General features: G+C 40.4%; 102 protein-coding genes, 6 pseudogenes and 2 riboswitches (1 of these 110 running past the window's edge). Of the genes and pseudogenes, 71 read left to right on the forward strand and 37 right to left on the reverse strand.

Annotation, left to right across the window (positions count from 1 at the left end; genetic code table 11):
• From BSG1_RS05170 to BSG1_RS05200, 7 genes and pseudogenes are all read left to right on the forward strand, one after another.
• The coding region (locus tag BSG1_RS05170; protein WP_044022453.1) for a nitrilase-related carbon-nitrogen hydrolase at window positions 1-432 on the forward strand (432 nt) is incomplete at its 5' end.
• Between the two features lie 478 nt (window positions 433-910).
• Window positions 911-1063, forward strand: a riboswitch (SAM riboswitch).
• Between the two features lie 91 nt (window positions 1064-1154).
• A pseudogene (gene mtnK / locus BSG1_RS05175) lies at window positions 1155-2326 on the forward strand (S-methyl-5-thioribose kinase).
• Window positions 2327-2718: 392 nt separating this feature from the next.
• The gene (gene mtnA / locus BSG1_RS05180) at window positions 2719-3765 is read left to right on the forward strand and encodes an S-methyl-5-thioribose-1-phosphate isomerase (RefSeq protein WP_006835860.1); all 1047 of its coding nucleotides are present in this window, start codon (window positions 2719-2721) and stop codon (window positions 3763-3765) included.
• Between the two features lie 475 nt (window positions 3766-4240).
• Window positions 4241-5164, forward strand: a complete 924-nt coding sequence (locus BSG1_RS05185; protein WP_044022468.1) for an MBL fold metallo-hydrolase — start codon at window positions 4241-4243, stop codon at window positions 5162-5164.
• A 163-nt stretch (window positions 5165-5327) separates the two neighbouring features.
• Window positions 5328-5753, forward strand: a complete 426-nt coding sequence (locus BSG1_RS05190; protein ID WP_006835863.1) for a cell wall hydrolase — start codon at window positions 5328-5330, stop codon at window positions 5751-5753.
• Between the two features lie 338 nt (window positions 5754-6091).
• Complete coding sequence (locus tag BSG1_RS05195) at window positions 6092-6697, forward strand: hypothetical protein (RefSeq protein ID WP_006835865.1); 606 nt, start codon at window positions 6092-6094, stop codon at window positions 6695-6697.
• Window positions 6698-6913: 216 nt separating this feature from the next.
• On the forward strand, window positions 6914-7831 hold the full coding sequence (locus BSG1_RS05200) for a GNAT family N-acetyltransferase (RefSeq protein ID WP_006835866.1): 918 nt from the start codon (window positions 6914-6916) through the stop codon (window positions 7829-7831).
• 151 nt (window positions 7832-7982) lie between these two features.
• Here the strand turns inward: BSG1_RS05200 and BSG1_RS05205 are convergent, their stop codons facing one another.
• The gene (locus tag BSG1_RS05205; RefSeq protein ID WP_044022454.1) at window positions 7983-8663 is read right to left on the reverse strand and encodes a serine/threonine protein kinase; all 681 of its coding nucleotides are present in this window, start codon (window positions 8661-8663) and stop codon (window positions 7983-7985) included.
• 69 nt (window positions 8664-8732) lie between these two features.
• Between BSG1_RS05205 and BSG1_RS05210 the strand changes: the two genes are divergently transcribed.
• From BSG1_RS05210 to BSG1_RS05235, 6 genes are all read left to right on the forward strand, one after another.
• The gene (locus BSG1_RS05210) at window positions 8733-9341 is read left to right on the forward strand and encodes an FMN-binding negative transcriptional regulator (RefSeq protein ID WP_044022455.1); all 609 of its coding nucleotides are present in this window, start codon (window positions 8733-8735) and stop codon (window positions 9339-9341) included.
• Between the two features lie 64 nt (window positions 9342-9405).
• Window positions 9406-9798: a VOC family protein gene (locus BSG1_RS05215; protein WP_006835869.1), complete on the forward strand. Its 393-nt coding sequence runs from the start codon at window positions 9406-9408 to the stop codon at window positions 9796-9798.
• A 28-nt stretch (window positions 9799-9826) separates the two neighbouring features.
• On the forward strand, window positions 9827-10252 hold the full coding sequence (locus BSG1_RS05220; protein ID WP_044022469.1) for a GNAT family N-acetyltransferase: 426 nt from the start codon (window positions 9827-9829) through the stop codon (window positions 10250-10252).
• A 193-nt stretch (window positions 10253-10445) separates the two neighbouring features.
• Window positions 10446-11195 (forward strand): DeoR/GlpR family DNA-binding transcription regulator, encoded by a 750-nt coding sequence (locus BSG1_RS05225; RefSeq protein WP_044022456.1) that lies wholly within the window; start codon window positions 10446-10448, stop codon window positions 11193-11195.
• The gene (pfkB, locus tag BSG1_RS05230) at window positions 11192-12121 is read left to right on the forward strand and encodes a 1-phosphofructokinase (protein ID WP_006835872.1); all 930 of its coding nucleotides are present in this window, start codon (window positions 11192-11194) and stop codon (window positions 12119-12121) included. The genes BSG1_RS05225 and pfkB overlap by 4 nt, the downstream gene beginning before the upstream one ends.
• A complete protein-coding gene (locus BSG1_RS05235; protein ID WP_006835873.1) occupies window positions 12118-14013 on the forward strand; it encodes a PTS fructose transporter subunit IIABC in 1896 nt (631 codons plus the stop codon). Before pfkB ends, BSG1_RS05235 begins: the two co-directional genes overlap by 4 nt.
• Window positions 14014-14378: 365 nt before the next feature.
• On the opposite strand, the gene BSG1_RS05240 is transcribed toward BSG1_RS05235, so the two are convergent.
• Both BSG1_RS05240 and BSG1_RS20145 read right to left on the reverse strand, forming a co-directional pair.
• Window positions 14379-15233, reverse strand: coding sequence for a hypothetical protein (locus BSG1_RS05240; RefSeq protein WP_006835874.1), 855 nt, complete (start codon window positions 15231-15233; stop codon window positions 14379-14381).
• A 144-nt stretch (window positions 15234-15377) separates the two neighbouring features.
• Window positions 15378-15638 carry a hypothetical protein gene (locus BSG1_RS20145; RefSeq protein ID WP_198008194.1) on the reverse strand — a complete coding sequence of 87 codons (261 nt, stop codon included), beginning with the start codon at window positions 15636-15638 and terminating at the stop codon, window positions 15378-15380.
• A gap of 243 nt (window positions 15639-15881) precedes the next feature.
• Between BSG1_RS20145 and BSG1_RS05245 the strand changes: the two genes are divergently transcribed.
• A complete protein-coding gene (locus BSG1_RS05245) occupies window positions 15882-16694 on the forward strand; it encodes an Fpg/Nei family DNA glycosylase (RefSeq protein ID WP_006835876.1) in 813 nt (270 codons plus the stop codon).
• A 34-nt stretch (window positions 16695-16728) separates the two neighbouring features.
• Window positions 16729-19305, forward strand: coding sequence for a DEAD/DEAH box helicase (locus tag BSG1_RS05250; protein WP_006835877.1), 2577 nt, complete (start codon window positions 16729-16731; stop codon window positions 19303-19305).
• A 418-nt stretch (window positions 19306-19723) separates the two neighbouring features.
• Here BSG1_RS05250 and BSG1_RS05255 read toward each other — a convergent pair whose 3' ends face one another.
• Window positions 19724-20866: a CAP domain-containing protein gene (locus BSG1_RS05255; protein ID WP_044022457.1), complete on the reverse strand. Its 1143-nt coding sequence runs from the start codon at window positions 20864-20866 to the stop codon at window positions 19724-19726.
• Window positions 20867-21087: 221 nt separating this feature from the next.
• On the opposite strand from BSG1_RS05255, the gene speD reads away from it, so the two are divergent.
• A complete protein-coding gene (gene speD, locus BSG1_RS05260) occupies window positions 21088-21909 on the forward strand; it encodes an adenosylmethionine decarboxylase (RefSeq protein WP_006835879.1) in 822 nt (273 codons plus the stop codon).
• 81 nt (window positions 21910-21990) lie between these two features.
• Here speD and BSG1_RS05265 read toward each other — a convergent pair whose 3' ends face one another.
• On the reverse strand, window positions 21991-22185 hold the full coding sequence (locus tag BSG1_RS05265; protein ID WP_044022470.1) for an alpha/beta-type small acid-soluble spore protein: 195 nt from the start codon (window positions 22183-22185) through the stop codon (window positions 21991-21993).
• Between the two features lie 175 nt (window positions 22186-22360).
• Between BSG1_RS05265 and BSG1_RS05270 the strand changes: the two genes are divergently transcribed.
• From BSG1_RS05270 to BSG1_RS05295, 6 genes are all read left to right on the forward strand, one after another.
• The gene (locus BSG1_RS05270) at window positions 22361-23158 is read left to right on the forward strand and encodes a TIGR00266 family protein (protein ID WP_006835881.1); all 798 of its coding nucleotides are present in this window, start codon (window positions 22361-22363) and stop codon (window positions 23156-23158) included.
• Window positions 23159-23469: 311 nt separating this feature from the next.
• A complete protein-coding gene (locus BSG1_RS05275; protein WP_006835882.1) occupies window positions 23470-23682 on the forward strand; it encodes a hypothetical protein in 213 nt (70 codons plus the stop codon).
• 15 nt (window positions 23683-23697) lie between these two features.
• Complete coding sequence (locus BSG1_RS05280) at window positions 23698-24366, forward strand: GNAT family N-acetyltransferase (protein ID WP_044022458.1); 669 nt, start codon at window positions 23698-23700, stop codon at window positions 24364-24366.
• Window positions 24367-25080: 714 nt separating this feature from the next.
• Window positions 25081-25278 (forward strand): hypothetical protein, encoded by a 198-nt coding sequence (locus BSG1_RS05285; RefSeq protein ID WP_006835884.1) that lies wholly within the window; start codon window positions 25081-25083, stop codon window positions 25276-25278.
• 50 nt (window positions 25279-25328) lie between these two features.
• Window positions 25329-26819 carry a DEAD/DEAH box helicase gene (locus tag BSG1_RS05290; RefSeq protein WP_006835885.1) on the forward strand — a complete coding sequence of 497 codons (1491 nt, stop codon included), beginning with the start codon at window positions 25329-25331 and terminating at the stop codon, window positions 26817-26819.
• A 184-nt stretch (window positions 26820-27003) separates the two neighbouring features.
• Window positions 27004-27765, forward strand: a complete 762-nt coding sequence (locus tag BSG1_RS05295) for an exodeoxyribonuclease III (RefSeq protein WP_006835886.1) — start codon at window positions 27004-27006, stop codon at window positions 27763-27765.
• Window positions 27766-27781: 16 nt separating this feature from the next.
• Here BSG1_RS05295 and BSG1_RS05300 read toward each other — a convergent pair whose 3' ends face one another.
• The gene (locus BSG1_RS05300; RefSeq protein ID WP_006835887.1) at window positions 27782-28201 is read right to left on the reverse strand and encodes a VOC family protein; all 420 of its coding nucleotides are present in this window, start codon (window positions 28199-28201) and stop codon (window positions 27782-27784) included.
• Between the two features lie 85 nt (window positions 28202-28286).
• Entirely contained in the window at window positions 28287-28490 is a 204-nt protein-coding gene (locus BSG1_RS05305; RefSeq protein ID WP_006835888.1) for a hypothetical protein, read from the reverse strand.
• A gap of 1086 nt (window positions 28491-29576) precedes the next feature.
• On the opposite strand from BSG1_RS05305, the gene BSG1_RS05310 reads away from it, so the two are divergent.
• Window positions 29577-30503, forward strand: coding sequence for a DMT family transporter (locus BSG1_RS05310; RefSeq protein ID WP_006835889.1), 927 nt, complete (start codon window positions 29577-29579; stop codon window positions 30501-30503).
• Window positions 30504-30739: 236 nt separating this feature from the next.
• Here BSG1_RS05310 and BSG1_RS05315 read toward each other — a convergent pair whose 3' ends face one another.
• Window positions 30740-32062, reverse strand: coding sequence for a short-chain fatty acid transporter (locus tag BSG1_RS05315; protein ID WP_006835890.1), 1323 nt, complete (start codon window positions 32060-32062; stop codon window positions 30740-30742).
• 155 nt (window positions 32063-32217) lie between these two features.
• Here BSG1_RS05315 and BSG1_RS05320 point away from each other — a divergent pair, with 155 nt between their 5' ends.
• The gene (locus BSG1_RS05320; RefSeq protein WP_006835891.1) at window positions 32218-32994 is read left to right on the forward strand and encodes a S1 family peptidase; all 777 of its coding nucleotides are present in this window, start codon (window positions 32218-32220) and stop codon (window positions 32992-32994) included.
• Window positions 32995-32999: 5 nt separating this feature from the next.
• Here BSG1_RS05320 and BSG1_RS05325 read toward each other — a convergent pair whose 3' ends face one another.
• Window positions 33000-33290 carry a hypothetical protein gene (locus tag BSG1_RS05325; RefSeq protein ID WP_006835892.1) on the reverse strand — a complete coding sequence of 97 codons (291 nt, stop codon included), beginning with the start codon at window positions 33288-33290 and terminating at the stop codon, window positions 33000-33002.
• A gap of 717 nt (window positions 33291-34007) precedes the next feature.
• Here BSG1_RS05325 and BSG1_RS05330 point away from each other — a divergent pair.
• From BSG1_RS05330 to BSG1_RS05345, 4 genes are all read left to right on the forward strand, one after another.
• Window positions 34008-34262 carry a DUF6509 family protein gene (locus BSG1_RS05330; protein ID WP_232214198.1) on the forward strand — a complete coding sequence of 85 codons (255 nt, stop codon included), beginning with the start codon at window positions 34008-34010 and terminating at the stop codon, window positions 34260-34262.
• A 28-nt stretch (window positions 34263-34290) separates the two neighbouring features.
• Window positions 34291-34557, forward strand: a complete 267-nt coding sequence (locus BSG1_RS05335; RefSeq protein WP_006835894.1) for a DUF1292 domain-containing protein — start codon at window positions 34291-34293, stop codon at window positions 34555-34557.
• Between the two features lie 385 nt (window positions 34558-34942).
• The gene (locus BSG1_RS05340) at window positions 34943-35863 is read left to right on the forward strand and encodes a DMT family transporter (RefSeq protein WP_044022471.1); all 921 of its coding nucleotides are present in this window, start codon (window positions 34943-34945) and stop codon (window positions 35861-35863) included.
• Window positions 35864-35887: 24 nt separating this feature from the next.
• The gene (locus BSG1_RS05345) at window positions 35888-36172 is read left to right on the forward strand and encodes a hypothetical protein (protein ID WP_006835896.1); all 285 of its coding nucleotides are present in this window, start codon (window positions 35888-35890) and stop codon (window positions 36170-36172) included.
• Between the two features lie 16 nt (window positions 36173-36188).
• On the opposite strand, the gene BSG1_RS05350 is transcribed toward BSG1_RS05345, so the two are convergent.
• Entirely contained in the window at window positions 36189-37349 is a 1161-nt protein-coding gene (locus BSG1_RS05350) for a glycoside hydrolase family 18 protein (protein ID WP_006835897.1), read from the reverse strand.
• Between the two features lie 858 nt (window positions 37350-38207).
• Here BSG1_RS05350 and BSG1_RS05355 point away from each other — a divergent pair.
• Genes BSG1_RS05355 through BSG1_RS05365 form a run of 3 tightly spaced genes read left to right on the forward strand, consistent with a single transcriptional unit; the run spans window position 38208 to window position 40451 of the window.
• Entirely contained in the window at window positions 38208-39050 is an 843-nt protein-coding gene (locus BSG1_RS05355) for a GNAT family N-acetyltransferase (protein ID WP_006835900.1), read from the forward strand.
• A gap of 17 nt (window positions 39051-39067) precedes the next feature.
• A complete protein-coding gene (locus BSG1_RS05360) occupies window positions 39068-39988 on the forward strand; it encodes a hypothetical protein (RefSeq protein WP_006835901.1) in 921 nt (306 codons plus the stop codon).
• A gap of 25 nt (window positions 39989-40013) precedes the next feature.
• Window positions 40014-40451: an SRPBCC family protein gene (locus BSG1_RS05365; RefSeq protein WP_044022472.1), complete on the forward strand. Its 438-nt coding sequence runs from the start codon at window positions 40014-40016 to the stop codon at window positions 40449-40451.
• Window positions 40452-41118: 667 nt separating this feature from the next.
• Here the strand turns inward: BSG1_RS05365 and BSG1_RS05370 are convergent.
• A complete protein-coding gene (locus tag BSG1_RS05370) occupies window positions 41119-41682 on the reverse strand; it encodes a glutathione peroxidase (RefSeq protein WP_006835903.1) in 564 nt (187 codons plus the stop codon).
• A 233-nt stretch (window positions 41683-41915) separates the two neighbouring features.
• Window positions 41916-42024, forward strand: a riboswitch (TPP riboswitch).
• A 93-nt stretch (window positions 42025-42117) separates the two neighbouring features.
• On the opposite strand from BSG1_RS05370, the gene tenI reads away from it, so the two are divergent.
• From tenI to BSG1_RS05450, 15 genes are all read left to right on the forward strand, one after another.
• Window positions 42118-42744 carry a thiazole tautomerase TenI gene (tenI, locus tag BSG1_RS05375; protein ID WP_006835904.1) on the forward strand — a complete coding sequence of 209 codons (627 nt, stop codon included), beginning with the start codon at window positions 42118-42120 and terminating at the stop codon, window positions 42742-42744.
• Window positions 42728-43879: a glycine oxidase ThiO gene (gene thiO, locus BSG1_RS05380; RefSeq protein ID WP_006835905.1), complete on the forward strand. Its 1152-nt coding sequence runs from the start codon at window positions 42728-42730 to the stop codon at window positions 43877-43879. Before tenI ends, thiO begins: the two co-directional genes overlap by 17 nt.
• Window positions 43876-44079 carry a sulfur carrier protein ThiS gene (gene thiS / locus BSG1_RS05385; protein WP_006835906.1) on the forward strand — a complete coding sequence of 68 codons (204 nt, stop codon included), beginning with the start codon at window positions 43876-43878 and terminating at the stop codon, window positions 44077-44079. The genes thiO and thiS overlap by 4 nt, the downstream gene beginning before the upstream one ends.
• Window position 44080: 1 nt before the next feature.
• Window positions 44081-44848: a thiazole synthase gene (locus BSG1_RS05390; RefSeq protein WP_006835907.1), complete on the forward strand. Its 768-nt coding sequence runs from the start codon at window positions 44081-44083 to the stop codon at window positions 44846-44848.
• A complete protein-coding gene (locus tag BSG1_RS05395; protein WP_006835908.1) occupies window positions 44845-45864 on the forward strand; it encodes a thiazole biosynthesis adenylyltransferase ThiF in 1020 nt (339 codons plus the stop codon). Before BSG1_RS05390 ends, BSG1_RS05395 begins: the two co-directional genes overlap by 4 nt.
• A gap of 184 nt (window positions 45865-46048) precedes the next feature.
• Entirely contained in the window at window positions 46049-46264 is a 216-nt protein-coding gene (locus BSG1_RS05400) for a hypothetical protein (RefSeq protein ID WP_044022459.1), read from the forward strand.
• 5 nt (window positions 46265-46269) lie between these two features.
• On the forward strand, window positions 46270-46602 hold the full coding sequence (locus tag BSG1_RS05405; protein ID WP_006835910.1) for an HIT domain-containing protein: 333 nt from the start codon (window positions 46270-46272) through the stop codon (window positions 46600-46602).
• A 772-nt stretch (window positions 46603-47374) separates the two neighbouring features.
• Complete coding sequence (gene thrS, locus BSG1_RS05410; RefSeq protein WP_044022460.1) at window positions 47375-49312, forward strand: threonine--tRNA ligase; 1938 nt, start codon at window positions 47375-47377, stop codon at window positions 49310-49312.
• Window positions 49313-49910: 598 nt separating this feature from the next.
• Window positions 49911-50537: a flavodoxin family protein gene (locus BSG1_RS05415; protein ID WP_006835914.1), complete on the forward strand. Its 627-nt coding sequence runs from the start codon at window positions 49911-49913 to the stop codon at window positions 50535-50537.
• 162 nt (window positions 50538-50699) lie between these two features.
• Window positions 50700-51230, forward strand: a complete 531-nt coding sequence (locus BSG1_RS21635) for a peroxidase-related enzyme (RefSeq protein WP_332248298.1) — start codon at window positions 50700-50702, stop codon at window positions 51228-51230.
• 303 nt (window positions 51231-51533) lie between these two features.
• Window positions 51534-51761 carry a GNAT family N-acetyltransferase gene (locus BSG1_RS19725; protein ID WP_006835917.1) on the forward strand — a complete coding sequence of 76 codons (228 nt, stop codon included), beginning with the start codon at window positions 51534-51536 and terminating at the stop codon, window positions 51759-51761.
• A gap of 217 nt (window positions 51762-51978) precedes the next feature.
• Window positions 51979-52455, forward strand: a complete 477-nt coding sequence (locus BSG1_RS05435; protein ID WP_006835919.1) for a hypothetical protein — start codon at window positions 51979-51981, stop codon at window positions 52453-52455.
• Window positions 52452-52976: a hypothetical protein gene (locus BSG1_RS05440; RefSeq protein ID WP_006835920.1), complete on the forward strand. Its 525-nt coding sequence runs from the start codon at window positions 52452-52454 to the stop codon at window positions 52974-52976. The genes BSG1_RS05435 and BSG1_RS05440 overlap by 4 nt, the downstream gene beginning before the upstream one ends.
• Window positions 52977-53459: 483 nt before the next feature.
• Entirely contained in the window at window positions 53460-54710 is a 1251-nt protein-coding gene (locus tag BSG1_RS05445; protein ID WP_006835921.1) for a nitroreductase family protein, read from the forward strand.
• Window positions 54707-56041 (forward strand): APC family permease, encoded by a 1335-nt coding sequence (locus BSG1_RS05450; protein ID WP_006835922.1) that lies wholly within the window; start codon window positions 54707-54709, stop codon window positions 56039-56041. The genes BSG1_RS05445 and BSG1_RS05450 overlap by 4 nt, the downstream gene beginning before the upstream one ends.
• Before the next feature lie 450 nt (window positions 56042-56491).
• Here the strand turns inward: BSG1_RS05450 and BSG1_RS20155 are convergent, their stop codons facing one another.
• Window positions 56492-56773: a phospholipase gene (locus BSG1_RS20155; protein WP_083802843.1), complete on the reverse strand. Its 282-nt coding sequence runs from the start codon at window positions 56771-56773 to the stop codon at window positions 56492-56494.
• A 171-nt stretch (window positions 56774-56944) separates the two neighbouring features.
• On the opposite strand from BSG1_RS20155, the gene BSG1_RS05460 reads away from it, so the two are divergent.
• The 18 genes and pseudogenes from BSG1_RS05460 to BSG1_RS21715 all read left to right on the forward strand — a co-directional run.
• On the forward strand, window positions 56945-57190 hold the full coding sequence (locus BSG1_RS05460) for a stage VI sporulation protein F (protein ID WP_006835924.1): 246 nt from the start codon (window positions 56945-56947) through the stop codon (window positions 57188-57190).
• Between the two features lie 167 nt (window positions 57191-57357).
• The gene (locus tag BSG1_RS05465) at window positions 57358-58446 is read left to right on the forward strand and encodes an NAD(P)/FAD-dependent oxidoreductase (RefSeq protein ID WP_006835925.1); all 1089 of its coding nucleotides are present in this window, start codon (window positions 57358-57360) and stop codon (window positions 58444-58446) included.
• 401 nt (window positions 58447-58847) lie between these two features.
• Complete coding sequence (locus BSG1_RS05470) at window positions 58848-59141, forward strand: OsmC family protein (RefSeq protein ID WP_006835926.1); 294 nt, start codon at window positions 58848-58850, stop codon at window positions 59139-59141.
• Between the two features lie 334 nt (window positions 59142-59475).
• Window positions 59476-60243 carry a 3-hydroxyacyl-CoA dehydrogenase gene (locus tag BSG1_RS05475; RefSeq protein ID WP_006835928.1) on the forward strand — a complete coding sequence of 256 codons (768 nt, stop codon included), beginning with the start codon at window positions 59476-59478 and terminating at the stop codon, window positions 60241-60243.
• A gap of 225 nt (window positions 60244-60468) precedes the next feature.
• Window positions 60469-61481, forward strand: a pseudogene (locus BSG1_RS05480) (IS1595 family transposase).
• Window positions 61482-61526: 45 nt separating this feature from the next.
• Window positions 61527-62018 carry a DUF2716 domain-containing protein gene (locus BSG1_RS05485; RefSeq protein ID WP_006835932.1) on the forward strand — a complete coding sequence of 164 codons (492 nt, stop codon included), beginning with the start codon at window positions 61527-61529 and terminating at the stop codon, window positions 62016-62018.
• 716 nt (window positions 62019-62734) lie between these two features.
• Complete coding sequence (locus tag BSG1_RS05490; RefSeq protein ID WP_006835934.1) at window positions 62735-64792, forward strand: sigma-54-dependent Fis family transcriptional regulator; 2058 nt, start codon at window positions 62735-62737, stop codon at window positions 64790-64792.
• A 246-nt stretch (window positions 64793-65038) separates the two neighbouring features.
• On the forward strand, window positions 65039-66562 hold the full coding sequence (locus BSG1_RS05495) for a class I adenylate-forming enzyme family protein (RefSeq protein WP_006835935.1): 1524 nt from the start codon (window positions 65039-65041) through the stop codon (window positions 66560-66562).
• Window positions 66563-66616: 54 nt separating this feature from the next.
• Complete coding sequence (locus BSG1_RS05500) at window positions 66617-67756, forward strand: acyl-CoA dehydrogenase family protein (RefSeq protein ID WP_006835936.1); 1140 nt, start codon at window positions 66617-66619, stop codon at window positions 67754-67756.
• Between the two features lie 39 nt (window positions 67757-67795).
• Window positions 67796-68950 carry a thiolase family protein gene (locus tag BSG1_RS05505; protein WP_006835937.1) on the forward strand — a complete coding sequence of 385 codons (1155 nt, stop codon included), beginning with the start codon at window positions 67796-67798 and terminating at the stop codon, window positions 68948-68950.
• Window positions 68951-69031: 81 nt separating this feature from the next.
• On the forward strand, window positions 69032-70606 hold the full coding sequence (locus BSG1_RS05510) for a fatty acid--CoA ligase (protein WP_006835938.1): 1575 nt from the start codon (window positions 69032-69034) through the stop codon (window positions 70604-70606).
• Window positions 70607-70621: 15 nt separating this feature from the next.
• Entirely contained in the window at window positions 70622-71746 is a 1125-nt protein-coding gene (locus BSG1_RS05515; RefSeq protein WP_044022461.1) for a CaiB/BaiF CoA transferase family protein, read from the forward strand.
• A gap of 25 nt (window positions 71747-71771) precedes the next feature.
• On the forward strand, window positions 71772-73391 hold the full coding sequence (locus BSG1_RS05520; protein WP_006835940.1) for a long-chain fatty acid--CoA ligase: 1620 nt from the start codon (window positions 71772-71774) through the stop codon (window positions 73389-73391).
• A gap of 353 nt (window positions 73392-73744) precedes the next feature.
• Window positions 73745-75229 carry a BCCT family transporter gene (locus tag BSG1_RS05525; RefSeq protein ID WP_442852152.1) on the forward strand — a complete coding sequence of 495 codons (1485 nt, stop codon included), beginning with the start codon at window positions 73745-73747 and terminating at the stop codon, window positions 75227-75229.
• A gap of 183 nt (window positions 75230-75412) precedes the next feature.
• A complete protein-coding gene (locus BSG1_RS05530; protein WP_006835942.1) occupies window positions 75413-75922 on the forward strand; it encodes a hypothetical protein in 510 nt (169 codons plus the stop codon).
• Between the two features lie 392 nt (window positions 75923-76314).
• Window positions 76315-76590 carry a site-specific integrase gene (locus BSG1_RS05535; RefSeq protein WP_044022463.1) on the forward strand — a complete coding sequence of 92 codons (276 nt, stop codon included), beginning with the start codon at window positions 76315-76317 and terminating at the stop codon, window positions 76588-76590.
• Window positions 76591-76593: 3 nt separating this feature from the next.
• The gene (locus tag BSG1_RS05540) at window positions 76594-77001 is read left to right on the forward strand and encodes a tyrosine-type recombinase/integrase (protein WP_156791407.1); all 408 of its coding nucleotides are present in this window, start codon (window positions 76594-76596) and stop codon (window positions 76999-77001) included.
• 38 nt (window positions 77002-77039) lie between these two features.
• Window positions 77040-77177, forward strand: a pseudogene (locus tag BSG1_RS21715) (DNA/RNA non-specific endonuclease); the annotation flags it as partial.
• Between the two features lie 533 nt (window positions 77178-77710).
• Here BSG1_RS21715 and BSG1_RS05545 read toward each other — a convergent pair.
• From BSG1_RS05545 to BSG1_RS05590, 10 genes are all read right to left on the reverse strand, one after another.
• Window positions 77711-78010 (reverse strand): hypothetical protein, encoded by a 300-nt coding sequence (locus BSG1_RS05545; protein ID WP_156791408.1) that lies wholly within the window; start codon window positions 78008-78010, stop codon window positions 77711-77713.
• Between the two features lie 367 nt (window positions 78011-78377).
• The gene (locus tag BSG1_RS05550; RefSeq protein ID WP_006835947.1) at window positions 78378-79346 is read right to left on the reverse strand and encodes a hydroxyacid dehydrogenase; all 969 of its coding nucleotides are present in this window, start codon (window positions 79344-79346) and stop codon (window positions 78378-78380) included.
• 133 nt (window positions 79347-79479) lie between these two features.
• Window positions 79480-80517 (reverse strand): tripartite tricarboxylate transporter substrate binding protein, encoded by a 1038-nt coding sequence (locus BSG1_RS05555; RefSeq protein WP_044022473.1) that lies wholly within the window; start codon window positions 80515-80517, stop codon window positions 79480-79482.
• 334 nt (window positions 80518-80851) lie between these two features.
• The gene (locus tag BSG1_RS05560) at window positions 80852-82351 is read right to left on the reverse strand and encodes a tripartite tricarboxylate transporter permease (protein WP_006835949.1); all 1500 of its coding nucleotides are present in this window, start codon (window positions 82349-82351) and stop codon (window positions 80852-80854) included.
• Between the two features lie 14 nt (window positions 82352-82365).
• Window positions 82366-82917, reverse strand: coding sequence for a tripartite tricarboxylate transporter TctB family protein (locus BSG1_RS19730; RefSeq protein WP_006835950.1), 552 nt, complete (start codon window positions 82915-82917; stop codon window positions 82366-82368).
• 245 nt (window positions 82918-83162) lie between these two features.
• Window positions 83163-84632: an alpha-ketoglutaric semialdehyde dehydrogenase GucD gene (gucD, locus tag BSG1_RS05570; RefSeq protein WP_006835951.1), complete on the reverse strand. Its 1470-nt coding sequence runs from the start codon at window positions 84630-84632 to the stop codon at window positions 83163-83165.
• Between the two features lie 51 nt (window positions 84633-84683).
• Complete coding sequence (locus BSG1_RS05575; protein WP_006835952.1) at window positions 84684-85607, reverse strand: dihydrodipicolinate synthase family protein; 924 nt, start codon at window positions 85605-85607, stop codon at window positions 84684-84686.
• Between the two features lie 27 nt (window positions 85608-85634).
• Window positions 85635-86417 (reverse strand): HpcH/HpaI aldolase family protein, encoded by a 783-nt coding sequence (locus BSG1_RS05580; RefSeq protein WP_006835953.1) that lies wholly within the window; start codon window positions 86415-86417, stop codon window positions 85635-85637.
• 27 nt (window positions 86418-86444) lie between these two features.
• Entirely contained in the window at window positions 86445-87509 is a 1065-nt protein-coding gene (locus BSG1_RS05585) for an Ldh family oxidoreductase (RefSeq protein WP_006835954.1), read from the reverse strand.
• Between the two features lie 161 nt (window positions 87510-87670).
• Window positions 87671-88387, reverse strand: a complete 717-nt coding sequence (locus BSG1_RS05590; protein WP_006835955.1) for a GntR family transcriptional regulator — start codon at window positions 88385-88387, stop codon at window positions 87671-87673.
• Between the two features lie 1148 nt (window positions 88388-89535).
• Here BSG1_RS05590 and istA point away from each other — a divergent pair.
• Complete coding sequence (gene istA, locus BSG1_RS05595) at window positions 89536-91086, forward strand: IS21 family transposase (RefSeq protein ID WP_006835956.1); 1551 nt, start codon at window positions 89536-89538, stop codon at window positions 91084-91086.
• Window positions 91083-91832, forward strand: a complete 750-nt coding sequence (gene istB / locus BSG1_RS05600) for an IS21-like element helper ATPase IstB (RefSeq protein ID WP_006835957.1) — start codon at window positions 91083-91085, stop codon at window positions 91830-91832. Before istA ends, istB begins: the two co-directional genes overlap by 4 nt.
• 499 nt (window positions 91833-92331) lie before the next feature.
• Here the strand turns inward: istB and BSG1_RS05610 are convergent, their stop codons facing one another.
• Window positions 92332-95124: a BTAD domain-containing putative transcriptional regulator gene (locus BSG1_RS05610; protein ID WP_006835959.1), complete on the reverse strand. Its 2793-nt coding sequence runs from the start codon at window positions 95122-95124 to the stop codon at window positions 92332-92334.
• A 226-nt stretch (window positions 95125-95350) separates the two neighbouring features.
• Here BSG1_RS05610 and BSG1_RS05615 point away from each other — a divergent pair, with 226 nt between their 5' ends.
• Both BSG1_RS05615 and BSG1_RS05620 read left to right on the forward strand, forming a co-directional pair.
• Window positions 95351-95884: a 2,4'-dihydroxyacetophenone dioxygenase family protein gene (locus BSG1_RS05615; RefSeq protein ID WP_006835960.1), complete on the forward strand. Its 534-nt coding sequence runs from the start codon at window positions 95351-95353 to the stop codon at window positions 95882-95884.
• Between the two features lie 672 nt (window positions 95885-96556).
• Window positions 96557-97492: an amidohydrolase family protein gene (locus BSG1_RS05620; protein ID WP_156791409.1), complete on the forward strand. Its 936-nt coding sequence runs from the start codon at window positions 96557-96559 to the stop codon at window positions 97490-97492.
• A gap of 1059 nt (window positions 97493-98551) precedes the next feature.
• Here BSG1_RS05620 and BSG1_RS05625 read toward each other — a convergent pair.
• The 6 genes and pseudogenes from BSG1_RS05625 to BSG1_RS05650 all read right to left on the reverse strand — a co-directional run bounded on the left by BSG1_RS05625 (window position 98552) and on the right by BSG1_RS05650 (window position 103760).
• Window positions 98552-98779: a hypothetical protein gene (locus BSG1_RS05625; RefSeq protein WP_156791410.1), complete on the reverse strand. Its 228-nt coding sequence runs from the start codon at window positions 98777-98779 to the stop codon at window positions 98552-98554.
• A gap of 282 nt (window positions 98780-99061) precedes the next feature.
• Window positions 99062-101131: pseudogene (locus tag BSG1_RS05630) on the reverse strand (heavy metal translocating P-type ATPase); the annotation flags it as partial.
• Window positions 101132-101239: 108 nt separating this feature from the next.
• On the reverse strand, window positions 101240-101545 hold the full coding sequence (locus BSG1_RS05635; protein ID WP_044022476.1) for a metalloregulator ArsR/SmtB family transcription factor: 306 nt from the start codon (window positions 101543-101545) through the stop codon (window positions 101240-101242).
• 319 nt (window positions 101546-101864) lie between these two features.
• A pseudogene (locus BSG1_RS05640) lies at window positions 101865-102454 on the reverse strand (SCO family protein).
• Between the two features lie 224 nt (window positions 102455-102678).
• On the reverse strand, window positions 102679-103092 hold the full coding sequence (locus BSG1_RS05645; RefSeq protein WP_006835971.1) for a disulfide oxidoreductase: 414 nt from the start codon (window positions 103090-103092) through the stop codon (window positions 102679-102681).
• A complete protein-coding gene (locus BSG1_RS05650) occupies window positions 103092-103760 on the reverse strand; it encodes a DsbA family protein (protein ID WP_044022465.1) in 669 nt (222 codons plus the stop codon). The genes BSG1_RS05645 and BSG1_RS05650 overlap by 1 nt, the downstream gene beginning before the upstream one ends.
• Window positions 103761-104172: 412 nt before the next feature.
• Here BSG1_RS05650 and BSG1_RS20165 point away from each other — a divergent pair.
• Together BSG1_RS20165 and BSG1_RS05660 are read left to right on the forward strand one after the other, a co-directional pair.
• Window positions 104173-104793, forward strand: a pseudogene (locus BSG1_RS20165) (nucleoside recognition domain-containing protein); the annotation flags it as partial.
• Window positions 104794-104839: 46 nt separating this feature from the next.
• Window positions 104840-105163, forward strand: a complete 324-nt coding sequence (locus BSG1_RS05660) for a YnfA family protein (RefSeq protein WP_006835975.1) — start codon at window positions 104840-104842, stop codon at window positions 105161-105163.
• A gap of 513 nt (window positions 105164-105676) precedes the next feature.
• On the opposite strand, the gene eutH is transcribed toward BSG1_RS05660, so the two are convergent.
• From eutH to BSG1_RS05680, 5 genes are all read right to left on the reverse strand, one after another.
• On the reverse strand, window positions 105677-105877 hold the full coding sequence (eutH, locus tag BSG1_RS21295; RefSeq protein WP_083802846.1) for an ethanolamine utilization protein EutH: 201 nt from the start codon (window positions 105875-105877) through the stop codon (window positions 105677-105679).
• 156 nt (window positions 105878-106033) lie between these two features.
• A complete protein-coding gene (locus BSG1_RS05665; RefSeq protein WP_044022466.1) occupies window positions 106034-107200 on the reverse strand; it encodes a GGDEF domain-containing protein in 1167 nt (388 codons plus the stop codon).
• Window positions 107201-107526: 326 nt separating this feature from the next.
• Window positions 107527-109059, reverse strand: coding sequence for a BCCT family transporter (locus tag BSG1_RS05670; RefSeq protein WP_006835978.1), 1533 nt, complete (start codon window positions 109057-109059; stop codon window positions 107527-107529).
• A 462-nt stretch (window positions 109060-109521) separates the two neighbouring features.
• Complete coding sequence (locus BSG1_RS05675; RefSeq protein WP_198008197.1) at window positions 109522-110499, reverse strand: tRNA dihydrouridine synthase; 978 nt, start codon at window positions 110497-110499, stop codon at window positions 109522-109524.
• A gap of 546 nt (window positions 110500-111045) precedes the next feature.
• Window positions 111046-111450, reverse strand: a complete 405-nt coding sequence (locus BSG1_RS05680; protein WP_006835981.1) for a hypothetical protein — start codon at window positions 111448-111450, stop codon at window positions 111046-111048.
• A 340-nt stretch (window positions 111451-111790) separates the two neighbouring features.
• On the opposite strand from BSG1_RS05680, the gene BSG1_RS05685 reads away from it, so the two are divergent.
• Window positions 111791-112246 (forward strand): hypothetical protein, encoded by a 456-nt coding sequence (locus BSG1_RS05685; protein ID WP_006835982.1) that lies wholly within the window; start codon window positions 111791-111793, stop codon window positions 112244-112246.
• 285 nt (window positions 112247-112531) lie between these two features.
• Here the strand turns inward: BSG1_RS05685 and BSG1_RS05690 are convergent, their stop codons facing one another.
• The 3 genes from BSG1_RS05690 to BSG1_RS05700 all read right to left on the reverse strand — a co-directional run.
• On the reverse strand, window positions 112532-113887 hold the full coding sequence (locus BSG1_RS05690; protein ID WP_006835983.1) for a GntP family permease: 1356 nt from the start codon (window positions 113885-113887) through the stop codon (window positions 112532-112534).
• 2 nt (window positions 113888-113889) lie between these two features.
• Window positions 113890-115029 carry a glycerate kinase gene (locus BSG1_RS05695; RefSeq protein ID WP_006835984.1) on the reverse strand — a complete coding sequence of 380 codons (1140 nt, stop codon included), beginning with the start codon at window positions 115027-115029 and terminating at the stop codon, window positions 113890-113892.
• 126 nt (window positions 115030-115155) lie between these two features.
• Window positions 115156-115343, reverse strand: the final stretch of a protein-coding gene (locus tag BSG1_RS05700) for a CdaR family transcriptional regulator (protein ID WP_006835985.1). Its footprint extends 967 nt past the window's final position; 188 of the gene's 1155 nt are visible here — the last part of the coding sequence; its start codon lies off the right edge, out of view; it ends in the stop codon at window positions 115156-115158.

Consider the following 115343-nt stretch of genomic DNA (forward strand, 5'->3'; position numbering starts at 1 on the left):
CTGATGGATGAGCATCATTATCTATCCGCAGGTAATGCGAGCGGCGCGCTGACGATCGAGGGTGTTCCATCTGCCGCTTTCATTTGCTACGATATCAGATTTCCGGAATGGATGAGAACACACACAGCCGGCGGGGCAGAAGTGCTTTACGTCGTTGCGGAATGGCCGCTGGCCCGGCTTAACCATTGGAGAACGCTTCTCCTGTCCCGAGCCATCGAAAACCAGTGCTATATCGTAGCATGCAACCGCAGCGGCAGTGATCCAAAAAACAAATTCGCCGGTCATTCCATGATCATCGACCCATGGGGAGAGATCCTGGAGGAAGCAGGTGAAGAAACAGAGGTCATCACCGCCGAATTGAACTTGGAAAAAGTAAAAGAGGTAAGAAAGCAGATTCCGATATTCCAGGATAGACGTCCGGAGCTTTATTAATTGACTTTAACTCCAGATGCTCCACAAAATTGGAGTGTGAATTTTTTGAGTTTCGCTCGGCTGTCAGTCCTGTGCCCCTGTTTTTATAAAAGTGAGTGCTAAGAAAACCGAAGTATGTTGTATTCAGGGGTGATTGTAGCGTAAGGGGCGTGACCTCCTGCGGGACTAGCGGGACGTCCAGTTCCAGCACCCAGCCCCTCGGGATCAAATAACCCACAGAGAAAAAAAGGAAAGATCACCTTTTCTTCTCTGTGGAACATTTGCCTGTCGGGTCTGAGCAGGGCGCTTCCACTTTTTATACAGGCGCAGCCGAGGAGGCGCAACGCCCGCCCCGCGGAGTCATGCAACTGGAGCGGAAATCACGCAATATTTACAAAAAGAGCTGAGATATTTTTTAAAAACTATTGACAATTAAACCCAAAGTTAGTTTAATGTTCATCAGGAATATTAAATGTTTTAAAAAATCAAATATTACATTCTCTTATCAAGAGTAGGCGGAGGGATTTGGCCCGATGAAGCCCAGCAACCGACTGTCACCAGCATAGCTGGAGCGTTTTATTAAACGCTGGTATCCACCTGACAGCACGGTGCTACTTCCAACAGAAAGAGTAATCTTTCTGGCAGATAAGAGGTGCGAAGTCCAAATGTCTTCAAGCCTCTTTCTAAATGAAAGGGGCTTTTTACTTAGATAAAAAGCCTCCTTAACCAAGGAGGAATCAGAAATGGGAATCTTAAAACAAAATGGATATTATCCTTTAACAGAAAATAGTGCAGTGGATTTAGCCAGGTCATTAGGCTTTTTTGACGAAAATGAAGAGCTGTACTGCAATGAAATCGGCGATGGAAATCTGAATTATGTGTTCAGGGTCGGCAATCACCTTTACGAAAAATCAATTATCATCAAACAGGCGCTTCCTTATGCGAAAGTCGTCGGAGAAAGCATGCCGCTGACACTGAAGAGAGCTCAGATTGAAAGCAGTGCCCTCCAGAAATACCGTGAGCTCATCCCGGAATCCATCCCGCAAATATTGTATACAGATGATGAGCTCGCTGTGACGGTGATGGAAGATTTATCAGATTATAAGATTCTGAGAAAAGGCTTGATTGAAGGAGAAGTATATCCGCATCTGCCAAAGCATGTTGGTAATTACCTGGCAAAAACCCTCTTTTCACTTCGGATTTTGGCTTGAACGGCAGAGAGAAGAAAGAACTGGTTGGCCGGTTCATCAACCCTGAGTTGTGCAAGATCACGGAGGACCTTGTTTTTACCGACCCGTTCTATGACCATGAAAGCAATGATTTTGAGGAAGAGCTAAGAGAGAAGGTTGAAGGCCTCTGGAGTGATTCTGTGGTAAGACTTGAAGCCGGTAAACTAAAGAGAAAATTCTTAACACAGGCTGATGCCTTGCTTCACGGTGATCTTCATACAGGTAGTATCTTCGTTAAAGAAGACGATACCAAAATCATCGACCCGGAGTTCGCATTCTTTGGGCCAATCGGATTTGATATCGGACAGTTTTTTGCGAACATCCTCTTAAATTCCCTATCAAGACCAAAAGAGGACCATGCCGGAAGACTCTCAATCATTTCTGAAACTTGGAGAGTATTTTCCTCTGAATTTACTAAACTATGGCTCGAGCACAATCAGGAAACCTACTCCACAACAGCTGGTTACCTGGAACATATCCTGGCTGAAATCTTTGAGGATTCCATCGGTTTTGCCGGATGTGAAATCATCAGGCGTACAATCGGACTCGCTCACGTCGCAGACCTTGATGGAATTACAGACAAGACAACCAGATTAAAAGCTAAATCAGAGGCCATCGATTTGGGAAGAAGGTTGATTCTCCAAAGGAAAATCATTAAAGGCCCTGAACAACTGGCATTATATTAGGCTCTTTTCTAAATTTGTTGCTATTTAATATAAAGTTCAAGAGATATAGCCATATTTCATACGAATCACCTTGGTAAACAAGAAAGAAAAGAGCTATTCCCCCTGTTCAGTAAGCCCCGGTACCCGAGGGAAAATTCCGGCCCTTTGGATTTTTCCGATAGCAACAATCTTTACGAATTCAGCGTTTCTAAAACTTTGTTGCTATTCAATATGAAAGACAAAAAAATATAGTCATAATCCAAGGAAATATCATGGTAAGCAAGATAGAAAAGAGCTACTCTCCCTGTTCACAGAGAAAAAACCTTGTAACCAGGGGAAAAATCCGGCACTAGGGATTTTTTCCGGAAACAACACTCAATACGAAAAACAGCATTATACTAAGGGGGAAGATCATGACAACCGAGACGACAACCATCCGCTCTGTACAGTGGAAGGACGATCACATTCTGCTGCTGGATCAGCAAAAACTTCCGCATGTAACGGAGTTCATTAAACTTACGACAATTGAGCATGTATGGGAGAGCATTCACACTCTGAAGGTCAGAGGAGCACCGGCTATTGGTATCACGGCAGCTTTCGGGCTTGCACTCTGGGCTCAATCTTTTCAGGAAAAAGAAAATTACCTTGGCTTTTACTATGAACTTGAAAAAAAGCGCAAATACTTGGAAAGTTCCCGTCCAACAGCGGTAAACCTGGCGTGGGCCCTGACAAGGCTTTTTAACCGGTTCGCCCAGGCGGCTACCGTTGAAGAAGGACAATCACTTCTGCTGGAAGAAGCATTAATCATCGCCAACGAGGATGAAGAAGTTTGCAGATCAATCGGGGAGTATGCCGCTGAACTATTCAATGAAGGGGATGCTGTCCTGACGCATTGTAATGCAGGCGGAATTGCCACTGCCCGGTATGGCACAGCCTTAGCTCCGTTTTATATTGCCAAAGAAAAAGGAATCGAACTGAAAGTATACGCTACCGAAACAAGACCGGTCCTTCAGGGGGCACGGTTGACCGTCTGGGAATTAATGCAGGCCGGTATTGATGTCACCCTCATCACAGATAACATGGCCGCCCATACAATCGCAGAAAAAAATATTTCTGCCATCATCGTTGGTGCGGACAGAATTGCGGCGAACGGCGATACAGCCAATAAAATCGGAACCCTGGGACTGGCAATCCTGGCAAAAGCATTCAATATCCCTTTCTACGTAGCGTCCCCTTTATCAACGATTGACCTGGCCATCGAAACAGGGGCTGAGATTCCTATCGAAGAACGAACCCCTGAAGAGGTTACCCACTTGAATGGAGTGGAAGTGGCTGCCAAAGGGGTAAAAGTGTTTAACCCTGCCTTCGACGTTACACCGAATGAATACATTACAGCCATTATTACAGAAAAAGGAATCCTTAAAGGGAATTATAAAGAACAGTTATCCTCTTTAATATAGTGAATTCTATTCTAATGAGTATTGATTTTCGCTTCAGGTTCGCTCCGGCACCATCAACAACTTTAACAAATCAAGCCCAATCTTTTAGAGAACTTTCTTAGAGTAAAACCCTACTAGTGTGCCTGGTACAAATCAGATGTTCTGTACCAGGCACCTTTTTTTGTAGAAGCCCCTTCTCAATACGTATAATGAAAGAAATATCTATAGCGAAAAACTAGATGATGTGAGGACTTGGAGTTTTTCAAGGACATCAAACAACAAAATGAAAGCTATAAGTGTCTTGAGCACCTTTCTCAAGGACATCAAACATGAAAACGAATGCCAAAAGTGTCTTGAGCACCTCTCTCAAGGACATCAAACAAGAAAACGAAAGCCATAAGTGTCTTGAAGACCTTTCTCAAGGACAACAAACATTAAAAATAAAGCAAAAAGTGTCTTGGGCACTTCTCTCACTGACATGAAAGCAGGGATCATCATGGCAAAAAAACGCTATAAAAACTTAGACAATGTCAACAACCAAAAATCAGTAGGTGACCTGCTGAAATGGATGAAGGAACGACGATCGAAAACAAAAGATCTGAAGACACAGATTCCGCAGGCTCCTCATAAAGAGGTAAGAAGGCTGCAGCACAACCGGGAACAGGCTTCCATCACATGGATCGGTCACTCAACATTCCTTATTCAATTGAACGGATTGAATATTTTGACGGACCCTGTATGGGCAAGAAGGATGGGGGCGGGCAAGAGACTGACAGACCCTGGGCTGGATCTGAAGGAGATCCCAGCTATTGACATCGTGTTGATTTCCCACGGGCACTATGATCATTTGGATTTTGCCACCATCAGAAAAATTAAAGGCACCCCAACCTTCTATATCCCTCATGGTCTGAAACCAGCATTTACAAGAAGGGGATACAAGAAGGTTATAGAAGCGAACTGGTGGGATTCGTTCAACTCGCAAGGAATCACCATCGAATTTGTGCCTGCGCAGCATTGGACTAAACGCACTCTGTCAGATACCAACACATCCCATTGGGGAGGCTGGGTACTGGGTTTCGAAAGCCAAAAACAACCGATATATTTTGTCGGTGATACAGGATACTTTAGAGGCTTCAAAGACATTGCAGAGAAGCTCTCACCAGAGATCATTCTAATGCCGATAGGGGCCTATGAACCTGAATGGTTTATGAAGGACAGCCATATCAATCCGGAAGATGCGGTGAAAGCCTTCATCGAAATGAATGCCGGATTGTTCATTCCGATGCATTACGGTGCTTACCGGCTTGCAGATGACACTGGTCCGGAAGCACTTGACCGCCTTCTTGCTGAATGGCAGAAAACCGGCTTGGAAGATGAAAAACTAAAAGTACTGGCTATTGGGGAGACTCTCTGGCTTTGAGAACTGCCATGAATAGAGCAGTTTTACCTTCAGCGGTTTCCCTTTTTTACAGACAACAAATGTTTTCATGTCAAACTTCAAAGATCCCAAAATAATCGCCACTAATTTTCTTCTTTTGAATATACATGGTTATTAGGATTGACAAAAGGAGGTATGTTTCTATATGGCAGTTTTGAAAGCGCCGGAGGAACATGTTAAACTGCTGGCGAGACTGATGAGAGCGGAAGCAGAAGGGGACGGCCGCCTGGGGATGCTTACAGTAGGCAATACCGGGGTAAACCGAGTCATATCAAACTGTTTGGATTTTAAGGATATCAGGACATTGAGAGATATGATTTATCAAAGTCCGGGCGGATTTGAAGCCACCGTGAAAGGTTATTTTTATCAGAGGGCAAGGGAAAAAGATATTGCTCTTGCAAGACAGGTCATAAAAGGGTGGAAGTATCACCCTGCATCCTATGCCTTATGGTTTTACCGGCCGGATGGTGCTTGTCCGCCAACCTGGTACAATCAGAAGAATGTGGGAAGATACAAAGCACACTGCTTCTTCGCGCCGACTCGCGAAGACTGCCCGCAGGTATATTATTAATGGCTGTTTTTGTGTAGATTGCTGCTTTTGGAAAAATCCCTTGGGCCGGATTTTTCCCCAGGTTACAGGATTTTCCTCTCTGAACAGGGAGAGCAGCTCTATTCTTCCTTGCTTACCAGGATATTTCGTGTGAATGATGTTATATTTTTCGAATTCATATTAAATAGCAACAAAATTTGAGAAAAGAGCCTTATTAATACACAAAGCAAAGCTTGCGAGCTCACCCGCAAGCTTTTTCCCGGTGACGTCCCGGTTTTTGTCGAATTCAGCCATTGTTTACGAAAAATCCTATGGGATATGATATAACTAATAATGAATAGACTTTAGGAGGATCATAGATGCTTAGCAAAACAATCAAAACGTACATAGAAGAAGAAATGAAGGATAACAGAATCAGCTTGTTTTCAGATGAAAGAGTCTTTGCAGAGGAACACGGACTTCTACCTGAAGGAACCGCTGCGGAACCTTTGGATGATTCCGTACGCTTTCATGACGCACTGATTGAACGGGTGAATAAAGAAACAGAAGAGCTTGTAAAAACAGAAGAGACCCCAGACTTTCTGCAAACTCCTGTCAATTTTGTCAAACAGCATGTAGATGAGTTTCTATATATCGACAGCAAGTGGTTTGATATCATCAGAATCGATGGTTTAACAATTGAAGTCGATGATGTTTTTGGCCATTACAGCGTTTTAACTGGTCTAAAGCAGCAAAAGAAGTACACCAATGAGTTGAAAGCCATCCTGTCGGAAAAACTTCATGGTGAAGACAAAGTTCAACTGATGTGGAATGACAAAGATGGTTTGTTTGATATCAATCTTTCAATCGACAAACTGGAAGGTTTTAATGAAAATGAGTCACTTGGAAAAAACCTTCAGCTGATTTACCATTTCTTCTTTTCTTCTCTTAAAGAGATGGAAGAAAAGAATAGTAACAAAGCGTAATCAGTCCCGTTTTTTTGAAGAAACAAAAAAATAATTCTGAAATAGCACCCAACTAACATTTTATTGTGTTAATGTGGGTGCTATTTTATTTGGTCAATCTTAGCCTATTACCAGTTCATTCAAAAACATATAGCAATATGTGGTAAAATATACTGAAAGATTATGAGAATTCAGTCTTTAACTAACGGGATTCAGTAAAGAAGAGGGGTAAATAATATGGCTGAACAAAGTCAATTGTTGGATGATCTTATTGATTTAGGAGATGGATTGAGATTAGTTTATAAAGAACCTAAAGAATACATTCGTTACTATTCCATCTATTATGGACAAAAATATGCAGACTACTTTTTTAGAAGATCTACGGAGACGATGATTGAAGTCGCATCCATTTTTGACTGTGGATATTTAATCATGAAGGAAGAAAACATCATCGGCGGTGTATTCCTGAAGCCGAATTTCATGTCAGATTTATTTGTTATTCCGCCTTATCAGGGTTATAAAGGATTAGCGCACAAGCTTTTATGCCATCTAAAAAAGATTTCAAAGCCTGAAGAGAAAATCTTCCTGAGAGAGATTGTAGAAGAACACGTCGCAACTTATATACAAAAAGGATGCGAGGTTAATGAGGTTAATTATTGGATGATTCGCCCGACGCAATCATTAGAGGCAGTTCTCCCTGAAGGTTATTTATCAAGATCTGTTTTATCGGAAGACATAGAGGATATAGCCTGTTTAATTATGAAAGCTTATAAAGCAAATCCAGCCTATAAACAAATCGGAACGAAAGAGGATTATGCTAATCACGTGAAGGAGTTCATAGAAAAATATCAAACCAATAGAATCATGGATGAGTGTTCAAGGGTTATTGTAGAACAGAGCACGACCAACATAGTGGGTGTCTGTCTGCATATGGAATTCGAACAATATCCTCTGATCATGAGTCTCGCCGTAGACCCTGAGCATCAGCAAAAAGGGATTGGACGATTCCTTTTAACCAATTCCATTAACATATCGAGTAAAGAGTACCCGGCAACCCGTTTATCTGTACTAAAAGACAATTCAGCAATCAAGCTTTATGAAAGCCTTGGATTCATTAAAAATAAATCTATTACGGATATGTATTTAGTGTACTAAAATGAAAGCCTTAGTGATTGTTAGACTTATAAGAACTAGGAAGAAGTATACTAAATGAAAAAGCTTGGGGGTACCACTCCCAAGCTTTTTTGTGTCATTTGTATGCTTACCTCCAGGTTATCATTTAATTTCAAGGGAAATCGCTTCACTGTTATAACTTCCAACGAAATGTTAGTGACAACACCTTTTTCATGAAATCCTCAAACGTAAATTGGGGGCCTTTTGTCTGATTGAACCAGACACGGACTGTTTCCATCAGCCAGGATGGGACCGGTTTTCCGTCTATATAACGGTAATACTGTTCATATCCTTTCTTCAGATACTCCCAGCGCTTATCATTTCCAGGCTGGACATATTCCGAAACATCGATAATTTTTGCTTTGCCATCATGCAGCAGGATATTTTTCAAGTGCATATCCCGTGGGTTCAATCCCTGTCTACGAATATGATCCCTGGCTTCTTCCACTTCAACTATCACAGAAGGCGGGATTGAAATTCCCTGAAGCAAACAATCATAAAGCGTTGTGCCTTCCACGAAACTTAAGACAAGAAAGTTTTCACCGCTGCCGAGTTTCTGTGAAAAGTAAGGGGAGACCCCCAGACGGTCATACACATATTCCTCAACAGCCTTTTTATCCCGTTTTTCATCCGCATATACTTTGAATGCCAGGTGGGGAAGGAGCATAGATCGAAATACAGCCGCGTCCGTTCCCGTCCCAACTAAAAGAAGACCATGTGCATCTCCATCGATGGAGACCGGTTCATTATTTGGATTTGCTTTGATTACGAGTTTATTTAAATCGGGTATAACGGCTTGCCATTCAGCCAGCATCATCTTCACTCCTCACATCTACTTCTTATTATAGTATAGTAGAAGAAAACAAATGAAATGAGGAAAATGATGTTCATTCCAAAAGATTTTAAAGTGGAAGATCAACAAAAGATACTGGAGTTTATCAAAGACAACAGCTTTGGCATCTTATTTTCACAGGATGATGAAGGTCCTCACGCGACACATTTGCCCTTCATTCTTTCACAAAAAGACAAACCAGAACTCATCGGACATATAGCCAAGGCGAACCCGCAATGGAAAACGATACATGGAAAGAAAGTGCTGGTCGTGTTCTCCGGTCCTCACTCATACATCTCCGCCTCCTGGTATAAAGAAAAGAGAAATGTACCGACTTGGAATTATGTTGCCGTACATGTCCAGGGAACCATTGAAATAATAAAAGAAGAAACCGAATTGCTGTCCATTCTCCACCAATCCGTGGATTTCTATGAGAAAGATTTCGAAAATCCTTGGAAGATGGATAATGAACCTGAAACCGTCAGCCGGCTTCTAAATGGGATTATCGGATTCAGGATTGTGATTGATTCTATCGAAGGGAAATGGAAACTGAATCAGAACAAAAGCTCTGATAATAAAAAAGAAGTCATCAAGAACCTCAGGAAACAGGACATCTATGATTCCCATGAAATTGCAGACTTGATGGAGAAAGACTTGTAAATAGAAGGAATTCCCCTACTTAAAGAGAAGTTAGTAATAGAAAGATTTATGAGAGGGGAACCCTATGATATTTGAAATGACCTATCAAATTAGAGTATCTGATTTTGAAAAAGGAAAGCACTGGTATGAGACTCTGCTCAAAAAGAAACCTGATTTTGTGCCCCACGAAGATTTTGCAGAATGGGAAATCATTCCCTGCTGCTGGCTGCAAGTTACCAAAGGGGATCCTGCAGAAAACAGTGGGCCAATTCGCTTGGGCATTAAGAATATCGAATCCGAACGGCAAAGATTGATGAAGGAACTTCAAACTGATTATTTCGAAATCCATGAAAGGGAAGAGGTGCCTGTTAAGTGGGCAACTTTTAAAGATCCTTGGGGCAATCAGCTCGGGTTCTTTCAGTACCTCGATGAAAAAGAAAGGGATTTCAGGATTGCTGAACTAATCGGAAATAAATAGATTTAAAATTTCAGGAGGAAACAGGTTGATCATTATTTCAAAAGCGCAAATTACAGACTTGGATGAAATCGTTGCTGTGGACTCCGAAGTCATCGGCAGCAAGGCGAGAAGTTCAATTATTAGAGAAGCAATCAAGACTGGCCAATGTCTTGCAGCCAAAGAGAATGACACAGTGGGCGGATTCCTGATCTATAACCTCCATTTTTTTGAATGTACATTTATTTCACTGGTTATCGTTTCTCCCCCACAGAGGAGACGAGGGTATGCCAGCCGCCTGATTGAGTCTATGTTTCACCACTCACCGACTCCTAAGATTTTTTCTTCTACCAACCGCTCCAACCTTGCTATGCAGCGTGTCTTTGCCGCCTGTGGATTTCAACCGAGCGGAATTGTTGAGAACCTTGATGAAGGGGACCCGGAACTGATTTATTTTAAAAGAATAGCAAAAGAGTGAAAAGGAACACTATATTTATATTAAAAAAGGTCAGAGGCTCCCCTGATCTTTTTTTGCGTGCAGAATAAAAGCAGATATGAAACAGAAAAATCCACACTCTGAACGTTTTTGAAAGAAATTGAATTTTTATGATTGAAAAATGTAAAGGCTTACTTTATAATGAAGATACTTCAAAGCGAATTGGAGGATGAAAATGCTTACACCTGAACGACAGCAAATCATTCTTTCTCTTTTGGAAGAGAAGGGTGTCGTAAAACTTCAAGAACTGATTGAAGAAACAGATGCCTCTGAATCGACGATCAGACGCGATTTGATTCAACTGGAAGATGAGAAGAAGCTAAAAAGGGTTCATGGCGGTGCATCTTTACTGCAAGGTAAACGAAATGAACCGAGCATGACGGAAAAAACATTCAAAAACCTTCAAGATAAAATTCAAATAGCAAAGACAGCGGCTTCCTTCATCAAAGATGGAGACTCTATCTTTATGGATGCAGGATCTACCACACAACAGATGATCTCCTTTTTGAACCAGGAGAAATTAACGGTGGTAACCAACGGAATCACCCTGATCGAGCCTTTATTGGAAAAAGGCATATCCACCTACTTGCTTGGCGGGATGATCAAAGGCTCGACCCGCGCAATGATCGGCAGGTCTGCACTTGAAACTCTGAAGACCTATCGTTTTGACAAATGTTTCATTGGGACAAACGGAGTAGATCTTGATTATGGCTATACCACCCCGGATCCGGAAGAAGCCCTGATCAAGCAAGCAGCTATGAATCTATCACAAGAAAGATTTGTCCTTGCCGACCATTCAAAAATCGGAGAAGTATCTTTCAGCAAGATTGCTGAAATGGAAGAGGCTGTCCTGATTACAAACAAAACAAGTGAAAACATACAACAATTTCAACAGCATACTTCAATAAAGGTTGTGACAACATGATTTACACACTTACCCTTAATCCCTCTATCGATTACTTTGTGACAGTCGATGAACTGGCACTTGGAGGAACGAATCGGATGGAGCATGAAACAAAGGCTCCAGGCGGAAAAGGGATCAACGTCTCAAGAGTACTAACTTCTTTGGGTATCCAAAACAAAGCTTTGGGATTTCTAGGCGGTTTTACAGGTCAGTACATTTTGGATGAGTTGTCAAAGGAAAAAATTAATACTGATTTTATCGAAGTGGACAGCGATACGCGCATCAATATCAAACTTCGCGGAAAACAAGAAACCGAAATTAACGGAAGCGGACCGGAAATTCCTGCTGATGCACTTTCACATTTGAACGAACAGCTGCAAGCACTTACCGAAGGGGATGTATTGGTCCTGGCAGGCAGCATTCCACCATCCATGCCTTCTGATTTTTACGAACAGATTGTGAAGCAGTTGGAAAACAAAGGAGTCAAAATTGTCGTTGATACGACGAAAGAAAAACTGTTAAACACCCTGAAATACGAGCCATTCCTGATCAAGCCGAACCATCATGAGTTGGGCGAGCTCTTTGATGCTTCCATCGACAGCAAAGAGGATGCAATACCATACGGGAAGAAACTGGCTTCAATGGGAGCTCAGCATGTCATTGTCTCAATGGGGGGAAGCGGTACTTTATACTTTACCGGGGAAGAAGCCCACTTCGCCCCTGTACCAGCAGGAAAGCTGGTCAATTCAGTTGGAGCTGGAGATTCGGTGGTCGCAGGATTCATCGCGGCCTATGAGCAGACAGGGGACGCGCTGTACAGCTTTAAATATGGTGCTGCAGCCGGCAGTGCTACAGCATATTCTTCAGGCTTCTGCACAAAAGGAACAATCGAAAAACTGTTAAATGAAATAGAGACAACACCTATTTCAGGGAGGGAAAACCAATGAGGATAACAGAACTACTGCAAAAAAACACCATGATCCTTCATTTACAATCAGACTCCAAAGCGGATGTCATCGATGAGCTTGTCAAAAAGCTCGATGATGCAGGAAAGCTGAATGATCGCGAAGGATATAAGAAGGCAATCCTGGCAAGAGAAGAACAAAGTACAACAGGAATCGGGGAAGGCATTGCTATTCCGCATGCCAAAACTGCATCCGTAAAAACTCCTGCCATCGCATTTGGCCGCTCAACAGAAGGAATTGATTATGAAGCACTCGATGGTCAAAACAGCCATTTATTCTTCATGATTGCGGCTTCTGAAGGAGCAAACAATGCCCATTTAGAAACACTTTCACGCCTGTCATCACTATTGATGGACGAAGCTTTCAGAAAGAAATTATTGAATGCAGCGGATGAGGAAGAAGTACTTCGTCTGATTGATGAAAAAGAAAAAGAGGTTCTAGCAGAAGAAGAACCTCAAGAAACAGATTCACAGAGCAGCGGCACGAAGACTGTGAAAGTTCTCGCAGTAACGGCCTGTCCAACAGGGATTGCCCATACGTATATGGCGGCAGATTCACTGAAGGCGAAAGCAAAAGAAAGAAATATCGACATTAAAGTTGAAACCAATGGTTCCAGCGGCGCTAAAAACCGTTTGACTAAAGAAGAAATTGAGAATGCAGCGGCCATCATCGTTGCAGCGGATACAAAAGTTGAAATGGAGCGATTCAAAGGGAAAAAGGTCATCCAGGTGCCTGTAGCGGAAGGTATCCGTAATCCCGACAAACTCCTGGACCGGGCAGTTAATGGGGATGCACCTGTTTACGAAGGCAGCGGTAAATCCGCCTTAGACGAAGAAGGAGAAACGAAAGAAAAACGCAGCGGTTTCTATAAGCATTTGATGAACGGTGTTTCCAACATGCTTCCATTCGTTGTCGGAGGCGGTATTTTAATCGCCATTTCCTTTATGTTTGGGATTGAGGCATTTGACCCTGAACATGAAAGCTATCACCCAATTGCCGAAGCACTTATGACTATCGGCGGCGGTTCAGGTGCCTTTGGTCTGATGATTCCTGTTCTTGCAGCATTCATTGCGATGAGTATTGCTGACAGACCAGGTTTTGCGGCAGGTATGGTCGGCGGTTTCCTTGCAGCTTCAGGCGGAGGCGGCTTCCTTGGCGGTTTGATTGCCGGTTTCCTTGCAGGTTATGTTGTCCTTCTTTTAAAGAAACTATTTGCAAATCTTCCAAACTGGCTTGAAGGCTTAAAGCCGGTACTTCTTTACCCGATCTTTGGAATTTTGATTACAGGTCTTATCATGCTATTTGTCGTCAACGAGCCTGTATCTTTTATCAATAATCAATTGCAAGAATGGCTCGGCGGCATGGGGACAACGAACTTAGTCCTTCTCGGTATTCTGCTTGGCGGAATGATGGCCGTTGACCTTGGCGGCCCGATCAACAAAGCGGCATTCACATTCGGAATTGCCATGATCGATGCCGGTAACTTCGGACCGCACGCAGCTATTATGGCGGGTGGAATGGCTCCACCGCTTGGTTTGGCATTAGCGACGACATTCTTTAAAAATAAATTTACAGCGCAAGAAAGAAAAGCAGGTTTCACTTGCTACTTCATGGGTGCATCATTCATCACAGAAGGAGCAATCCCATTTGCAGCAGCAGATCCAGGACGCGTCATCCCATCTGCGATAGTCGGGTCTGCAGTAGCAGGCGGACTGTCCATGGCATTCGGAATCGGCCTTCCTGCTCCTCACGGCGGAATATTCGTCATTCCAGTCGTAGGCGGAAATCCTTTTATGTACATCCTGGCTATCCTGATCGGTTCACTTGTAACAGCCATCATGGTGGGATTACTCAAAAAACCTGTTCAACAATAAGGAAGAAGCGAAGGCTGGGGGTTCCCGGCCTTCGTTTTTTTGTTCATTTTTAAAAATTTGCTGCTTTTCCCTTTTTCTTAAACATCAATGTTAGATGAAGCTTTCCGCTCCACGTGCGTGACTCCGCTTCAATCAACTTTATATTCAAATTCTTATATTAAGTTCATAAACTTTCCCGTATGACAGTCATTATTTAACATCGTGGCTAAGAGAAGTAGTGCGTTGAATTCTACTCCTGGTCCGTAACTATAAGGAGATAGACCCTGAATCTGCATTTTCACTGATCTTGCAAGACCCCCTGTACATTCCGCTACAGTCAACTCATTATAGAATAAAGGAATCTACACTTTACAAATACATAAGCTCTAAATAAAAAAGGGTTCGCTTACAAAAATCTTGATGTAGATCCAGCGAAACAGCAATAATGTCACGGCAAATAATAAACAGAAGTATACAGGGTGCCATTGGGGACCCAAAACCATAATTCCGCTCTTAACCAGCATATATGTAAACCCACATTCCAAAAGAACCAGCAATAATCCCCAATACCATTTAAAGTAAAATACAATCACAAGAGCCATCAAGATTGTGATAAAAAACAGATAAATCGAATTACCAAAAATAGAATCGCGTATAGGGTCCTCAAATACTCCTATCCGGTAATAATGTGACGAAGAGAGAGAAACCATAAAAAATTTTAGTGAATGTGCATACGTATTAAGACCTAAATAAATTGTTAAAACCATTGCTGCTTTTTTTGGTACCAGCATGGAAGTGTACCACACCCGAGCAAGCCTGAATCCCACCGGAAGCAGGAGTGCCGTATAAATAGTACTCCACCAGTAATGGTGATAAATATCCATATGCAGAAAGGTGAGCTCGGCCCCTGCTAATACAGCAGTTACAATGAAAATCCATACCCAATTCAATTGAAAAGCAGCAAGAAATACAGCTGCTGAAGGGACCGCGAGCCCTTGAGAAGTGAAAGAACCAAAAACGTTATCCAGCCATTTCAGATCAAAAACACCAGGCGTATAGGCATAAGCATTGAAACAGATTAGTATAATGAAATCCAAAATGAAACTAAGTCCTGAAATAAAAAAATAGACGGATAGTACCCTTTTAAATTCATGGTTTTTAAAAATGAAAGTAGAGAAAAGAATGATTAAGGCTATAAGGGACAAAAGAATATACCAAGTATAGTTAGGCATAGACACCATTTTAACACCTGCTTATGTACTGCCTGTTATTTAACATCATAACTATAATTTGCTTACCGATACTCCGGATTATTCATTCAATCCTCCTTTTTAAAAGGAAAAGCACCTCCCAAAATGTTTGGAAAGGTACTTTTCATTTCTTATTTAATAAAAACCTGGACGGCCATACCCATAGCCTGGTCTGCCGTAGCCAAATCCGGGACGGCCGAAACCATATCCATATCCTGGTCTGCCGTAACCAAACCCGGGGCGGCCATACCCATATCCAAAACCAGGTCTGCCATAACCAAACCCTGGACGGCCGTAACCATATCCATATCCGCCAAATCCTCCAGCAGCACCTAAAAGAAGTAAAGGTAATATTCTTTCATCCTGTTCGTGAACAGGGAAACTTTCTCTATACATAAGCAACCTCCTTAAATAACATTCGATTTATTGTATGGAAAACAATGACTAACGGTTTACGATTGAAGCAAAAAGGGGCTTGAACTGCTAATATCGGTGCGCTTTATCGCTTTAAACCACTAAGAGGGACAGTCCCTCTTAGTGGTTTAAAGTAATAAAGCAGCTTAACAAGTTTCCCTTTTATGGGACTTGTTTTTTGTGCCGGTTCGGTAAAGATAAGGAAAAAAGAGTGGGAGTGATACCATGCCGGAACTTCCTGAAATGGAGAACTATAAGAACCTTTTATCAGAGCGTATCCTTAATAAGCAAATATCCGAGGTAGAGATCGGAAGGGAGAAATCGATAAACGTTCCTGTAGATGAGTTTACACATCTCGTCAAAAACCGGACGATAAAAAAAGTGACAAGAAGAGCAAAGCACTTGCTGTTTCACCTCGATAATGATGTAGTATTATTATTGCATTTAATGCTCGGCGGCTGGATGTTTTACGGCAGTGAACAGGAGAAGCCTGACCGAACCATCCAAATCCGCTTATCTTTTGGAATTCAGCATTTATATTTTATCGGCCTGAGACTTGGGTATTTACATTTATATAAAGACTTGGATGAAGCAGCAAAAGAATTGGATGATCTCGGCCCTGAGCCTATAACCCCTCCATTTTCGGTTGAGCAATTTCTCGACTTGGCCGGAAAGCGAAGAGGGAGCTTGAAAACCACATTGGTAAATCAGCGTTTTCTCGCAGGCATTGGAAATTGTTATTCCGATGAGATTTGTTTTCATGCGGCGATCATGCCCGGACGGAAATTCAATGAGCTTTCCCAACATGAAACCCGTCAACTCTTTCAGTCCATGCAGTTTATATTGAATGATGCAATTGCAAGTGGTGGATATATGGAAGAACCGTTGTTTCCCGGAGACAACCTCACTGGCGGGTATAATTCTAAATGCAGGGTGTATGACAGGGAAGGAGAGCCATGCATCCGTTGCGGAAGTCAAATAATCAAGGATAAAATTTCTTCAAAAAAAACATTCTATTGCGGAAATTGCCAAAAGTAAGATTCTCTAAAGCAGTATAGAAAAGGTGATTAAAATGGATAAGTTACATGAATTGCATGAAGAGGCAGTACAAGACACAAAACGAAAAATAAAAGAAGACATCTTCCGCTTTATGGAGACAAAAGAGACAGCTCCTTCTTTTAATGATTACCTCAGCGAAAGAATACATTATATAGAGCAGTTATGGGTAAACGTCTGGCTGAATAAAGTCACTAATTTTGTCAGCAGGAGTGAAAAGAAAGCATTCCTCCGTGACCGGGACTACGAGGTCGAAGGGGTGGATAAAAAGATAATCAATCAAGTTTTCAGAAATGAAATGAGGGGTTATCAACCTTTCGATGTCATTCCTTGGCTGCAAGGACTTTCAGAGTCCAAAGCAGAACAATGGGAAGAACGTTATAAGCTGGCAAGGGAAGGCTATCTGCTGCGATTGGAGCAGGATAAAATTGAGGTTGAACAAAAAAGTGTTAAGTTTGAGATCACGAAAGCACTCGAGAGTACTTTTCATTCAGTAAAACAGGATTGGTATCTCCCTGTCCGTTATGCAGTTGCCCAAAAACTGGCGAGTGACTTTAAAGAAAAAGTAAGATACCGTCATGTCGATACTTTTATGCTGGAAGAACAGTTGGAAGAAATCGGACCATTTTATCCTGATGAATTTGGAACGCTTTCCGAGTTCTTTCATGAACTGAATGGACTAATTCACCGTACAATGCACCGCGGAAGAAGTTACTGGGAGTATGAGACTTATTTTTACGTATATGAAGAGTTTGTATCAAACTATGTATTGAAAACCTTCCCTAAATTACTTCTCAAACGAGTTAGCGAAGAACACTTAACGAAGTATCAGAAGGCTTTTGAGGATGAATTGACTTCCGATGAGTTAAGAAAATGGCTTCAACATGAATTTCTCGATGCCGCCCTTGTGTATACGGACTATCTGCAGGAAGAATACGTGGAGGACCTTCTTAACCTTGCCCAAATTCCTTTTGAAGAGGAAGCACATAAGGCCATATATCATGAAGATGTTTCCCGCAGAGAAGAAAGAAAAGCGGCGGAACTGGCGGAACTGGAACGCAAGAGGCAAGAAGAAGACCGCATGATGAATGATATTTTCGGCCGGGAGTACAGTGTCTCCCTCGGCGGTAATACCCGATACGTCCTTCACATCGGAGAAACCAACACAGGGAAGACGCACCAGGCATTAGAAAGCATGAGAGAGGCAGGGAGCGGGATCTACCTTGCACCTTTACGTCTCCTTGCCTTGGAAGTGTATGACCGATTGAACAATGAAGGTGTGCCATGTAATCTAAAAACGGGGGAAGAAGAGAAGACCGTACCAGGCGCCAATCATGTTGCCTGTACAGTGGAGATGTTTTATGAGAAAGAAGAATTCGATGTAGTAGTCATTGATGAAGCGCAAATGATGGCTGATAAAGACCGTGGGTTCTCCTGGTATAAAGCGATTACCAAAGCGCGGGCTAGAGAAGTCCATATCATTGGGAGCCGCAACGTTAAGCCAATGCTCCTGGGACTTCTGGAAAATTGTGATGTAGAAATCAATGAATACAACCGGGACATCCCACTCCAAGTAGAAGAACGCGAATTTTCATTGAAGCATGCAAAAAGAGGAGACGCATTGGTTTGCTTTTCCAGAAGACGGGTCCTCGAAACGGCCTCCAAGCTGCAAAATAACGGGCATTCGGTCAGCATGATATATGGAAGCATGCCGCCTGAAACCCGAAAAAAACAGATGCAGCGGTTCATCAAAGGGGAAACACGGGTCATTGTTGCAACAGATGCAATCGGAATGGGCCTGAACCTGCCGATCCGCCGGATTGTATTTTTAGAAAACGATAAATTCGATGGAACCAGAAGAAGAATCCTTACTTCTCAGGAAGTAAAACAAATAGCAGGCCGTGCCGGACGCAAAGGGATATACGATGTCGGAAAAGTAGCTTTTACAAAAGACATCAAAAAGATGAGCAAGCTGCTTGATCAAGAGGATGAACCTGTTCAATCTTTTGCGATAGCACCGACAAATTCCATTTTCGAACGTTTTCAAAAATATTATCATGACCTAGGCCGCTTTTTCGAGCTGTGGGAGAAGTTTGAAAGCCCATTTGGGACTCAAAAAGCTTCCTTATCCGAAGAAAGAGAGCTATATGAACTGGTAAGGGGCACAGAGATAGAAGGCCGATTGTCTATGATGGATCTATACGGATTCCTCCATCTTCCGTTTTCCAAGAAAGAACCTGAATTGACATCACAATGGCTTGAAACAATGGATGCCATTATAAGTGGAACCGAGCTCCCTGAGCCTAAATTAAAACGAAAAAACCTTGAGCAACAAGAGGTCGCCTATAAAGCAGTTGGGCTGCATCTGCTATTCCTTTATCGGCTTGGAAGAGGAACAGAAGCGATCTACTGGGAACGCTTGAGGGAAGATATTGCCGATGGGGTTCACGAAAGCCTGAACACAGAAGTATCATCCATGACACTAAAATGCAAGCAGTGCGGAAAAAGACTGCCTGCCGGATTTAGATTCCCTATCTGTGACAGCTGCCATTACGCCCGTGTAAGAAAACGGGGCAGAGGAAATAGAGGCTGAACCAGTAAGAAAGCCGCTTCCTTGGGGGAAGCGGCTTTCTTTTGTATGATGGTGTGTGGAATGTAGTTTTCGAGCAAGTGATTTGAGGACATATTCAGTCTCCTTTTACGAGTAACATGTCCCAGAGCTAGCACTTTGACTTCATATTAACCTTCATTTTGCGAGGAATATGTACCCAGGCTGGCACTTTGAGTACATATCAAGCCTCAATTTACGAAGAGTATGCCCCCGAGTTATTACTCAGACGGAAGATTCTATAAAGTTGACTGTAGCGGAAGGTGCGTGAACTCCTGCGGGGTTAGCGGGACAGGAGAGACCCCCAATCCAGTTCAGCGCACCTAACCTGCAAACACATTACAATAGCCTATATTGAACTAAAAACAAAAAAAAAACCGCACCCTCAAAGGCACGGCAAACATCAATCACGATAAAAATTCTCTGTATAATAGGGTTGTGATTCCTGGTTGAATGCAACTCCGACACCAAGGAACTCATATTCCTCTTTCAATATATTTTTCCTGTGCCCTTCAGAGTTCATCAGACCTTCATGTGCAAAAATGGAACTGAATTGACCATAAGCCAAATTTTCTCCTGCAACCGTAAATGTGATATTATCTTCCTGCATCCGGTCGAATGGGGACTGTCCTTCCAGGTTTGTATGATTAAAATAGTTATTATCGGCCATATCCAAGCTATGTTTCCGCGCTGTACTTCTTACATGCTCATCCCACGTCAATACTGGCAACCCATGATTGACCCGGGTAGCATTCGTCAGGTCAAAAAGCTGATATTCAAATCCTTCTTTCAAACCGTCATTACCATCGGAATAGATATCTTTTTTGGCATGTTCCAAGTCTTCGTCAATAATTTGCAGTGCAGTAACCGTATTATTTTCATGTTTGTCGTAAAAAACGGTAATGTAGCTATCATCGCGCTGGTACATTTCGTATTCGCCGTCATTTTGCAATTGATAGTATACCAATCCTTTTCTAATCTTAGAGATGGGCTCACCGAGTGTTTTATGAACTTCATCCTTCGAACTGTTCAATCCGATTCCAGAATCGGAAGCAATGAGGTCCTGATTGGTATAAAGGGCACTCACCTGATCATTTTCATCAAAGGATACCATGAGGAAATTTCGATAGCCCTGGTGGTAAGCGTGCCATTCAATGCCGTATTCGTTCACCGTTGATCGAACAGGAGTACCCACTGTTTGTTCAACGTACTCCTTGGTGTCTCCAATTTCAAGATTATGAACTGAAAATACCTGATCTTCCGGTTTTGAAAGTTCGGGCTTGCTCACTTCTACAGCTTCTGCATCATTATTAGGTTCTTTAACCTCTTCCTTAACCTCTTGTAGTGAATCTTCCAACCCGTAGATGATTGAACTGATCCGGTCACTTATGCCGGCAAGGGCATCCTGCACTTCCGGCTTTTCCTTAAAGGACTCGAGCTTAGCAATGGTGTCTTCAAGTATGGATGGGTCAATATGTTCCTCCCAATAGGGCTTTGTATTATAGGCGACCAGTATAATCAATACCAGCAGTAGTAGACGTCTCATGGTTCACGCTCCAATCTTAATTACCATTCTACCCGATTTCATCGTGCTCAAAAACTCTTAAACAGACCGATTTACGCATTTTTACACTGGAATATTATGCTAATCGCCTTACTTTCTACGAAGAATACCGTTTTATTCTTTGAATGACAGGGTATCATAAAAAATATCACTGAATTGAGACGAAGAGTTTCTGCACAATTCTACATAGGGGGAAAGATAACATGAAAATGTCTCATGAAGAAAGAATCCAACTTCACGAATTCAATAATTTGACTAAATCCTTAAGTTTCAATATGTATGACATTTGTTTTACTAAAACGAGAGAAGAGCGGGAAGCTTATATTGAATATATTGATGAACAGTATAATGCGGACAGGCTCACCAAGATCCTTTCGAATGTATCGGATATCATTGGAGCCCATGTTCTCAATATAGCAAAACAGGACTATGTCCCACAAGGAGCTTCTGTGACGATCCTCGTGTCGGAGGGCCCGATCGTCGAAGTCCCGAATGAACACTTTGATGAGTCACCAGGACCGCTTCCTTCTGCTGTTACGATGCAGCTCGATAAAAGCCATATCACAGTCCATACTTACCCGGAATACCACCCGCATGAAGGCATCAGCACATTCCGTGCCGATATTGATGTTTCGACTTGCGGGGAAATCTCTCCTTTGAAGGCCCTGAATTATCTCATCCATTCATTTGAGACGGATGTCATGACGATGGATTACAGAGTCAGGGGCTTTACGAGGGATATCAGCGGACGCAAACTTTTTATTGATCATAACATCAACTCGATTCAGAATTATATCCCTGAAGAAATCAAAGAAGAGTATGACATGATCGATGTGAACGTCTATCCTCAAAATATCTTTCATACGAAGTGTAAGTTGAAAGAATTTGATATAAATAATTATCTGTTCGGCTATACCAAGGAAAAACTGGAAGACGAGGAAGTAAAAGAGATCACAGACAAGCTGAAGTTGGAAATGGATGAGATTTTCTACGGAAAAAACATTCCTGGAAGTCCAAATCAGTAATTTTTAAATATAAGTCCCTTGCCCAAAGGGACTTTTTTTCAACGAAAAAATATGCCCCCTTCAAAAGAAGAGGGCTATGCATTATTTGTTCTGTCCTTCAGCCAAGGTCTGTTCAGCAAGGGCTACAAGACGCTTCGTCATTTCCCCTCCGACTGAACCGTTGGCACGTGCGGTTGTATCTGCTCCAAGTGTTACTCCAAACTCATTGGCGATTTCTTCTTTCATCTGGTTCAGGACTTTCTCTGACCCAGGAACCACAAGTTTGTTTCTTGCCATGGTCAAATCACTCCCGATGAAGGATTGAGCAATATAGTGCTCAATGTTTAATTTCTCCTTATCAAGAATATTCATTCCGGCAATAATTTCAAGCAAAATTAAGTCTTATGGTAGGAATTTATCTCTTAACAGCCGAATAAATAGGGGAGGATAGTAAGAAAAAGGAGGATACATAATGAATTCACATGAAATTGAATACCAGTTATATGGAGATGATATGCAGTTTGTTGAAGTGGAACTGGATCCGAGCGAAAGTGTCATCGCTGAAGCGGGTGCCATGATGATGATGGAGGACGGCATTGAGATGGAAACTATTTTTGGCGATGGTTCTGCGAGTGGAAAATCCGGCTTCTTTGGGAAACTCGTTGGTGCTGGAAAACGTGTGTTAACTGGCGAAAGCTTGTTCATGACCGTTTTTACCAACCAGGGGATGGGCAAGAAGCATGTTTCCTTTGCTGCACCTTACCCGGGAAAAATTATTTCAGTTGACTTGAGTGAAATGGGTGGAAAAGTAATCTGCCAAAAAGATTCCTTCCTTTGTGCTGCAAAAGGCGTTTCGGTTGGAATTGATTTCCAAAGAAAACTTGGAACAGGATTTTTCGGCGGCGAAGGATTTATCATGCAAAAGCTGGAAGGAGACGGGCTCGCTTTCCTACATGCAGGGGGAACAATTCACAGGAAAGAGCTTCAGCCTGGAGAAAAACTGCGCGTCGATACCGGGTGCCTGGTAGCCATGACTAGAGAAGTGGACTACAACATCGAATATGTCGGTAAAATCAAATCGGCATTCTTTGGCGGAGAAGGGATGTTTTTCGCAACCGTTCAAGGCCCGGGCACCGTGTGGATCCAGTCACTTCCATTCAGCCGCCTTGCTGACAGGGTTTTTGCCAGCGCTCCTCAAGGGGGAGGACAATCAAGGGGTGAAGGAAGCTTATTGGGTGGACTCGGGGATTTCCTTAACGGAGACGATTGAGTGATTCTTTAAAACGGCACTTTGCCGTTTTTTTGTTTTTCCATAAGGCTCTTTTCGTAAACTTTGTTGCTATTTAATACAAACTATAAAAAATACTTACTTAATTAACTAAAAATAGCTGATAAACAAGAAGAAAAGAGCTAATTCACCTTATTCAGAGAAAAAAGCCCTTGTCTCCAAGGGAAAAATCCGGCTTTTTGGATTTTTCCGAGTGCAACAATATATACGAAAACAGCGTTCCATAAAAAGCTTTTTGATTAACGGCAACTCAAAGATTTGTTAAAATATTTAGAAATCAGGACATAAGGAAGGTGCTGATTACAATCGATTGGGAAAAAATAAAAGAGATGGGGCTTATAAAATTCCTCTATTATTTAGCCGCATTGATTGTAGCTTTTGTCGGTTTGATTGTGTTAATTTCTCTAATTACACTCGTGCTCCTGGAAAGATTCGACGACCGGTACAAGAAATCGCATCCAGAAGAATTCGGACATGCCGTCAAGTCAGTAAACATCCGTACTTAAAAAGGAGGTCCTACATTGTATCGAAAGAAATTGTTTGTTTTTAAAAAGGACAAACCTATTGAAGCAGTGATCAGAACCTATAACAAATCAGATTTTCCAGGATTGATTAAAGTCCAGAAGGAAAGCTTTCCACCGCCGTTTCCTTCTGATTTATGGTGGAATGAAGATCAGCTGACAAATCACATTACCCTTTTCCCAGAGGGGGCTCTATGTATAGAGGTTGAGGGTGAGATTGCGGGGTCGATCACTGGAATGATCACAACTTTCGACCCTTCGAATATTCAGCACTCCTGGTCTGAAGTGACCGATGATGGTTATATCAAAACACATGACCCAAACGGGAATGCTCTTTACATCGTAGACATTGGTGTTTCACCTAGATTCAGAGGGCTTGGACTAGGTAAAGCCCTTATGCATTCCATGTATGAAGTGGTCATTCAACTCAAATTGGAACGGCTTTTGGGCGGGGGAAGAATGCCGGGTTATCGAAAGGCCTCCGAGAAAATGACAGCCACCCAATACCTTGACTCCGTTGTCAAAGGGGGGACTCATGACCAAGTGATTTCATTCCTCCTTCGCTGCGGCCGTTTACCGGTTGGTGTCATCCCTGACTATTTAGAAGATGAAGAATCACTGAATCACGCTGCACTCATGGAATGGAGAAATCCGTTCTTTAATAATTAAACTATTTAAACTTTAATCATTAGATTAGAGGAGGAATCTTATAAGATTTCCTCCTTTAATTTTATTTTCTATACGTTCAATGTTATCAAAGGTTGAGAGCTGAATTGCAAACTATGAATGATTTCAGCGGAAGGTCATGATTTCCTGCGGGATTAGCGAGATTGGTGAGACATCAAATAACCCCCAGCGAATGAAAGGAAAGACCACCTTTTTTTTAGTTGAGGATCATTTGCCTGTCGAGGTTGAACATGGCACTTCCACTTTTTAAACAGGCGAATCTAAGGAGGATCACCGCCCGCCCAGCGGAGTCGTGCACTCGTTGCGGAATAATAGCACCAATGTAAATAACAAGATATTTCTTTTTTATTGAGATTGAATGCACTTTTTTCTCCTAGAACCGTTTTACATAATCTTCTAACCCAGAGATTTTATATTTTAAACTAGGCAGAATGATTTCCTTACTCTTTTCAAAGACTAAATATACGAAGAGCCTAAGCAGGAAATTAGATGGATTCGACAGAGATCACAATTAACAATTATTGTTCAAATTCCGACTTCCTAACCAAGTATTATTGAATAAACCACAAACCTCCGACAGATTTAAATAGCAATCGACATTTTTATGTGCTATCATACACTATGTTGCTGTTATCAATCTGCTAGCACTTTGATAACAGCTGCTAGAATGCTGTCAGGAAAGGAAGTATTGTCACTGTGAGTGATCAAAATAGAATCCAGCTGAATGTCAGAATAAGCAAAGAAACGGCAGATATGCTTGAGGAAATTGTGGAGTATTATCAAGAAAACACAAAGCTTGGCAGAATTTATAAAGGCGATGTGCTTACAGATATTATCGAAAAATCTCACGGCTTAATGGAAAAGCAAAAAGCCATTCATAAAAGAAAATATTAAGAGAGTAATCAAATTAAAGATTTCCTTTTAAAGCGAAAGTAGGGACAGAATTGAATAATTTCAAATCGTTAGGTATCTCCGAAGCTGTCATAGAAAGACTGCAGAAAGAGAATGTTACAACCCCGACCCCCATTCAGGAAAAAGCCATTCCTGCTGTCATAAAGGGTAAAGATGTTATAGCTCAGGCACAGACAGGGACCGGGAAAACCCTTGCATTTATCTTACCAATCATCGAAAATTTTGATTTTAACCAGCAAAGTATACAGGCTCTAATTGTTACCCCGACAAGAGAACTTGCCCTTCAAATTACGGAAGAGGTCCGCAAGCTGATCCGTCATATTGAAGGCATCAGTGTTCTGCCTGTGTATGGCGGACAGGATGTTGAAAAGCAGCTTAATAAACTCAGAAAAAATGTCGGCATTGTAGTAGGAACACCAGGAAGGATACTTGATCATATCGGCAGAGGAACCATTGATCTGTCAGAATTGAATTCCCTCGTTTTGGATGAAGCCGACCAAATGCTTCATATCGGATTTTTAAAAGAAGTGGAAATGATTATCAGGGAAACACCAAAAACACGACAAACTCTTCTGTTTTCAGCTACGATACCTGATGAAATTAAAACACTCGCGAAAAAGCATATGAAAAGCCCTGAGTATATCAGTGTTGAACGGAAACAGGGGCCTGCCAAAAGTGTTGAACAGAAAGCAGTCTTTGTAAACGACAGAGCAAAACAGGCAACCCTTATCGAAATGATAAAAGAATATCGGCCTTATCTTGCCGTCATCTTCTGCCGGACGAAACGAAGAGTGACCAAACTTTACGAAGCTCTGGCTTCCGAGGGCTTTATGTGCGATGAGTTACACGGTGACCTATCGCAGGCCAAACGTGAAAAAGTAATGAAGCGATTCAGGGATGCTGAGTTTCAGTTGTTAATCGCGACTGATGTGGCTGCCAGAGGACTAGATGTGGAAGGAATCACTCATGTATTCAACTACGATATACCTGAAGATGCCGACAGTTATGTTCATCGAATCGGAAGGACAGGGCGAGCAGGCGAAAAAGGGCTTGCAGTCACATTCTATTCTCCTCAACAAAAAGATCAGCTTGCTGAAATTGAAAAAGAGTTAAACATACGACTGCCAAAACAGAATATCGGCAATATCATCGACAGAGATGACACAGAAAAAAGGAAGCCTAAAAAAGCCGCTTCCAGGAAAGAACATACCTCAAGAGACAAAAAGCCGCGGGAAGATAGAAAAGGGAGCAGAAGCAAACAAGAAAATCACTCCCGAAATGGCAAGGGCAAAAAGGGTGAAGCTGCTGATTCGACCAGGAGCAGCCAAAAACCAAAAACATCCTCAAAGCCGAAAAAGCGATCAAATATGCTCGAAGCCAAAGAAGTCAAACGCGGAGCACTTCATAAATTTGCCGATAAAAATTCAGGCGGCAAAAACAAAAGAGGAAGCACCTCCAAAAGCAGCGCAGAAGGCAGAAGAGGCCGCAGCTCCTCAGGATTAAAAAATAAGCGAAATAAGTAAGAGGAAAGAGTATAAGTCCTTCAGGGGTTATACTCTTTTTCATTTATTGAAGTGGAAAGTATATGACCTCCTGCGGGATCCATTTTTATCCTCATTTCACTTAGTGGAGGGTAATCCATCCATGAATAATAGAAGAATATCTGCTAAAATAGTAATCTAGTAAATCAACAGGAGAGATCATTAAATGAAAATAGTGTCTTGGAATGTCAACGGCATAAGGGCATGTGTAAAAAAAGGCTTTATGGACTTTTTCAAAGATGTCGATGCCGATATATTTTGTATACAGGAATCAAAGCTTCAAGAGGGACAGATCCAGTTAGACTTGGAGAATTATCACCAATATTGGAATTATGCTGAGAGAAAAGGGTATTCAGGAACAGCCGTTTTCACGAAACAAGAACCGCTTTCCGTATCCTATGGCATTGGGGAAGATGATGATGAACCAGAGGGCCGTTGCATTACATTGGAGTTTGAGGATTTCTACCTCCTGAATGTCTATACACCCAACTCCAAGAGGGACCTTTCCCGGTTAGAGGACAGGCTTCATTGGGAAGAACGAGTAAGAGCGTATATCAAGGAACTTGATGAGATCAAACCAGTCATTTATTGCGGCGACTTGAATGTCGCTCATAATGAGATTGATCTTCGCAATCCAAAATCCAATCATGGGAATTCCGGCTTCACTACAGAAGAAAGAGAGAAGATGAGCACTCTTCTTAATGAAGGTTTTGTTGATAGTTTCAGGCACCTCTACCCTGAGAAGGATCAGTCCTACACCTGGTGGTCGTATATGAGCAAGGTCCGGGAAAGGAACATTGGATGGAGAATTGACTACTTTATTGTTTCTGATAGATTAAAAGATTCATTGAAGGATGCCGGCATGCATACCGATGTTCTTGGCAGTGACCATTGTCCTGTATATATCGAGATAGATTTTAAAAAATGATCTGTGTTTTCACAGATCATTTTTCGTTGGGATAATCACAGTATTCAATGATGGTCCCTTCGGTATCAGCAGGGTTGAGATAGATAAGACGCCGCCCATGTTTATTGATCCTCAAAGTATCCTCCAACGTACGAATTCCCTGATCCTTTAATTCAATCAGAGCTTCATCCAAATTGCCGACTCTATAAGCTACATGATGCACACCCTTGCCTTTCTGTCTGATAAAGCGGGCGATGGGGGAAGTGGTGTTATTTGTCGGTGACAGCAGCTCGAAACGGTCGCCATTTAACTCGATGACAGCTATTTCACTTTCCACACCAACCGCATCACTTCGGTACCGATCAACCAATACGCCTCCCAGTACATTCGTATAAATATGTATACTGTTTTCCATATCCCTGACCGCTATTCCGATATGGTCTAATATTTTTTCCATACGATCACTCCTTTCCGTTTATTCTACTATATAAAAGATTTCTCTCAAAAAAAAAGAGACTGCAGAATGCACAGTCCCTGAGAGATTAGCAACGCTTTCTGTACAGCAAGGCTTTTATGGCCAGGAAAATGATGATCAAGGCGAAGACGATTATTATAATAACCGCAAACACCACTAACAACTTTACCAGCCCAGGGCCGAGAAAATATGCAGCTCCAGTACATAATACAAATAACAGAGCTAGTCCTGCACCGATAGCCGCCAAAAACAACAACAGCGAATAATACATATTGCTCCCCTCCTTACTATCAGATTATGCTTTTCAGAGGAGATTGCTTGGTCATGTATCTACTATCTAAAATTAAGTTTCTTTTTCTTTTGAATTTTGATAGATTGCGAGCTAATCGACACATCGAGATCCATTTTCCGGAGGGATGCTGGTCTGTTTAGGAGCTAATCAAGCCAGTGAGATTCAACTTTCGAAGGGATGTTGGTCTGTTTAGGAGCTAATCAGGCCAGTGAGATTCAACTTTCGAAGGGATTGTGGTCTGTTTAAGAGCTAATCAGGCCAGTGAGGTCCATTTTTCGAAGGGATGTTGGGCCGTTTAGGAGCTAATCGAACCAGTGAGATTCAATTTTCGAAGGGATTTTGGTCTGTTTAAGAGCTAATCAGGCCAGTGAGATTCATTTTCTGATGAGATGTTGGCCTGTTTAGGTGCTAATCGGGCCAGTGAGATCCATTTTTTGAAGGGATGTTGGGTCGTTAAGGAGCTAATCAGGCCACTGAGATTCAATTTTCGAAGGGATGCTGGTCTGTTTAAGACCTAATCAAACCAGTGAGATCCATTTTTCGAAGGGATGTTGGTCTGTTTAGGAGCTAATCAGGCCAATGAGATCCATTTTTTGAAGGAATGTTAGGTCGTTAAGGAGCTAATCAGGCCACTGAGATTCAATTTTCGAAGGGATGTTGGTCTGTTTAGGAGCTAATCAGGCTAGTGAGATTCAATCTTCGTAAGGATGTTGGTCTGATTAGGAGCTAATCAGGCCAGTGAGATTCAATCATTGATGGGATGTTGTACCGTTTAGGAACTAATCAGACCACTGAGATTCAATATTCGCAAGGATGTTGGTCTGATTAGAAGCTAATCAAACCAGTGAGATTCATTTTCCGAAGAGGTGTTGAGCCGTTAAGGAGGTAACCGAACCATTGATCTCCACTATCAGAAGGACTAATCATGCCATTGTGATGCAATAACCAATAAGATGTTAGGCCATAAACAAAGTAATCGGAACTCCAAGATCCAATTTCAGTAATTGCCCAGAAGGGACAAGCATATGTTGAAGTAAAGTCTTTTATAAGAAAGGGATAAGAGTAATGGGTGCATTAAATTCCAAGATGGCTGCTTCATTATATGCAGGGATGGCAATCTTTTTCTGGGGTGTTTCCTTTGTTTCAGCTAAAGTGGTATTGGATAAACTCGATCCCTTTACTTTAGTGACTTTTCGTTTTGGAATAGGAGCCGTATTTTTGTTGATGATCGTATTGCTCAATGGAGAGAGAATGCGCTTCCCACTTAATTATTTTCCTCATCTATTCATCCTGGCAATCCTCGGAACGTTCTGCCACCAGCTGCTGCAAACGACGTCACTTATTTTCATCGATGCTTCTTCAGCCGGCTGGCTGATCTCGGTAACACCTGTTTTCACCGTCTTTCTGTCCATGATTTTTTTACATGAGAAAATGAACTTCCGGAAAGCTATCGGAATAATTACCGCTATCATCGGAGTTTTCATGGTCACGACGGCCGGCGCAGAAAACCGATTTGAGTTTGGCTTGAACTTTGGTTTTTTCTTGATGCTCTTAAGCACGTTAAATTGGGCTGTCTACACGGTCTTGTTAAAAAGTTTAAAGATTCCTCTCCGGCCTACTGTGCTTACATTTTATATCACTCTGATCGGCTTCATTGTCAGCACTCCATTCATTATAAGGAATCATGGATGGGAGAGGCTGCCTGACTTATCAACGGTTGAATGGGGACACCTTATATTTTTAGGGGTATTTGTGTCAGGGACAGGCTATTGGTTCTGGGCTAAATCTTTGGAAGTGCTTCAGGCTTCCCAGGCAGGGGTCCTGATGTACTTGGAACCCATTGTTACTTTTTTGGCCGCCATCATCATTCTTCACGAAAAGGCGATGATGATGAGCATAGCAGGAGGACTGATCATCATTGCCGGGGTAGCAGCCGTCAACGGTGATATCACGGGCCGCTTCAGACCACCTTCAATCCGTAACAAGCGATAAAAAAACAACAAGCGGCAAACACCGCTTGTTGTTTTCATTAAATAACGCTGTTTTCGTATATATTGTTGCTCTCGGTAAAATCCAAAGAGCCGGATTTTTCCCTTGGAGACAAGGTCTTTTTTCTCTGAATAAGGTGAATTAGTTCTTTTCTTCTTGTTTATCAGCTATTTTTAGTTAATTAAGTAAGTATTTTTTATAGTTCGTATTAAATAGCAACAAAGTTTACGAAAAGAGCCTTAAATAAAGAGCAATCCCAACGAGATGACAATGCCACTGACGATCAGTGTGATGGTACAGAAGCCCATGATATCTTTCGCTTTCAACCCTGCAATCGCAAGTGCGGGAAGAGCCCAAAATGGCTGAATCATATTGGTCCATGCATCTCCCCAGGCAACAGCCATCGCCGTTTTCGCAGTCGAAACACCCAGGGTTTGGGCCGCATCAAGCATGACCGGCGCCTGGACAGCCCATTGTCCTCCTCCTGAAGGTACGAAGAAGTTGACAATTCCGGCGCTGAGGAAAGCAAAGAACGGGAAGGTGAATTCACTCGAAATGCTGACGAATCCTTCTGACATGACAGCTGCTAAGCCAGATGCCGTCATCATGCCCATGATCCCAGCATAAAAAGGGAACTGGATGATAATGCCGCTTGCACCTTTCACTGCCTCAATAACAGATTCCAAGAAACGTTTAGGCGTGCCATGGAAAAGAATGCCCAGGAATAAGAAAAGAAAGTTAACTATATTTAGATTAAGAGCAAAACCGTTATTCACGAAATAATACACTAAGAAAGCTATACCAAGGACCGCCGTCAACAGAGAGACGATATAACTGTTTTCCAGCCTGTCAGCCGGAGTTTCCGCAATAGCAGCGGCAGTTTCCGTCGCAGACGTCTCTTCCTCGAGTATCTGCGCATCAACAACAACTGTATCTTTTTGTGACGGCATCATAAAACGGTTTAAAATCGGAATGATAATAAAAAGGGCGAGAACAATCGTTACATTGAACACAGCAAATATGGTTTCACTTGTAGGGATGACCCCAATCAATTCCTGTGAGAAGTGTCCCTCTGTGGCAATCGTTAAAGGTATGGAGCCAGAAAATCCTCCATGCCAGACAAGAAAACCACTGTAAGCGCTTGCAATTAAAAGCCGGTAATCGACATTTTTAACTTTCTTGGCCAATTCTTTTGCAAACAAGGCACCGATTACAAGGCCAAAGCCCCAATTCACCCAGCTGGCAATAATGGAAACAACCGTCACGATGATGATAGCCTGTGATGGAGATTTCGCGGAAGATGCCAGTGCACCCAGGCCTTTCTTAAAAACAGGGCTGCTTGCCAATACATAACCGGTTACGAGTACCAGAACCATCTGCATGGAAAATGCGAGCAAATTCCAAAAGCCGTCTCCCCAGTACTGAACCATGTTCATAACGGAGCTGTCTGTGAAAATAAGCCCTAGTCCCAGAACGATGAATGTCAGAATTACAACAAACAAAAAGGGATCAGGCAGATACCGCTGCATAATCCTGTTAAAGAATGAAATTAATTTTCCCATTGCATTTCCTCCTTTGATAGTAGTTCATTCTAGTACCTACTAATATACTAAATCATTTACAATTATTCCAGAAAAATCAAAATAATGAGTCGATTAATAGTATACAAGGAAGGTTTACGTTACACTTTAGAAAACAGAAGTAATTGGAGGCAAGCATGGAGCATCATAATAATCCGCAATCAAGAGATGAAGATGAAAAGGAATTCTTCAGTGAAGAACCTGATATAGAAGATTTTTTTATGGAAGAAGAAGAATCGCCGGCCAAAAGCAAATTTCGATCATGGCTTGCAAAGATGATTGCATTTGCTATAGCTCTCAGTCTCGTTATCAGTGTGCTGGCTGTTTGGGTTAGAGTTTTCAATATGCCCTCATTCTCATTCCTCCCAAAATCAAACGAGCTTTCAAAGATTGAAAATATCCAGGATTACAAAAGGGCTGTCGTCACAATCGAAGGAAATGGGAGCAAGGGAACAGGTTTTAATATAGCTGAAGACGGTACTATCGTTACAAACCACCACGTCATTGAAAACATGGCACCCATAACCGTTGTGTTTCCAAATGGCGATATTATGCAGGCAGAGCTTGTTGAAGACTATCCAGACCTTGACATTGCAATACTGGACGTTGATGGCGAGGACATGCCTTACCTGGAAATCCAGGAAAAAAAGAAGGGGAAAAGCGGGGACTCCATTTATGTCATAGGCAATCCGCTTGCCTACCATCAAATCGTTATGGAAGGTTCCATCACGAAAGTAAGGGAGAGGTTATACCTATCTGCTCCTATTGAAAAAGGCAATAGCGGCAGCCCGGTCATCGACTCCGATGGAAAGGTGGTAGGAGTCGTGTATGCCATGACAATTCCTTCTATAGGAAGTAAAGAAAAGCCGGAAGGACTGGCTGTGCCGGTTGACAAAATCCCCGACCTTCCTTGAATAAACTACTTTTTCTTCATTTGAGAAATGACAAAAGCAAGCTCTTCATTTCCGTACATTTCTAAAACTGCAACTAAAGAGGGGAGGGGGATCTCCTCGGATTCTTCTTTCGGAATGGTAGCTTCAATAGCTTCTTTTAACAAAAGATTATTTCCTTGGTGGGGATATGCACGCGTATAAACTTCTGCTGGATCATAATCATGGTTGATGCACCACTGGGCAAATGCAAGGATCATCATTTTTTCATCCTGCTGATATTTCTCAATGATTTCTTTTTCAGACCATTGGCCATTCATTTGATTTTTCCTCCAATCTAAGGTGTGAATATTTCGAAAGTTTCCCGGGAAACCGCAGGATATGACAGTTTATCTGATGTTTATACACCTTTCCACAAACAACACCTGTTTCTGTTCCTTAATGGTACTATACAGCAAAAGATTTGTGTAATTTCGTCCGCTATTACTGTTCAGCCATTCTATTTTTTTCCTTTATTTGAAGTTTTCAGTTTTATTGTAAAGGGTAGAAACAATTGATTAAAAAATGACCTATGAAACGCAAGCGGGAAATATCGAAAAAGGTAAACAGTTTGATACTAATAGAAGCTGAATGCTACACTAACAAAGCCTACGTCACTTAAAAAGAATCGGGGCTGCTGGAGATGTTAAAAAGCATGTTAGAACACTTAGGAATTCTCAGAGAAAAAAGTGCACTCGAAGACATAAAGCAAGCGGAATTCTCTGAATATATCGCGAAATACCCCTACAGAGAGAATTGCGGGTGAAGCGAGCTAAAATATCCATAACTGGACGGTCACACTCGATGCGCCGTTCAGTTTCTAATAGTGCCTTTAGAATAATAAAGCTACAATCAGGAACTAATTATGGGTCTTTGGGTTGTTTACGTGTATAATTGTTAAGGGTTTACCAGAAATTAATCTTAGAAGCAGCGAAAGGAATGCAATATATATGAAAATAACTGGACATACAGTTGAAAAAATTTAAGATCCAACAGGTATCTTGACTGGAAAGCGTTATGAGTATCTCTTAGATGTTGAAGTGCCTGAGGATGATGAGCTATATACTGAAAACGGGCTTATGATCAAAGCGATTTATGCGGTTGATGAAAAGGGATCCCGTGTCGCTCAATACTACCTCATGGAAAAATCCACTGAAAAATATTTTGATTTCGAACTCGAAGAAGAGGAAGAAGAATCCATCCGTACATATATTGCCAAGCTTCACAATGCAGACAAATCAGAAGAAGCTTAAGAATTGAGAATTGAAAGGAGAATGCTATATGGAAAGCGTTAAAGTAGGAGAAGTATTTACACTAATCGATGAAGAGGATCAGGAACAGGATATCGAAGTACTTGCTACCCTGACACTGGACGGAGATGAGTATGCCGCTGTAGCCTTTGCAGACGATGTAAAGGAGCAGTCTCAGGAAGACATGGATATTTTCTTTTTGAAAGTAGACGCTGAGGGCGATCTTACAGGAATAGAAGATGATGAAGAATTTGCGAAGGTATCAACGGAGTTTGCCAAAAATATGGAGCAGCTTTAGTACCAACTTTTAGTGCTTCATATTAATTGTGAAGCACTTTTTTGTTTTCGTAAATTGAAGTTAGTTTATTACAGTTTGAAGCAGCTATTGGTGGTTTAGCCTGGTGAGTGCTTCATGAATGAATCTTAAGACAGTTTTTGGAGAATAAGGGTCTCTTGTATGCTTCATGAGATTTTTTCTTGATCTATCGGTGATAGGGTGACTCATGAACCCTTCATAAGACACTTACCTTGATCTAACGCGATTAGGGTGCCTCATGAGTATTTTAGTTGTACACTAAATCATTTAAAAACGTCTCAGAAAAATCCCGATGCCATTTTTCTTTACAGCGGGACAGCACCCTGCTAAATTTAACATTATCATCTTAGAAAGAAGTGTGAAGAGAGTGTCCAAGTGGGGGCTATATTTATTATTGTTTTTATTGATGGTGATCTGGGGCTTCAATGTTTCAGCCATTAAGATTCTTGTTACTTATTTTCCACCAGTTATGATTCAGGGTGTTCGTGTCATGATGGCCGGATTGGCCGTCATCCTTTTTTTGCTTGTTAAAAAAAGCTTTCACAAACTCTCTCGAAAGAGCTTGATCGGAATATTTTCTGCTGCGATATTTGGCGTCTTGGGCCATCATCTTTTTCTTGCTATCGGGCTCACAGCAACAACCGCTACCAATGCAGGCCTGATTTTGGGGCTTGTCCCATTATCAACCTCTGTCATGGCAATGATTTTCTTAAATGAAAAGCTCACAATTACAAAAGGATTTGGAATATTGGCTGCTTTAATGGGAGTTTATCTAATTGTCATGAACGAAAAAGGAACCCTTTCCGGATTATCTGTTGGCGATTTATATATCCTGGGGGCAGTCTTAACACAGGCGGTTAGTTTTATCTTAATCAAAAAATTAAGTGTCAGCATAGATTCCAGACAGATGACTGGCATGATGCTGTTCATGGGCTCGATCCTGTTGATTGCCGCCAGTTTCTTTTTCCCTGCAAATGAGGCTGTCTTCTCACTGGATAAACCACAATTTGTCTGGTGGACACTGATAGGTTCGGCAATCCTGGCAACCGGTCTTGGACACATGCTCTATAATTACAGCATCCATAGGCTGGGAGCAGGATCAACTTCCATTTTCATTAACCTGACTCCATTCTTTTCGATAGTGGGTTCGTCCGTGTTCCTTGGGGAGCAGATTCAGTCAAAACATTGGATAGGCTTTTGCTTCATTGTGTTTGGCGTCCTTCTCGGAACCGGGACATTCAAAGTCCTGATGAAGATGCGCAGGAAACAGCATTCTTTATCTGCTTAAGAATAATCAAAAAGGAGCCGATTTATGCTTGTTCTACTTCTGCTTCTATTGACTGGAGCACTTATAGCAGGTTTTATTCAAAAATATATCCTACGAATAAAAGAGCCGGATGTAGAGGAACTATGGGAGGAACTTGAAGAGCAGGACTGGTACAGGGAACTGAAGGCGCACCCGGAAATAGAGGAATTTGTTGAAACTTCCAAGAGGGACGGGTTGTTGAACGATCCTTATTATGTGAGGAAAATTATCGATAATGAAGGCCACAGAGCGGGTTTCATTAATTATGTTAAGAAAAAGACAGCGGAGTAAGATTCCGCTGTCTTTTTCATTGTACTGCCCAAAACATATTTTTTTCTTTTTCTGCCGTTTTCGTAAGAACATCCGAAATCGCTTTCGTCAAGCTGTGTTCTCCTCGGGCATCATGTCCTGCTTCCCAAAGCATCATCCCGCCGAATTCATTGTTCAGGGCCAATTCGGTTTTTCTCTGGATTGTATCTTTGCCATTATAATGATAGGTAATGCCTTCAATTGTGACAGTATCTTTTCCAGCATTCTCGACTCCTTTTTTAATTACTGCAGAGTATGAGATCGCTGACTTGGAAGGTTCTTCAGGCTGTGCATAAAACGGAACGCCCAGGACCAATTTATCCTTCGGGAGTCCATGAACGTCAAATAGTTCACTCCAGTAACGGACCACATTTTCTGTATAAGGATAAGGGGAGAGGTTGGCTGCATTGTAGCCGCCGTCCCAATGGCCATCATAAGCCATGATATTGACATAATCCACATCCTCAAACATAGAAGGGAGGAAGATGACAGATTTATTTTCCTGTCCAGTTACACTGTCGACTTTTGAATAAACAGCGATAGACAGCTCTTTATCTAATACTTCAAGTTTTGTATTCAATTCTCTTATAAATCCTGCTAAATGTTCAGCATCGTCTTGAGAGCGGGGATGCTCGAAGTCAATATCGACTCCATCCAGGCTCTCTTGCTTAACCATCTTTATCAATTCATCGACAAGTTTTGTTCTCGCAGTCCCATTGGATATCGCTTGTTTGAAGTAGGGGTAAGATTCACCGCCGCTAATATGAAACCAGCCTCCAACTGCAAGCAGGACTTTGGTATTTTGTTCATGCGCGAGCCTCACCGTTTTCCGCAAGTTCTCCCTTGCGTAATCACCGCTCATAAGCAAGTCGCCATTTTTAGATGGATGGGCAAAAGAAAAAATAACATGGGATAAATGATTATATTCTGTTTTATCCGGATCATGATAATCTTGTACATACCCCATCAGCACCTTGGAAGAGGCTGTGTTCTTTTCAGGTACTTCCTTTGTGGTTAACTTCATATCCGCACTCCGTGAATGGTGGAAATCGGGATTTATTTTAATAGACTTTGCTTCTATATAAGCAATTCCTGCGTAAAAGCCTCCGGCAAACGTAAAAGTAAGTACCAGGGTCAGCAGTATACTAATCTTTTTCATGGATGCTATGCCTCCTGTCAGACTTCAACATTTAAAAGTTTAACAGATAACAAGAGCAGTGAATGCTGGTAATATAAGGCTGAAAATCAGGTGTACAGTCTTGAAATGTACAATTCCAGCCGGAAGAGCTGCAGCTCTTGAGGTGATGTACAGTGCAGGATGAATAATGAATGATGAATGCCGTGCATCATTTTGCATTTTTGATAGAATGATGTACCTCGTTGAGCGAGCGCCTCTCATCATTGCGTGATCGTTGATGAAATGATGTAACACGCAAGGCAAGTACACCTCATCATTTGGGGGTTGTGTACCTGCTTACCGTCTTTTCAAAAAACTCTTTTCGTAAATATTGTTGCTATTTGGATGAGATAGTTGATTTCCGCTTCAGGTGTGCGACTCCGCGGGGCGGGCGGTGAGCCTCCTCGGCTGCGCCTGTATAAAAAGTGGAAGCGCCCTGTTCAGCCCCGACAGGCAAATGTTCCTGAGAGAAAAAAAGGCGATCTTCCCTTTTATTCTCTCAGGGTTATTTGACCCAGAGGGGCTGGGCGCTGCAACTGGATTGGGGGTCTCACCTGTCCCGCTAGTCCCGCAGGAGATCGCACACCTTACTCTCCAATCAACTATTCGCAAAAAAACATCTAGAAGAATTAGTTAAAAATCAACAATCATTTAGAAAACAGCCTTTCTAAAAATAGCCTAATGAATGACAAAAAATGGTGACACTCTATTAATCTGCCAGTTATGTTATTCACGAGCACAGATGACACTTGATTCACTAAATCGGATCTATTCATTTAAAGGAATTCCCAGCTCAAATATAGAAGTCTTCTATAACCTAATCAAACGGAGTTGTAACCAATGATTAAACACTACTCACCTTCAGACTTTTCTGTCGCCAAAGAATTTATTGATACCATTGATGGCGGTTATGATTTTTTTAATATAGAAGAAATTGAGAGGGATGCCGGATTCTTCATTTTTTACGTCGAGGATGACGTAAAGGGCGCTGCCTATGCAGTTTTTTCAGTGAACGGAGCCGGTGAAAAACAGGCAGATCTCACAATATACGTTAAACCCTCTTTCCGTAAGAAGGGGATCGGTACCGAGCTGTTTCGTGTACTATCAGCCTATGCAGAGAACGAGAACCAGGAGGTCCTCACCGCACATGTTCAAATGGATAAGAAGGAACGCGATTCTTTTTTCCAGAGAAACGGAATGGAAAAATGGTGGGGGTCCAATGGTCTGGTTTATCAAGGGAGCTTATTCCCGGAACCAGAAGTAACATTTGAGCCCTATGAAAATAAACACTTCGATCAGTTTGTGAAGGTTGTTCAGGATTGCTATTATCCTATTCAGGAATCAAACGACCTGAAACCGTATCTCGCTTCTCCCACAAGTGTGAGGACCTATCAATTGAGAGATCCAGAAGATGTCTATGTGGCCATGGATGGAAACCAAATAATGGCGTCAGTTTCCATCGGCAAAGGAGAAGTGGATAATTTAATGGTTTCCCCTCAATATCAAGGAAGAGGATTGGGAAGGCAGGCCCTTCAGTTTGCCATGAACAAAATGCTGAAAAGTGGGTATGAAGAAATACATATTTGCTATATGGACAACAATACAGCGGCCGAAAATCTATATTACAGCGCGGGATTCGAGTTTTTGCAGCATACTGAGGTCTATCGAAAATATATCAAGTGATATGCAGAGGAGAAATTATGAAACAACTACAAGGCTATATTCTGACAGATGAGGTATTAAGAGAGTGGAGAGAACGGCTGGTTCCCTCTTATGATCTTTTATTCTTTCGGAACCAACTGGATTTTTTAACCTGTAAGGAATTCAGATCCGAAACCTCACAAACCTTCTCGCTGGATGATAAAACAGCTTTTGCAACCTGGGCTGTCAGTAAAGAAGCAAAATATTACACGACAATCGATAATGAGGAATTTTTGAAGCTGACCAAGGACCAGAAGAAGCAAATTATTAAAGAACAGTGGGAGCTGCGCAGAGGGATGATTCTATCGGAAGAGGAGATGATCTCCCTTTTAGCAATTAGAGACGATAAAACATTCCAAACCCTAGAGCAGTCTTCCTTTAAGAATCACGATAAAAAAATTTATATGATTCAAAGATTTCTGTTGGAATTGCTACCGTTAGAGTCACAAACAAATTTTCTCCTAAACTATGCAGCTATGTGGACCAATGATAAGGCAGTATATGCTGATCTGGATGAAGTCATCCGTAATGCATTTAAGAAAGAATATGGTACACTCGCACCTTTCTTTGACCATTTTTCTTCTAAAAACGGTCCTAATTGTTTTGCCGCTGCTGCCGCAGGTTTTACGGGAGAGATGAATATCATTGAGGAATGGATGAACCCTGACAGGTTTTTTGAGTTGCTGAAACGACATCAATACTTTCAACACGATCCCGGCCATTTAAAGGAAAGGGATGTACTGGTTTGGAAAAACGAACAAGGGCAAGCTGTTCACGCTGCGTTCCTGCTAAACAGCCGGTATTGCTTCAATAAGCATGGGCAAACAATGTTCAACCCATGGCAGGTATTGCCTGTAGAACAAGTTATGGATTCGTGGAGTCAAGATGGATACCAAATGGACCTATACAGGAGATTATAATCTTATAAAAAAAGGAGTTTTCAAAATGGGAAAAAGTTTAACAACGGCCATGAAAATCCAAAGGCCAGCCTCAGAAGTATTCCAAGCATTAATCAATCCAGAGCAAATGTCTAATTATTGGTTTTCTTCAGGATCGGGGAGAATAGAAGAAGGAAAAACCATTACATGGCGATATGATGAATATAATGCAGAAGGAATAGTGAATATATTGGAGGTTGTGGATCCTGCCAAAATTGTATTCACATGGGGAGACCCTGAACAGCCCACAACCGTTACCATCAAGCTTGAGGAGCAGGAAAAAGATTCAACTGTTATCCGCGTAACCGAATCCGGTTTTGGAGAAAATCCCGATTTAGAGAGAATGCTAGGCCAGAAAGAAGGATGGGTCTACATGTTAACCTGTTTGAAAGCCTATACTGAAAACGGAGTCAACTCTCTAAGAGCGTCGCTTGTACATAGCTGATTACTAAACAGGCAGAGGAGGAAAAATCATGTAACCCAGTTATCAATGAGAGTGCAAGGCAATAGGGTTCCTCCTCAGGATGCATTTGTCATCCGGCCGGAAAAGGTATATAAAATGTTTCTGCATCTTTTATAGGGGAGAATATTGACATGAAAATCCGATATGCCGTAAATGATGTCCTAATAACTTCTCTATTCATACATCATTCTTATGATTCTATGAAAATCATGTACTAATCCCCACACTTTTAGGGCATCATTACCCAAATACCTGAAAATGATGTCCTAATAAATGCTTTATTCATACATCATTTCTATGATTCTATGAAAATCATGTACTAATCCCCACACTTTTAGGGCATCATTACTCAAATATCTGAAAATGATGTCCTAATAAATGCTTTATTCATACATCATTTCTATGATTCTATGAAAATCATGTCTTAATCCTCACACTTTTTGGGCATCATTACCCCAATATCTGAAAATGATGTCCTAATAAATGCTTTATTTATACATCATTTCTATGATTCTATGAAAATCATGTCCTAAACCCCACACTTTTTGGGCATCATTACTCAAATACCTAAAAATGATGTCCCAATCACAGGACGATCATTCAAAAACAAGCAAAATGGACAAGTCAGGACTTGTCCGTTTTCTTATGCTTACACCGCAGCAGCGGCCAGCAAATTCTCAATATCCAGTTCCATATCAATTGGATCGGTCGTACATTCAAATCGTTTTACCACTTCTCCGTTGCCATCGATCAGAAACTTAGTGAAGTTCCATTTGATGGAGTAGTCATCTGTCAGGTATTCAGGATGTTTTGTATTCAAAAGCGGGATTAGAATTTTCGCAACAGGGTGGAACTTATTGAATCCTTCAAAAGATTTTTGATGTGTCAAATAATCAAATAAAGGATGCATGTTTTTATCACGAACATCAATTTTTTGGAATAAAGGAAAATTAACTCCGTAGTTCAGTAGGCAGCTGTTTTGGATTTGATCATTTGTATCAGGCTCCTGGTTATCAAACTGATTGCATGGAAAACCTAAAATAACGAAATCTTTATCTTTATAGCGGTCATACAGTTTTTGAAGATCTTCATATTGATAAGTGAAGCCGCACCTTCCTGCAGTATTGACGATTAGTACGATTTTCCCTTTATATTCTTCCAGTGATTTTTCCTGTCCATTCATCGCAGTAGCTGAGTAGTTATAAATGCTCATATGTCTTCCTCCTGTGTAGTTAAATATTACTATGTAAAAAGCAATACATTTATTATACATTAATGATACATAGTTTCAACAGATTTGTCTTGAATTAAAAATATTTATATTCAAGACTTACCCGATATAATCAAACAAGGACACAAAAACCGGTTTCTTTTGGAAAAATTTCTATAAAAATAGTTTGATAAACATAAATCATATGTTAGAATGCATATAAATAAATAGCCGAGCAAAACCACTGGGGGAGCCTTTTAAAGGCTGAGATTAAAGTGTACTACTTTAAGACCCTTTGAACCTGATCTAGTTCATACTAGCGGAGGGAAGTGTAGTCTGAATGATTGAATATTTCAAAAAATCACTCAAGCCGCCTTCCCGTGCAATCAGGGAGGCGGCTTTTTTAATGATTTATAGTTTGCTAAAAGGGAGTTTTCTATGAAAAAACCTGTTCTGCATGCTGTCACCACAGGAAAGAAATCCATTGAGGAGACCGCTTCAATCTGCCTGGACATCAGTCCTCATGTGGAGGCCATACATATCAGAGAGCACACAAAAACAGCAAGAGAAATCTATGAATTAGGCAAAAAAATGATAGACTTTGGAATCCCGGCTGACCAGATCATTATCAACAACCGGGTTGACGTTGCAGCGGCTTTAGGAATCTGCCCCGTACAACTGGGCTATCACAGCCTGCCTGTGAATGTGGTGAAGGAGTCCTTTTCCAGGCTCTCAATCGGGAAGTCTGTACACTCCTTGTTGGAAGCCGTTGAAGCAGAGGAAGAGGGAGCTGACTATATCTTGTTTGGCCATGTCTATCCGACCTCATCCAAAAAAGGGCTAACACCAAGAGGATTGGACGAACTAACACAATTGATCTCAAACGTTACTATCCCTGTAATTGCCATTGGGGGGATACTGCCTTCAAATGCCAGGGAGGTTATTCAAAAAGGATGTTCCGGTATTGCGGTGATGTCCGGAATTTTTGATGCAGTGGATCCGGTTAAGGCAGCAATCGACTATCAAAACCACCTGGAGTTGATATTCCATGAACAATTTTTATGATGTGATCATTGTCGGTGGGGGAATCATCGGCAGTTCTGTCGCCTATCAACAGTCGAAACAAGGGAAGAAGGTCGTCATTTTAGAAAAAGGGAAACCCGGCTGCGAAGCATCCAGTGCTGCTGCAGGGATGCTGGGTGCACAGGCAGAAATCGATGAAAGCGATTCCTTACTGAAGCTGGCGCTAAAAAGCAGGAGCATGTTTCCGGTGTTGATTAAAGAATTAGAGGAGCTGACCGGAGTACATACAGGCCTGATCAACAAAGGAATGTTAAAGGTCGCCGAATCTACCGGAGATGTTGAAAATTTAAAAACACAAGTGGACTATCATACAGGATGGGATCCGGAAGTGACATGGCTGACTCAGGGAGAGCTTCTTAAGCAGGAATCAGCACTTTCACATAATCTAGCGGGAGGTATGTTCATTCCAAACGATGGACAAGTAATGGCCCCTCAACTTTCACAGGCTTTTCTTCAAGGTGCTGCAGCCTATGGTGCTGACATCTTTGAGTACAGCGAAGTGGAAGATGTCCTTTATAAAGGGCAGAGGATAAATGGGGTCAAGACGAGCCAAGGAAACTTTTATGCCGAAACGGTTGTAATCACCAATGGAGCGTGGGCAGGGAAACTGATCAAGAAGACTGGGATCTCACTGGACATAATTCCCGTTAAGGGGGAGTGTTTTTCGGTCATTCCCTTGAAACCTCTTATTCGTTCAACTGTTTTTTCTGACAAGGGCTGCTATATCGTCCCGAAAAAAGACGGAAGGCTCATTGTTGGGGCAACAAGCTATCTCAATAGTTTCGACAAAAGCGTTTCATTAGAAGGGATTTCCCGTTTGTTGGAGAAAGCGATTTCACTGATTCCCGATATCCAATACGCCAAATGGGAAAAAGCCTGGGCTGGCATACGACCGCAGAGCGGTGATGGACTCCCTTATATCGGTCCTCACCCCGAATGCCGGGGACTGTTCATCGCAGCAGGCCACTATCGTAACGGCATCCTGCTGAGCCCGATAACCGGGAAGATGATCTCCGATATGATTGACAATCAGGCTACAGGGGAAGAGCTCAAACTCTATGAATCTTTTAAAATTGATCGAAAAACAGCGACCACATCTCAGGAGGGATACAGATGAACTTAATTATAAACAGTGATGAAGTCCAGGTTGATGACTCAGTGAAGACAGTGGAAGATCTTCTTTCCTATTTTCAGTTAGATCAAAAAGTCGCCATTGTCGAGCTGAACAAGGAGATACTTGAAAAAAGCAAACATGCAGAAGTAAAACTGGCCAATGGCGATGTAGTAGAAATCGTACATTTTGTAGGAGGCGGATGATATGTTGAAAATTGGTTCTTATGAATTTCAATCAAGATTGTTGTTAGGTACGGGGAAATACCCTGACTTTGATATTCAAAAGAGGGCGGTCGATGTTTCTGAAACGGAAGTGCTGACCTTTTCGGTGCGGAGAATGAATATTTTCGAACCGAACCAGCCCAATTTCCTTGAAAAGCTGGACATTGAAAAATACACCCTGCTTCCGAATACAGCAGGAGCCAAAACAGCTGAAGAGGCTGTTCGGACCGCAAAACTTGCCAGAGCTTCCGGCTTATGTGACATGATCAAGGTGGAAGTAATCGGAGACTTCAAAACACTCCTGCCGGATCCGATTGAAACATTGAAAGCAACAGAGGAACTTTTAAAAGAAGGCTTTACCGTACTTCCATATACCTCTGATGATGTCCTTCTTGCGAAAAGGCTTCAGGAAATGGGTGCTCATGCGATTATGCCGGGAGCATCTCCAATCGGTTCAGGCCAAGGGATCATTAACCCGCTCAATTTGAGTTTTATCATTGAGCAAGCAACAGTGCCGGTCATCGTGGATGCAGGAATCGGGTCACCGGCGGATGCCGCTTATGCGATGGAACTCGGAGCTGATGGTGTGCTATTGAATACTGCCGTTTCTGCTGCAAATGATCCAGTAAAGATGGCAGAAGCAATGAAACTGGCCATTGAAGCAGGAAGACTCGGGTATGAAGCCGGCAGGATTCCTAAGAAGCGCTATGCAACCGCAAGCAGTCCAATGGAAGGGATGAGCACTGTTTGAACGACCGTTATTCGAGACAAGAACTATTCAGCAAAATAGGCACGGAAGGCCAGAGAAAGCTTTCTGAAAAACATGTACTGATTGTCGGCGCAGGAGCCCTCGGAAGCGGAAATGCAGAAGCACTAGTTCGTGCTGGCGTCGGCAAGGTGACCATCATTGACAGGGATTATGTTGAATGGAGCAACCTCCAGCGCCAACAGCTGTATACAGAACAGGATGCAGCCGAACGCATCCCAAAGGCTGCCGCTGCACAGAAAAGATTAAGGCAGATTAATTCCTCCATCACCATAGAAGCAATTGTAGCGGATGCCGGAGTTCAGGAATTGGAAAATCTCCACAGGGATGTCGATGTCATTTTGGATGCCACCGATAACTTTGACACCCGGATGATCATCAATGATATCTCACAGAAATTCAGCATCCCGTGGATATACGGTGCTTGTGTCGGCAGCTATGGCATCTGCTATACGATTGTCCCTGGAGAGACCCCTTGTTTGCACTGCCTGCTTGAAAGTGTGCCGCTCGGTGGTGCCACATGCGATACAGCAGGGATCATCAGTCCGGCAGTGGGCATGGTTGTCAGTTACCAGACCGTTGAAGTGTTGAAGCTGCTTGTCGGGGACCATGACAAAATCAGAAAGAAGCTTATCACCTTTGATTTATGGCAGAATCAGCAATCAGCCATTTCAGCAGCAAGTTTAAAAAAACCGGGATGCCTTTCCTGTGGAAGCAAACCAACTTATCCATTCCTCAGCTATGAAAACCAAACGAAAGCTGCTGTGCTCTGTGGAAGGAACACGGTTCAAATACGGCCGCAGACAAAGGGAGAAAGAAACCTGGAGAAGCTGGCTGACATGCTGGCGAAGACCGGTGGAAAAGTAGAAAGGAATCCTTTTCTGCTTTCCTATGAAACTTCAAATCATCGTTTAGTCGTTTTCAAAGATGGGCGTGTACTCATCCATGGAATCAAAGATATTACTGAAGCTAAAAAGGTTTATCACCGCTATTTAGGATAAAAACTCGAAAGTAAATAGAACCGTGTTTCCATTATGGAGCACGGTTTTTTCTATAATTCTTATTTAGCAGAAAATCACTTTTCACTTACATAATAAAATCTTCTCTGAAAATTTTGTCAATCAATGAAACAATTCCTTGCCAATACTCGTCTAAATAGTGAATATTGAGAAGGAGAGGATAGATTTGACTACTAACCAAAAAAGAACCGTCCTGCTTTTGATGCTTGTTTCAACATTTATAGGAATTGTGATCAGACTTTTCCATGTGAGCCGTTCAACACATGAACTTGTATCGTTCCATAGCCTTGATATCCTCATTTTATTTATTATCATGGCCTTTAGCGGCGGCGGACTCCTTCTGATGAAACCAGTACTATATCCTGCAAGAAGGGAAAGGTAAATAACATGACAAATGATTTTTATTGTGATGAAGTTTTAAGTGGAAACACAGAAGTAGATAAAGTGAAAGAAACAGAAGATGTATTGGCTTATCACCATACTAAACCATTCTATCCTGTACATATCGTAGCCATCCCAAAGAAACATATCTCTTCCCTGATCACCCTGGAAGAAAGTGACCATTCTTTGCTGCTGGAACTCATGCTTGTCATCAAAGAAGTTGCTGCAGAGGTAACAGAAAAACATGGCTCCTGCAAAGTGATAACCAACATGGGTGAATACCAGGATTCAAAACACCTTCACTGGCATATCGTGACGGGAGACCCATTGAACAATTAGTTTCTGACATCAGGAGATTAAGTACTGCCGGATGTTTTCTTTTTGTGATTTTCCCTTGGAGTATTGAGTCACAATACCTCTACATTAATGTAAAAGGATACCTAAGATAAAAATATTCTTTGAACATACTGATAATATAATGAATATTCTGGATAAAAAGGTGTTTTTTTAAAGAATCAGGTTGACTTCACTGAGAATATGCTATATATTAATACAAAATTTATAAGAAAAACGTTGATAAGGACATGAGTTTTTTCTATCCGGTTCACAGAGAGGGAAGCCACGGCTGCAAACTTCCCAACCCTGAGAAAATACTTACCGCCTTGGAGTTGTATTGATGAAATCCCAGTATTCAATACCGTACTGCTGCGATAAAGCACCTAAAGCTGCCAAGTTTCACTATTGGCGGGAAGCTGGGTGGAACCACGGGTCCAAAGCACACTCGTCCCTTTTACAGGGATGGGTGTGTTTTTTATTTTCAAAAATTAAATAAAACAAAGTGATGACAAGGACATGAGTTTTTCTTACCGGTTCACAGAGAGGGAAGGCCAGGCTGAAAGCTTCCCAACGCAGAAGAGAACACTTACCGCCTTTGAGCCGTGTTGGTGAACCCGCTAGTAACCAATGCCGCAGAAGCTGCGATAAAGCGAAACGAAGCCGCCATTTCATTTGGCGGGAAGCTGGGTGGAACCACGGGCCAACACACACTCGTCCCTTTTTACAGGGATGGGTGTGTTTTTTATTTACTAAATTATGTGGGAGTGGGATGAACATGGCACACAAGGAAATCATCATCAAGTTTCCAGACGGAAAAGAAAAAAATTACCCGGCAGGAGTTTCACTGGCTGAAATTGCTCAATCGATCAGCCCCAGCTTGAAGAAAAGATCGGCAGGGGGCAAAGTGAATGGAGTTCTGTTTGATTTGAACAGGAGGATTGAAGAAGATGCCTCAATTGAACTACTGTCCTTGCAATCAGAAGAAGGGGTGAAGATGATGAGACACAGCGCCGCCCATATCCTCGCTCAAGCGGTGCAACGTTTGTATGGAAACGTCCAACTAGGCGTTGGTCCTGTCATTGACAACGGTTTTTATTACGATTTAGACCTCGAAAAGAGTCTTTCTCAATCTGATTTGGTGGAGATTGAAAAGGAAATGAAGAATATCATCTCTGAAAACCATCCGATAAGTCGGGAAGAACTATCCAGAAAAGAGGCCGAATCCCTGTTTTCCTCAGATCCATTGAAAGTGGAATTAATTGAGGATATTCCAGAGGATGAAACACTCTCTGTATACAGGCAAGGCGAATTTGTTGACTTATGCAGAGGGCCGCATCTTCCATCAACTGGAATGGTCAAAGCCTTCAAGTTAACTCATGTGTCAGGAGCGTACTGGCGGGGAGACAGCAATAACAAGGTCCTGCAGCGTGTTTACGGTGTCGCTTTCCCTTCACAGGAAGAATTGGATGAGTATTTCCTCTTCCTTGAGGAAGCACAAAAACGGAACCATCGTAAGCTCGGTAACGAGTTGGAGTTGTTCATGTTCTCTGAAGAAGCTCCCGGAATGCCATTTTATTTAAATAACGGCCAAAAGATCCGAAATGAACTGGAGTCCTTTTTAAGACAGATTCAGAATTCCTTTGACTATGAGGAAGTACGTACACCCATCATGATGAACCGCAAGCTTTGGGAGCAATCGGGCCATTGGGAGCATTATAAGGAAAATATGTATTTTTCCGAAGTGGACGATCAGAGCTTTGCCCTTAAACCGATGAACTGTCCGGGACATATGCTGATCTTTAAAGATAAACTCCATTCGTATCGCGATCTTCCCATTAGAATGGCTGAATTCGGGCAGGTTCATCGCCATGAGTTCAGCGGGGCATTGAACGGCATGTTAAGAGTGAGGACTTTCTGTCAGGATGACGCCCATATTTTTGTTACTCCCGATCAAATTGAAGAGGAAATCACTTCCGCTCTAAAGCTGATTGATCATGTTTACCGTACTTTTGGCTTTAATTATGATATTGAGCTCTCAACTCGGCCGGAAGATTACATGGGAGAAGAAGCTCTTTGGGACAAAGCAGAAGGCTCACTCAAAAATGTCTTAACTAAATTAGGTTACAGTTTTTCTATTAATGAAGGAGATGGGGCCTTCTATGGACCGAAAATTGATATCCATATCAAAGACGCTTTGAAACGGAGCCACCAATGCGCAACTGTACAGCTTGATTTCCAGATGCCTGAGAAATTCGAACTTCACTACATTGATGAAAATAACCAAAAGGTAAGGCCAGTCGTCATCCACCGTGCTGTTTTTGGTTCAATTGACCGTTTCCTCGGTATCCTGATCGAGCACTTTGCCGGTGCATTCCCGGTTTGGCTTTCACCATTGCAGGTAAGTGTGATTCCGGTATCAAAAAGGCATCACGGTCAATATTGTGAAGAAATCAGAAGCCGATTGAAAGAGGAAGGCCTTCGTGTGGAATGTGACCTGAGAGAAGAAAAACTTGGATATAAAATAAGAGAAGCTCAAATGAAAAAAGCTCCATATATCTTAGTAGTGGGGGATAAGGAGCAGGAGAGTCAGACAGTGAATGTGAGAAGTTATGGAGAACAGAATTCTCAAGAGGAAAAGCTGGAAGAGTTTATTGCCAGAGTAAAACAACAAATAAGAGATAAAAGTCTTAGTTTGGCTCACAGTGAGTACTAACCAACTTTTAAAAGGGTATGCCAGTCGATTCCACGCTCATACCCTTTTTTTAATTGATACTGCCAACACTCTGCTTTTGCATTCTTTGTGCATTCTTTGCCCGCGGGCTGTGCTCCTAGACCTTTTCCGGTTATACAACCAATCCATTATTCCCCGTTAGCCTACTAAGCTCTGCAAAATTCCCAGTAGTGAAGATTCCCCACCACACGCTGCTAGCAGAAATCGTTGATGTACTCGCCCGCGTGAATTCAATTTTCTTTTCTTTTAGAAAATGAAATCCCTCCAAGCTGATAAACAATGGACATCCTGTAAAGACAACATGATGTTTAATCTACCTTACATCTTTTACTATGAGAATTTTATTAATGAATATCAGTTGATTCAAGTGGAAGGTGCGGGACGTCCAGTTACGGCGCCAAGCCCTTGGGGTCACCTACATGGACCTGGGAAAGCAGCTATATATATCAAAAGCAACAATGTCTGTGAAAAGAGCTTTTTCTTTATTATAGTTTGCTACACCCATTCCCTTGTTTAACTGCATGATGACAAGGGAATAGGTGATGAGGACCAGGAAATACACCTTATTAAAGAGAGGAAGATGAGAATGGTTAAAGCATTGTTTCTAAATTGCACTTTAAAAGGCGGAAAGGAACAGTCCAATACCGAAGCACTCATGCATGATGTCATTGATATTATGGATAAGGAAGGAGTTTCTTCAGAAATAGTACGCCTGAGCGAATACTCCATCTCTTACGGAATCACTGCAGATGCAGGTGATGGAGATCAATGGCCTGAAATATTTGAAAAAGTAAAAGAAGCAGATATCCTTGTTATCGGAACTCCTATTTGGCTGGGAGAAAAGAGCAGCATTGCGACATTGGCGATTGAGCGTCTTTACGGTGCAAGCAGTTTTACAAATGATAAAGGCCAGTATCTTTACTATAATAAAGTGGGTGGAGCCATTGTCACCGGAAATGAAGATGGAGCTAAACAAGCATCTGCTTCCATCATCTACGGACTTTCTCATATTGGATTTACAATACCTCCGAATGTGGATACATATTGGGTGGGAGAAGCCGGTCCAGGCCCATCTTACATTGAAGCCAACGGCAGCGAAAACGAATTCACCATGCAAAATGCAAAGATCATGGCGTATAACCTGATTCATTTCGCTAGGCTTCTTAAAGAGCAGCCAATTCCTGCTGAAGGAAATGTCGTAGAATAATAGCCCCTGCGAACGCGCGCAAAAGATCTGTTTTTACATTTTTTTAGGCAGTTCACATTGAAATGATCGCTACATTCTATCACCCCCCCTTGAATTCTGAATTGACAGAAAATAACCATTCCCGTAAACTTTTTAGTACAGTGCGGGAAGGCAGGTGTAACTATGGAATCCAGAATTAGAATGATTCCTGAAGAGGAAGCTGAAGGAAAACTCAAAGAACTCTATGAACGTTTCAATGGAAAAATGGCAAACATTTTAAAAGTGCATTCGCTGAACCCGAATTCCTTAGATGCCCATCTGAACTACTACAAGGTCATTATGTTTGGTAAATCTCCGCTCAGCCGGAAAACCAGGGAGAGTATTGCTGTCGTGGTCTCTGCAACCAATGAATGTTTTTACTGAATGGAACATCATGGGGCGGCGCTCCATCTCGTGACTAGAGACGATCATTTGGTTGAAGGACTCAAAAGCGACTATAGAAAACTCGAGCTCGATAATAAAACCAAAGCAATGTTTGATTACGCTGTGAAGTTGACCAAAAAACCGCATAGTGTTGAAGATGCTGATATTGAAACTTTAAGAGAAAACGGCTGCAGTGATGATGAGATATTGGATGTTTGTCAAATCACTTCCTACTTCAACTTTGTCAATCGTATGGCTGAAGGTCTTGGGGTGAAACTCGAGGATCAATAATGAAAGAGAGCTGTCTCAGCAGGGGATGAACCCACCCTGAACTGAGGCAGCCTTTTTGTGTAAAGGGGCAGTAACATTCTGCCTTCTCTTGAATTTCAACCCATATTGAAATAATAGAATATTTTCAATTCAAGACATCAGAAGAGTTTGATTTGTATTTAAATAGAACCGTTCACAATTATGCAAAAGAGAAGGCTAAGGCGGGAAACTGGTCGAATGAAAAGCATTTGAAAACTCTATAAAAGATTTAGAGCGCCTGCTTCCAACAGAGAAGAGTCGGAAGATAATTATCTCTATACAATTTTGGATGAGAATACAGCAGCAGGCTCCATCTGGCTGGCCAAAATTCCTGAGGATACAGGATACATTTATGACATTCATATTAATCCGGACCAACAGGGAAAAGGCCATGACAAACAAGCTATGAAAGAAATTGGAACCATTGCTAAAGAATTAGATTTTACTAAGATTGAATTGTATGTATTCGGCCACAACAAAGTTGCAAAAACCTGTATGAAAACTGGATTATGAAGTTACCAACATCATTATGGCTAAAAATCTTACTTAAGAAAGGCTTTTTTTTAAACTTTGTTGCTAATTACTATAAATTTCAAAACAATATAGTCATAATTCACAGAACGAAAACAGCCAAATGAGTAGCCACCAGTACCAGAACTGGTGGCTTTTTCTTGTTTTTTGATAAAATCACCGTTTCTACAAATACTAAGGACTAATCAAGAAAAAGGGAGTGGCCAATATAGTCCTTACACAATATATCATTCTCACTTGGTTGTTTTCTGTCTTTGTATATTACCTTCCGAAAAAGATCCTATTCATTGAAGCTGCCTTTGTTTTTATGGTTCAGGCGATCCTACTGCGCAACCACTATTCCATATTAGGTTTGAACCTGGAATATATACAGTTGCCCAACAAAAAAGATCTGTTCATTGCCTTCATTCTGTACAGGAGCTTCATGCTGCCTATATTTTTCATTTTGCTGCTGAATATCACACTAATGACGAACAAAAAAATCGTGAAATCAGCCATTCTAACGACTGGTGCTGTATTGTTGTTGCTCCTGGAATGGATGAGCCATAAAGCAGAATTGGTAGGATATAATAATTGGAACCTTCTGCTTCAAACATGTACGAATCTGCTTCTGGTCGCTAGCACCTTTATTTCATATCAATTAATAAGACGACTCATGAAGAGGGTGATCGTTTGACAGTTATTTATGATCATCAATTTAATGTAAATGAATGGTTCATACTCATCGTTTTAGCCCTCAGTTTTGTTTCCTTATTTTTTTTAAAACCGAGGATGGAACTGCCGCTGTTACTTACCATTTATCTTTTTGGAGTCACCTCCGGTATGTTTTTTGACCATACGATCAGTCTCAATCCTTTTAACTTTTATGACGTAAATGATACGTCAAACTATCAATTGATCGATTTTATTTCATATGTGATGTATGGCCCTTTTGCATACTTTTTTGTCTACTTCTATGAAAAGTTTAAGATAACCGGTATGAAAAACATCCTTTACGTCATTATCTGGACCGTAGTTGCCATTTGTGTTGAATGGGTTGCCCATAAGGCTGGAATATTTCACTATCGAAACGGATACAAACTGTTCTATTCCATACCCATTTATTTATTTAACCAGACTATACTTATCGGTTTCTCAAACCTTATCCTTTCAGAGTTCAAGCAAAAGCAGAAAATAAAGCAGGTCATAAAAACATAAAAAAATAGGATTTCCCTCTTGACGCTGGAACGCTGTTCAATGTATAGTCTATATATACTTTATTGCATAAAAGCATAAAAGCGTTAAAGCAAAGAAGCAATTCGCTGAAATTACATATATGGCAGCGTGCGAAAGCAGTTACAGAGACTGAATGGGTGGTGTGAATTCAGGCAGCTTACAAGTGAATTACATCGTACATAAAGACTGTCACACAATGAAGTGGGTGGAAGGTCAATCTTCCATCAACAAGGGTGGTAACGCGGAGCTCCTTCGTCCCTTATGGGTGAAGGGCTTTTTTGTATTCTTTTATAAAGGCTCTTTTCTTAAACTTTGTTGCTATTTAATATAGATTTCATAAAATATGACCTTATTCACAGAAAATATGCTGGTAAGCAAGCAAGAAAAGAGCTAATTCACCTTGTTCAAGAAAAAAGACCTTATCTTAAATATCGAAAACAGCGTTTATAATAGAGGTGCAGAGAAATGGCTTTGGCAGTCGAGATGATTAAATTACAGTTTGAAAGATTAGGTGAAAAACAACAGCATGAGCAGTTGGAACAATTCCTGAGAGGGATGAAACCTAGGAAGGAAGTAAAATCTTTTTCTAAGAAAGATGTGCCTGAAGAAGTGGTCAAAAGAGCAATCTTGTCGGCAGGAACTTCCCCGTCTGGAGCCAACCAGCAGCCTTGGTCGTTCATCCTCATCTCAGATGAAAAGATAAAGCAAATAGTTAAACAAGAATTAGCAGAGGATCAAACAATTGTTGAAACTGCTCCATTTCTTGTAGCCTTATTCAAGCAAAAACACGGTGTGGAGATGAATGAATCAGGGGAGTCTGTGAAAGTAAAACACTACTATCCAAATGAATCTGCTGGAATTTGTGCCGGATTTTTTATTACAGCACTGAATCAAGCCGGCCTCCATTATAATCTTCACAAACCGGTGAAAGCTTTAACAAAGATTTTGCATCGCCCTGACAACGAAGAACCATTCATGCTCTTTTCTATCGGAATTGCAGAAGAAGAGGCAAATTCAACGGTTCATCGGCCCGGAGACCATATAGTTTCTGACGTAGATCTTGTTGTTCCTGACTCCGGAGACAGCAGGGAAACGCCTTTATCAGGTGATTATTATCACAGCATTCGAAAGCGACGTAACGTAAGGGACTTTTCTATAGACGGGATAGACAGAACTCTAATACAAAAAGCCTTTCAGTCCTTGGAGTCAAGTCCGTTCCCGGATTCCTACCGTTTTGCTGTTATCACAAACACAGAAACAAAGAGATTAATCAGGGAAAAAGCTGAACAGGAAGAAAAGAAATTCTATGAAGAAAAGATTACCGAAGAATGGAGGGATGTCCTGAAGCCGCTCGGTACAAACTGGGAAAAAGCCCACCTGACGGATGCTCCATTCTTAATCATCGGATTCAAGGTGAACAGCAGTGAAGGCAGGGAAACAATTTATTCCCATAAAACTAGACCGATCATATCAGCATCAGTCAATACAGGTATCCTGATGAGCGCCATCCATCACGCAAATCTTTGTATGCTGACCCATACACCGAGTCCTATGACCTTTTTAAGGGACTTGTTGAAGCGGCCTAAGAATGAATTGCCAATAGTGGTACTTCCAGTCGGATATCCTGCAGAAAACTGTGAAGTGCCGAATATAGGTAAAAAACCACTAGAAGAAATTTTGACAACAATGACAGAAAGAGAAGGTGAAGCATCATGAATAACGGATTAAAACGAGAATTAGGAAAATGGCATGGATATGCCTTGATGATAGGGGGAATGATCGGCTCCGGTATCTTCGTCGTAACAGGAGAAGCAGGAGCACAGGCAGGACCTTCTGTGCCATTCGGCTATGTTGTGCTTTTGCCGGTATTGCTTTGTTCCGCTCTGGCATACTTAATCTTTATGAGTACGCCGCTAGGGAACAGTCCTGGGGGAGCATATGTCCACATCAGCCGAACGTTCAATAACTACTTTGCAGGCTTCCTGTTCATGTGGTTCCAGTACATTGCGTTGCTGGGTGTAATGGCGATCATGGCCATTTCGTTCGGTGATTATATCTCAGGTGTTATCGGAGCAGGAAATACGGCAATCTTAGCAACAGCTTTGCTGCTGGTCTTTTACCTTTTGAATATTATCGGAGTGAAGTGGTTCGGCGTTGTACAACTTGTTATGTCGGCAATTCTCTTTGTAGCGATTCTTGTGCTTGTAGTACCTGGAGTGTTCTTTATCGAAACTGAAAACTTTTCACCTATGCTGCCAAATGGCTGGAGCGGTTTTGTAGCGATTTTACCATCCTTGTTCTTTGCCTATTTCGGATTCGAGCAACTGGCACAGGCGGGAGGGGAAATGAAGGACCCACAAAAAGCAATGCCTAGAACAATGCTGATCGGTTCATTTGCAACTGTTGTCATCTATTTCTTGATCTCGATTGTCGCGTTTGGTGTTGTACCATATGATCAGCTTGCTCAATCACAGAGTGCCATGTTCGACGTAGCATCTGTGTACCTGCCGGCTGGAGGTAAATGGATTGTCATGACAGGTATCATCATGGCATTTGCGACCACCTTGAACTCCCTGGTAATGGTAGTATCGAGAATGTTGTTTGCATTTGCGGAAGACTGTGTCATCCCGGAAGGAATCGCAAAAGTAAACAAACGCTTCAATACTCCACATATTGCGATTACCATCAACACCATCATTGTTCTGGCCCTTATCTGGACAAGAACTCTCGATTACTTGTTAAATGTTGCTCTGCAAGGGATGTTCCTGATGTACATCGGACATGCAATCGCGATGATCGCACTTCCGTTTGTCAGACCAGCCTTGTTCCAGACAGCACTCATTAAACCGAAACTGCCTTTGGTCATATTCTGTGGTATCTTTTCTCTAAGTGTATTGCTTTTCTTCAGTTACACATTGATTTTCTCTGTCATCAAGCTTCTTCTCATCTGGACTGCAGTTGGAATCGTAATTTTCCTGCTTGGCAGAAGACAGGGAAAGAGCAAGCAGTTTGATTACAAAACACAATTAGAGAATGCCTGGAAATAAGATTTTTTGGTTACAATGCTTAAATCACATCAAAAACGTCCTGTGTATTGATACAGGGCGTTTTGTTTTTGTTATAAGGGTAATTCTCTTTATTTAGTTTTAAATGTAGGTTGAATCATTTTATGGGCCAACATCTCTCAGATTTGTAACTCTCATTGGCCCATTTAGTCATTTAATGGACCAATATCCCTTTGATTTGTTACTCTCATTGGCCCATTTAACCATTTAATTGACCAACACCCTTTAGAGTCGCAACTCTCATTGGCCCATTTAACCATTTTATGGGCCAACACCCGTTTAATTTGCAACTCTCACTGGCCCATTTAACCATTTAATGGACCAACACCCTTTAGAGTCGCAACTCTCATTGGCCCATTTAGTCATTTAATGAACCTACACCCCATACTTTCTTAATTCTCACTGGCCCAATACCAAAAGACACTCCGTTTCTCAAGAGAACAACGTCTTAAGTCTCATATAGGCAAACATAATTCTCGCATGGCGGCCCTCCGGTGTATCTTCATGGAGTTTATCCCTCAGACTATCTATGAATTGACGGTCACAATGACAGCAGGGCCCATACTGGCTGTAACATTCATCATGCACCTTGCAGGCAGCATCAACTGCATTGACAGGGGATCCGGGACCGCTGCACCCAGGACCGCAATATCTATAACCCGGAAAAAGGCAAAAGCCATTGGATTTCCTTCGATTTCTCTCTGGGGAATGCATAACTATTCCTCCTTATAAGCTCTTTAATACAAGATATGCGACAGAAACATCATGGCTTGTTCAACAGCCTAAAAGGAAAGGAAATCTCATAACAGTCGGGACTTCCGTTGATACAGGGCCCCTTCCTCTCACATAGGATGCATAGAGAACCCTTTTGAGAGGAGGTCCAGCATGTTTGGTAATTTCGAAAAAAAGACCGGCGTTAAAATGGATGACATCATGAAGCTTGCCCAGTCCTTCCAGAACACGAACTTCAAGGATGAAAAGCAAGTCAGAACCATGATTAAAAAAGTGGCTCAAATGGCCAATAAACCTGTCTCCAGAGAAAAAGAAGAGATGCTTGTACAGGCAATCACCAGCGGGAAAGTACCTAAGGATATGAATGAAATCCAAAAGATGATGAATAAGAAGAAATAATTTGAAAAGGGGTGATCCGAATGCATTCGGATTCCCCCCTTGTTCATTTACCTTATACTTTGCAAGACTTCAAGAATAAATAATACAGAAAAGATGAACTACATCATTTGTTTTTATAGTTACATAAACAGTAGACTTATAGGAGAAATAGAAAGAGGGGTTTGCAAATGAAAAAGCTTTTATTAATTGGGGGAGGCCACTCACATCTGCATGTGATAAAAAGGCTGCAGAAACATCCATTAAAAGACGTAAGTATTACATTAATCTCCCCTTCAAAGTATCAATATTACTCAGGAATGTTTTCTGGATACACAGAGGGTCTATACTCACAGGATGATATCAGAGTGAACCTTCAAAAACTGGCGGAATCTGCTAACATTAACTGGATCGAAGGGGCTGTTCTATCTATGGATCCAAACCAGAAAGTCGCCTTGACAGATGGAGGAGAAGTCATCAACTTCGATGCAGCCTCATTTGACATAGGCTCTATGACTGCAAGTGTTGACAAGATAGGTGCCGCATCCAATGTTCATACTATAAAGCCTAACTACAAGTTTATCGATACAATTGATACTGTACGCAGAGCTACACAAGTTGTCATTGCGGGAGGCGGCGCGGCAGGGATTGAACTCAGTGCATCCCTTACAGCCTGGCGAAGAAGGAATGGGATACCCACTCCGGTTACTTTGATAACTGGAAGCCGTCTGCTGAATCAAAAATCTGAGAACATATCAAGGGCAATTGAAAAAGAATTGATCAAGCTGGATATTAACCTGCGCACACATGAAGAGATCACAAGCTTTGATAATCACTCCGCTAACTTGTCGAGCGGTGAAAATCTCTCTTTTGATGAACTGATCTGGTTAACAGGGCCAAAAGCACCTGATATATTCAGGCTGTCCAAATTGCCTGTAGATTCAAAAGGCTATATAGCGGTTGAAGATACCCTGCAGGTAAAACAGTATCCATTTATCTTTGCAGCAGGAGAATGCGCTTCAATGGTCCATTATCCTGACTTAGATAAGGCCGGTGTATATGCAGTTAAGCAGGGGCCGGTTTTATACGAAAACATCAAGGGATTTTTTGAAAGCGGAGAGGGACTTCTATATAAGCCTCAAAGTAAGTATTTATCCATTCTGTCATTGGGGAATAAACGGGGCTTTGCCATGTATGGAAATCGATATTACACAGGCAAACCGGCATGGATGCTCAAAAATCGGATTGATACTCGTTTTGTTAAACAATATAACCGGTAAGATTATTAATTAGGATATAGGTAGTAATCGTGCAGAATGGTTTCATCTTGTGCTCATTTTGCTGCCTATTTTTTCTAAGATAGCTTTTGAAGGGTAAAATGTAAGCTGGATTACAACAGAGGACTCTTGGATTGTATTCGTTAAAATGACATGTTATAGTTTTTCTGTACCAACTGGTTGGTAGAGACCTTTGAATGTATTAATAGTTGCCTCTTTAATAACGTTGCTTTCGTATAAATTTGAGACCCCGCAAGCGAACTGAGGAGGCTCACCGTACGCCGCGCGGAGTCGCACAGCTGCAGTGAAATCAATTCGGCACAATTCATACGAAAAATAGCCTTATGGCGGCTTGCTTTATTGATAGATGGCAACACAACTATTACTAACAGGAGTGGATAAGAATGATTGAAAACATTACAGCATTTTCTAAAGGAATGTACACAGAAGGAACTTCTCATGGACACAAAGTAATCATTGATGAACCAGCGAGCATGGGAGGTACTGATAAAGGTGCCAACCCGTTGGCAACCCTGCTGATTTCATTAGCTGGGTGCGAAAATGCTATTGCTAATTTTGTCGCAAAGGAAATCAATTTTGACCTTCAAGGAATTGATTTTGAAGTCAGCGGTGATATCGACCCTAGAGGAATGATGGGGAAGAGGGAGTCCGCCCGTATTTCAAGAAAATCACTGTAAATGCAAAGGTGCAAACAAGTGAATCTCAAGAGCGAGTTGACGAATTGCAACGAATTGTAGATGCCCGCTGTCCTATCTATACAACAATGGTCGCTGCAGACGTTGAAATGATCCCTAATTGGACAAAAGAATAACAATACCTAAAGGCATGGACTTTGAGTCCGTGCCTTTTATAATGAGTAAACCTTTGTGTGACAAACCGTCTATTCTGTTGTCCAAAGTGTCCGGTTTCTGTACATTTCAGACACACTCATGCGGAATATATACTGACTTCACGCCTGGCACAGTTCTTGCTTGATATAAAAGAAGAAGGTATAAACAGGAGGTCATATAAATGAAAGTCAGTGAAACAATCGCAATTGTAACAGGTGGAGCATCAGGATTGGGAGAATCGACTGTAAGACAGATTATCAAGCAAGGCGGAAAGGCAGCAATATTGGATTTATCAGAAGAAAGAGGACAATCATTAGTTGGAGAATTGGGAGAAAAGGCTATTTTCGTAAAGACAGATGTAACAAGTGAAAAGGAAGTCACGAACGCCATTCAGATTGCTGTAGAGTCATTTGGTTCCATTAATGCAGTCGTCAATTGCGCCGGCATCGGTGTTGCATCTAAGCTGTTGTCTCGCAAAGGAATCCATTCCCTCGATTTGTTTACTAAGGTGATTTCCATCAATTTGATAGGATCGTTCAATGTTATCCGGCTTGCTTCACATCAAATGTCCAAAAACGAGCCGAATGAGCATGGTGAAAGGGGAGTCATCATCAATACAGCTTCGGTAGCGGCATTTGAAGGGCAAATCGGTCAGGCCGCTTACAGTGCCTCAAAAGGTGGAATCGTCGGAATGACACTTCCGATTGCAAGGGAACTTGCTTCCTATGGTATCCGTGTTATGACGATTGCCCCTGGATTGTTCCATACACCGATGTTCGAGTCCTTGCCGGCGGAAGCCATTGACTCACTCGGGAAAATGGTCCCTTTCCCTCCGCGGTTGGGGCAGCCTTCAGAATACGCATTGCTCGTTGAAAGTATCATCACAAACCCTATGTTGAATGGAGAAACAATCCGGCTTGACGGCGGTATCCGCATGCAGCCGAAATAAATGGAACAAACTGTAGTGTTAATCGATAAGGTTCTGTTCTCGAGGAAAATAGTGAAAATTTAAGCAAAAGAAAAGGACGGAATCACCTATGTTCGTCCTTTCTTTTGCTTAATATGAAAGGTTTCTTTTTTTAGAAAAGGCTCTGTTAAATGATTAATATTAGAATAAAAAGAACTGTTGTTCTGTAATGTTTATATAAATACGGACAAAAGTGAGTGGTTTCAAATGGCGTTAGTGGACATCATTAAGGAGATTCAAAAACTTAATACCGCAGACCAACTTCGTTTGAAAGAGTTTTTTACAAAATCTCTTGGATTTTTAAAGAGGTATCCGAGCAGAAACATAAAGATGGCTACACCTGCACTCACTGTCATTCGAATAATGTTGTCCGATTCGGAAAATATTCCGTTAAAGTAGGAATGAAAACTATGGAACGGCAGCGTTAACGCTGTAAAGATTGCCGTAAAACTTTTACTGATGTTACGAATACCCCTTTACGGGGGTCGCACCTTCCTCACAAATGGTTGGATTTTACAGTGTATGATTGAAGGGTACTCTTTACGCAAGGCATCTGAGCTGATTGAAGTCCACTATGTCACCCTTTTCTATTGGAGACATAAGATTTTATCCGCTTTGAAACAAATGGATTTTAAATAATTTTCTGGTATTGTTGAAATGGATGAAACCTATTTCTTATACTATGAAAAAGGTAAACGAAATTTAAATAGGCGTAAAGCTCGCAAGCGTGGCGATGCTTCTCAATTCCGTGGAATCAGCAGAGAACAAGTTTGTGTGCTGATTGCCAGGGACCGTCAAAAACTGACTTATTCCAGAGTGATAGGTCAGGGGCGTATTGTAAAGTCCCGATTAGATAAAGCAATTGGCTCCAAGCTATCCAAATCAAATATTCTTTGTACCGATGCTTGGCGGGCATTTAAAACCTATGCAAAGGACAAAGGTTTAGAGCATTATCCTTTCAAATCTGATGGAAAGGAACGTGTTAAAGGACTCTACCATATCCAAAATGTTAACAACTATCATAGTCGTCTGAAAGGCTGGATGGACCGTTTTAATGGCGTGGCAACCAAATACCTCGACCATTATTTGAGTTGGTTTCATTTCTTGGACCTAATATCCGTAACGATTCTACAACGGTAAGCAAAATGATTATAGATAGTTGCTTGTTCACAACAAATGTTAAGAATCGGACACTCAGACTATCTGGTTTCAAATTATAATATGGTCAACTGCTTAGGTACTTAAATAAGGAAGGTGGTTATTTAATGAAGAACTGGGTTCCGTTTTCTGACCAAGAGTACGACCAAATTTGGGACAGGATATATAGAGATTTTAAATTTGAACCAAGTATTTCTATTTTCCCGTCATTTCAGGTGCCGCATCCTTTTATAACATATGATATTACCGATTATTTCGGGGATTCGGCAGATTTAGATGCTTATGATGACCTTGAAGAAAAAGCGTTAGATGCATTTAAAGAGACCACATTAGTTGACGAATATATATTGGGACTCGATTGGCAACACGAATGTTATTGGGTAAATCCACGCTTAGAATTCGAAAAAGATGAATTCGGAGAATGGACAATACCAATCTTTCCAAATGGTGATTACTATTTCTTTATCCAGAAGGATTTTAAATGGGGCTATTTAGGACACCCTTGGGAAAGAAGTATAACTATATTTGGGAAAGAATTAATAAATGCTTTTGATAAACACAAGCCAAGAATGTTTCGTAAGATTTTAAGACAGGGCTAATTCATTACCTTTATTAAGGACCCAAATTGGATCCCTTATCTTTTGAGAAAATCAACACTATTATTTAACAGAGCCTTAGATAATGAATAAACAGAGGATGTGTAGTTTTAAATATAACAGTTTTCCTTTTACATAGGACTGATTCGAAAACTTTTGATTGATTGGAGTGGAAGGTGTACGACCTCCTGCGGGACTTGCGGTCGCCTAGCTCCAGCACCCAGCCCCTCGGGGTTAAATAACCCAAAGAGAATAAAAGGAAAATTCACCATTTCTTCTCATCGGAACATTTGCCTGTCGGGCCTGAACGGGGTGCTTCCACTTTTGATGACAGGTGAGACCGAGGTTACGTACCCACTGGAACGTAACCCCGCAAGCGCAGCTGAAAAGGCTCACCGCCCGCCCCCCGGACTGGAGCGGAAATCAACTATATTCTTTCACGATACATATACTATAAAGCCTTTAAAAAGAGGCTTTTTCATTAATTTTACAGCCTTTTCCTGTCCAAGCGTGTACCTTTATCTCAATAAGCTTTATAATAAGATTAAGAGATTGAATTTTCTGATTTCACCAAAGACTATTTTCTACTAACTTTCACTTACGGTCCTTCCATGTTGGAGCGAGGACATCATAGTCAAACCCACCAAGGAAGCCGACTTAAAGTTCAAACATTAACAATTCTTTTAAATAATATGTAAGAAACTTAAGGGGGGATTGAGATGATTCACTTTCAGGATATCGTTACTCCTGTTGACTGCATGGTTACAGAAGAAACAACACTTAAAGAAGCAGTGGAAATCATAAAACAGAAAAAATGGAATCTGCTGCCTGTTACCGATAACCAAGGAGATCTCCAGGGGATTTTTACCCGAAGCGGCCTTTTCCAAATGATCCTAGAGTCAACTCCATTGGACACACCAATCAAATCCTATATCAAAAAGGAAACACAAACAATCAGGATCGATACGCCCTATCATGAAATAGAACAAATCGTAAAGACTAGTAAGGCTGGTACAGGGGTGGTTTTGGATGAACATGGCAAAGTGATCGGATTACTGACGAAAACAGAGATGGTTATGACTCTGTTGAAATCGGCCAGTACACTGAAAGATCAGTTGGAAACAATCCTAACACATTCCAATATCGGTGTGCTGATGACGGATGAGCATTTACGTGTCATCTATGCTAATGCCTCGTTCTCTAAGATCACCGGCCATCCGATCAATTCCATCTATTCTAAAGACCTTAATGAAACATTCCCAAGCTTGCCAATGGAGACCCATGGACCTTACCACTCTGAAGAATATAAATCGATCTTACATATGTCAGCCTACGAAACTGTTACACATAAGCAAGGCAAAATCATTTTATTCCAAGATATCTCTGAAATTGAAAAGATGGCGGAGGAACTGCAAACAATAAAGAAATTGAAATTAACGATCGAAACGGCATTAGACCATGCCTATGATGGAATCTTGATGACTGATGAACACAATGTCATCAAGATGGTCAGTCCGCCGCTGCTTGAACTTTTCAACCTGGATAAAAAAGACGTATTACATAAGAAAGTAGATATTGTAATGCCTCAGTTAAAGCTTGACCAAGTCTTTAAAACGGAAGCTGCCGAAGTCAGCGATCTGCATGAAAGGAATGGCATCAAATACATTGTCCATAGAATTCCGATCAAAAAGGAGGGAAAAGTGATCGGGGCAATTGGTAAGGTAATGTTCCGCCAGCTGAATGAGGTAAGTGCACTTTTCAAGAGACTGCAAAAAGCTGAAAGCAAAGCGAGTTTTTATCACCAGCAGCTGCAAAAATCCGAAACAGCAAGATTTACCTGGGATCATATTTTAAGCAAACATCCTTATATGGACAAGTTAAAGAAAAGTGCGGCAAAAGCAGCTAAAGGCAGATCGACTGTGTTGATCAGGGGGGAAAGCGGAACTGGCAAGGAATTGTTTGCACATGCCATCCATAACAGCAGTGCAAGAAGCGACGGGAAGTTTGTCATTGTCAATTGCGCAGCCATTCCTGAAGATTTACTAGAATCGGAGTTCTTCGGTTATGATGAAGGAGCTTTTACCGGCGCGAAGCAACGTGGCAAAGTAGGAAAGTTCGACCTTGCCAATGGCGGGACACTTTTCCTAGATGAGATAGGCGATATGTCGGTTGCTCTTCAGGCGAAGTTATTAAGGGTTCTGCAGGAGAGAGAGTTTTACCGGGTCGGGGGGAACTCACGGATTAAGGTCGATGTTCGTATCATCGCTGCCACCAATCGGGATCTGGAAAAGATGGTGAAGGAAGGCGAATTTCGGGAAGATTTATATTATAGATTGAATGTCATCTCCTTGAAGATTCCTCCATTAAGGGAACGGATACATGATGTTGAATATCTAACCAGTCAATTGATGATTGAACTAAATTCCATGCTTGGCACAAGTATTACCGGTATATCCCCCAAAGCGAAAGAATCATTGCTGCAATATAATTGGCCTGGCAATGTACGGGAACTCAAAAACATTCTTGAACGGGCGATGACCTTTGCAGAGCATGGGAACATACAGGTAGAAGATCTGCCGGATTATCTGATCGACCAACTTACAATACCTAAGAAGGAAAAAAACGGTCTTGCAGAGGATGCTGAGCTAGAGGCGATCAGAAAGGCGTTGACCCAGGCAAACGGCAACAAAGCTCAGGCCGCCCGGCTCCTTGGGATAAGCCGCTCAGGATTATATGAAAAACTCAAAAAATATGAGTTATCAGCAAAGGGAAGTTGATTTTCACAGGTTAAAGGTACCAGTCTGAACGGAGTTAGTAAAAAAGCGATATCAATGAGTATCAATCCATTCGTACATAAGTATACTGTCCAAACGAAGGTGTCCTATTTCTGGACACCTTCACTTTGTATTACACCATACAGTGTTATCACAACGCACTTTTATATTTTCTGAAAGTTGGCACAATAATTGCATATATAAAGTTGAAAGCATTTACAGCATATATTTTAAAGGGGGAAAAGGAATATGGATATCGGATCTTATCTGGCACAAAACGCGAGAAAAAAGCCGGAAAAACTTGCAATTGAGTGCAATGGGAAGACTTATACGTACAAGCAGTTTAATGAGGAAGTAAATAAATTGGCACACGGCCTTCTCAACCTAGGGGTTCACAAGGGTGAAAAAATCGCTTTGATGATGAAGAACTCTGATCAGTTTGTACTCTCATTCTTTGCTGGCGCCAAAATAGGTGCGGTGATTGTGCCGGTGAATTTTCGTCTGACGGCAACAGAGGTCCATTATATTCTCGATCAGTCTCAATCGGTCGTCGTTATTTGCGACGAGGAATTCGAGGAGGTTGTCACATCTGCAAGAGAAGGAACGGGAGTCCTGCATGTTATTACTACGGGCACTCCAAAAGTAGTCGGTCATCATACATTCGAAAGAGTGATGGCTGATAATACAGCGGAGCCGTCCGTTGAAGTCAATGATGATGATGATTTGGAAATTTTATATACATCCGGTACAACAGGTAGACCTAAAGGAGCACTGTTTGACCACAAACGGGTCTTTAATGTTGGTCTTACAATGATGATCAGCATGGGAATCAACGAGGAGGAGCGCTTCCTTCACATTGCACCGCTGTTTCATTCAGCACAGCTTAACCTGTTCCTAATTTCAGGGGTAGTACTTGGAGCCACACACATCATTCACCGTGATTTTCATCCGGTCACGTCCCTGCAAGCCATACAGGAGAATAAAATCACCCACTTCTTTGGTGTTCCAGCCATGTACAACTTCCTGCTGCAAGTGCCAAACGCAGCCGATTATGATCTTTCTTCAATCAAAAGGTGCGGATACGGGGCTGCACCAATGGCTCCCGAGGTCGTCCGCAGAAGCATGGAACTATTCAAGACAGACCAGTTTTATAACCTATGCGGTCTCACTGAAGCGGGACCTGGAGGAATCCTGCTCGACCCGCAAGGTCACAAGACGCATTTTGGAAAGGGCGGGAAAGCGGCTTTTCTGACTGAAGCGAGAGTGGTCAATGAAGAAGGCAAGGATATCGAGCCTGGAGCTGTCGGCGAATTCATCATCAAAGGTGAATCAATCATGAAAGAATACTACCGGAAGCCTGAAGAAACCGCGAAGACTATTAAGGATGGATGGTTGTATACAGGTGATTTGGCGACGATTGATGAAGAAGGATACATCACCCTCGTAGACCGGAAGAAAGACATGATTATTTCTGGTGGAGAGAATGTATATTCAATCGAAGTAGAGGATGTGCTTTATGAGCACCCCGCCGTACTGGAAGCAGCGATTATCGGGCTCCCTGATGAAACCTGGGGAGAAGCGGTTTGCGCGGTCATCGTACCGAAACAGGGTGCTGAAATCAATGAAGACGAATTGAAAAGTTTCTGTCGGCAAAAACTGGCAGGTTATAAGATTCCAAGGAGGATGTTCATTGAAGAAGCCCTCCCAAGAAACGCTTCCGGAAAAATACTTAAATATCAATTGCGTCAATCGTTGAATGGCGTGAAGCAGTAGAACTGTATTAATAGAGTCAGACATAATGGGATTTTCATAGAGGAGAGGTAATAAATGAGACACCCCTATTTAACGGACGATCATGAAATCTTTCGAAAGTCCTTAAGGAAGTTTTTGGAGAAGGAAGCCTATCCATTTTATGACCAGTGGGAAGAAGAACGGATGATCCCGCGTTCATTTTGGACGAAAATGGGCGATCAGGGCTATCTGTGCCCCGATATTGATGAACAATATGGGGGAAGTGAAGTGGATTGGGGCTTTTCGGTCATAATTAACGAAGAGATTGAGAGAGTGGGTTCCGGCCTTGTCGGAATCGGTCTTCATAATGATATCGTCGTACCCTATATCACCTCTTACGGGACGGAAGAACAGAAAAAACGTTGGCTTCCAAAATGTACGACTGGAGAGTTCATCACTGCCATTGCAATGACAGAACCCGGCACAGGTTCAGACCTGGCAAACATTAAGACAACAGCTGTCCTCAAGGGTAACCACTATATCTTAAACGGCCAAAAGACATTCATTACAAACGGCATCCATTCTGACCTCATTGTTGTTGCTTGCAAAACGGACCCGAAAGCGAAGCATAAAGGGGTCAGCCTGCTGGTCGTTGAACGTGATATGACTGGTTTTTCGAGAGGAAGAAAACTCAACAAGGTAGGCCTGCATTCGCAGGATACAGCTGAACTTATTTTTGAAGATTGCGTGGTACCAAAGGAGAACTTGCTTGGCGAAGAAGGCAAAGGGTTCATCTACCTCATGGAAAAACTTCAGCAGGAACGCCTCCTGGTCGCTATAGCCGCCCAAGCTGCGTCAGAAGTGATGCTGAAACAGACCATCGACTATGTGAAAAGCCGTGATGCGTTTGGAAAGCCAGTGAGCAAATTTCAGAACACGCAGTTCAAGATAGCAGAAATGGCTACAGAGATCGAGATGACCAGGGCCTTCCTTGATCAGTTGATTGCCGAACATATAGAGGGTGAAAACATCGTCACAAAGGTATCCATGGCAAAGTGGAAAATGACAGATACCGCCAAGAAAATTGCAGCGGAATGCATGCAGCTTCATGGGGGCTACGGATATATGGAAGAATACGAGATTGCCAGGAGGTTCCGTGATATTCCTGTTGCCAGCATTTACGCAGGTACAAATGAAATCATGAAGACGATCATCGCCAAGAACTTAGGTTTATAGATAGAAACCTGAAACTCCATTGCAGAAAGGAAGAAGGATATGCGTGAAGTAGTAATTGTTGAAGGTGTGAGGACACCGGTCGGCAGAAGAAAAGGACAACTAAAAGATATACGTCCGGATGACCTGGCCGCCCTTGTTCTGCAGGAAGTGGTCAAACGGGCCGGTATTGAATCGAAACTAATCGAGGATGTCATTCTAGGATGTGTGACCCAGGCTGGAGAACAGGCCGGTGATATCGCCAGGGTGGCTGCTTTGATTGCAGGCTTTCCGATTGAAGTCCCTGGAACAACGATTGACCGTCAGTGCGGTTCGAGCCAGCAGGCTGTCCATTTCGCAGCACAGGCGATTCTGGCTGGAGACATGGATGTCGTGATTGCCGGAGGAGTCGAGAATATGACCAGAGTTCCGATGGGATCGAACTATCAGGATGCCATTCCATTCAGCCCGAAATTGAAAGAACGTTATGAGATTATTCATCAAGGACTATCTGCCGAGAGGATAGCCGAAAAATATGGCTTCACCCGTACAGAACTGGATGAATATTCGGCAGAAAGTCATCGACGTGCACTCAGCGCTCAGGCTGAAGGATACTTCAAACGTGAAATCATGCCTGTGGAGATTACTCTTGAAGATGGAGAAAAGGCATTCGTAACTGAGGACTCTGGACCAAGGGAGGGCACTACGGCAGAAACGCTTTCCGGCTTAAAGACAGTCTTTAAAGAAGACGGAGTCATCCATGCAGGAAACTCTAGCCAAATCAGTGACGGTGCAGCTTCCCTTCTGTTGATGAGCCGTGAAAAAGCAGAAGAGCTGGGCTTGAAACCTCGCTTCAAAGTGCATACAAGAGTGGTTGTCGGATCAGATCCTACCTTGATGCTGACGGGACCTATTCCAGCAACGGAAAAAGTTTTGCAGAAATCAGGATTGAAGATTGAAGAGATTGATATATTCGAAGTCAATGAAGCCTTTGCACCTGTCCCGATGGCTTGGCTCAAAGAAACAGGCGCAGACCCGGCAAATCTCAATCCGAATGGGGGAGCAATCTCACTTGGCCATCCACTCGGTGCCAGCGGAGCACGCTTAATGATCACCATGATGCATGAACTGGAAAGGACTGGCGGCCGCTTTGGACTGCAGACGATGTGTGAAGGCCACGGAATGGCGAATGCAACGATTATTGAAAGACTGGATTAAATAATGTCACTAAAGAACCGTCTTACTAATGAGAAAAGCCCGCACAGATATAGTAAGAAGATTTTATCGGGAGGGGTAAATATGAGCACAACAATCGGCAGGATTTTTGACATGACCGTAAGAAAATTCCCGGACAAGGAAGCCTTGTATGACGTCCGGAAAAATGTCCGTTTCACTTATCGCGAATGGAATGAGGAAGTAAATCGCCTTGCAAATGCACTAATGCAGGAAGGTGTTAAAAAGGGAGATAGGGTAACCGCCTTCCTGTTCAATACTGAGGAATTAGGAACAACTTTCTTTGCTTGTGCAAAAATCGGAGCGGTGTTCAACCCTATTAATTTCCGCCTGATGGGTGAAGATGTTGCTTTTATACTTAACGATGCTGCCCCAAAAGTTGTTCTTTTTGAAAAGGCAGTGGAACCGGTCATTGCCTCGATTGAAAACCGATTCCCTCACACAGCCTTCTGGTTCATTGATAAGGAAACACCTGATTATGCCGCTTGCTACCATGAAAAAGTCCAAGCTTCAAAATCAGAAGAGGTGAAAGTTGAAGTTGGTGAGGATGATCTCTACGCGATAATGTACACAAGCGGGACAACCGGCAGGCCAAAAGGTGTCATGCATACGCATAGGGATATGGCAGAACAGAGCCTGATCGTCATCGCAGCGACTAAGTTGAACGAAAAAGACGTCGGCCTGGTGGCTGCCCCGATGTTTCACTGTGCAGAACTACATTGTGCCTTTCTTCCGAGGATTCACGCCGGAGGAACAAACGTTCTACTTCACCAATTTGCACCAAAAAAAGTACTGGAATTAATCGATTCAGAAAAAATTACGAAGTTCTTCGCAGCACCAACGATGTGGAATATGCTTTTGCAGGAAAACCTGGCAGACTACAATCTTCAAAGCTTGCAGTTGGGCCTATACGGCGGGGCACCAATGGCACCATCGCTTGTCCATGCATGCCATGAAATGCTAGGTATTGGATTAGTGCAGGCGTATGGAATGACAGAAATGGGGCCGGCCATCACTTTCTTATCGGAGGAAGATCAGCTTACAAAGGCAGGTGCTGCCGGCAAGGCATGCCTTAACCATGAGATTAGGATCGTCAAACCGAATGAAGATGGACCCTCTGACCCTGAAGATATCCTTTCTAATGGAGAAAGCGGGGAAATCATTGTACAGGGCCCGTGTATGATGTCAGGCTATTTCAATCGCAATGAGGCATCCGAAGAAGCAATGCATAAAGGCTGGTACCATTCAGGTGATATAGGCTACTTGGATGAGGAAGGATTCCTTTGGGTCAAGGATCGAGTGGACGATATGATCATCAGCGGGGGAGAGAATATTTATCCCAGAGAGGTCGAGGATGTACTTCATGCACACGATGGAGTCCTCGATGTCGCGATTGTAGGCCAGCCTGACAATCACTGGGGTGAAAGTGTTACAGCCTTTGTTGTGAAGAAAGATCCGCTGCTGACAGATGATGCACTCGATGAATGGTGCAGAAATAGTGCCAGCCTGGCAAATTATAAACGTCCAAGGAACTATCTTTTCGTTGACGAACTCCCTCGAAATGCAAGCGGGAAAATACAAAAGTTCTTGCTGCGTAAGAAAATGGAGGAGTTAGCCGCTAAAGGACAGACAACAAAATGAGTGAGGGATTGCATGATGTTGAAAGGCATTAAAATAATAGACTTCACTAACTATATTCCGGGTCCATTTGCCACCCAAAGGCTTGCAGAGATGGGAGCGGAAGTCATCAAAGTGGAAGCACCCGATGGAGACCCTGCAAGAAATACCGGGAAAGGATTGGTATTCACCGCTCATAATCGAGGGAAAAAGAGCATTACCATCAACCTCAAACATAATGAGGGGCAGAAACTCGCCCTGGGCTTGCTCAAAAAGGCTGATGCCGTCATGGAAAGCTTCCGCCCTGGCGTTATGGAGAGGCTCGGTCTGGGATACAAAGATGTCAGCAGCATAAATCCAGGAATCATCTACTGCTCCATTACTGGGTATGGCCATAGCGGGAAGATGTCGAGGCTCGGCAGCCATGACCTGAATTATATGAGCCTTAGCGGAGCACTTGCCCAGCTTAAGGACGAAATAGGGAATCCAGTCCATCCTACTCACACTTTCGCTGATTATGTCGGGGGATTGGCCGCAAGTGAACGGATCCTTGCAGGCCTTGTGTCCAGAAGTTTATCAGGCGAAGGAAGCTATCATTGCCTTTCAATTGCTGAGAGCATGGCTTCGTTAATGACCAACCATGTTCTCATTGAAAAAGAAACCGGTTATCAGAATGGAGTCGGAGTCCTGAATGGAGCTGTGATTTCATATGGACTCTATGCGACAAAAGATCAAAAACATGTATGCCTGGCAGCGCTTGAACCTAAATTTTGGCGCAACTTTTGTCAGGCGCTCGGAAGGGATGAATGGCTTTCTGCCCACCTCACAAAGCCGGATACAAACAACGAGGTTTACTGTGAAATGATTGAACTGTTTAAAAGCAAATCACTGTCGGAGTGGGCGGCATTCGGCATGGAAGTGGACTGCTGTCTTACACCGGTTCTTGAGGCCGGGGAGATTGCTGAATATCCGCTTTATAAAGTTAGGGGCTTCGTTTCTTTCAATGGTGGAGTAAAGATGCACGGAGACTTGGATAGCGTTGCCGCTTCACCGCCGCCGGAAAAAGGCGCACAGACCAAAGAGATCCTATGCGAATGGCTTGGTGCTAATGATCAAGACCTCCTTGATTGGCAGACAAAAGGCGTTATTCAATACCTAAAATGAAGGAAAAGGAAGGGGAAGTTTCAATATGATGAATGTTCCAATGACAGTAAGTTCTCTATTAGAGAGAGCAGAAAAGTTTTTTCCGAAAAAACAGGTAGTCTCCCGTACATCTTCAGGGATTCACCGGTTAACTTATAAGGAAATCGGTGAACGTACAAGAAGACTCGCCAGTGTTCTGGAAAAACTGGGTGTAGGTAAAGGTGAAAGAGTCGGTACATTTGCCTGGAACCATCACCGCCATTTGGAAGCCTATTTTGCAGCACCCGGGATGGGAGCAGTCCTGCACACAATCAATATCCGTTTATCACCTGAACATATTACTTATATTATCAATCATGCAGAAGACAAAGTATTATTTGTTGACGAGGATTTGCTTCCGCTCATTGAGAAATGCAAGGACACGTTTGAGACTGTCGAAGCCTACATCATCATGTCTGACAAAAAAGAGCTTCCAGAAACGACGCTGGAACCAGCTTATTCCTATGAACAGCTGCTTAGTGAAGCTGATCCTCATTTTGAATTTTTAAAGGATATCGATGAAAATGACCCTGCAGGAATGTGCTATACATCTGCAACGACCGGAAACCCTAAGGGCGTTGTCTATTCACACAGAGGCATTGTCCTTCACAGTTTTGCTTTTGGGCTGGCTGATACGGCCGCCCTTTCGGAAAGTGATGTCGTCATGCCGGTGGTTCCAATGTTCCACGCCAATGCATGGGGAATCCCATTCGCTGCAACCTGGTTCGGATCGACACAAGTATTGCCTGGGCCATTATTTACCCCGAAGCTGCTTGCAGAGCTTATCGAGCAGGAAAAAGTAACATTTACCGCCGGTGTACCGACGATATGGCTGGGTCTGTTGAATGAATTAGAAACTGGCAGTTATTCAACATCCTCGTTAAGGTCTATCGTATGCGGCGGGTCGGCAGCACCAAGAGGAATGATTAAGACCTTTGAATCAAAATACAAAATTCCTTTCTTACACGCATATGGTATGACCGAGACGGCACCCCTTGCAGTTGTTTCCAGGCTGAAGAGTTATCAGACTGACTTGGATGAAGAAGAAGTTCTTGATATCCGCTCGAAGCAGGGATTGATTGTGCCAGGGCTTGATATGAAAATAGTGGGTGCGGATGGTGAAGTGAAATGGGACGGAGAGGAAATGGGTGAGCTCCTTCTGCGCGGACCATGGATTGCTGATGAATATTATAAAGATGAACGTTCCACGGATGCATTCCGGGATGGATGGCTGTACACCGGTGATGTTGCAACGATTGATGAAGAGGGGATCATTAAGCTGGTGGACCGCACGAAAGACCTGATCAAGAGCGGGGGAGAGTGGATTTCCTCGGTAGATCTTGAGAATGCGCTCATGGCACATGACGCGGTTTTCGAAGCAAGCATCGTGGCCGTTCCGCATCCACAGTGGCAGGAACGCCCGGTTGCCTGTGTGGTCCTAAAAGAACAGTATAAAGATAAGGTAGGCAAGCAGGATTTGCTGGATTTCATGGCACCTCAATTCGCCAAGTGGTGGCTTCCTGATGATGTCGTCTTTATGGAGGAAATTCCGAAAACATCAGTAGGGAAGTTCCTGAAACGGGCACTCCGTGAAAAACTTAAAGACCATTTAGTGCAGAATTCCTAATAATATGGCCAGTAATGTTTAAAACCATAACTGCACAACAGATAGCTGGATATTATTAACACACTATAACTCAATAACCTTGAATTAAGAACATTTAAAGACTGTCCTTCCATACTGAAGAGACAGTCTTTTTATTGTGAAAATTAAGTATTTTATTCGTTAAACGCTTACATAATACAAATTAAGTTCACTCCATACTTTTTCATTGATTTCTTTCCGTAATCCCCCTATACTTGACGTTTGGTTTTCATAGAAACTGACGTATATGGGAAACAATAAAAATAAAAATCACATAAGAAGGTGTAATTATTAAACATCAGAGAGAAAGTTATAAAACAGATTGGAAAACATTTATTATCAGTGGAGGATTTTTACTGCTTTTTGTATTGATCTCCTTAATAAATGAAGAAGTGCTTGCAACATGGATTAGTGACTCCTTTTCATTTGCAGTGACCTATTTAGGAGCGTTTTGGCAGCTGTTGCTTCTTGGAACGTTCTTAATTGGATTAGGGTTGGCTGTTTCAAAAACAGGAACAGTCCGCCTCGGAAAATTAGATTCGCCAGAAATTGGCTATTTTCGCTGGATGGCGATGGTCCTGTGTACACTATTAGCGAGCGGAGGGGTATTTTGGGCCGCAGCAGAACCTATGTACCACTTCTTAAGCACGCCGCCTCTATTCGCTGAAGAAGGTGCTTCACCTGCGGACGCAGTGATCCCTGCATTGGCGCAAAGCTATGTGCATTGGGGCTTTTTAGCCTGGGCAATACTCGGATCTCTTACCACAATAATTCTTATGTATGCTCACTACCATAAAGGTTATCCTTTAAAGCCCAGAGCGATTTTATATCCGATTTTCGGTGAAAAAATCTATAACAGCTGGTTAGGTACTCTGGCAGATGTGGTATCAATCATTGCTGTTTCTGCTGGAACAATTGGCCCGATTGGCTTCCTGGGTCTGCAGGTGGGGTATGGACTGCATTCATTATTTGATGTTCCTAACACGCTTGCAACTAATATTTTTGTGATTCTTGCGCTAGTCGCCATAGCATCTATTTCAGCAGCAACTGGGATTGAACGGGGAATTCAGTGGTTAAGCCGGGTTAACGTCAGCTTAACGGTTGTATTAATGATTGCGATATTGATTCTCGGCCCTACGATGTTTATCATCGATGCGTTTATAGGGGCAGAAAGCTTTCATATTCAAAACTTCCTTCGCATGACATTATATCGGGCGGACAATGACTGGCTCGGATGGTGGACTGTTTTCTTCTGGGGCTGGTTCTTGGGATATGGTCCAATGATGGCCATTTTCATAAGCAGGATCTCCAGAGGACGCACAATAAGAGACATCGTTATCGGTTTGTCTGTCGTTGCGCCGATTGTTAGTAACTTTTGGTTTACGGTAGTAGGGGGATCAGGTATTTTCCACGAAATTCAGAAACCAGGTTCAATATCCACGGCTCTGAATGAATCAGGCATGCCGGCCGCTGTAATCGCTATAATGAACCAGATTCCATTTGGATACGCCTTATCGATTGGATTCCTTATTGTAACGATCGTCTTTGTAGCGACGACCGCTGATTCTATGTCTTATACAGTTGGTGTTGCCATCACTGGTAGCGACAATCCGGCTAAGTGGATCCGTGTGTTCTGGGCACTTATCTTTGGTGCACTAGCAATCGTATTATTAAGCATCGGAGAGGGCAGCATCGGAACGCTGCAAAACTTTATTGTCGTGACAGCTGTTCCGGTTTCATTGTTATTGTTGCCATCATTATGGTTGGCTCCTAAAGTTGCACGTGAAATGCTTGTAGAGCAGGAAAGAACGAAACTTTAAATCATATCAAACCGAAAAAAGCCTATCTGCGATTTTTTAAGCAGATAGGCTTTTTTTAAAATATATCAAGAAAAAGGGTGGTAATCTTGGGTTTTGAGACCGTCTCAAGTTAAAGATAAGGCAGAAAAATCGCAGAAACAACCCTTTCCGCATATTTTTAATATATGAGGAGGGGATACAGAGATGAAATTACCAGCTATTGACCTGGGACTGATGTCCGAACATTTAGCAGCACATGAAGGGGTCATCAATAAGCTTAAAATATATCACCAAATGGTTCAAAATGAGAGCCTTAAAAGGATATTAAGCATCCATATCAACACACTTAGACACCATGTTGCTGCTATGCTAGCGTTGATTGATCCAAACCGCACTGAAAAAATTCATTTAGTCGATTTGCCAAAAATCCCTTTAAGCGAACACATCGGAAACTTAGCCGAATGGGAAAAAGACATAGCTCTTGAAAGCAGATCTTCAGCAAAGTTAATGGGTACCAACAATTATAATTCAGCATCCATGATGAAAGATGAAAATGTAAAATCCATCCACGTCAAGATGGCTAAACAGGATATACAGTTACAGACGATGTATGGCCAGCTGATTAAAGCTGTCAATGGAGATTATGTGCCTATGGCCACACCTGAAATGCAGTGGATGGCTATACAGAAATATCAGCATGTGTTGAATGAATAATTAAGACTTACAGTAGTCAAGCTGCTTGGGCCGGATTGTTTATTAGACCAATTAATAAGGGGAGGTAACACAATGCCTTCCTGATTATTTATTTTTTCAAGTAGACATAACATATATTATAGGAAGCAATCTTAAAATAGCTATTTTTGTCTCAAAACCATAGTATTCTCTAGATATTGAGACGAAATTAAAATTTTGCTAAATGAGACACTTTCTATAATAAACCTTATTGAGAAGTAATTTTTGAGCTAGTTCCCAATGAATTTTTCGGATACCTTCCGTATAACGTTCGGTGACATTCCTGATAACACTCCGGGATGTTCAAATAATTCTCTGGGTCGGGATAGAATTTGTTGGTACCTCCGAATAACAATTATTTGGAGGTTTTTTTCATGGAATTTCAAACTGCATTGGATGAATTTTTGCTCTACCTCGAGGTTGAACAAAATTATTCCAGTAATACCCTGTCAAGCTATGAAAGCGATTTAACGCTGTTTCACAGCTTTCTTAAGGATCATAAGCGGTCAACACTATTGGAGGATCTGAATCCCTCCCTCGTGCGCCGCTTTATCCAGCAGCAAACCCTTCAGCAGTATGCCAAACCGAGGTCGGTTCGCCGGCGTATCTCGAGTTTAAAGTCGTTCTCGAAGTTCTGCTTAAAAGAATAAATGATGTCGTCTGACTTCATGGCCGGCATTCAATCACCCAAGATGGATACGAAGCTTCCGGTTTACATGAACCTGGAAGAAATCCAAAAGCTCTTCCGCTCCCTGGAACAAGATGAGCGCCCCCTCTCGCTTCGAAATGAAGCGATGTTCAAGCTGCTGGGAACCACCGGGATGAGACGACAGGAACTGATTGATCTCACCTGGCAGCAAATTGACTTATATAATGAAACGATTCTGGTGTATGGGAAAGGGAAAAAGGAACGCCTCCTCCCCCTTCACTCCATGATGATTCCGTTATTAAAGAAGTATAAAGCTTCTTTACTGGAGCATCAGACTCACCCGCTGGAGCCTGTATTAAACACATTTCATAAATTTCTTTTCCATTCGTCGAATAAGTGTAATCAAGCTTAAGTTTTAAGGCGTAACTCTTAGCTTGAATTACCCCTTAGGAAAGCACGCTTAATCGGCACGGAGACCAGGCGTATATGGAAAAAGTGATTCGTGACGCAGGCGGGTCAACGGACTTTGAAGCAATTACCACATATCCCGATACGGAAACGCAGATTCCTTCAAGTTACCAATATACCTTGCATCCAATTCAGATGTAGAAACAGATGTTTTCTTCTTTTTCACTTTCTTTATTTGTATTAATTGTAGTTACTTCTTAATAGAATGTCATTGGTGAGACAGTTACGTCGCGGTAAACAATTCACGGTAGACATTGCAAATAATTCTTATAACCGATGTTATACGAACTATACCGCTTTATAGGATTGTACCTATTAAACCCTTCAATTAGATAGAAGTCCAATACCTTTTGTACTTCTCATATATTTAAGTAATATGTTTATCAAATTTTCAGATGAACTTTTTTAGTGAATAATCTCATTGTACTAAGCATCAAATGTTTACTCACCCACTAGTTCATCACCATCTCGGTCGTCCATACATTTACAGAGCCAATATTATATTTAGGTTAGGAAAGTGAAACTGTTGACACTAAAAGGACCACACATATTAGACATGTATAATGTGTGGTCCAACATTTCCTGCATACTTCATACTCCAAAGACCTTCGGCTAAATGTAAAAAAAAGCCCCCCAACCTAACGGGAAACCGATTATACAATAAGCTTAACCTCTTCATCAAATGGATAGCATCTAATTCTCATGAGTACTTCTTCTAATGAAGAAAAACCTCTCGGACCAATTGGGTAGTCTGTTATTTTTATAACCGAACCACATTTAGCATTTCCTTTATAAAGCTTCACAACTTCACTTACATTCTCAGAATGTTCTACTAAACATGTCTTGGATAATGTAACTTCTTTCTTTATCCATTTCTCATAAATAACAAAATAGTCAACTGTCCTACCAAACTTATAAATTGCTTGACTTTCAAGCAACTCTTCTATTATCAATGAATATCTTCCCTTCTTGTTATTATTTCTTATAGCTGTAAAGAAGCACCAAGAGATATAAAACCCGAAAAAGATCAATCCGTCCGTCATTTAGGAAACTCTTTATCATCATAGATTTATCCTTTTAGCTTTAAACTGGCTCTTACTTCTTTACATATAAAAATCAGGTAGAGACTTTATTCACTCAATATTTTGTGATATTGCTCTCTTTAAGACAGATAATGCGGTGGAGATTACTGACAATTTAATACTTAAGTATTTTAAAGGGGGAAATTTCTCAGTTTAGTTAAATCGTTTCGTAATCTGTAGTGGAATATTACCCCAGTCATTCACCGCAATACCTGTACCATTTTTAATCAATTTAAAACTAACTAACTTTAATTTCTTTTTCATTTACTGGGTACAAAGGTTTTTCTCCCTTCATAATCGCAATAATATCTTTCGCCGGAGTAACTGCCATTTCAATCATTGCTTCCTCAGTATGAGCGGCAAGATGCGGAGTAACTATTACATTCTCTAAATTCCATAAAGAATGATCAACAGCTGGAGGTTCTGTTTCAAAACAATCTAGGCACGCACCTCTAATTTCACCGCTGCCTAATGCTTTTTCCAATGCAATTTCATCTATAATTCCGCCTCTTGCTGCATTAACTAGGATTGCATCCTTTTTCATTTGTTGTAGCGCTTCCTCATTAATCAGGTGGTGTGTTGAAGGTAAGTATGGTACATGAATCGTAACTATATCAGAAGATGCAAGAACTTCACTAAGGGATTGATTCAGTTGAACATAAGATGACACATTTTCTTCACGAACATACGGGTCATATACAAGTACATCCATCCCTAATCCATAGTGGCATTTTTCGGCAACCAATTGACCAATGTTACCAAATCCAACAACACCTAATGTTTTTCCTTTTAATTCTATGCCAAACTTCCTGTTACGAACTTCAAAATCTCCATTGCGTAAAGCACTATCTACTTGGATCAATTGGCGTGATCCTGACAAAATTAAAGTAAGAACATGCTCAGCAACAGCATTTACGTTGGCAAAAGGTGCGTTCGTCACGAGTATTCCACGGTCAGATGCAGCTTCTAAATCAATATTGTCGACCCCAATTCCATGTCTAGCAATAACTTTTAATTTACTAGCTTTTTCGATAACAACTCGACTCAATTTTGCTGTTCGGATTAGAATAGCATCTACATCTGAAACATGAGATATCAACGTTTCCTCATTATAATCCGGAGGAATGATAACTTCAGCACCTTCTTTTTCAAGTAAATCTATACCTTCTTTAGCAATTGGCTGTGGTATTAAAACTTTAAAATTCATTATGATTTCACCCTATTCAAATAGATTTTCAAATTTTCAACTATAAGAAAAGGGCTATGAGCACTATTTAATAAAGGTTTGCTGCATAGCCCTAAACTATTACACTACTAATCTATTATTAGATGTAAGGTTATTACTTTGTTTTTTCATAAATACCCTGATATCTCTCATAAGCATCTGCTAAGAATTGTTTAGCTTCTTCAGGGTTCATATATTTTGCAGATACAACATGTTTTTCCGTTTCTGCAATGTAATCTTCATTAACTGCTGCCTTTTCCATTGCTTGTGAAAATGTGTTAATAACTTCATCTGGAGTTCCAGGAGGGAATGCCCAGAAGTAGATTTTGTCAAATGTTACATCTACACCTTGCTCCTTAAAGGTTGGAACATTAGGGAATTGCTCTATTCTTTCTTCTGATAAAACACCTAAACTGACCATATCTCCAGATTCAATATAATCTTTAACAAGGCCTAATGGATTTGGAATAATATCAACTTGTCCACCAAGTAATGCTGTAATTTTATCTGCACCACCGCCTGCATCAACAATATTAAATTCTACACCTGCCGCATCAGCTAAAGCCATTAACTGTATATAAGTAAAAGCACCAACATTTGTACCTACAGAAACTTCACCTGGATGTTCTTTCGCATACGCAACAACATCATCCCATGTTTTAAACTTTGAGTCACCACTTACTAAAAATGAATTACCTTGGTCAAGTACACTAATACCAGCGATTTCAAACTCATCATATTTGAAATCAGCAACACCGAAGATACTATTTAGTAACATTGAATCTTGGAATGCACCAACTGTATAGCCATCAGGCTTTGCTTTTAAAACTTGACGAGATCCAACACTACCACCCGCACCAGAAACGTTAGAAACAACTGTTGATACACCTAGTTCCTTTTCAACATATTTTGCAAATGTTCTTGAGTTAATGTCAGTATCTCCACCTGCTCCAAAAGGCACGACAACCTTAATTGTTTCATCCGGATAGCTGCTTGATGCAGTTTCTTTACTAGTTTCTGCATTTTCTTTACCACTTGAATCACTTTCCTTAACAGGCTGAGATGACTGTGCACCACCGCAAGCTGCTAACAACATTGTCATTGCAATAATTAATACCCACATAATTCCTTTTTTATTAATTGATTTTTTCATCTTTACTCCTCCTATCGGATATTTAGTTTTTGACTTTTCGAAAGATTCAAAAAATATATTGTAAATTTTTTTATCCAAATAATGAATCACAAAAGTAAACATCACTTACTTTGATTTCCACTTATTCCGAAGAACACCCCCTTTTAGTAAATCAAAGTTATAAAATAGACTTTAGAAGGGGTAGTTCCCCAACAAGTTAATTTATACAGGGAAGGATTAAGCCTTTTATGCAATTTTTAAATAAGCCTGTACATCCTAGTAATACTCCACCATCTTCTATAAGCCATCATTTGTTGAATAGTTCTTTTACAAATCACTGAAAGTGTAACTATTTTTATACTCTGACTTCTGCCTTATTGTCTCTAAAACTCTTAACTACCTTTAAAACTATAGAAGTTATAGCAATTATCCAGAATACCGCAGCTATTGGATCAATAATAAATGGTGTAAAATCACCTTTTGTCAACATTAACCCTCTTCGCAAACTAAGCTCCGCAATTGGCCCAAGGATAAACCCTAAAATAACTGGTGCTATCGGAAACTTAAACTTAATCAAAAGAAATCCAAGAACCCCAAAGAAGATTAATGCGAATATATCAAAAATACGATTATTAACACCGAACGCACCTACAACACAAAGAACTATAATAATCGGAAAAAGTATATGCTTTGGAATACTTAACAATTTTATAAATACTCTCATTCCAGAGAATAAGAAAATGATCATTGCGATATTAGCAATAATTAACGCCGCAAAAATTCCGTATACTATATCTACATTCTGTGTAAAAAATAGTGGACCTGGTTGCAACCCGTGCATCATTAAGCCACCTAATAACATCGCTGTTACAGTATCTCCTGGAATTCCTAAAGCCATTAAGGGAATTAAAGCCCCACCAACAGATGCATTATTTGCTGATTCAGAAGCAACAACACCATCAGGTGCACCTTTTCCAAACTGCTCAGGGTGTTTAGATTGATTCTTTGCTGTAGCATATGCAATCAAGTTGGCTGGACCTCCACCTAGACCAGGTAGTATCCCGATACCGATACCAATCAAGCTTGAACGAAGAAAGTTCCACCATTGACCAACAAACTCCGTTATCTTATATCCAAAACCTTTAACTTTATGATTCACTTTCTTAGATAAAGATGGATTAATCTTCTTTTCAGCGGTCATTAAAATTTCACCTAATGCGAATAGTCCGATTAAAACTGGTAATAAATTAAAACCAGCATCAAGGTCTGTTAACCCAAATGTAAACCTAGGAAAAGCGTCAATTGGAGCAGATCCTACCATTGCTATCGCCATACCTATTAAGGCTCCGAGCAGGCCCTTTAAAATTGACCCCTCAGATAAACTAGATATTAAAGTCATGGCAAACAAGGTAATAGCAAAATACTGAATTGGACCAAACCTTAAAGCAAATTCAGCTAAAGGAGGAGCAATTAATATTAAAGCGGCAATACTTAATAATCCACCTAAAAACGAGAAAGTAATAGCTAGTCCAAAAGCTTTTCCAGCTTCTCCCTTTTGCGCCATTGGATAACCATCAAATGTGGTTGCAATAGAGGAAGGAGTACCAGGTATCTTTAATAATATTGCTGGGATAAGTCCCCCTGAAATACCTCCTATATATAACCCCATAAGTAAAGCCATTCCCATAGCTGGATCCATTGTATAGGTTATAGGGAGACAAATAGCTACTGCCATTGTTGCTGTTAGACCCGGGACGGAACCAAAAAACAACCCTAGTATCACACCGATAAATATTATAACCATAGTCATCGGTGTAAACATTGTTGAAAAACCAGTTATTAAATCTGCTAACATTCTCTACACCTCACTTAGCCTAAAATTCCTCCTGGAAGCATTAAATTAAATCCATAACGGAAGCTAAAATAAGTAACTACAGAAACTACAATAGATAGAATTGCAAACTGAGGAATATTCCAATACTTTTTCTCTGAAAATAAACAAATTTGAGCAAACAAATAAATAGATGTACTTATCAAAAAGCCGATTTGGGACATAGCGATTATATATATTAAAATTAATCCAAGGGTATACAATACATATTTACTTTTTGATGATAATGGAACCTCTTGTTCAGATTCTGTTTTTTGAATAAGCTCTTCATCCAGTACTTCCTCGCTTACTACTTCCACATTAGTAGCAGCTTGATTTATTTTAGCCTTTTTCCAATTGATTATTGTTTTAGTTAAAAGCACTACACTTAATGCAAATATCAACCCAGTTACAAGTCTAGGAGCAAACTGTGGTCCAATTTGACTTGTAGTCAATCTTTTAAAAGTATAGGTTGTGGCATACAACACAATCGATATAACTATTAACGAAACACTAACAATAAAATCTTTTTTTAATTCCGCCTTTTCCACTTTTTCACCCCTTTATATAAAATACGAGAACGGAAAACGCTTTCAAAATACTTGAAATTAGGTCTAATATAACATTTTTTGGATCCTTTTTTATACATTTTTAAAAAATTTATTAAATTCAACAGGGGAAATTTGAATCTAACCAAAGGGTATTGCCACCTGGATAACACCTTTTTTCTAAGAATATTATTCAGATGGCTTAACCTATCATTATAGAAAGATATTAATAAATTAAAACTTTAAATTTATTTCCCTTTTACAAATACAGTTTTAATTGATGTGAAAAATTCCTGAGCTGCTTGACCTTGTTCACGTGAATGTGAACTAGATTTTTTCATACCGCCAAATGGTGCTTGCAATTCTACGCCTGCACTTTCGGCATTAACGCGTACCAGGCCAGCTTCTAAGTCACTAACAAAATCAAGCATATTTTGAATATTAGTAGTATAAATAGATGCACTTAAGCCGTACTCTACACTGTTAGCAAGTTCGATACCTTCTTCTAAGCTATTAACTTTCATAAGGGCAATTACTGGTCCGAAAATTTCCTCTTGAGCAATTCGCATTTCATTCGTCACACCATCAAATACAGCAGGTTCAATAAAGAATCCTTTCTCTAGACCATTACCTGTTAATCGTTTCCCACCATGAATTAACTTAGCACCGTCTTCTTTTCCTTTTTCAATGTACGATAAAACCGTTTCTAATTGACCTTCGCTTGCTGATGGGCCCATCCAAACTCCCTCTTCAAGTCCATTGCCAATTTTAATTCCTTTAACTTTTGCAAGTAGCTTTTCCTTAAATTCGTTATAAACTTCACTTTCAACAATTACACGACTCGTAGCTGTACACTTTTGTCCTGTAGAACGGAAAGCACCACTTATAGTGCCATCAACTGCAAGATCAAGATCAGCATCTTTCGCTATAATAACTGGGTTTTTACCTCCCATTTCTAACTGGTACTTCGCACCGCGAGCAAATGCTCCCTGTCCTACTTGCTTACCTACTGAATCCGACCCAGTAAATGTGATACCTGATATATCAAGGTTATCAATAATTCCTTGACCAACAACAGATCCGGAACCAGTAACAAAATTCATGACCCCTTTGGGAAGCCCAGCGTCTACTAGACACTCAACTACTTTCGCAGCAGTCACAACCGCTTCGCCTGCAGGCTTAAACACAACCGTGTTACCATATATAAGGGCAGGAGCAATTTTCCAAATAGGAATTGCAACAGGGAAGTTCCACGGTGTAATTACACCAACAACACCTAATGGTACACGAGTTGTAAACATGAAACCATCTTTATCAGTTGATGGGATAACATCCCCTACTTTTCGCATTCCTTCCCCTGCATAATAACGAAGAAGCGCAACACCACGAGCAGTTTCACCTTTAGCTTCAGGAAGTGTTTTACCCATTTCACGTGTCATTGTTTCAGCAATTTCATCTAATCTTGAATCAAGAATATCAGCGGCTTTATACAAAAAGTTACCTCGTTCTGCTCCTGGAAGCTTTCTCCATGAAGTTTTAGCGTTTTTTGCTGCTTGGACCGCATTATCAAGATCTTCTCGTGTTGATTTTTGCACTTTACCTACAACTTCACTTGCGTCATTGGGATTAATACTTTCTGAAATCTCACTTCCAGAACTTTTTACCCATTCTCCATTTATAAAATTTAAGTATGTTTTTGTCTCAACAGTTATGGACATTTGTAACTTCCTTTCTAAAAATAAATTATAAATTCAATAGTAAATCAAAGATTAAACCTGAACTTTATCTGCAGTTAAGCCCCATGCTTGTAATAGTTCTGATAAAGCTCGTTTATCCTCTTCATTTAATGGATCTACAGGTTCTCTTGTTACACCAGCTGTTAGATTAACTTTTTCCATTGCTTCTTTAATAATAACAACATTATTTCCATTATTGTATTTAGCACGTAAATCCTCAAATGGCAGCACTTCTTCCCAAATCTTCCATACAGTTTCTTGATCGCCATTTTTTAATGCAGTTAACATTTCTTTCGACTTTTCTGGGTATATATTAACTAATCCTGAAGTAAAACCTACAGCTCCTGCATTATAAAAATATGGAGCCCATTTTTCAGCTGTACCACAAACCCAAGCCACATTATGTTCTTTTGGAACTTCACGAACAAGCTTTGTAAATCTCGGCAGATCATTGATAGCGTATTTAACACCTACTAGCTTGTCTAAAAGAGCCAACTCTTTCAATACATCATCACTTAGATTAGGGTCTTTAAAGTAAACAATTGATGGAATATCAAGTGCTTCGATAATTGCTTTAAAATAAGATACTGCACCTTCTGATGTAATATATGGGTGAATCGGCTGATGAATCATTACACAATCTGCTCCTGCTTTTTGTGCTGCTTTTCCTAATTCAATTGCAGTATCAACAGCATATCCTACTCCTGCCACAACGAGTGCGCGTCCATCAACTAGCTGAGTTACCTTCTCCGTAACTGCTTTTGCTTCTTCTAATGTAAGCGCATAAAATTCTCCAGTATTTCCATTTGGAACAACTACTTCCATGCCATTTTTGATTAAAAAGTGAATATTCTCTTCTAATCCTCCCCAATTTATTGCTTTTGTACCTTCTTCAAACGGCACCATATTAATTGCTGAAATTGTCGAGAACTTTTCACTGAAATTTGCGTAATCCATGCTTAAATCTCTCCTCTTAGTCAATATTTATTTTTCGATTGTTAAGGTTTTCACTCCAGAAATATAATCTTTAAATGACTGGTTTATTAGGGATGTTACCGTAAGGGATACATAGTCCGCTCCCCATTCTTCCCTTTGTCTTGCACCTTCTTTGTTTTTCGTGTGAATCCCAACTTTTACTCCATGCTCTTTTGCAACTTTATAAATCTTATCAATACTCTTTAAAACTTCTGGGTGATCAACACGGCCACCGTATCCCATAGAAACGGATAAGTCAGTTGGCCCTATATAAACAATGTCAATTCCTTCAACACTCAAAATATCCTCTAGATTTTCCATCGCTTTTCCAGATTCAATATGTATACAAACTAAACTTTGTTGATTTGCATGTTCTAAGTACTCGTAAATTGGAACAGTTCCATATTGAGCAGCTCTCATGGAAAATGCTGCACCTCTTTTACCTAAAGGAGGATATTTTACAGCCTCAACTACTTTTTGAGCCTCTTCTTTACTGTCAACCTGAGGCACATGAACTCCGTGTGCTCCTCGATCCATTGTCTTAAGAATAACAGCTGCGTCACTTGATACTACACGAACTAGAGGTGTAACCCCTGCATTTTCAGCTGCAATTACCATATGTTCAACATTTTCTGGAGAAAGTAAACCATGCTCGTTATCAATAACAACTACGTCAAATCCGTTATAAGCTGCCATTTCCACCATTTGCGTACTAGGAAATCCGACAAAAGCTCCTAATGCAGATTTCCCGCTATTCTCTTTCAATTTATCTTTTAATTTATTATAAAACATTAAGTATTACCTCCTATTTTCTAACATCTATTTAGAAGTCTCTTTTAAATATTCAGCGATATTAACTCCGTATTTTTCACCTGTGGCTTCTAACTCTTTAAAAATATCTTTCGACAATGGTACTCCATCCTGTTCTCTCTGCTTTTTTCGATCTAACTCTATTTCACCAGGCATGAAAACCCTATCAAATCCTTCACTTGGCTTACTTTCAACCGTTTCTTTAACTTTTTTCTCCATATTCTTGTAAAATTCTTCTTTACCTACAAAGTTATCTACATTAATTGCACCAAAGAAATGACCAAGACGCTGCGGATCAGGATCGCCATACATTTTTGGGATGTCTGCTCCGAAAAGAGCTCCAGTAAGCACTCCACTTAAAATATCAATGATAATTGCTAATCCAGAGCCTTTAGGACCCATAGGAAGAACAAAACCTTCTAATGCTTCTTTCGCATCAGTTGTTTGTTTACCATCTTTTGTAATAGCCCATCCTTCAGGAATACTTTCGTTATTTTTGTTAGCTAGAATAATTTTTCCTCTTGCCACATTACTTGTAGCCATATCTAACATGACCGGATCTTTCCCTTGGCCCACAGGTATTGATATTGATAATGGGTTGGTACCTAATGAAGGCTCCATTGAACCAAATGGGACCATTATTGCTGAACCGTTAGTCATTGCAATCCCAATACATCCTTTTTCGGCGGCCATTCTTGTGTAATAAGATGCTGTACCAAAATGATTAGAATTTTTCACACCTACAAAACCTGTACCATGTTTTAAAGCCTTTTCAATCGCTTGCTCCATAGCCAAGTTTGACACTACTTGACCCCAACCATTATTTGCATCATAAAGTGCTGTTGTATTACTATCATTAACTAAATTAATTTCTGTCTTACATTCAATCAGGCCTTCTTCCATTCTTTTCAAATAATCCGTTAACCTTGAAACACCATGAGAATGGACACCTAATAAATCCGCGTCAACTAAAGATTTAGCAATTATCTCTGATTCGTTTTTCGGTAAGCTTTTTTGTAAAACGTCCGAACAATATTTCTCCAGATCACTGGATGACATGACAACCTGGTTCATAACTCTCACCTCAAATTTTTATAATAGTTTCATATATTAAATATAATATTTGAAATCTGATATATCACATATTTTACACTAAAGAATAATTTACAGTCAAGTTATAATTATCTAATTTTACTGAAAATTCTTTATAATACCATACTACTATTCCCTTTCTCTTACGTTCTTGTTTCAGAGAAAGCTATAGGAACATTATTTGAATCCCCTGTTGTTTTACCCAATGCAAATTTTTTCGTGCGATTAATATGTGATCTCATCGCATTCTCTGCACCTTCACCATTCATTTCTTTAATGTTTGTAAAGATGAGTAAATGCTCCTCAAAAGCACGAGTATGCTCTTCCTTGTCTGATAAAGCCTTTTTTCTAATAAATTGATCAAAAGAACGGACTGATTCTATTTGATGAGAGATATAATCATTCTTTGCTGCATTCCGAATAGCATCATGGAATAAGCCATTGATTTTCTCCAGCTTTTCACTATCTTTTTTCTCAGTATATTCTTTCATGCGTTGAATATATGACTGTAACTCCTCTAATTCCTTTTCTGTTCTTTTTAGGGCAGCCAACCCTGCTGCAACACCCTCTAAAGCCGCCCTTGCTAATGTTATTTCCTCGACAGAAGACATTACACTATTAGACACAAATGTGCCCTTTCTTGCTTTTGTAACTACCAATCCTTCTTTACCAAGCTGTCTTAACGCTTCTTTAATAGGGGTCGTACTAACATTAAACTCTGTTGCGAGCTCTCTTTCCCTCAAATGCTCCCCTGGTTCATAATTTCCATTCAAAATACCTTCTTTTAATACTTCATAAATTAATTCTCTAATAGATCTTGACTGCTCACTTATCTTTTCATGGACACTCTTCTTCTCCATATCCACGTTCTCCCCTCTATAAAAGCTTAGCTTGTTTTACCAGACTTTTATAAGAATGTACTATTTTTTTAACTTCTGTTAATTAAACAAGTTACCAAAAACTAATTTTGCTTATTTAAAATGAATTGCTATTGAGTTACTTCATATTTTTGATATCTGATATATCATTTATATTATACACCTTTATCCTTTTTAATGAAATACCCTTCCTCTTTCCTTCAAACAGGTCCAACACTTTTTGCCATATATAGAATTCGTGTTTATCTAATATATCTACTGTACCCTCGATTCATACTTTGGCGGTAGTACGTCCGCTTCACTTGCATGCGTGTTGAAGTTTCTGGAAGGTTTATATGAAAGGATTTTTAACCCATGAAAAAACATATTTATATTAGGGAATCTACTCTCCCCCCACCGCTAGTACCTTTTATCAATGATTCAAAATTAGCGACAGCTTTAAATATAGTATCAATACTTATGTTTGGGATAGTATTATTTTATTAAGATAATTACTTAAATACTCTGCTGAGGGACCCATTCTTTCACAAACTAGCCAACAAACACTCTCTGCTTCAAATTACTACTATAAATTTCCTCCCTTCTATTAGTATAAATAATCAGTAATACCGGAACTCTATAACTTCCGATAGAATATCCGTAATCTTGATCACTGCAATCTCTAAAGGATATCTCATTCTTTCATCAATGATATTATTAATTTAACTTTTTAGTCCTTAGGATTAATTCTTTTCTAGGTTTAAACAAGCATGGATGGCATCATTTATACCGATTTTTTCTTTAACAGGAGGATCTTCAAGTCCGCATTGAGCTTTCGTTTAAAGTCGATTTTGTTGCACAGTATACGTCTACTACGTAATACAACGGTTAATCTATATAGTGGTAAACAGTCTGTCATTCTGTGGTACTCTTTTTGTCATTTGGTGGTAAATACTATGTCAAAAGTGGTACATTTCAAAGACGTAATCAGAATGAATACGGCCAGTGAAATGTACCACTTTTGACATTCTATTTACCACCTAGTGACAAGAAATGTACCAGCAAATGACAAGCTGTTTACCACTATACCTTCTGTATAATTATTGAGCACACCTTCGGGCGTGCCATTATTATTCAGGAGGTATTTTTGTATGATTCATTATCGAAAGATATTGGAATTACACGATGAGGGCATCAGCCTTAGGGGCATTGCCTCAAGTACTGGTCATTCTCGTCAAAAAGTAACAGAGATCATCGGCCTTGCCGAAAAGAAAGGGTTAGTCTGTCCGTTAGAGGAAGAAATGACGGATAAGTGGATTGAGGAATTTCTTTTTCCTGAGAAGACACTGGAGGCTTCAGGTCGACACCCCTTGAATTTTGACTATATTCATGAAGAGTTGGCAAAGCCCAATGTCACACTTTCTCTTCTCCACCATGAATATGAAGCTGAATGTAGAGCTAGCCAGAAGATTCCATATTCTTATCGTAGTTTTTTGCGTCATTACAGCAATTATGCAGATAAGTACAAAGCTACCTTACGTATTCGAAGAAAACCGGGCGAAATCATGGAAGTCGATTGGGCGGGTTCCACAGCTTTCATCATTGATAGAGATACTGGAGAAAAGGTAAAAGCCTATGTGTTCGTTGGGACCCTTCCGTGCAGCCAATTTTCATATGCAGAAGCAAGCTTATCTATGGATTCTCATTCATGGATTACACTTCACAATAATGCCTATAAGTATTTTGGTGGCACGACTCAGATTGTCGTTCCAGACAACCTGAAAACGAGCGTTACGAAGCATACGACCCGTGAATTGATATTGAATCCTGCTTACAAAGAGATGGCGGACTACTACAACACTGTCGTCATGCCGGCGAGGGTGCGTACCCCAAAAGATAAAGCTAGTGTAGAAGGTTCGGTTGGAGTGATCTCTACCTGGATTATTGCAGCATTAAGAAATACGCATTGCTTCACAATCGATGAATTGAACGAAGAGGTTAGGAAGAAATTAGATGAATTTAATAAAAGACCCTTCACTCGGAAAAAAGGGTCTCGTTTGTCTGCATTTGAAGAAGAGGAGAAATTTGCGCTTTCTCCCCTTCCAACAGCACCTTATAAAATGTCTGAATGGAAAAAGACAACTGTAGCACCTGACTATCACGTTTCTTTCGATAGTATGTTTTATTCCGTACCATACGAATATATCAATCGAGAAGTCGAGGTGAGAGTGTCCGATAACCTCATAGAAGTATTTTTTAATCATATGAGAATTGCCTCTCATAAACGATTATATGGGAAATTCGGACAGACTACCACCATTCACGACCATATGCCAGATAATCACAAGTTATTCGTTGATCAAACCTCAGAAGCTGCGGTTGAATGGGCAGAAAATATCGGAGAATCAACGTTAAGTGTCATTCGTTATCTTCTAGATACTTCACAAACAGAGAAGCTAGCCCTACAATCTATATTTTCTTTGAAGAAGTTTGAGCGTAGATATACGAAATACGAGATTGAACGTGCTTGTAAGATGGTACTCTCAATGACTAAAAGACCAACGGTCAAGAGTATTCAAACGGTACTGAAGACTAACAAAAAGAATGACGCAGAACAAGAATTAAAACGGAAAACAGAAATAAACACAAATAATTTTGGCTTTACACGTGGAGCTTCTTACTATGGGGGAACGGATAAATGATGAATGAACAAACATTAACCAAATTAATCGAGATGAAATTAAGTGGGATGGCAGAATCCTATAAGGAACAAGCAGCGAATAAAGAATTTCAAAAAATGACTTTTGAAGATCGTTTTAGTTTACTTGTCGATTTAGAACATGCCCGCCGAAAGAGTAATAAGCTTCAACGGTTAATCAAAACGGCGACTTTTCTTAACTCCAATGCATGTATTGAAGACCTTGAATATCATGAGGATCGAAGACTAAACAAAGAACTGATTTTGAAGTTGGCCAGTTGTACTTATATCCTTGATAGTCACAACATTATATTAAAAGGACCTACTGGTTCAGGAAAGTCATTCTTAGCTACTGCCTTCGGAGTATCTGCCTGTCGTCAGTTTTTTAACGTTAAATATATTCGGTTACCAGAATTACTGGATGAGCTGTCACTCGCTAAATTAGCAGCCGACGGAAGTTATCGGAAGAGCATAAAAAAATATACGAAAGTAGACCTCCTTATCCTAGATGAGTGGCTATTAACAGATTTAACAACAGATGAAGCAGCAATCCTCTTGGAAATTACAGAAGCTCGTCATAAGGTGGGTTCCACTATATTCTGTTCACAGATTGATCCTAGTGGATGGCATTTAAAGCTAGGAAATGAAACGATTGCGGAAGCAATCTTAGATCGTATTATTCATGACTCCTATCAAATTCTACTAGATGGAGAAGTTTCTATGCGTGAGCGTCATGGGTTAGGAAGGTAACCTTGATATGCCCACATTAACCCCAACAGAGATTCAGAAGATTGAAGAATACTATTATTGGGTGGGTTATAAAACCTGGATTCCCTTCCCAAAGGAACTAAATGAAAAGCTTTTAGAGGTATACGGGGAGGAACCTGTTCCTTATAGCTGGACTGAGCAAGATATATTTGAAGGGACTAGAAAGATAATCTTCAATTACTTCAGTAACCACTCTAAGTAGTTAATTTAAAATAAAGCTCTACAAGATTACTAGAATGTTAATCTTTAGGGCTTTTTTATGTACTGGTAAATGCGTTGGCGTAGCCTGGTAAATTCCTTGGCGAAGAGTGGTAAAAAAGATGGCAAGGGTGGTAAAATCCCTTGGCTGTATTCACATAACGATGGCATTTGATAAAATATATCACCTCAACAACCATTGTATTTGCAGCAGAACTGTATTTATATTTCCACCTGCTCCCATTTCATGTGAAGGAAATGGGAAAGCATAATACACTTTAGCTTAGGTGCAACCCTTACTATCTTCTATCAACATACATGCCGCTAATATTTCATCGATTTCTTTTTTTATAGGTATACCTAGATCTTTCTCTAAAGCATCAATTGCTTTCAGCCCTATTTTCTTTGCTTTCCCTTTGTATCCATGATTTGCTAGTAGTTGGATATACTGTTTGTAATTTTGTTCATCATACGGATCAATCTTAATTAAATAGTCATACAGAAAAATAGCAGTTTCTGGTTTGTTGTTCTGGTATCTAATTGCATAGGACTTTATTCTATTAAGAAATAATTCACGAACTTCATCACGTCTTTGACTTATAAACTCCTCGTATAAATATTCTTCGAGTAAATCACCTTTATAATTAGATAAAATTTCATTTAGATTTTGCTCACTACTCGTTGAAGGACTGATCAAAAGAATGGTTTCTAGTTCTTTTAAGTCAAAATTAATACTTTCTTCATTAAATTTGTACCAGGAACTTTCTTTCTCAATATATTTCGAGTTCCGACCTGATTTAAGGTTAGGTTCTAACGTTTTACGAAGTACAGAAAGGGCAACATAGAATTGGTTGCTTGCAGCTTCCTCACTTTCATCTGGAAAAAGTTTACCTATAATTTCTTCTTTTGACCACCTCTTTCCATAATGGACAAGGAATAGTAAAAACAAACGCAAACTAGACTTTCTCTTTATTTTTATAGGTTCATCATTAATTGTTATAACAAGTGACCCCATCATTTTCACATTAATGATCGGCTTCCTTCCCTCAATTTGCTCAGTTCTCTTTCGTGTCTTAAGCCACTCATATTCATACTCTTTAATGGTAGAATTCGCATTTTCAATTAATACACATGCTTCTTTCAACTTTTCTTGTTTTAAAAGAACTTCAATTAAGCGCATTTGAACAATGCAGTGTAAATAGTTAAAGTTTTTAAAACACTTTTCTGCTTTCAATAAATATTTTTCTGCAATGTTTATCTTATTCATCTCTTCATAACATACGGCCATTCCCATAAACACCCAGGCCATATCAGCTTGAATACCAAATTTTTCAGCATGTAGAAGGGCTCGATTACACCATTCTAATGCCTTTTCTATATTCCCTATTTTTAAAAAATAGGTACTCATACTACAATAAGGATAAACAACAGCTGCTTGATCACACTTGGTAGAAACATCAATTGCTTGCTCAGCAAAACGACGACCTTTTTCAATTTGCCCTCTATTCATCATAACTTCCGATAAAGTCCATAAGGCATGCATTTGAGCTTGCTCAAAACCTGTCATTTCAGCCATTGCCAAGGCTTCCTTAGCTAATGAAAGGGCTTTTTCTTCCTCATTCATAAAACGATAAGTTTGTGCAATCATACTCGTATTCAAAGCAATCATTCTTACATCATTTGTTTCATATGAAAAACCAAGGCTTTCTTTATAAGCAACTAACGCCTTTTCCAAGTTCCCAGCATAAAAATATATGGTTGCCAAACGATGCTGAAGTTTCATGAGTGTACTTTTACTTTTATTTTCATTCCTTTCCAACGAGATTTTGAGTGGTTCAATTAACTTCTTAGTATGATTAATAGGAGTTGCACGAAATAAAAATAAACTTATTTGAGATAGATTTAGCGAGGGGGACCACTTTTCTAACCATCCATTCATCAGACGAAGGAATTGTTCAGATTCATACCTTTCAGCCATATGTTTTATCATTTCCACAGCTAACACATCTTCTCCTGCAGCCAGAAATTGAGAAAACGCCTCGATAAAACGATATTTCTTTTTATAGAGATTAGCTAAATCCTTATGTAACAATACAACTTTAGCTTTACCCCATTCTTCTTCCATCTTTTTATATAAAAATCTACGAATTAACTCATGTAACCGATAGTTTCCTAATGACCCTTCATATAGAAATAGTTGTAAGCTTTTTAATGTATCTATCCATTGATCTACTAATACATCTGGTTGAAATTCTTTTAGTATCTCTCGTTCAATCTCGCAAGATAATGAACAATAATAAAGAAAGGTCTGAAGGTCTTTTGGAAGTTTCCCTATTATTTCGTTAGCTAAATAATGAGAAATATCCTCACTTTCATGAAGGTGCTCTACAAATTTTTCTCGTTCTAACATGGGGTACTCTTTTATAATTCCGGCAAACAATGTAATACCTGCCGGCCACCCTTCCATTTCATTATAGCTACGTTCAATCTCATAATCAGAAAGATTTACATGATATATTGAACGTAGCAATGTCTGTGTTTCATCCTTTGTTAACGCTAAATCTTTTTGAGTAAGGTGCAATAAATCACCTTGTAATTTCATACGACTTGTGGGAAATGTCGATGGGAGCCTTCTCCCAATTAATACAAATGTAATGGTTGATGGAAATTGACTCATATAAGAAACAAATAATCTTATTTCTTCATCATTAATATGCAATATATCCATTCCATCTATAACGATCCACAATGAATCTTTATTGTCGATGAACGAAGAACTTATTTTCTCTTTAATTAAATGAGAACCAGAAATTTGAATATTACCTCTTATATTTTGTATATCTTGTTCAATGGTATGGATTAATTCTGAAAGATTATTAGATGAACGATCAATTGAATACCAAAGATACTCTATTTTTTGTTGAAGTATGTAGGAGGAAATGAGTGATGTTTTTCCATATCCCGTACCACCAGTCAATGCAATAACTTTCTTTGTGGGATATTTATTAAGCTTTAAAAAAAGTCGTTCACGGACAAGTATTTTTTCCTTAACAGAAAGAACTGTCGAATATATCATTGATTAACCTTCTGCTCCTTTTTCAATAACATACACCCTTTTTGACTTAATATTCTGATTTTTTTAAAATTATATCTAATTTTTATTCTTTTTACAACTACTTTGTAAGCGCTTTAGTAAGGTTGTAGTAAGATTTTATTAGTAAGATGAAATTAGTAATAGAGAGGGAATCAATTCTTACTTCTCTTTCACCTTACACTTATTCATATTAAGGGAGGCTTTTATTATGTCTAACAATGACACGACGAACAAATTTAACCCTATGTTTTGGATGAAAAATCCTGGCAATACACCTAAAGGAGACCATCGTGACTTCGTTAATCCAGATCTGATACCGTGGACAGATTGGTTAATGCCAGGTACTCGATTTAAATTATTAATGTGTGACTTAGTATCTGGGAATTTCACACTATTATTACAAGTAGATCCAGGCGTTAAAGCAGCAGTACACTGGCACCTTCATAATACCGAAGCTTTTATTCTTGAGGGCGGTTTTTATTATGAAGATAGCGATGATAAGGGTTACAAAGGATATTATACATGTGAGAGTGCTGGAGCGATTCATGAACCTTTCACTTCCCCTGAAGGCGTAACAATGTTTGCTGTTTCGCATGGACCAATTGGAGGTTATGATGATGATGGGAACTTAGCTGTGATGGCTGATGCTAGACTTCATTATTACATGGCCCGAGACAATAATGCAGTTGAATATACGACTGTAGTTGACTACACTCATAGCACAACAAGTCTCCATAAGTAGACATTTATTCGTAAACAATTTAATACTAATCAACCAAACCACTGTAATCCTTTACACAAACAAAATATAATGCTATAAGCACCTCCTGGTACGATGCATGAATCATTTTATTCAAGGGAGGTGCTTTTTATATGTCGAAACAAGACTAACATGTGTTCCCGTTTCGCTGGATCCTGATTATATGTTAGCCTTATGGGAATTTCTTCTGATTAAAGTTTATTGATCCAGTACCTTCTTTCCTAAAAAAACGGACTCCGCCCTAGAGGATGTGCTGATTGGTGAATATCAATTTTCTGATAAATAGTATATGCGTGCCTCATAGAAAATGTCCTGTTTCCAATGCACATGCCCTAGTAAGAGGTCCAAAAGCTTTTCCGCTCCCATATGCCTAGGAAGAAACGCCTCCCTCCTCCCATTACTCCATCAGGATTACATTACTATATAAGTATTAAGCTTCCTTACTAGAACATCAGACTTACCCAGGCGAGCATGATATTGGAATGAAGGCGGACAAAAGCAACCCAACCGCGAGGAATGAATGCCTATTTAAAAAGGGGCGAGAAAAAGTGGCTTCCCTCCTCACCGCTTTACCTAGTATCATTGCGCCATGCGTTTTGGTACACAATATTTCAAAAATTAAATTTCAGCCTAAATTTCTTCATGAATTAGAATGTGGAAGTATATATAATTAAAATAAAAACAAGTAAACTAATTAATTCTAATAAGAAAGGTCGAATGAGATTACAAATGATTATTGATTGCCACTTCCATGTTGATGAAACGATGTTATCGCTAGATAAAATGATTGAAGAAATGGATAAAAACAATGTTAAGAAAACAGCATTAATTCCACCTGTTAATGAAACTATGTTTGAAAAAGAAAGTAAATACCAGGATAACCTTCACCGCTTATTCCGCTTTTTAATCTTAAATTTCCCCAGAGTAGGTTTTAAGATTTATGACGGATTAGTTAAAGATGGTTACTTTAAAGTGAATGGAAGCTTTAAGATTTTTTCCGAGCCAAATAATGACCTTGTAGCAAATGCAATAAAAAGCTATCCTGATCGTTTTCTAGGATGGGCAGCCGTTAACCCCACTGTTCAAGAATCTGTGGAGACGTTAGAAACATACCTTAACCTACCTGGTTTTATCGGTGTAAAAGCCCATCCATTTATGCATATGTATAGTATTAAAAAGCTTGATTCCATTGGATACTTATGCCAAAAAAGAGACCTCCCAATGATTATACATCTATCTTCAGAACCAGATTCCTACAGATACTTACCTGACAAATATCCCAATCTAAAAGTTATTTATGCTCATGCAGGACTTCCTTTTTGGAAAAGCCTGTGGCAATACGCAAAGGAAAAATCCAATGTTTATGTGGACACTTCAAGTGATTACCTTACACCCTCTATCGTAAGAAATGTAGTTCAGGCACTTGGATTTCGAAAGGTATTGTATGGCTGCGATGGCCCATATGGAATGAAAAATTTTAATGAGTATGATTACTCGGATAAAATGAGCTGGATTGATTCTTTAGATATTCCTCAAGAAAATAAGGAATTTATTCTAGGGAAAAATTTTATGAACTTGATAAAGAGTTGAGATCCTGCCTTTAAGAGAATGTATAATTCAAAAAAATATAATATTCTATAGCATTATTTTATATAATCAAGTTATCACGGCTAAAAATCTCAATTAAATTAAACAATTGGAACCTCTTATACCTTTAATGTATAAAGATTGCAGAGTGGTGCATTACTGCTCTGCGGTTTTGTACAATTCCTTGCAATTTCGAAGTAACTCCTCAATCTGGCTCCATTCGCATAGATATTCTAGTTCTTATAATCTATGTTAGTAGCACAAATTATCAATTAATAAAAACACTAAAATTGAATATTTGATGAAAAAATTCAGCCAGAGGGTTCTTTCGATTTTATAAGTTATTGGACTTACTCTTTCAGCGAATAACCACAATAATCGCAGCAACTTCTCTAAAAGTGGAGGTAAGTTCCTCATTATCTGTAAGGCCATCTTTATCCGCATTTTTTATTATTTGGATCGGTACCGAGAACGGGTTCACTATAATCAGGTACCCCTTCGCCATCCGTGTCTATTAGGTAATCAAGCTTAACGGGATCCGATTCATTGTATTTTAGCAGCCTTTGGATATTTTTTTGCTATAACCTCTAAATGACACAATTTATTCCAAACATGTCCAGTGTTTAAACCGATTTAATTCGCTTTCTGAGCTCCCTCCAGGACATCGAGCGAACGAGTGTTCTCTACAGGCAAATTCTCTCACTTGTGCACCGCTTTATACAGCAGCAGACCCTGCAACATTATGCCAAACCAAGGTCTGTCCGCCGGCGGATCTCCTAAGTTCAGTTTAAAATTTCGCCTGAGCCCACCCCCTCCTCCCCCCCTTCACCCCATGATGATACTTTATATTATCTCTTTCAATATTAACTCTTTCACCTAAAACCGTAGCAATCGAGCATCGATATCCGTGAGGAGTTACGTATTTTCTCCTTTCGAGCCGAGCACTTTATTTATTTTATTGGTATGAAGTTGATCTGTTTATATCGAAGCGGCTTTCCTGCCAATCCATGTAACAGCTGATCATCTGGTTGAAGAACATAGTTGTTGATATGCTGTTTGATTTCATGCATAAGTCGTTTGTGGGATTGGAAAACATTGAGGCTTTAGTTTGCTGTTTAACTTGTCCGGCTCATAAAGAATCCATTCTTTATCTATATCAACGTCATTAACTTTTATGTGGGATAAAGCATGGCCACTGAGTCCAGTGAAAAACAGAATGCCAATAGTTACTCCTAAGTTTATTCTCTCTTCCTCATCAAGTTTTTTCCAACGCTCTTGAATTATGCCCAATGAATCCGTCTGGAATCTCAGCAACTTTAAATGGATTGCTTTTTATGGTTCCTAACCCTTGGTAAAAACTAAATATACTCGACAGAGATGCCTGTCTTCGCTTAATTGTCTTAAAAGCAACACTTTCCGCTGATAAATTCTTTCCCATTTGTCTATATAATGAAGAGAAATAAAAAGAGTATCTGGTCTTCTTTTTTGAAGATCAGATACTCTTTTTGTTTTTACCTCATACTCACTCTTCCTTAATAATTGTAACTTCATGCTTGATGGTAATTTCAGTATTTACTTTAACGGATTAATTCTCATCAATCTCATTGCATTCAGTACAACGAGCACAGCTGCTAATACATCTGCTAAAGCAACGAATAGCAGTGAAGCAAATCCAGGAACAATGAGTATCATTGTAATGAAGTTAATTCCGTTTGAAAACCAAATGTTTTGTTTAATATTTCTTAGTGTAGCCCTGCTCAACCTGACCGTAAATGGCAGTTTCGTTAAATCATCCGCCATTAAAGCAATATCGGCTGTTTCGAGGGCTGCATCTGTCCCGGCTACTCCCATTGCAATTCCTAAATTTGATGTTGCCAGTGCTGGTGCATCATTGATGCCATCACCAACCATTGCAATTTTGCCGTATTTCTTCTGAAGTTCTTTAACAGCTTTTACTTTGTCCTCAGGGAGTAATTCAGCACGGAAATCATCTATACCAATTTGTTCAGCGATTGCCTGTGCAGTTGCCTGGTTATCACCCGTCAGCATGATCGTATGTTTAATTCCCGAATCTTTAAGCTTGGCAATAGCATCTTTACTTAGCTCACGTACTTCATCAGCAACAGCAATAACGCCCAAAGTTCTATCCTCCGTGCCCAGGATCATTGCCGTCTTTCCTTGTTGATGCAATTTTTCTATATCCACTTTGATTCCTTTAAGTTCAATGCTCATTCCATCAAATAGACGGGGATTTCCAATATAATAGGTTTCCCCATTCACTATTGCTTTAGCGCCCTTTCCTGTAATGGAAGAAAAGTCTTCCGCTTCAGAAAATGGTATTTTATCACGCTCTGCTTTACGTACAATTGCTGCTGCTAACGGATGTTCGGAGTATTTTTCAATTGCTGCAGAAATACCTAAGAATTCTACTTCAGAGATACCTTCCATAGTAATGATATCTGTTACCTCGGGACGACCAACAGTAAGTGTCCCGGTCTTGTCGAATGCAATAGCATTGATTGCCCCTGCTTCTTCAAGGAACACCCCTCCCTTGATTAAAACTCCATTTTTAGCGGAATTTCCAATCGCTGAAATGATGGAAACAGGACTTGAGATTACGAGAGCACATGGACAAGCGGCAATTAGAAGAGCTAACCCTCTATAAATCCAATCATTCCAAATTCCTCCAAAGAATAAAGGTGGAATAACCGTAATTAATACAGCCAGCGCAATAACAACAGGGGTATAAATTTTTGCAAACTTGTCTATATACTCTTGGCTTTTTGCTCTTTGTCCTTGAGCTTCTTGGACAAGATGGATGATTTTAGCCAAAGTTGTATCTTCTACTCGTTTTGTTACTTTTACCTGAATGGATCCTTGCTGGTTAATTGTACCGGCATAGACTTCATTTCCCACTTCTTTTTCAACTGGCATTGATTCACCTGTTATGGCCGCTTGATTGATAGATGAGGATCCTTTAACGATAGTACCATCCATGGCAATTTTTTCACCAGGTTTCACAACCATGATATCATCGACTAGAATATCTTCTACCTCAAGGCGTAATTCTTGCCCTTTTCTAATAATAGCTGCTTCTTTTGGTGCAAGCCCCATCAGAGCCTTAATGGAGTTACGAGCTTTCTCTAGTGTATAGACAGATAGAGTATTGCTTAGTGAGAAAAAGATTACTACTAATGCGCCCTCTATCCATTCTCCAATTGCTACAGCACCAACAACGGCAATTGCCATTAAAACATTCATATCAAAATTTAATTTTTTCAGTCCATATAGTGCACTTCTTGCTGTTTTATAACCACCTATTATAATTGAGAGTGCTAAAAGCGAAATTTCTGTTTCTTCGTAGCCTGCCAAGCCTATTAGCCAGCCTGCCAGAAACAATACAGCAGACAAGCCTGTTATTATTGAATCCTTGTGGGCTTGAAGGAATGGTTTAGCTTCTTCTTCATCATTTTTCATACCCATAGGCTTGGCGGTTACGCCTTCTTTTTCAGCTTCCTTTATGACCTTTTCGTGAGGGACTTCACCCTCTACGATTAAATTAGAGGCACCAAAGTTTATAGTTGCATTTATGGTACCAGGTAATTCAGAAACTCTCTGCTCAACCTGAGCAGCACAGCCTGCTCAATGAAGACCTGACAATAAGTACGTTGTGCGAGGTGCTGAAACAGTCTTTTCTTCTGTTGTCATGTTATTTTCCTCCTATCCAAAAAAATCTTTATTATTTCCAATTCAACCGATATGATTTTCACAGCAAGCAACGTCACTTTGGACTTCTTCAAGCACGACATCGAACATGGTTAATAAGTCTCTCACTTTTTGATTGCTTAAACTATAGTAGACGTACTTCCCTTCCTGTCTGCCGACAATCAAGCCGCAGCCTTTTAGACAAGAAATATGTTGAGAGATACTGGACTGGCTGCCATCCAAGTCTTGGACAATCTGAGATACCGTTTTTTCTTCCTCTTTGATACACTCCAGGATTTGAATTCTCATTTTATGAGCAAAACCTTGCAGGAACTTAACTTTTGTTTCCATATCAATCCCTTTTAACAATCGTAACCCCTCCAACTCATATTAGATATATCTAATACGTCTTATTGATAACATATTACCAATTTCTAATATGTGTGTCAAAGTTAATACAAAAAAACACATTAAAAGAAAAGGTGTTTTCATTAGTAAGCAATTTTCTTGAACAAGTTATACTAACTGTGTATCTGTTTTAACTTTTATTTGAACCATTCTTAAGCTTGAATTACCCTGCTTATGGCTATTATCATTCATTTCTGCATTTCAGAACACCGCTATTGTCAACAGGATGATTAACGATTTAAAGAATTTCAAATCCACGCCCCTATTCATAAGTTTTTCTTAATAGCTTAATGTCTGAAATAATTTCGTCATAAGGTACATCCTGGACACCGCTATAATCCTTGTCCACTCTTCCTTCTTTATTTACTAAGTAAAAGCTTGTACCGTGTATTACCTGGTTGGAAGAAGGGTCATCAGTGACCAATACTTTGAAGGATTCTTTTGCAAAAGAAGAGATTTCACGTAATTCATACCCAGTTAATAGATCCCAGTTTTCTGTATTGGCTTCGTACATTCCAATAAAATCTTTTAACACTTCAGGTGTATCCACTTCCGGGTCTACACTGAAGGAAACGATTCTCACATCTTTTCCCCCTTCTTCTTCCAATTTCTTTTGAACTGAGTGAGATTATAAGTCATTGGGGGACAGACAGTGTCACAGTTGGTAAATATAAAATCTGCAACCCATATGGAACCTTTCAAATCTGATAATCCGACTTCCTCATTATTTTGGTTAGTATAGGTGAAATCCTCAACTTCCCAGTCTGATTCTGCTTCAAATGTTGCACACCCGGCTAAAGTGATGGATGAAATGATAGCCAAAATAGTTAATAAAAAAATTCTATTATTCATATTTTAAACCCCTTTTATGAATTTAATGTCATTCTAACTTAAACCATTTAACGATAGGAATTAAAAAATGAAAATCATGTGAACCCTTTAAGCAATAACTACTCGCTCGAAAAAATTTTACGGGTATGTATATAAAAATTGAGTATATTTATTTCATTAATTTTTTATTGGCACAAATAAAGCCTGCAGAACTGGCCATAACCGGTACTGCAGGACTGCTTTAGCTAACCCTGTTTATTATTAATCAACAAAGAGAATATTGTGATGAGAGTAAATGCAGATAATGCGAGAAAAGGAATGGTGATAAACCCTAACCAATTTATATATTCTGCACTGCAAGGCACACCGCTCACACATTCCTTTATTCCTCCAAAACCCGGCACTTTCTGTTCCAAATAATGAAAGAAAGAGATAACCCCTCCCACAATTGACATTGGAAGAACTACCTTTTTCAATCCAGAATCATTTTGGAATGTGGCAACCCCAAGGATAAGGGTGAGCGGATACATACCGATTCGTTGATACCAGCATAATTCACAAGGGATGAATCCCCTAATTTCACTGAAATACAAGCTCCCTAAGGTAGCAATAACAGATACTAACCAGGCACTATACAAAAAAACTTGATTTTTCCCCATTACTCTTGCCCTTCTTCAATTAATGCTTTAATTTTTTCATAATCATAGGGGTCTTCAAGCATCGTACCATTTATTATGATGGTTGGTGTTTTCTGTATATTAAAATCTTGAACAAGTGAACTATCTACATTTACTTCCTCCATGTATGTTTGCTGCTCAATGTCCTGCCTAAATTGATCTGCCTCAATGTCTGTAGTTTTTTTAGCCACCTCAACAAGTTTGTCTACTGTAATCCATAGTGCATCATGGTTATCCGCAGGCTGTTCTTCAAACAATTTTTTATGGAACTCCCAATATGAACCTGGATCATTCTTCAATATTGACTCAGCAGCTAATGCACTTAATGTAGATTCTTTCCCATGGAATTCAGTATTAATGTAAGTAAAATTGGCTTTTCCTGTATCAATGAAGTCCGCTTTCAACTGCGGATAAATCATTTCTCCCCATGCTTTACAAGCAGGGCATTTAAAGTCGCCAAATTCTACTACTGAGGCAGGTGCATCCTTTTTTCCAATCATAGGCTGATTTGCCGTCGGTGGATGCGACTCTAGAGTTTGATCAGTGTCTTTACTCTTATTAGTTAACACTACTATCATTGCTAATAGGATCACAACTGCTAGAGTGATCAAGACAAGATATTTCATTGGGGATGATTTCTTGCTATTCATTCTTTCACCTCAAATTGAATTTTCATAAAAACTACCAAGCATAAAGCTATCTACTAACCCATTAAAAACTATCGCCGTTTATCAGCTGAGCGATACAGATTAGCTTTGCTGTTCCCATTCGAGTTTCTCACATCGTTAATCGAAATAGGCTGATTCTATAGAGAAAGTCAAAGGCCTATAGAACATTTAGCCAGTTTATAAATCTAACAGAAAAAGCTAATACAATATTACCAAAACATATTAGGGGTGTCTAATATGTTTTGGCTTATCACAAAAATTCTCATATTAAAATTCATCTATAAGAAGATTTATGTAGCTTTTAAACTCTATATAAAGAGCCTTCAATCTATTATGTCCGGCGCTATTTTTAATAGCGCCGGACAGTAAGAGAATGAAATGATAAAGCCAGATAGCGGGAGTCGTGGTAGGGATGGTGATATTTGGAATCATAGTAATCCTTGCCGTTTCCTGTTTACTATCTAAAACGGCTTTAAAAGGGGTAGCCGACACATTATTAGAACTCCCTCCATACCGCAAGCCGAAGTTTCTCAACACAATTGTTGTCCGTACTACTCTTGACAAGTCTGTCTTTGTTCTAAAAAGAGCGATCATGATTGGCGAAACCAGCATTCTAATGCACATGGTTCAATTTTTCGATCCTTTTGTCCGGCAGTTTGGAATGGACGGCTTTATCCTTATGGCTTTCATTTTGGGATTACCTGCAAATGAAATCGTCCTTCCCATTCTATTAATGTCCTATTTATCTAAAGGTGCTATGATTGAAGTGGAGGATCTCGATTCATAGAAACAAATCTTTATCGATTAAGGATGGACGTGGGTAACTCCATTGAATATGATGCTATTCTCACCTCTCCATTTTTCATGCGGAACGACGCTGATCAACATCTATAAAGAAACACAAAGCAAGAAGTGGACGTTCCTTTCTTTTGCTATCCCAAGCGGTTTGGCCATTGGAGTACATTTGCTATCGCTCAACTTGCCATATTCTTTGGCTGGGGTTAACCGGGTATAAGCCATGCCTTAAGCCATCAAACTGTTGATCAAGGAGGGAATAAAAGTTGTTAACCGCCATTTTATTATTCATCGTAGCAGGTATTGCGGAAATTGGGGGCGGCTATCTCATATGGTTATGGCTGAGAGAGAATTCATCTCCCTGGTACGGAGTTTGGGGCGGATTCATCTTAATCCTTTATGGCATTGTCCCTACCCTTCAAAACTTCCCTGCATTCGGAAGAGTTTATGCGGCATACGGCGGCGTGTTTGTCGTCCTTTCCATCCTGTGGGGCTGGTGGGTCGATAAAAACACGCCTGATGTTTATGACTTTGTAGGACCGGCAATTTGTGTGCTTGGTGTATCGGTTATCTTATGGGCACCCAGATAAAAAAGCTGAAGTGACCCCGTGGTTACTTCAGCTTTTTATTTTTTGATAGTAAAGTAATCATAAAAACTTATGCTTCCCTATATCCACTGGGAATAAATGTCCTATTCAAAGAGGTGCTTAAAGAAGCCGGCCACCCTCACCGCTATACGTAGCATCATTTGCGTCATAGGTTTGCCACCTAACTTCTGTACCAGAGCAAGAGAATGTACACTATATAAGGTTGATTTGCATCCCCTCCAGAAACTACTGGGGCATGAAAGCCTGTTAAGGACTCGAATATGCTCTTATTGGCTTTCATTCGAAAAGATTTTTTAAAGCAAAAAGCTACCAACTGCATGGTAGCTTTTTGCTGAAGCAATTGAACCTGCCCAGCTTATCTGCAGATAGTTTCCTAGCTAATTAAGGAATAGCCCTAATATGATAAACGCACTCTGGACACGGAACGTCTACACTAACATTTAATTAAATTTGGAAGGGTTGGATTTCAGGTGTTCGGGTCTTCAAATGGTCATTTCAGTTAAGCCTTTTCCTGGTAGCCAGGTAAGCAATTAACGCAGCCAGGATTCCAGCAGTCAATTTACCTACAATCATAGGTACCAAATACTCTTTGTCCACTGCGGCGACAAAGCCCAAATGGCTCCCCAATACAAACAGGGGTAATAAAGCTAAAAAATCATATATTAAGTAAGAAAATCGACATAATTTCAAAACCAATTGACTGACTTAAGAATTGAGATGTGGACCAAAGTGACATCTATATAGATTGTAAATTTTATCAACTTCCTGCTATGTTCAATTACCAACCCAATAAAAGAAAAAGGAACCAGTCGCAACCGGATCCTTTTTCTTGTAAGCTAGCCCCTCGTTCACTTAATAATCTTTACAAATACGATAAACACAATTCCTTCCATTCTCTTTTGCCAAATAAAGAGCTTTATCGCATGTAATATAAAGTTCATCTAAGTTTGTATGTGTATCAGGAAGAACTGTAAGCACCCCTAAACTAATCGTATAAGACAATTGTATTTCATTGATGCCTGCTTTCTCTATGTCTTTAATAATATTTTCAGCAAATAATGTGGAATCCGAGTCCCCCATTCCAGGAAGCAACATGGCAAACTCGTCACCACCATACCTTCCTAACAAATGGTTTGAAGAAAGACGTTCATTAATACAATTTACTATATTAATTAGAACCTTATCCCCTATATTATGTCCATTGCTATCATTGATTTTCTTAAAATGATCGATATCAAAGAGGATAAAGGATAGAGGTATTTTATTTTTAACACAATCCTTTAGGCTTTGTTTTCCCCGAGTAATAAACGTCCTACGATTTAATGCGTTCGTTAAATCGTCATAAGCTGCCATTTTAATTAATTCTTTATCAGCATCTTCTTTTAATAGTAAGACAAACCCTGTGTTACTTAAAATCATGATAATAAAAACAGCTAAAAATGAGGTGGATTGGCTTATTCCTGAGGAAACAAGTTCTATGGTAATATTTGAAAATAAGGCAATGATTCCTCTAGCCATTAATGTTAGAACAACCAGAAAGTAGAGATATCCCATTAACCTCATTAACAATGATGCTTTATTAGTAGTAATGAATTGGTAAGCGGGTATGATAAGCAGAGCAGCAGATGCTAATGATCCAAAAGCCAGTCGTGCGTTTTCAGTGTTATCTAAGAAAATAATCATTTGAAAACCAACTATGTTAAAAGTGGTTAAGTATGCATATATTTTCATTAACCTGTTGGTAAATAAACCTCGCAGCATAAGTAGGGCAATTGCCTCAAGGGAGATTCCAATAAACAAAAATGTGTTTGCTAATGATATAGATAAAAACCCTGAAATGTCACCACGTAACATAATTAAAAACCAACTTAATGCTTGAAACAGTTTCGCATAAAAAAAGGATTTAAAAGTCATAGTTTTCTTATATTGCTGCCAATACGCTGTTATTAAAACTAAAGTAAATAAATGACCAATTACAAGAGTGACACAGATGGTTTTTATATCTAATAGAAAATTCATTTTTAAACTCCATTCAATCCACAAATAAATACAACTTATAGTATATCAAACTTGTAAACATAAAATATTAATTTTTCGCTAAGTCCTTCAAAAGGTCAGAAAGCTAACTGGGAGAGTTATATTTAAGGAGCTCCAATATAACTCCTCAACATCCCTTTGTTACTATCTTTTAAAAAGAATTGTGTATTTTGCTCTTCTCAAAACTAATCCAAAACACCAAAATACTCTTAACTTTAATAGTTTATTCTTCTTTCTCAGCTTCCTGAAGGAGCTTATACATAGTTAAGACAGCCTCGCATCCACAAAATGAATACAAGGCTGTCTGATTAAGGTGTTTTAATAGGTTTTTTCTTGTCAGGCATTTTTATCTGCCCAAGACCCAGCTCTTTTGCTTCCCTTTGCAAGGCTTTAAGCAAACTGATGACGATTAATCCTAATATTATGGAAAACGGCAAAGCTGCAATGATCATAGTATTCTGTAATGCCTGTAACCCGCCGGAATACATGAGAACTAGTGCAGTCCCGGAAAGATAGATTCCCCAGATGATCTTGATCGGATTGCTTGGATTCTGTGATCCATTGGATGTCATCATCCCCAGGACATATGTACCTGAGTCTGCGGATGTAACAAAGAACGTTACAATGATCACAATGGCTAGCAGCGATGAGATCATAGAAATCGGATACGTTTCTAATAGACCAAATAGTGATTCTGGAGGCGATAAGCTGGAAATTGAGAGCAACCCGGTTAACTCGGTTGTGATAGCCGCTCCTCCAAATGTCGTAAACCAGATGAAACATATAAGTGACGGAGCAAGCAGAACGTAGACAATAAACTCCCGGATTGTTCTTCCTTTGGATACCCTGGCAATAAACACGCCTACAAATGGAGACCAGGCAATCCACCATGCCCAGTAGAAGATCGTCCATCCATTAATCCATCCTCGGGCTTCTTCGTTCATCGGGGCAATACGAAAACTCATATTCAGGAAGTTCTGGAAATAAGCCCCGACCGTGTCGACTAACAGATTAAGTATGAAAAGGGTCGGTCCGAATATGAACACGAAAAGAAAAAGAATTGCGGTAAGTCCCATATTCAAATTACTCAAAATCTTGATTCCTTTACCTAAACCAGTTGAGGCAGAAATGATAAACAGCACTGTCACAATCCCCACAATGATCGTCTGAACCATTATGTTGGTTGGCACTCCAAACAAGTAAGAAAGTCCCCCGTTTATTTGCGAAGCACCGAAGCCAAGCGTTGTTGCAACCCCTAAGATTGTGGCAATAACTGCAATGACATCAATCACTGTACCAACTGCCCCATCTACATGTTTTCCAATCAGCGGACGTAATGTTTTACTGATTAAGCTTCTTTCCCCTCTTCTAAAAGTGAAGTAGGCCAGAGCTAAAGCAATGGAACCATAAATCGCCCATGCATGAATTCCATAGTGGAAGAATGTGAATCTCATTGCATCTTTAACGCCTTGGTTGGTTCCAGTTTCGCCTGTAGGTGAACTGATGGCAAAATGGCTGATCGGCTCGAAAGTACCGTAGAAGAGTAATCCAACTCCCAAACCGGCACTGAAAAGCATAGCCACCCAAGTTGGTCGTGTAAACTCGGGAACATCATCCTGCCTTCCGAGCTTGATCCGTCCTACCGGGCTTACCAATAGGTACACACACACTCCTACGAATACAGTCACAATCGCTAAGTAATACCAACCGAAACTATTCAGGATGCAGCCTTGAGCGCTGCTCGTAACGCTCTCCAAGAATTCCGGCACAAACACTCCCATGAGGACTAATCCTGTCATGATAGCTAATGATACATAAAAAACATTTGTAGCACTTTTCATATGTAATTAATAACTCCTAACTTTGATGCAATTTTTTGTTTGAATAAATAATAGGGGGGCACTCTCAGAAGGATTAAGAAAGAATAAAAAAACAATATTGTAGTATAAGGAGTAATATCATTTTCCCGCTTCTATACATTTACTTCTCTGCACATGACCCTTCAATTATATCCTCTTTGATACACTCTATTCAAAGTTCATATGTAAGCATTATCATCCATTTAAAGCTTTTGAGATATAATAAAAGAGAAAAATACTTGCATTAGGCCAAAATACTCTTTAATCGTTCTATTTACTCTGTCACTGTTATAATTTTAAGACTCTTTCGATTATATTCAGGGGTATGTTCCAGACGCTTATACCCCTCTTACAAATAAAAAACACTCACAGATTTTGAAAGATCTGTGAGTGTTTTTATTTTCTTCAGCCGTTATTCCAGTAATTAGCTGCCTGCTAAAAATATTATGCAAGCACCTCATTTTCTGCCTCAAAGGTATTAAGCAATGAACGTACTTCAGCCGTTGATTGTGTTTCCATCAATTGATTTCTTAACTCGCTTGCACCGCGGAATCCTTTTACATAGATTTTAAAGAATCGACGAAGAGCAATAAACGGACGTGGTTCTTCTTCCGTTGAGTACTTATCATAAAGGTCAAGGTGCAGACGCAGGAGATCCAGCAGTTCTTTGCTGCTGTGTTCCTTCTTCTCTTTTTCAAAAGCGAATGGATTATGGAAGATGCCGCGTCCGATCATAACGCCATCAACGCCGTATTTCTCAACCAGTTCCAAACCTGTTTGACGATCAGGGATATCCCCATTGATTGTCAGCAGGGTATCCGGAGCCACCTCATCACGAAGTTTTTTGATTTCCGGGATGAGCTCCCAATGAGCGTCCACTTTACTCATTTCTTTTTTTGTACGGAGGTGAATTGAAAGATTCACGATGTCCTGCTTCAATAAATGTGTTAGCCAGTCGCGCCATTCATCTACCTCTGAATAACCAAGCCTTGTCTTCACGCTTACAGGCAAACCTCCTGCCTTTGCAGCTTGAATGAGCTCTGCCGCAACTTCAGGTCTGCGGATTAAACCAGAACCTTTTCCGTTCCCTGCCACATTAGCTACAGGACAACCCATGTTGATGTCGATTCCCCGGAATCCTTCTTTAGCCATTCCGATACTCATTTCGCGGAAGAATTCGGGTTTATCTCCCCATATATGAGCTACAATCGGCTGTTCATCTTCTGTAAAAGTCAAACGCCCGCGCACACTTTGGCGCCCATTTGGATGACAATAACTTTCCGAATTCGTAAACTCAGTAAAAAACACATCCGGTCGACCTGCTTCACTTACTACATGACGGAAAACAACATCCGTCACATCTTCCATTGGTGCCAGTATAAAAAACGGTCGTGGTAATTCACGCCAAAAATTATCTTTCATATCGTAATTCATTCCTCTCATTATCAGGGCATCAGTTAAACCTTGATGTCACTCCAATATTAAAAAGCAAAGATATCTCTCCTTCTTTGCTCCTTTACACTTATACCATGCTTAAGCACTTTTTATCAACTATATATCTTTAAAAATTAATCCAAAAAAAACAACAATAAGGATTATACACCAAATATGTACATTTGTCTTATATTTCTCCTGGTAAAACTGTTTTCAAACGTGATACTCTGCTGGATGACGAGGGTGATAGTGTATTTACTATGTTATTCGTTCCACTTCTTCTCTATGCATTAAGAGTATTCCTCTTCCTCGAATAGTTTCTCTAAAGAAGAAGCCTATTAAATGAGTAAAGCTGTTTTCATATAGATTGTTACTTTCGGAAAAATCCCAAGTGCCGGATTTTTCCCCTGGTTACAAGTTTTTTTCTCTATAAACAGGGAGAGCAGCTCTTTTCTCTCTTTGCTTACCAGGGAATTCCTGTAAATTACGGCTTTTTTTTGCAATCATAGTACAAAGTTTTAGAAAAAGCCATGATTAAAAAGCTACATAACTTAGGATGTAAACATAATACCAAGCTCCTGCCATTATAAAAAACATTAGCAGAAAAACCACACCTGCCCACTGCACCATGGATTTCATCCAAAAGGCAAAGCTCAAAAACACATAAAATATAATACCGTTCAGTATCAAATAACCAAATGAACTCTCCTGCTTCCAACCCCAATATAATGGGGAAAATAACGGTTCCGTTAACAAATTCAAGGTTTGGAGAGTACTGTTTATTCCTATATCGATGCCATAAGAATTTACTTCTAGAAAGAGATTTCCCATCAGTGCGAATGTGCAAAATAACAAAATCCATAAGAGAATCTGTGTTGTTTGCAGAACTGATTTTTTATAAATATTTTCCTGTTCATTTATGATTCTTTTTAAAATCAATGGTTTCTCATCCTAACTTAGAAAGAAGGAGACTGATCCCTTTTCTTTTTTTATACTATTCTATCAAATTAATGCGTTACTATGGCTACATCTATATTAAGGTTTTTCCAAGTAACAAACCTTACGCTCTATTTAAGAACAGTGAAATACCTCAAATCACTTCAATATTTCAGCAACCTCACCTTTAGCGTCTATAAAGGATAATCGACTCCTAATTGCTCTTTCCTCTCTCGCTTTCCCGCTAGCATTCTACTATGAACTTAATTATGTAGAATGTTTGATAACCAACAAGGTGGGAATTCTTTAGATATCTTCAAATATTGCAGAGGACGGTGCTAACATGGAAAAAACAAGCTCTTACACTGAAATGGATGCTAATTTAAAACAGTTAGAAGATGATTATATAGAAGCTCTAGATGCTAATGGAAGCAGGTCGGTAGAGGATTTCATTCAGAAATTCTTAAATGATTCCTGGGAATATAATCAAAGCAACCTCGAGATGATAAAATCAGTCATGAGTCGTTATACCAAGGGAGAAATTAGCAAATCCACCTTTAGTGAATCATTTAGTCGTATGGTTAACCACTTGCAAAAAAAGTTATCCGTTTTGGATGAAAATAATGATTTTCCGTTACTTCATACCAGCTTAGGCGCATCCGTTCTAGTTTCCTTTGTAGATGGGTTAGTCATTCAATACTATGCAGGAGTATATAGTGTGGAAGATTTGAGACAACTTACTCCTCATTTGAAAAGCGTAATTCTCAATGCTCTAAGTACAGGTAGAGAGCCTATATGAAAAATTACTCCTCTCTTATGAGTGTATAGACAGAGCAACAGCAAATTCTAACACCTTGATAATTAATGTATTCTTGCTCACGTTATTCTTTATAAGGCCTCTAACATTAATTGAATATTGGAAAGCGGTAAAAGGTGGTTTTTTAAATCAGCTTTTTTACGTTTCAGAACATATTATTTATGATATTTATTACTTAAACTCATTACACGAACATTTGTTCCAGTAGGAAATTAGTAAATACAAGACAATAAAAAAAGACTCCCCAAAAGGAAGCCTTCCTGAAAATTATACAAATATAACCCACAAAATCATCGTCGTCACAATCGCCACCAACCCTTGGATTAACGTAGCCATGGTTTGCGCTTTGTAAGCATCGGTAATTTTCATTCCACTGAACTCTTTTACCACCCAGAAAAAGCTGTCATTTACATGGCTGACTGTCATTGCCCCTGCACCAATGGCCATGACGACCAAGGCTAATGGCAGTGCACCTTCGATTCCCATTTGCGGAAGTAAAGGGGCTACAAGTGTTGATGTAACGACCAATGCTGCCGTTGAGGATCCTTGTGCACTCTTTAATGCAGCTGCAATGATGAATGGAATCACTAGCAGGAATACTCCACTCAGAAGTCCCCCATCTGCAAAGCCCTGAATCAAATCTGCAACAGGTGTCGCTTTGATCACAGAACCAAAAGCTCCGCCTGCACCTGTAATCAAGAGGATTGTTGCGGCATCCTTTATTCCATCGCCAACCCAGCCTGTCAGGGTTTCCTCATCCATTTTAGGCATTAAGAAGAAGGATGCGATTACACCCACCAGCAATGCGACCAGCGGCGAACCTAAAAAGGTGAAGATATCTGCAAATGTACCTTCCAGCTGCAGGAATTTAACGACAGACCCGAGTCCTATTAACAAAATTGGCAATACAATCGGGGCAAATGATTTGGTTGTTGACGGCAGCTCGCCAAATGATTTTACAATGTCATCATAGTTTAATTCCAGAGGTCCCTCATCTTGAACCTCAATTTTAGTTCCTACCTTCATAGCCCAGAAGTTACCTGCTAGAATGGTAGGTATCGCTACGACGATACCGACTAAAATGATCGTTCCCAAATAGTCGCTGGCGCCAATATTACCAGCAGCAGCAATCGGCCCTGGTGTTGGCGGGACAAGTGTATGAGTAGCATATAGCCCTGTTGCCAAGGCTACCGCCATCGACGCCACTGCCACTTTTGCCCTTTTGGCTAATGCTTTTTTTAAGCTTGATAGAATAACATAACCTGAGTCACAGAAAACCGGAATACTGACAATGGCTCCTATCAAGGACATAGCCAGCTGAGGACGCTTTTCGCCGACTAGACGAAGAACGACTTCAGCCATACGAAGGGCAGCCCCTGACCTTTCTAACACAGTACCGATGATGGTACCAGCAACGATGACGATCCCGATGTAACCCATCAATCCGCCAAATCCACCATTGACTGCCTCAACAATTGAGTCTAACGGCAGACCTGCCAGCAGACCGACAAGAAATGCTGCAAATAATAAAGATAAGAACGGATGCAACTTAAGCTTTGCCGTTGCAAAAACTATAAAGGCTACACCTAATAAAATGATTAAAAATAATAGAGGTCCCTCCATTTTTATTTCCCCCTTTTGTATAAGAACTGAATATTTCTGGCTACATCTACTGCCTTGTTAAATAAAAGTGATTCTGCGTTGTCCATGCACTGTTGTAAAGGCATAGGTCCACTGACAATAGAGTTGCAGCTGATAAAATATTGATATAATTCTTCGTACCCTTTGCCTAAGCCTCCAGAGATTAACAGGGCATTCACATTCATTTCAGCAGCCAGTTTTCCAACGTACCCTGGGACTTTTCCAAATAATGTTTGAAAGTCACTTTGTCCTTCCCCTGTGATAACAAAGTCTGCATTCTCCAACTTTACTTGAAGGCCTGCTGCCTCTGCGATTAGTTTGGATCCTGAGATCATTTCACCGCCTATAGCAAGGAAGGCGAACCCCAATCCACCTGCCGCACCTGCACCTTTATGGTTCATAAATTCCATATCGAGATGCTTCTCTATTAAACTTGCGTACTTTGATAACGCAGCGTCGAGCCGCTTTACCATTTCAGCATCTGCACCTTTTTGTGGACCAAATACAGCGGTTGCTCCGTTTTCCCCACACAGTGGGTTTTCTACATCACTTGCAATTTGAAAAGTACAGTCCTTTACCCTCCGGTCGATAGTAGAAAAATCCACCCGCTCAATTATTTCCACTGAGGCCCCTATAGGATCAACTCCCTTACCTTCTCCATCAAGGAATGTTACACCCAAGGCTTGAAGCATTCCTAAACCGCCATCATTGGTAGCGCTTCCACCTAAGCCAATAATAAACTTTCGATAGCCTTTCTGAATGGCTTCCTCAATAACCTCGCCTATACCATATGAAGTGGTATGCAGTGGATTCCGCTTCTCTTCTGGAACCATTGGCAGACCTGAAACTTGCGCCATTTCAATAATGACGGTTTCTTCATCACCGAGGAGACCATACTCAACTTCTGCCTCTTTCCCGAGAGGTCCCATAACCTTTGCTTGAAAGCGCTTACCTTTTGTGGCGAATAAAAGGGTGTCCAGGGTTCCCTCACCTCCATCCGCCATGGGTACGACATCAACTTTAGCATTTGGCAGTACAGTCAGGAAGGCTGTTTGAATAATAGTTCCTGCTTGCAATGCTGTTAAACTGCCTTTAAATGAATCTGGTGCAATTATAATTTTCATACACAACACCTTTTCTTTTAGAACTTATATAAAATTTATAATATTTTAAAAACAAAAACATTGGAAAGAATAACAAAGTTATCCCTTCCAATGTTCCGCTTGTTTGTGCAAATGCCCAATTGCATACTACTTTCCCAGCTGCTTTAAGAGCAATAATATTTTAAGGATGAATAAGTCATTCAATGATTTCGGATTAAGTTTCATAATTTGCTGGATGCTTTCTAATCTGTATGCCAACGTGTTGCGGTGAATATGAAGCGTTTTGGCTGTCAAGGTCAAATTATGATCACAATTAAATAAGGTCTGCAATGTAT

The organism is Bacillus sp. SG-1 (assembly GCF_000181495.1).
GTDB lineage: Bacteria > Bacillota > Bacilli > Bacillales > Bacillaceae_B > Rossellomorea.

Coding starts and splice junctions, on each gene's coding strand:
- mtnA (WP_006835860.1), top strand. CDS start 2,719: ATGACAACCGAGACGACAACCATCCGCTCTGTACAGTGGAAGGACGAT.
- BSG1_RS05185 (WP_044022468.1), top strand. CDS start 4,241: ATGGCAAAAAAACGCTATAAAAACTTAGACAATGTCAACAACCAAAAA.
- BSG1_RS05190 (WP_006835863.1), top strand. CDS start 5,328: ATGGCAGTTTTGAAAGCGCCGGAGGAACATGTTAAACTGCTGGCGAGA.
- BSG1_RS05195 (WP_006835865.1), top strand. CDS start 6,092: ATGCTTAGCAAAACAATCAAAACGTACATAGAAGAAGAAATGAAGGAT.
- BSG1_RS05200 (WP_006835866.1), top strand. CDS start 6,914: ATGGCTGAACAAAGTCAATTGTTGGATGATCTTATTGATTTAGGAGAT.
- BSG1_RS05205 (WP_044022454.1), bottom strand. CDS start 8,663: ATGCTGGCTGAATGGCAAGCCGTTATACCCGATTTAAATAAACTCGTA.
- BSG1_RS05210 (WP_044022455.1), top strand. CDS start 8,733: ATGTTCATTCCAAAAGATTTTAAAGTGGAAGATCAACAAAAGATACTG.
- BSG1_RS05215 (WP_006835869.1), top strand. CDS start 9,406: ATGATATTTGAAATGACCTATCAAATTAGAGTATCTGATTTTGAAAAA.
- BSG1_RS05225 (WP_044022456.1), top strand. CDS start 10,446: ATGCTTACACCTGAACGACAGCAAATCATTCTTTCTCTTTTGGAAGAG.
- pfkB (WP_006835872.1), top strand. CDS start 11,192: ATGATTTACACACTTACCCTTAATCCCTCTATCGATTACTTTGTGACA.
- BSG1_RS05235 (WP_006835873.1), top strand. CDS start 12,118: ATGAGGATAACAGAACTACTGCAAAAAAACACCATGATCCTTCATTTA.
- BSG1_RS05240 (WP_006835874.1), bottom strand. CDS start 15,233: ATGGTGTCTATGCCTAACTATACTTGGTATATTCTTTTGTCCCTTATA.
- BSG1_RS20145 (WP_198008194.1), bottom strand. CDS start 15,638: ATGTATAGAGAAAGTTTCCCTGTTCACGAACAGGATGAAAGAATATTA.
- BSG1_RS05245 (WP_006835876.1), top strand. CDS start 15,882: ATGCCGGAACTTCCTGAAATGGAGAACTATAAGAACCTTTTATCAGAG.
- BSG1_RS05250 (WP_006835877.1), top strand. CDS start 16,729: ATGGATAAGTTACATGAATTGCATGAAGAGGCAGTACAAGACACAAAA.
- BSG1_RS05255 (WP_044022457.1), bottom strand. CDS start 20,866: ATGAGACGTCTACTACTGCTGGTATTGATTATACTGGTCGCCTATAAT.
- speD (WP_006835879.1), top strand. CDS start 21,088: ATGAAAATGTCTCATGAAGAAAGAATCCAACTTCACGAATTCAATAAT.
- BSG1_RS05265 (WP_044022470.1), bottom strand. CDS start 22,185: ATGGCAAGAAACAAACTTGTGGTTCCTGGGTCAGAGAAAGTCCTGAAC.
- BSG1_RS05270 (WP_006835881.1), top strand. CDS start 22,361: ATGAATTCACATGAAATTGAATACCAGTTATATGGAGATGATATGCAG.
- BSG1_RS05295 (WP_006835886.1), top strand. CDS start 27,004: ATGAAAATAGTGTCTTGGAATGTCAACGGCATAAGGGCATGTGTAAAA.
- BSG1_RS05300 (WP_006835887.1), bottom strand. CDS start 28,201: ATGGAAAAAATATTAGACCATATCGGAATAGCGGTCAGGGATATGGAA.
- BSG1_RS05305 (WP_006835888.1), bottom strand. CDS start 28,490: ATGTATTATTCGCTGTTGTTGTTTTTGGCGGCTATCGGTGCAGGACTA.
- BSG1_RS05310 (WP_006835889.1), top strand. CDS start 29,577: ATGGGTGCATTAAATTCCAAGATGGCTGCTTCATTATATGCAGGGATG.
- BSG1_RS05315 (WP_006835890.1), bottom strand. CDS start 32,062: ATGGGAAAATTAATTTCATTCTTTAACAGGATTATGCAGCGGTATCTG.
- BSG1_RS05320 (WP_006835891.1), top strand. CDS start 32,218: ATGGAGCATCATAATAATCCGCAATCAAGAGATGAAGATGAAAAGGAA.
- BSG1_RS05325 (WP_006835892.1), bottom strand. CDS start 33,290: ATGAATGGCCAATGGTCTGAAAAAGAAATCATTGAGAAATATCAGCAG.
- BSG1_RS05335 (WP_006835894.1), top strand. CDS start 34,291: ATGGAAAGCGTTAAAGTAGGAGAAGTATTTACACTAATCGATGAAGAG.
- BSG1_RS05345 (WP_006835896.1), top strand. CDS start 35,888: ATGCTTGTTCTACTTCTGCTTCTATTGACTGGAGCACTTATAGCAGGT.
- BSG1_RS05350 (WP_006835897.1), bottom strand. CDS start 37,349: ATGAAAAAGATTAGTATACTGCTGACCCTGGTACTTACTTTTACGTTT.
- BSG1_RS05355 (WP_006835900.1), top strand. CDS start 38,208: ATGATTAAACACTACTCACCTTCAGACTTTTCTGTCGCCAAAGAATTT.
- BSG1_RS05360 (WP_006835901.1), top strand. CDS start 39,068: ATGAAACAACTACAAGGCTATATTCTGACAGATGAGGTATTAAGAGAG.
- BSG1_RS05365 (WP_044022472.1), top strand. CDS start 40,014: ATGGGAAAAAGTTTAACAACGGCCATGAAAATCCAAAGGCCAGCCTCA.
- BSG1_RS05370 (WP_006835903.1), bottom strand. CDS start 41,682: ATGAGCATTTATAACTACTCAGCTACTGCGATGAATGGACAGGAAAAA.
- tenI (WP_006835904.1), top strand. CDS start 42,118: ATGAAAAAACCTGTTCTGCATGCTGTCACCACAGGAAAGAAATCCATT.
- thiO (WP_006835905.1), top strand. CDS start 42,728: ATGAACAATTTTTATGATGTGATCATTGTCGGTGGGGGAATCATCGGC.
- thiS (WP_006835906.1), top strand. CDS start 43,876: ATGAACTTAATTATAAACAGTGATGAAGTCCAGGTTGATGACTCAGTG.
- BSG1_RS05390 (WP_006835907.1), top strand. CDS start 44,081: ATGTTGAAAATTGGTTCTTATGAATTTCAATCAAGATTGTTGTTAGGT.
- BSG1_RS05405 (WP_006835910.1), top strand. CDS start 46,270: ATGACAAATGATTTTTATTGTGATGAAGTTTTAAGTGGAAACACAGAA.
- thrS (WP_044022460.1), top strand. CDS start 47,375: ATGGCACACAAGGAAATCATCATCAAGTTTCCAGACGGAAAAGAAAAA.
- BSG1_RS05415 (WP_006835914.1), top strand. CDS start 49,911: ATGAGAATGGTTAAAGCATTGTTTCTAAATTGCACTTTAAAAGGCGGA.
- BSG1_RS05445 (WP_006835921.1), top strand. CDS start 53,460: ATGGCTTTGGCAGTCGAGATGATTAAATTACAGTTTGAAAGATTAGGT.
- BSG1_RS05450 (WP_006835922.1), top strand. CDS start 54,707: ATGAATAACGGATTAAAACGAGAATTAGGAAAATGGCATGGATATGCC.
- BSG1_RS20155 (WP_083802843.1), bottom strand. CDS start 56,773: ATGCATTCCCCAGAGAGAAATCGAAGGAAATCCAATGGCTTTTGCCTT.
- BSG1_RS05460 (WP_006835924.1), top strand. CDS start 56,945: ATGTTTGGTAATTTCGAAAAAAAGACCGGCGTTAAAATGGATGACATC.
- BSG1_RS05465 (WP_006835925.1), top strand. CDS start 57,358: ATGAAAAAGCTTTTATTAATTGGGGGAGGCCACTCACATCTGCATGTG.
- BSG1_RS05470 (WP_006835926.1), top strand. CDS start 58,848: ATGATTGAAAACATTACAGCATTTTCTAAAGGAATGTACACAGAAGGA.
- BSG1_RS05475 (WP_006835928.1), top strand. CDS start 59,476: ATGAAAGTCAGTGAAACAATCGCAATTGTAACAGGTGGAGCATCAGGA.
- BSG1_RS05485 (WP_006835932.1), top strand. CDS start 61,527: ATGAAGAACTGGGTTCCGTTTTCTGACCAAGAGTACGACCAAATTTGG.
- BSG1_RS05490 (WP_006835934.1), top strand. CDS start 62,735: ATGATTCACTTTCAGGATATCGTTACTCCTGTTGACTGCATGGTTACA.
- BSG1_RS05495 (WP_006835935.1), top strand. CDS start 65,039: ATGGATATCGGATCTTATCTGGCACAAAACGCGAGAAAAAAGCCGGAA.
- BSG1_RS05500 (WP_006835936.1), top strand. CDS start 66,617: ATGAGACACCCCTATTTAACGGACGATCATGAAATCTTTCGAAAGTCC.
- BSG1_RS05505 (WP_006835937.1), top strand. CDS start 67,796: ATGCGTGAAGTAGTAATTGTTGAAGGTGTGAGGACACCGGTCGGCAGA.
- BSG1_RS05510 (WP_006835938.1), top strand. CDS start 69,032: ATGAGCACAACAATCGGCAGGATTTTTGACATGACCGTAAGAAAATTC.
- BSG1_RS05515 (WP_044022461.1), top strand. CDS start 70,622: ATGTTGAAAGGCATTAAAATAATAGACTTCACTAACTATATTCCGGGT.
- BSG1_RS05520 (WP_006835940.1), top strand. CDS start 71,772: ATGATGAATGTTCCAATGACAGTAAGTTCTCTATTAGAGAGAGCAGAA.
- BSG1_RS05530 (WP_006835942.1), top strand. CDS start 75,413: ATGAAATTACCAGCTATTGACCTGGGACTGATGTCCGAACATTTAGCA.
- BSG1_RS05535 (WP_044022463.1), top strand. CDS start 76,315: ATGGAATTTCAAACTGCATTGGATGAATTTTTGCTCTACCTCGAGGTT.
- BSG1_RS05540 (WP_156791407.1), top strand. CDS start 76,594: ATGTCGTCTGACTTCATGGCCGGCATTCAATCACCCAAGATGGATACG.
- BSG1_RS05550 (WP_006835947.1), bottom strand. CDS start 79,346: ATGAATTTTAAAGTTTTAATACCACAGCCAATTGCTAAAGAAGGTATA.
- BSG1_RS05555 (WP_044022473.1), bottom strand. CDS start 80,517: ATGAAAAAATCAATTAATAAAAAAGGAATTATGTGGGTATTAATTATT.
- BSG1_RS05560 (WP_006835949.1), bottom strand. CDS start 82,351: ATGTTAGCAGATTTAATAACTGGTTTTTCAACAATGTTTACACCGATG.
- gucD (WP_006835951.1), bottom strand. CDS start 84,632: ATGTCCATAACTGTTGAGACAAAAACATACTTAAATTTTATAAATGGA.
- BSG1_RS05575 (WP_006835952.1), bottom strand. CDS start 85,607: ATGGATTACGCAAATTTCAGTGAAAAGTTCTCGACAATTTCAGCAATT.
- BSG1_RS05580 (WP_006835953.1), bottom strand. CDS start 86,417: ATGTTTTATAATAAATTAAAAGATAAATTGAAAGAGAATAGCGGGAAA.
- BSG1_RS05585 (WP_006835954.1), bottom strand. CDS start 87,509: ATGAACCAGGTTGTCATGTCATCCAGTGATCTGGAGAAATATTGTTCG.
- BSG1_RS05590 (WP_006835955.1), bottom strand. CDS start 88,387: ATGGAGAAGAAGAGTGTCCATGAAAAGATAAGTGAGCAGTCAAGATCT.
- istA (WP_006835956.1), top strand. CDS start 89,536: ATGATTCATTATCGAAAGATATTGGAATTACACGATGAGGGCATCAGC.
- istB (WP_006835957.1), top strand. CDS start 91,083: ATGATGAATGAACAAACATTAACCAAATTAATCGAGATGAAATTAAGT.
- BSG1_RS05610 (WP_006835959.1), bottom strand. CDS start 95,124: ATGATATATTCGACAGTTCTTTCTGTTAAGGAAAAAATACTTGTCCGT.
- BSG1_RS05615 (WP_006835960.1), top strand. CDS start 95,351: ATGTCTAACAATGACACGACGAACAAATTTAACCCTATGTTTTGGATG.
- BSG1_RS05635 (WP_044022476.1), bottom strand. CDS start 101,545: ATGGAAACAAAAGTTAAGTTCCTGCAAGGTTTTGCTCATAAAATGAGA.
- BSG1_RS05645 (WP_006835971.1), bottom strand. CDS start 103,092: ATGGGGAAAAATCAAGTTTTTTTGTATAGTGCCTGGTTAGTATCTGTT.
- BSG1_RS05650 (WP_044022465.1), bottom strand. CDS start 103,760: ATGAATAGCAAGAAATCATCCCCAATGAAATATCTTGTCTTGATCACT.
- BSG1_RS05665 (WP_044022466.1), bottom strand. CDS start 107,200: ATGAATTTTCTATTAGATATAAAAACCATCTGTGTCACTCTTGTAATT.
- BSG1_RS05670 (WP_006835978.1), bottom strand. CDS start 109,059: ATGAAAAGTGCTACAAATGTTTTTTATGTATCATTAGCTATCATGACA.
- BSG1_RS05675 (WP_198008197.1), bottom strand. CDS start 110,499: ATGAAAGATAATTTTTGGCGTGAATTACCACGACCGTTTTTTATACTG.
- BSG1_RS05685 (WP_006835982.1), top strand. CDS start 111,791: ATGGAAAAAACAAGCTCTTACACTGAAATGGATGCTAATTTAAAACAG.
- BSG1_RS05690 (WP_006835983.1), bottom strand. CDS start 113,887: ATGGAGGGACCTCTATTATTTTTAATCATTTTATTAGGTGTAGCCTTT.
- BSG1_RS05695 (WP_006835984.1), bottom strand. CDS start 115,029: ATGAAAATTATAATTGCACCAGATTCATTTAAAGGCAGTTTAACAGCA.